Origin of the sequence: uncultured Pontibacter sp., from assembly GCF_947492645.1 — a bacterium.
Classification (GTDB): domain Bacteria; phylum Bacteroidota; class Bacteroidia; order Cytophagales; family Hymenobacteraceae; genus Pontibacter.
The window spans coordinates 173,015-288,357 of record NZ_CANLMZ010000008.1 but is presented as its reverse complement, the minus strand read 5'-3'; the positions used below and the strand labels follow the sequence as shown (position 1 = coordinate 288,357).

The 115,343-nt window shown below is 46.3% G+C and carries 100 protein-coding genes and 2 tRNA genes (1 of these 102 cut by a window edge); 47 read left to right on the top strand and 55 right to left on the bottom strand.

Annotated elements, in window-relative coordinates; genetic code table 11:
* Positions 1-107: 107 nt before the first annotated feature.
* From Q1A23_RS11710 to Q1A23_RS11700, 3 genes are all read right to left on the bottom strand, one after another.
* The gene (locus Q1A23_RS11710) at positions 108-752 is read right to left on the bottom strand and encodes a hypothetical protein (protein WP_299823559.1); all 645 of its coding nucleotides are present in this window, start codon (positions 750-752) and stop codon (positions 108-110) included.
* 105 nt (positions 753-857) lie between these two features.
* On the bottom strand, positions 858-1,496 hold the full coding sequence (locus Q1A23_RS11705) for a hypothetical protein (RefSeq protein WP_299823558.1): 639 nt from the start codon (positions 1,494-1,496) through the stop codon (positions 858-860).
* Positions 1,497-1,728: 232 nt separating this feature from the next.
* Entirely contained in the window at positions 1,729-2,928 is a 1,200-nt protein-coding gene (locus Q1A23_RS11700) for a phosphoglycerate kinase (RefSeq protein WP_299823556.1), read from the bottom strand.
* Positions 2,929-3,717: 789 nt separating this feature from the next.
* Here Q1A23_RS11700 and Q1A23_RS11695 point away from each other — a divergent pair.
* From Q1A23_RS11695 to Q1A23_RS11680, 4 genes are all read left to right on the top strand, one after another.
* A complete protein-coding gene (locus Q1A23_RS11695; RefSeq protein WP_299823554.1) occupies positions 3,718-6,420 on the top strand; it encodes a D-alanine--D-alanine ligase in 2,703 nt (900 codons plus the stop codon).
* 84 nt (positions 6,421-6,504) lie between these two features.
* Positions 6,505-7,281 carry a PASTA domain-containing protein gene (locus Q1A23_RS11690; protein ID WP_299823552.1) on the top strand — a complete coding sequence of 259 codons (777 nt, stop codon included), beginning with the start codon at positions 6,505-6,507 and terminating at the stop codon, positions 7,279-7,281.
* A gap of 312 nt (positions 7,282-7,593) precedes the next feature.
* On the top strand, positions 7,594-9,393 hold the full coding sequence (locus tag Q1A23_RS11685; protein ID WP_299823550.1) for a T9SS type A sorting domain-containing protein: 1,800 nt from the start codon (positions 7,594-7,596) through the stop codon (positions 9,391-9,393).
* 3 nt (positions 9,394-9,396) lie between these two features.
* A complete protein-coding gene (locus Q1A23_RS11680; protein ID WP_299823548.1) occupies positions 9,397-9,702 on the top strand; it encodes a rhodanese-like domain-containing protein in 306 nt (101 codons plus the stop codon).
* A gap of 86 nt (positions 9,703-9,788) precedes the next feature.
* Here Q1A23_RS11680 and Q1A23_RS11675 read toward each other — a convergent pair whose 3' ends face one another.
* Positions 9,789-11,078, bottom strand: a complete 1,290-nt coding sequence (locus tag Q1A23_RS11675; RefSeq protein ID WP_299823546.1) for a site-2 protease family protein — start codon at positions 11,076-11,078, stop codon at positions 9,789-9,791.
* A complete protein-coding gene (locus tag Q1A23_RS11670) occupies positions 11,065-11,700 on the bottom strand; it encodes an HAD family phosphatase (RefSeq protein WP_299823544.1) in 636 nt (211 codons plus the stop codon). The genes Q1A23_RS11675 and Q1A23_RS11670 overlap by 14 nt, the downstream gene beginning before the upstream one ends.
* Before the next feature lie 92 nt (positions 11,701-11,792).
* Here Q1A23_RS11670 and Q1A23_RS11665 point away from each other — a divergent pair.
* Positions 11,793-11,866 (top strand) — tRNA-Ile (locus Q1A23_RS11665).
* Between the two features lie 389 nt (positions 11,867-12,255).
* Positions 12,256-13,311, top strand: coding sequence for a serine hydrolase domain-containing protein (locus Q1A23_RS11660; RefSeq protein WP_299823542.1), 1,056 nt, complete (start codon positions 12,256-12,258; stop codon positions 13,309-13,311).
* 11 nt (positions 13,312-13,322) lie between these two features.
* On the opposite strand, the gene Q1A23_RS11655 is transcribed toward Q1A23_RS11660, so the two are convergent.
* Positions 13,323-14,744, bottom strand: a complete 1,422-nt coding sequence (locus tag Q1A23_RS11655) for a S41 family peptidase (RefSeq protein WP_299823540.1) — start codon at positions 14,742-14,744, stop codon at positions 13,323-13,325.
* 388 nt (positions 14,745-15,132) lie between these two features.
* Positions 15,133-15,588: a YhcH/YjgK/YiaL family protein gene (locus Q1A23_RS11650; RefSeq protein ID WP_299823539.1), complete on the bottom strand. Its 456-nt coding sequence runs from the start codon at positions 15,586-15,588 to the stop codon at positions 15,133-15,135.
* A gap of 148 nt (positions 15,589-15,736) precedes the next feature.
* Between Q1A23_RS11650 and Q1A23_RS11645 the strand changes: the two genes are divergently transcribed.
* Positions 15,737-18,136 carry a Smr/MutS family protein gene (locus tag Q1A23_RS11645; protein ID WP_299823536.1) on the top strand — a complete coding sequence of 800 codons (2,400 nt, stop codon included), beginning with the start codon at positions 15,737-15,739 and terminating at the stop codon, positions 18,134-18,136.
* Positions 18,137-18,226: 90 nt separating this feature from the next.
* Here the strand turns inward: Q1A23_RS11645 and Q1A23_RS11640 are convergent, their stop codons facing one another.
* From Q1A23_RS11640 to Q1A23_RS11630, 3 genes are all read right to left on the bottom strand, one after another.
* Positions 18,227-18,667, bottom strand: a complete 441-nt coding sequence (locus Q1A23_RS11640) for a DUF5004 domain-containing protein (protein WP_299823533.1) — start codon at positions 18,665-18,667, stop codon at positions 18,227-18,229.
* A gap of 86 nt (positions 18,668-18,753) precedes the next feature.
* On the bottom strand, positions 18,754-19,770 hold the full coding sequence (gene murB, locus Q1A23_RS11635) for a UDP-N-acetylmuramate dehydrogenase (protein ID WP_299823530.1): 1,017 nt from the start codon (positions 19,768-19,770) through the stop codon (positions 18,754-18,756).
* Between the two features lie 223 nt (positions 19,771-19,993).
* The gene (locus Q1A23_RS11630) at positions 19,994-21,754 is read right to left on the bottom strand and encodes a sodium:solute symporter family protein (RefSeq protein WP_299823527.1); all 1,761 of its coding nucleotides are present in this window, start codon (positions 21,752-21,754) and stop codon (positions 19,994-19,996) included.
* A 298-nt stretch (positions 21,755-22,052) separates the two neighbouring features.
* Here Q1A23_RS11630 and Q1A23_RS11625 point away from each other — a divergent pair, with 298 nt between their 5' ends.
* Positions 22,053-23,231 carry a THUMP domain-containing protein gene (locus Q1A23_RS11625; protein WP_299823524.1) on the top strand — a complete coding sequence of 393 codons (1,179 nt, stop codon included), beginning with the start codon at positions 22,053-22,055 and terminating at the stop codon, positions 23,229-23,231.
* Positions 23,232-23,567: 336 nt separating this feature from the next.
* On the opposite strand, the gene Q1A23_RS11620 is transcribed toward Q1A23_RS11625, so the two are convergent.
* From Q1A23_RS11620 to Q1A23_RS11585, 8 genes are all read right to left on the bottom strand, one after another.
* Positions 23,568-24,410, bottom strand: coding sequence for a 1,4-dihydroxy-2-naphthoyl-CoA synthase (locus Q1A23_RS11620; protein WP_299823521.1), 843 nt, complete (start codon positions 24,408-24,410; stop codon positions 23,568-23,570).
* 403 nt (positions 24,411-24,813) lie between these two features.
* A complete protein-coding gene (locus Q1A23_RS11615) occupies positions 24,814-25,197 on the bottom strand; it encodes a DUF3037 domain-containing protein (protein ID WP_299823518.1) in 384 nt (127 codons plus the stop codon).
* Positions 25,187-25,975: a HipA family kinase gene (locus Q1A23_RS11610; protein ID WP_299823515.1), complete on the bottom strand. Its 789-nt coding sequence runs from the start codon at positions 25,973-25,975 to the stop codon at positions 25,187-25,189. Before Q1A23_RS11610 ends, Q1A23_RS11615 begins: the two co-directional genes overlap by 11 nt.
* 181 nt (positions 25,976-26,156) lie before the next feature.
* Positions 26,157-26,498: a zinc ribbon domain-containing protein YjdM gene (locus Q1A23_RS11605; protein ID WP_299823513.1), complete on the bottom strand. Its 342-nt coding sequence runs from the start codon at positions 26,496-26,498 to the stop codon at positions 26,157-26,159.
* 206 nt (positions 26,499-26,704) lie between these two features.
* Entirely contained in the window at positions 26,705-27,496 is a 792-nt protein-coding gene (locus Q1A23_RS11600; RefSeq protein ID WP_299823510.1) for a hypothetical protein, read from the bottom strand.
* 228 nt (positions 27,497-27,724) lie between these two features.
* Positions 27,725-29,029 (bottom strand): UDP-N-acetylglucosamine 1-carboxyvinyltransferase, encoded by a 1,305-nt coding sequence (murA, locus tag Q1A23_RS11595; RefSeq protein WP_299823507.1) that lies wholly within the window; start codon positions 29,027-29,029, stop codon positions 27,725-27,727.
* A gap of 5 nt (positions 29,030-29,034) precedes the next feature.
* Complete coding sequence (locus tag Q1A23_RS11590; RefSeq protein ID WP_299823504.1) at positions 29,035-29,703, bottom strand: DUF4290 domain-containing protein; 669 nt, start codon at positions 29,701-29,703, stop codon at positions 29,035-29,037.
* Positions 29,704-29,851: 148 nt separating this feature from the next.
* Positions 29,852-32,104 (bottom strand): UvrD-helicase domain-containing protein, encoded by a 2,253-nt coding sequence (locus Q1A23_RS11585; RefSeq protein WP_299823501.1) that lies wholly within the window; start codon positions 32,102-32,104, stop codon positions 29,852-29,854.
* 281 nt (positions 32,105-32,385) lie between these two features.
* Here Q1A23_RS11585 and Q1A23_RS11580 point away from each other — a divergent pair, with 281 nt between their 5' ends.
* A complete protein-coding gene (locus tag Q1A23_RS11580; protein WP_299823499.1) occupies positions 32,386-34,080 on the top strand; it encodes an ankyrin repeat domain-containing protein in 1,695 nt (564 codons plus the stop codon).
* A 188-nt stretch (positions 34,081-34,268) separates the two neighbouring features.
* Positions 34,269-34,847 carry a DUF3109 family protein gene (locus Q1A23_RS11575; RefSeq protein ID WP_299823497.1) on the top strand — a complete coding sequence of 193 codons (579 nt, stop codon included), beginning with the start codon at positions 34,269-34,271 and terminating at the stop codon, positions 34,845-34,847.
* An 83-nt stretch (positions 34,848-34,930) separates the two neighbouring features.
* On the opposite strand, the gene Q1A23_RS11570 is transcribed toward Q1A23_RS11575, so the two are convergent.
* From Q1A23_RS11570 to efp, 4 genes are all read right to left on the bottom strand, one after another.
* The gene (locus Q1A23_RS11570; RefSeq protein WP_299823495.1) at positions 34,931-35,875 is read right to left on the bottom strand and encodes a DUF6340 family protein; all 945 of its coding nucleotides are present in this window, start codon (positions 35,873-35,875) and stop codon (positions 34,931-34,933) included.
* A gap of 98 nt (positions 35,876-35,973) precedes the next feature.
* The gene (gene accC, locus Q1A23_RS11565) at positions 35,974-37,320 is read right to left on the bottom strand and encodes an acetyl-CoA carboxylase biotin carboxylase subunit (protein WP_299823494.1); all 1,347 of its coding nucleotides are present in this window, start codon (positions 37,318-37,320) and stop codon (positions 35,974-35,976) included.
* A 129-nt stretch (positions 37,321-37,449) separates the two neighbouring features.
* Entirely contained in the window at positions 37,450-37,941 is a 492-nt protein-coding gene (gene accB / locus Q1A23_RS11560; RefSeq protein ID WP_299823492.1) for an acetyl-CoA carboxylase biotin carboxyl carrier protein, read from the bottom strand.
* A gap of 3 nt (positions 37,942-37,944) precedes the next feature.
* On the bottom strand, positions 37,945-38,508 hold the full coding sequence (efp, locus tag Q1A23_RS11555; protein ID WP_299823490.1) for an elongation factor P: 564 nt from the start codon (positions 38,506-38,508) through the stop codon (positions 37,945-37,947).
* 426 nt (positions 38,509-38,934) lie between these two features.
* On the opposite strand from efp, the gene Q1A23_RS11550 reads away from it, so the two are divergent.
* Positions 38,935-40,191 (top strand): glycosyltransferase family 87 protein, encoded by a 1,257-nt coding sequence (locus Q1A23_RS11550; protein ID WP_299823489.1) that lies wholly within the window; start codon positions 38,935-38,937, stop codon positions 40,189-40,191.
* Positions 40,192-40,315: 124 nt separating this feature from the next.
* On the opposite strand, the gene Q1A23_RS11545 is transcribed toward Q1A23_RS11550, so the two are convergent.
* The 7 genes from Q1A23_RS11545 to Q1A23_RS11515 all read right to left on the bottom strand — a co-directional run bounded on the left by Q1A23_RS11545 (position 40,316) and on the right by Q1A23_RS11515 (position 46,995).
* The gene (locus tag Q1A23_RS11545; RefSeq protein ID WP_299823488.1) at positions 40,316-41,440 is read right to left on the bottom strand and encodes a hypothetical protein; all 1,125 of its coding nucleotides are present in this window, start codon (positions 41,438-41,440) and stop codon (positions 40,316-40,318) included.
* Between the two features lie 91 nt (positions 41,441-41,531).
* Entirely contained in the window at positions 41,532-42,530 is a 999-nt protein-coding gene (locus tag Q1A23_RS11540; protein WP_299823485.1) for a beta-ketoacyl-ACP synthase III, read from the bottom strand.
* Positions 42,531-42,675: 145 nt separating this feature from the next.
* Positions 42,676-43,617: a phosphate acyltransferase PlsX gene (gene plsX / locus Q1A23_RS11535; protein ID WP_299823482.1), complete on the bottom strand. Its 942-nt coding sequence runs from the start codon at positions 43,615-43,617 to the stop codon at positions 42,676-42,678.
* Between the two features lie 49 nt (positions 43,618-43,666).
* Positions 43,667-43,864 (bottom strand): 50S ribosomal protein L32, encoded by a 198-nt coding sequence (gene rpmF / locus Q1A23_RS11530; protein ID WP_299823479.1) that lies wholly within the window; start codon positions 43,862-43,864, stop codon positions 43,667-43,669.
* A gap of 55 nt (positions 43,865-43,919) precedes the next feature.
* Positions 43,920-44,465 carry a DUF177 domain-containing protein gene (locus tag Q1A23_RS11525; RefSeq protein ID WP_299823476.1) on the bottom strand — a complete coding sequence of 182 codons (546 nt, stop codon included), beginning with the start codon at positions 44,463-44,465 and terminating at the stop codon, positions 43,920-43,922.
* A 66-nt stretch (positions 44,466-44,531) separates the two neighbouring features.
* Positions 44,532-45,578, bottom strand: coding sequence for a 4-hydroxythreonine-4-phosphate dehydrogenase PdxA (pdxA, locus tag Q1A23_RS11520; RefSeq protein ID WP_363322039.1), 1,047 nt, complete (start codon positions 45,576-45,578; stop codon positions 44,532-44,534).
* Positions 45,562-46,995 carry a leucyl aminopeptidase family protein gene (locus tag Q1A23_RS11515; RefSeq protein ID WP_299823473.1) on the bottom strand — a complete coding sequence of 478 codons (1,434 nt, stop codon included), beginning with the start codon at positions 46,993-46,995 and terminating at the stop codon, positions 45,562-45,564. Before Q1A23_RS11515 ends, pdxA begins: the two co-directional genes overlap by 17 nt.
* Positions 46,996-47,154: 159 nt before the next feature.
* Here Q1A23_RS11515 and rsmA point away from each other — a divergent pair, with 159 nt between their 5' ends.
* From rsmA to Q1A23_RS11485, 6 genes are all read left to right on the top strand, one after another.
* Positions 47,155-47,940 (top strand): 16S rRNA (adenine(1518)-N(6)/adenine(1519)-N(6))-dimethyltransferase RsmA, encoded by a 786-nt coding sequence (gene rsmA / locus Q1A23_RS11510; RefSeq protein ID WP_299823470.1) that lies wholly within the window; start codon positions 47,155-47,157, stop codon positions 47,938-47,940.
* A 1-nt stretch (position 47,941) separates the two neighbouring features.
* Complete coding sequence (gene mgtE / locus Q1A23_RS11505) at positions 47,942-49,294, top strand: magnesium transporter (RefSeq protein WP_299823467.1); 1,353 nt, start codon at positions 47,942-47,944, stop codon at positions 49,292-49,294.
* Positions 49,295-49,300: 6 nt separating this feature from the next.
* Complete coding sequence (locus Q1A23_RS11500) at positions 49,301-49,816, top strand: hypothetical protein (protein WP_299823464.1); 516 nt, start codon at positions 49,301-49,303, stop codon at positions 49,814-49,816.
* Entirely contained in the window at positions 49,804-50,745 is a 942-nt protein-coding gene (locus tag Q1A23_RS11495) for an NAD(P)-dependent oxidoreductase (protein ID WP_299823461.1), read from the top strand. Before Q1A23_RS11500 ends, Q1A23_RS11495 begins: the two co-directional genes overlap by 13 nt.
* Before the next feature lie 435 nt (positions 50,746-51,180).
* Complete coding sequence (greA, locus tag Q1A23_RS11490) at positions 51,181-51,654, top strand: transcription elongation factor GreA (RefSeq protein ID WP_299823458.1); 474 nt, start codon at positions 51,181-51,183, stop codon at positions 51,652-51,654.
* Positions 51,655-51,657: 3 nt separating this feature from the next.
* Positions 51,658-52,056, top strand: coding sequence for an HIT family protein (locus tag Q1A23_RS11485; protein ID WP_299823455.1), 399 nt, complete (start codon positions 51,658-51,660; stop codon positions 52,054-52,056).
* 77 nt (positions 52,057-52,133) lie between these two features.
* Here the strand turns inward: Q1A23_RS11485 and Q1A23_RS11480 are convergent, their stop codons facing one another.
* The 4 genes from Q1A23_RS11480 to ruvC form a co-directional block, all read right to left on the bottom strand.
* The gene (locus tag Q1A23_RS11480; protein WP_299823452.1) at positions 52,134-53,150 is read right to left on the bottom strand and encodes an MlaD family protein; all 1,017 of its coding nucleotides are present in this window, start codon (positions 53,148-53,150) and stop codon (positions 52,134-52,136) included.
* 1 nt (position 53,151) lies between these two features.
* Positions 53,152-53,931: an ATP-binding cassette domain-containing protein gene (locus tag Q1A23_RS11475; RefSeq protein WP_299823449.1), complete on the bottom strand. Its 780-nt coding sequence runs from the start codon at positions 53,929-53,931 to the stop codon at positions 53,152-53,154.
* Positions 53,932-53,935: 4 nt separating this feature from the next.
* Positions 53,936-54,754 (bottom strand): ABC transporter permease, encoded by an 819-nt coding sequence (locus Q1A23_RS11470; RefSeq protein WP_299823446.1) that lies wholly within the window; start codon positions 54,752-54,754, stop codon positions 53,936-53,938.
* Between the two features lie 311 nt (positions 54,755-55,065).
* A complete protein-coding gene (gene ruvC / locus Q1A23_RS11465) occupies positions 55,066-55,632 on the bottom strand; it encodes a crossover junction endodeoxyribonuclease RuvC (protein ID WP_299823443.1) in 567 nt (188 codons plus the stop codon).
* 25 nt (positions 55,633-55,657) lie between these two features.
* Here ruvC and Q1A23_RS11460 point away from each other — a divergent pair, with 25 nt between their 5' ends.
* The 13 genes from Q1A23_RS11460 (at position 55,658) to Q1A23_RS11400 (ending at position 70,419) form a co-directional block, all read left to right on the top strand.
* A complete protein-coding gene (locus tag Q1A23_RS11460) occupies positions 55,658-56,647 on the top strand; it encodes a lysylphosphatidylglycerol synthase domain-containing protein (RefSeq protein WP_299823441.1) in 990 nt (329 codons plus the stop codon).
* The gene (locus Q1A23_RS11455; RefSeq protein WP_299823438.1) at positions 56,644-57,777 is read left to right on the top strand and encodes a glycosyltransferase; all 1,134 of its coding nucleotides are present in this window, start codon (positions 56,644-56,646) and stop codon (positions 57,775-57,777) included. The genes Q1A23_RS11460 and Q1A23_RS11455 overlap by 4 nt, the downstream gene beginning before the upstream one ends.
* On the top strand, positions 57,774-58,031 hold the full coding sequence (locus Q1A23_RS11450) for a hypothetical protein (RefSeq protein ID WP_299823435.1): 258 nt from the start codon (positions 57,774-57,776) through the stop codon (positions 58,029-58,031). The genes Q1A23_RS11455 and Q1A23_RS11450 overlap by 4 nt, the downstream gene beginning before the upstream one ends.
* Positions 58,031-59,212 (top strand): ABC transporter permease, encoded by a 1,182-nt coding sequence (locus tag Q1A23_RS11445; protein ID WP_299823433.1) that lies wholly within the window; start codon positions 58,031-58,033, stop codon positions 59,210-59,212. Before Q1A23_RS11450 ends, Q1A23_RS11445 begins: the two co-directional genes overlap by 1 nt.
* Positions 59,205-60,428 (top strand): PP2C family protein-serine/threonine phosphatase, encoded by a 1,224-nt coding sequence (locus tag Q1A23_RS11440; protein ID WP_299823431.1) that lies wholly within the window; start codon positions 59,205-59,207, stop codon positions 60,426-60,428. The genes Q1A23_RS11445 and Q1A23_RS11440 overlap by 8 nt, the downstream gene beginning before the upstream one ends.
* Positions 60,429-60,578: 150 nt before the next feature.
* Positions 60,579-61,217 (top strand): polysaccharide deacetylase family protein, encoded by a 639-nt coding sequence (locus Q1A23_RS11435; RefSeq protein WP_299823428.1) that lies wholly within the window; start codon positions 60,579-60,581, stop codon positions 61,215-61,217.
* Complete coding sequence (locus Q1A23_RS11430) at positions 61,214-62,305, top strand: glycosyltransferase (protein ID WP_299823425.1); 1,092 nt, start codon at positions 61,214-61,216, stop codon at positions 62,303-62,305. The genes Q1A23_RS11435 and Q1A23_RS11430 overlap by 4 nt, the downstream gene beginning before the upstream one ends.
* Before the next feature lie 198 nt (positions 62,306-62,503).
* Positions 62,504-63,271, top strand: a complete 768-nt coding sequence (locus tag Q1A23_RS11425; RefSeq protein WP_299823422.1) for a TatD family hydrolase — start codon at positions 62,504-62,506, stop codon at positions 63,269-63,271.
* Between the two features lie 3 nt (positions 63,272-63,274).
* Complete coding sequence (locus Q1A23_RS11420; protein WP_299823419.1) at positions 63,275-64,339, top strand: asparaginase; 1,065 nt, start codon at positions 63,275-63,277, stop codon at positions 64,337-64,339.
* Between the two features lie 69 nt (positions 64,340-64,408).
* A tRNA-Ser gene (locus Q1A23_RS11415) sits at positions 64,409-64,496 on the top strand.
* A 251-nt stretch (positions 64,497-64,747) separates the two neighbouring features.
* Entirely contained in the window at positions 64,748-65,047 is a 300-nt protein-coding gene (locus Q1A23_RS11410; protein WP_299823418.1) for an Arm DNA-binding domain-containing protein, read from the top strand.
* An 838-nt stretch (positions 65,048-65,885) separates the two neighbouring features.
* On the top strand, positions 65,886-68,984 hold the full coding sequence (locus Q1A23_RS11405) for a TonB-dependent receptor (RefSeq protein ID WP_299823416.1): 3,099 nt from the start codon (positions 65,886-65,888) through the stop codon (positions 68,982-68,984).
* 19 nt (positions 68,985-69,003) lie between these two features.
* A complete protein-coding gene (locus tag Q1A23_RS11400; protein WP_299823413.1) occupies positions 69,004-70,419 on the top strand; it encodes a RagB/SusD family nutrient uptake outer membrane protein in 1,416 nt (471 codons plus the stop codon).
* Here Q1A23_RS11400 and Q1A23_RS11395 read toward each other — a convergent pair.
* The 6 genes from Q1A23_RS11395 to Q1A23_RS11370 all read right to left on the bottom strand — a co-directional run bounded on the left by Q1A23_RS11395 (position 70,416) and on the right by Q1A23_RS11370 (position 75,034).
* Entirely contained in the window at positions 70,416-70,577 is a 162-nt protein-coding gene (locus Q1A23_RS11395) for a hypothetical protein (protein WP_299823410.1), read from the bottom strand. The two genes, Q1A23_RS11400 and Q1A23_RS11395, sit on opposite strands and share 4 nt — an antisense overlap.
* A gap of 460 nt (positions 70,578-71,037) precedes the next feature.
* On the bottom strand, positions 71,038-71,313 hold the full coding sequence (locus Q1A23_RS11390; protein WP_299823408.1) for a hypothetical protein: 276 nt from the start codon (positions 71,311-71,313) through the stop codon (positions 71,038-71,040).
* Positions 71,314-71,440: 127 nt separating this feature from the next.
* On the bottom strand, positions 71,441-72,796 hold the full coding sequence (locus Q1A23_RS11385) for an alpha/beta fold hydrolase (RefSeq protein ID WP_299823405.1): 1,356 nt from the start codon (positions 72,794-72,796) through the stop codon (positions 71,441-71,443).
* 179 nt (positions 72,797-72,975) lie between these two features.
* Positions 72,976-74,178 (bottom strand): C45 family peptidase, encoded by a 1,203-nt coding sequence (locus Q1A23_RS11380; RefSeq protein WP_299823403.1) that lies wholly within the window; start codon positions 74,176-74,178, stop codon positions 72,976-72,978.
* Between the two features lie 193 nt (positions 74,179-74,371).
* Positions 74,372-74,824 carry a nuclear transport factor 2 family protein gene (locus tag Q1A23_RS11375; protein ID WP_299823400.1) on the bottom strand — a complete coding sequence of 151 codons (453 nt, stop codon included), beginning with the start codon at positions 74,822-74,824 and terminating at the stop codon, positions 74,372-74,374.
* A 30-nt stretch (positions 74,825-74,854) separates the two neighbouring features.
* Positions 74,855-75,034, bottom strand: a complete 180-nt coding sequence (locus tag Q1A23_RS11370) for a hypothetical protein (protein WP_299823397.1) — start codon at positions 75,032-75,034, stop codon at positions 74,855-74,857.
* A 490-nt stretch (positions 75,035-75,524) separates the two neighbouring features.
* Here Q1A23_RS11370 and Q1A23_RS11365 point away from each other — a divergent pair, with 490 nt between their 5' ends.
* The gene (locus Q1A23_RS11365) at positions 75,525-76,262 is read left to right on the top strand and encodes an AraC family transcriptional regulator (RefSeq protein WP_299823394.1); all 738 of its coding nucleotides are present in this window, start codon (positions 75,525-75,527) and stop codon (positions 76,260-76,262) included.
* Positions 76,263-76,431: 169 nt separating this feature from the next.
* Positions 76,432-77,328, top strand: a complete 897-nt coding sequence (locus Q1A23_RS11360) for a hypothetical protein (RefSeq protein ID WP_299823391.1) — start codon at positions 76,432-76,434, stop codon at positions 77,326-77,328.
* A gap of 117 nt (positions 77,329-77,445) precedes the next feature.
* Here the strand turns inward: Q1A23_RS11360 and Q1A23_RS11355 are convergent, their stop codons facing one another.
* Positions 77,446-77,880: a response regulator gene (locus Q1A23_RS11355; RefSeq protein ID WP_299823388.1), complete on the bottom strand. Its 435-nt coding sequence runs from the start codon at positions 77,878-77,880 to the stop codon at positions 77,446-77,448.
* A 478-nt stretch (positions 77,881-78,358) separates the two neighbouring features.
* Here Q1A23_RS11355 and Q1A23_RS11350 point away from each other — a divergent pair, with 478 nt between their 5' ends.
* From Q1A23_RS11350 to Q1A23_RS11335, 4 genes are all read left to right on the top strand, one after another.
* Positions 78,359-79,288 (top strand): AraC family transcriptional regulator, encoded by a 930-nt coding sequence (locus Q1A23_RS11350; RefSeq protein ID WP_299823385.1) that lies wholly within the window; start codon positions 78,359-78,361, stop codon positions 79,286-79,288.
* 211 nt (positions 79,289-79,499) lie between these two features.
* On the top strand, positions 79,500-79,715 hold the full coding sequence (locus Q1A23_RS11345; protein WP_299823383.1) for a hypothetical protein: 216 nt from the start codon (positions 79,500-79,502) through the stop codon (positions 79,713-79,715).
* A 481-nt stretch (positions 79,716-80,196) separates the two neighbouring features.
* Positions 80,197-81,363: a serine hydrolase domain-containing protein gene (locus Q1A23_RS11340; protein ID WP_299823380.1), complete on the top strand. Its 1,167-nt coding sequence runs from the start codon at positions 80,197-80,199 to the stop codon at positions 81,361-81,363.
* A gap of 118 nt (positions 81,364-81,481) precedes the next feature.
* Positions 81,482-83,911, top strand: a complete 2,430-nt coding sequence (locus Q1A23_RS11335) for a TonB-dependent receptor (RefSeq protein ID WP_299823377.1) — start codon at positions 81,482-81,484, stop codon at positions 83,909-83,911.
* 661 nt (positions 83,912-84,572) lie between these two features.
* On the opposite strand, the gene Q1A23_RS11330 is transcribed toward Q1A23_RS11335, so the two are convergent.
* Entirely contained in the window at positions 84,573-84,926 is a 354-nt protein-coding gene (locus Q1A23_RS11330) for a helix-turn-helix domain-containing protein (protein WP_299823374.1), read from the bottom strand.
* Positions 84,927-84,928: 2 nt separating this feature from the next.
* Here Q1A23_RS11330 and Q1A23_RS11325 point away from each other — a divergent pair, with 2 nt between their 5' ends.
* From Q1A23_RS11325 to Q1A23_RS11315, 3 genes are all read left to right on the top strand, one after another.
* Positions 84,929-85,549: an NAD-dependent epimerase gene (locus Q1A23_RS11325; protein WP_299823371.1), complete on the top strand. Its 621-nt coding sequence runs from the start codon at positions 84,929-84,931 to the stop codon at positions 85,547-85,549.
* Positions 85,550-86,425: 876 nt separating this feature from the next.
* Positions 86,426-87,535, top strand: a complete 1,110-nt coding sequence (locus Q1A23_RS11320; protein WP_299823368.1) for a phage integrase SAM-like domain-containing protein — start codon at positions 86,426-86,428, stop codon at positions 87,533-87,535.
* A 93-nt stretch (positions 87,536-87,628) separates the two neighbouring features.
* Positions 87,629-88,312: a hypothetical protein gene (locus Q1A23_RS11315; RefSeq protein ID WP_299823366.1), complete on the top strand. Its 684-nt coding sequence runs from the start codon at positions 87,629-87,631 to the stop codon at positions 88,310-88,312.
* Between the two features lie 1,027 nt (positions 88,313-89,339).
* Here Q1A23_RS11315 and Q1A23_RS11310 read toward each other — a convergent pair.
* A complete protein-coding gene (locus tag Q1A23_RS11310; RefSeq protein WP_299823363.1) occupies positions 89,340-90,602 on the bottom strand; it encodes a Y-family DNA polymerase in 1,263 nt (420 codons plus the stop codon).
* Complete coding sequence (gene umuD / locus Q1A23_RS11305) at positions 90,599-91,075, bottom strand: translesion error-prone DNA polymerase V autoproteolytic subunit (protein ID WP_299823360.1); 477 nt, start codon at positions 91,073-91,075, stop codon at positions 90,599-90,601. The genes Q1A23_RS11310 and umuD overlap by 4 nt, the downstream gene beginning before the upstream one ends.
* A 270-nt stretch (positions 91,076-91,345) precedes the next feature.
* Between umuD and Q1A23_RS11300 the strand changes: the two genes are divergently transcribed.
* Positions 91,346-91,807 carry a hypothetical protein gene (locus Q1A23_RS11300; protein WP_299823357.1) on the top strand — a complete coding sequence of 154 codons (462 nt, stop codon included), beginning with the start codon at positions 91,346-91,348 and terminating at the stop codon, positions 91,805-91,807.
* Positions 91,808-91,871: 64 nt separating this feature from the next.
* Here the strand turns inward: Q1A23_RS11300 and Q1A23_RS11295 are convergent, their stop codons facing one another.
* From Q1A23_RS11295 to Q1A23_RS11275, 5 genes are all read right to left on the bottom strand, one after another.
* A complete protein-coding gene (locus Q1A23_RS11295) occupies positions 91,872-92,135 on the bottom strand; it encodes a hypothetical protein (RefSeq protein WP_299823354.1) in 264 nt (87 codons plus the stop codon).
* A gap of 235 nt (positions 92,136-92,370) precedes the next feature.
* The gene (locus Q1A23_RS11290; protein WP_299823351.1) at positions 92,371-93,447 is read right to left on the bottom strand and encodes an ABC transporter permease; all 1,077 of its coding nucleotides are present in this window, start codon (positions 93,445-93,447) and stop codon (positions 92,371-92,373) included.
* Positions 93,444-94,826: an ABC transporter permease gene (locus tag Q1A23_RS11285; protein ID WP_299823350.1), complete on the bottom strand. Its 1,383-nt coding sequence runs from the start codon at positions 94,824-94,826 to the stop codon at positions 93,444-93,446. Before Q1A23_RS11285 ends, Q1A23_RS11290 begins: the two co-directional genes overlap by 4 nt.
* 9 nt (positions 94,827-94,835) lie before the next feature.
* Entirely contained in the window at positions 94,836-96,437 is a 1,602-nt protein-coding gene (locus Q1A23_RS11280; RefSeq protein WP_299823347.1) for an ABC transporter substrate-binding protein, read from the bottom strand.
* Positions 96,438-96,618: 181 nt separating this feature from the next.
* Positions 96,619-96,801, bottom strand: coding sequence for a hypothetical protein (locus Q1A23_RS11275; RefSeq protein WP_299823344.1), 183 nt, complete (start codon positions 96,799-96,801; stop codon positions 96,619-96,621).
* Between the two features lie 443 nt (positions 96,802-97,244).
* Here Q1A23_RS11275 and Q1A23_RS11270 point away from each other — a divergent pair, with 443 nt between their 5' ends.
* From Q1A23_RS11270 to Q1A23_RS11260, 3 genes are read left to right on the top strand one after another with little or no spacing between them, the layout of a single operon-like run.
* On the top strand, positions 97,245-98,609 hold the full coding sequence (locus tag Q1A23_RS11270; protein ID WP_299823341.1) for a hypothetical protein: 1,365 nt from the start codon (positions 97,245-97,247) through the stop codon (positions 98,607-98,609).
* 31 nt (positions 98,610-98,640) lie between these two features.
* Positions 98,641-100,125, top strand: a complete 1,485-nt coding sequence (locus Q1A23_RS11265) for a hypothetical protein (RefSeq protein ID WP_299823338.1) — start codon at positions 98,641-98,643, stop codon at positions 100,123-100,125.
* Between the two features lie 49 nt (positions 100,126-100,174).
* The gene (locus Q1A23_RS11260; protein ID WP_299823335.1) at positions 100,175-101,503 is read left to right on the top strand and encodes an MFS transporter; all 1,329 of its coding nucleotides are present in this window, start codon (positions 100,175-100,177) and stop codon (positions 101,501-101,503) included.
* 328 nt (positions 101,504-101,831) lie between these two features.
* Here the strand turns inward: Q1A23_RS11260 and Q1A23_RS11255 are convergent, their stop codons facing one another.
* Both Q1A23_RS11255 and Q1A23_RS11250 read right to left on the bottom strand, forming a co-directional pair.
* The gene (locus Q1A23_RS11255; RefSeq protein ID WP_299823333.1) at positions 101,832-103,493 is read right to left on the bottom strand and encodes an amidohydrolase; all 1,662 of its coding nucleotides are present in this window, start codon (positions 103,491-103,493) and stop codon (positions 101,832-101,834) included.
* Positions 103,494-103,510: 17 nt separating this feature from the next.
* Complete coding sequence (locus tag Q1A23_RS11250) at positions 103,511-104,284, bottom strand: AMP nucleosidase (RefSeq protein WP_299823330.1); 774 nt, start codon at positions 104,282-104,284, stop codon at positions 103,511-103,513.
* Positions 104,285-104,372: 88 nt separating this feature from the next.
* On the opposite strand from Q1A23_RS11250, the gene Q1A23_RS11245 reads away from it, so the two are divergent.
* On the top strand, positions 104,373-104,819 hold the full coding sequence (locus Q1A23_RS11245) for a type I restriction enzyme HsdR N-terminal domain-containing protein (protein WP_299823329.1): 447 nt from the start codon (positions 104,373-104,375) through the stop codon (positions 104,817-104,819).
* Positions 104,820-105,005: 186 nt separating this feature from the next.
* On the opposite strand, the gene Q1A23_RS11240 is transcribed toward Q1A23_RS11245, so the two are convergent.
* The 3 genes from Q1A23_RS11240 to Q1A23_RS11230 all read right to left on the bottom strand — a co-directional run bounded on the left by Q1A23_RS11240 (position 105,006) and on the right by Q1A23_RS11230 (position 109,195).
* A complete protein-coding gene (locus tag Q1A23_RS11240; RefSeq protein ID WP_299823328.1) occupies positions 105,006-106,874 on the bottom strand; it encodes an LTA synthase family protein in 1,869 nt (622 codons plus the stop codon).
* Positions 106,875-107,054: 180 nt separating this feature from the next.
* Entirely contained in the window at positions 107,055-108,170 is a 1,116-nt protein-coding gene (gene ald, locus Q1A23_RS11235) for an alanine dehydrogenase (protein ID WP_299823327.1), read from the bottom strand.
* A gap of 242 nt (positions 108,171-108,412) precedes the next feature.
* Entirely contained in the window at positions 108,413-109,195 is a 783-nt protein-coding gene (locus tag Q1A23_RS11230) for a DUF1573 domain-containing protein (protein ID WP_299823326.1), read from the bottom strand.
* 193 nt (positions 109,196-109,388) lie between these two features.
* On the opposite strand from Q1A23_RS11230, the gene Q1A23_RS11225 reads away from it, so the two are divergent.
* Entirely contained in the window at positions 109,389-111,797 is a 2,409-nt protein-coding gene (locus Q1A23_RS11225; RefSeq protein ID WP_299823324.1) for a thiamine pyrophosphate-dependent enzyme, read from the top strand.
* A gap of 113 nt (positions 111,798-111,910) precedes the next feature.
* Here the strand turns inward: Q1A23_RS11225 and Q1A23_RS11220 are convergent, their stop codons facing one another.
* The gene (locus Q1A23_RS11220; protein WP_299823322.1) at positions 111,911-112,477 is read right to left on the bottom strand and encodes a hypothetical protein; all 567 of its coding nucleotides are present in this window, start codon (positions 112,475-112,477) and stop codon (positions 111,911-111,913) included.
* Positions 112,478-112,552: 75 nt separating this feature from the next.
* Between Q1A23_RS11220 and Q1A23_RS11215 the strand changes: the two genes are divergently transcribed.
* Complete coding sequence (locus tag Q1A23_RS11215) at positions 112,553-113,548, top strand: acyl transferase (RefSeq protein ID WP_299823321.1); 996 nt, start codon at positions 112,553-112,555, stop codon at positions 113,546-113,548.
* Between the two features lie 34 nt (positions 113,549-113,582).
* Positions 113,583-114,503, top strand: a complete 921-nt coding sequence (locus tag Q1A23_RS11210; protein ID WP_299823319.1) for a zinc-dependent peptidase — start codon at positions 113,583-113,585, stop codon at positions 114,501-114,503.
* 181 nt (positions 114,504-114,684) lie between these two features.
* Here the strand turns inward: Q1A23_RS11210 and Q1A23_RS11205 are convergent, their stop codons facing one another.
* Positions 114,685-115,343 carry the 3' portion of a sigma-54 dependent transcriptional regulator gene (locus Q1A23_RS11205; RefSeq protein ID WP_299823316.1) on the bottom strand. The gene runs 508 nt beyond the window's last position, so only the last 659 of its 1,167 coding nucleotides appear in the window; its start codon lies beyond the right edge, outside the window — the gene reads right to left on this strand; it ends in the stop codon at positions 114,685-114,687.

Below are 115,343 nucleotides of genomic sequence, written 5' to 3'. Positions count from 1 at the left end.
GGGCTTAGCTAATGTTTAGGTGTAGTTAAGCAATAATATTTATGGTTTTATTTAAATGCTTTTAATCGAAAGTGTCAGTAAAGAAGCTGCACCTGCTTTTAAGTTTATTACTCCACGCTTACGCTAAACTTATCCTGAGTTCCATACTTCTGTGGCTTCCCCAAAGAGACCATCCATCTATCGTAAGTTGCTTTGGCTAACCATTGCACCACGTAGTTATTCTTTAATTCTTTTACAGAAGCAGCTTCACTTGCCAACTTTTGAGCTATTTCAAATAGCGAAGCCGTTTTACTGTGGTGGAAAATGAAAGCGGCATAAAACTTATCCATTGGTTCACCAATCTGATTATCCTTGTATAGTTGGTTAACTTGTTCGAGCCTGATGCTGTCTCGCTTCGCCATACTATTATTGCGCATGCCAAGGTAAGCGCTGACAGTCATTCTGTCTGCCTGATCGGTTTTGTAGGCATAGGCTAGTTTTTCACTCACATCACCTGAACTTACTACAGCAGGCTCCAAGGGGCGAAATAACCCTGTCACAACTCCTAATACACAAACAGCTAGTATGATCAATGGGACTTTCAACCAGCTTGGGCTAAGGCTACCGCGAAATGCCTTTACTATACTTGCTATAAGTAGCGTTGCCAGGCTCAGGGCAATTATTGCAAGCAAAAGAAGACTCACCAGATTGTACATATAAGAAAGTGTACAAACCAGAATTAGTATAGTGATCGGAATCAGATTTTTCTTCATTTGCTTTTTTTGTCATTTTAATATGTGATAACGTTACTCGTGTATACCATGTGCGAGGCGTAGCCGAAGAATAGGGTATAAATTGTGTTACCTAATTTTATTTTTTTAGAGCTTTACCATATTAGTTATCCCATAAGTATAGCTTCCTTTCGGTAACCTTTCAATAAAGCCTGAGAAAAGTTTAGCAAGACTTAGTTCAGTTTGTAGTGTCCTTAGGATTTTCCTAACATTAACAATTTCTGCTAAACTGCCATTCTGATATTGCTCGTTTTCTGGTTCCCAATATGAGTAAATGCGGTAATTCCCTTTTGATCCTATCTCGAACACATAGTTTCTTCCGTCAAACCCTTGCGGGTAGCCTTCAATTTCATCAGAGTCAGGAAGAGTCTCTATGTTCGCGCTGTGGAGCGTGTAGATAAGATTTCTAACAGTTAGGGGAGATATTTTAGTTTTATGTATAAGTGTCTCTTCCTTTGGCTTTTTCCTTGTGCCAGAATTTTTAGTTACATAGTTAACTATGTGTCCGTCAAATGTGGAATCATTAAACTGTACCAGTTCCACTACTTGCATGCTGTTATACCAAATTCGATAGGTCTTTACTTGACCTGCCAAATCAAGAGTAGTCATTCCAAGCTCTTTTGCGTCTTTATCAACTATGGTTTTCCAATACGCTTGCCGTTCTGTTATCTGCCCGAGCGCAGATAAGCTTATAAGTAGAACGACAATCAATAATGGAAACTTCATCGTTATAATTTTAGGTAACTAGCAGCTAAACATAAGCACCCCTAGCGATATAAAAGGATGGTTGTTGTGTTGCTAGTGCTATGTGCTTAGCTATATTGCTATTACAATATATAAATTGAAAATGAAATTCCTATGTATATAATCTAAATAGATACTGGAGAGGAAATAAAAAAACTCCCCAGCAGCTTTGTAGCGGCTGGGGAGTTTTTTTAAATATGCTTAAAGTATAAACTTAGTAGTCGTCGCGTTCGATAGCGGCTACACCTGGCAGCGTGCGTCCTTCCATATATTCCAACAGCGCACCGCCACCCGTAGATACATACGATACACGGTCAGCGTAGCCTAGCTGGTTAACAGCTGCAGCAGAGTCACCTCCACCAATCAGGGAGTAAGCGCCACGGCGGGTTGCTTCTACTACAGCCTCTGCCACAGCTTCTGTGCCTACAGAGAAGTTAGACATCTCAAACACACCCATCGGGCCGTTCCAAAGTATGGTTTTAGAATTAGCGATTACCTCGGCATACTGAGCACGTGCTTCCGGCCCAATATCAAGGCCCATCCACATCGGTTTAATGTGGTGGCTCAGGCAAGTGTCTACGTTGGCATCGTTGCTAAATTCATCGGCAATCACAGAGTCTACCGGTATCATCAGGTTTACACCTTTCTCGCGGGCCATGGCAATTAGGCGCTTCGCCAGGTCAACTTTGTCTGCTTCTACCAAAGACGAACCAATGTCGCCACCGTCAGCCTTCACAAAAGTATAAGACATACCACCGCCAATCAGCAGGTTGTCCACTTTGTCCATAAGGCGTTCTATGATCTGGATCTTATCAGAGATTTTAGCACCACCCATGATAGCGGTGTAGGGGCGCTCTACTTTATCAAGCACGCGTTTTGCATTTTCAAGCTCAGCCTGCATTACATAGCCCATTACTTTGTCTTTGGGGAAGTAGCGTGCAATTACTGCAGTAGAGGCGTGCTCGCGGTGCGCTGTTCCAAAGGCATCGTTTACATACACATCGCCTAACTTAGACAAACGCTCTGCAAACTCAGGGTCGCCCTTTTCCTCTGCCTTATGAAAACGCAGGTTTTCCAGCAGCAGTATCTCTCTTGGCCTTAGCTCAGCAGCCATCAACTCAGCCTCAGCGCCTGTGGCATCCTCAGCAAAACGAACAATGGTGTCAAACTCATCTGCTAGCCTGTCAACTAAGTGGCGCAGCGAAAATTTCGTTTCTGGCCCGTTTTTAGGCCGGCCCAGGTGCGACATCAGGATAACCGCGCCGCCATCGTTCATGATCTTGCGAATGGTGGGTACAGCCGCACGTATGCGGGTATCGTCTGTGATATTATACTTGTCATCAAGGGGCACGTTAAAATCAACACGCACCAATGCCTTTTTGCCGGCAAAGTTATACTGCTCTACGGTTTTCATGAGGTGATTTAGGTTTTGTTACTCGTTGTTCGTTATCCGCCGAATTTTGTTGCCATAAATCTACGGTGAAGCAAATATAGTGAAATGCTAATACTAGTAGAGTTAGATTGTTTATTGGTGGTGGTTGCTTGTTTTTCCGCAACTCCGGTTTCAACTGCTTCTGCTTGTCTGAGGTGGAGAGTTTATACTAGCTGCCGCTCTTCAAAGAATACGTTTCATAGAAGTCGCTAAATCATTCCACCTGCGCCCCTCCCGAAACAAGCTGGGACCTGCGGCTTCAAAGTCATAGATTTCGAACTGGATTCGGAGGTGGACTGTCTGCTTTTGCTTTAGCTGAGGCTCATGTTTCATTGCTGATGCCATTCCTGCGGACAGGTCGCGACCTGTCCCTACGAAGGTGTAAATCCACCCCAGCCCCTCCGAGGTGGGGAATTGGTGCCTGTTGCAACAGCCGCCGGCGAAGAAGTGTCCATCCCAGTCCTTGGGTTGAGCGCCTTCTATTGTTGCGGTGCCCGTTAGGGTAGCCGGAGCAGCGCGGAGGCAGCTTTCAATAGACAGCGCTCAACCCAAGGACGAGCCCTTGCGGGCTTGAGCGCACCAAAGCCAGAGGTGAAAGTATAGGCAGGTTAGACTAAGGAACAGCAGCAGCTCGATATAAAACAAGAAACAGGAAAGAACAAATCAAAAGTATAAAACCCTCCTATACTTTGATAAAACCTAAAATTGAACTAGAATAGCAGCTTGTAACTTTGTAAATAAATTGACACCCGATTTATTACCTTTGCATTAATGAAAGTAGGAATAATCTTTGGCGGGCCATCACGTGAGCGCGAAATCTCTTTTGCAGGTGGCCGTACAGTATACGATAATTTAGATAAAGCTCTCTTTGAGCCGGTTCCGGTGTTTGTAGACAGCCTGGGCAACTTCATTCTCCTGGACTGGCAATTTATTTACAAAGGCACCATCCGCGACTTTTACCCACCGGTGGATGCCCTGCCGGAGACCGAGCATGGTTTGCAGATTTATTTAGAATCGTTGGGTGAGTTAAGTATGGCCGAGCAGGACGCCATTATTGCCAAGGCCGGTAAGCGTTTGCAGCCAAACGAGTTTAAAGAGCATTTTGAATTCGCGTTCTTAGCATTGCACGGCCCGTACGGCGAAGATGGCGCTATTCAGGGACTGCTGGAGTGGTACCATATTCCTTATTCCGGCTCTGGTATACTTCCGTCGGCCATCGGTATCGATAAAGCTGCTCAGAAAGAACTGCTGAAGCAAAACAACTTCCCGACACCGGACTACAGAACCATACAGTATGCCGATTGGGCAAAGCAGGAGCAGCGCGAGCAGATATTCCATACTTTAGTTGAAGAGCTGGGATTGCCGTTAGTGCTAAAAGCGCCGCACCAGGGTTCTTCTATCGGGGTGTCTATTATTAAAGAGAATGATTTTGCGGCTTTTGAGGCTGGCGTAGAGCGTAGCTTCTTTACCAAAACCATTTACAAGAGCCAATGGGTGGCGTTAGGCGAGGAGAAGCAGCTGGTTGCCATGAAGCAACTGGTAGATATCCGGGAGGGTATCGGAATGCCGGTGATGCTGGAGGATGGCACCATTGTGTACCACCCCGAAGAGCTACTAAACAAAATCAACCATACTTTCAACGCTGCCGCCGCAGATAGCATTACGCTCACAAACATTGAGCACGAGCAGCAAGTGTTAGTTGAGGCCTTTATCCAAGGCAGGGAATTTTCGTGCATTGTAGTTCAGGATGAGGCAGGGGAGCCAATCGCTTTGCCTCCGACTGAGATCGTGAAGGGCAGCGAAGTGTTCGACTACCGTTCTAAGTATCTGCCGGGCCTGAGCCGTAAGATCACGCCGATAAACCTACCAACAGAGCAGATACAGGAGATAAGAAAAGCTACAAGCAAGCTTTTCAAAGACTTCGGCTTTAATGTATATGCCCGTCTGGATGGTTTTATTACTGATAACGGAGAGATTTTCCTGAACGACCCGAACACAACCTCCGGTATGTTGCCGTCGTCATTCTTCTTCCACCAGGCAGCTGAAATTGGCTTAAACCCATCACAGTTCCTGACCTATATTATCCGGACCTCTATTGCTGAGCGCCTGAAAACCGGTAAGGATACAGTTAAACTGACGCGCCTTCTGGGTAAACTTGACAAAGCAATACGAGAAGAACAGGCGCACCGTGCGGAGAAGATTCGTGTGGGTGTGATCATGGGTGGCTATTCTTCGGAGCGCCATATTTCAGTGGAGAGTGGCCGTAACATCTACGAAAAACTTTCTTCGTCTACAAAGTATGAGCCGCTTCCGATTTTCCTGACAGGCAGCAACGAAGCCCACCGTTTGTATACTATCCCGATCAACATCATGCTGAAGGATAATGCAGACGATATCAAAGAGAAAGTACACTACTTTGAGCAGGGAGGCAAGCCGCACCCGATACTAGCCGAGATTGCCAAAGAAGCCGAAAGTATAACCAGAAAGTATACCGGCCGCAGCCTGGAGGAGCCGCAGCGCATCACCTACAGCCAGCTGAAAAATTTGGTGGATGCTGTGTTTATTGCCCTGCACGGAAGGCCAGGCGAAGACGGTGCTTTGCAGATGGAGCTGGAGAAACTGTACATCCCGTACAACGGTTCCGGCATCCGCTCATCGCGCATCACCATCAACAAATACGACACCAACGAGATACTGGCACAGCACGGCGTTCCGGTGGCTAAACATGCCATGGCGTTTAAAGAAGACTGGCTGAACGATAGCGAAGCCTTCTTCCAAAGTATAGAAAGTGAGTTTAAGTACCCGTTCATTGCCAAGCCAGCCGACGATGGTTGCAGCTCTGCCGTAAAAAAGATCAAGAACCGCCAGGAGCTGGAAGCTTTTACAAAACTCATGTTCCGGGAGATGGAGGAGCTGGATACGGAATGTGCCCGTACCTTATCGCTTGGCTTTAAAGAAGAGTTTCCGAACAAAGCTGGCTTCCTGGTAGAAACGCTAATCTCTAGAGAGGGAGCGAAGCACTTCCTGGAGATAACCGGTGGTTTGCTTACAAAGTATGCGCCTGACGGTACGGTTAGCTATGAAGTGTTTGAAGCATCGGAGGCTTTAGCAGAAGGAGAGGTGTTATCGCTGGAAGAAAAATTCCTGGCCGGCGAAGGACAAAACATCACGCCAGCGCGTTATGCTACTAACCCGGAGCGCCGTCAGAAGATCTCTGACCAGGTAAAAGAAGATCTTAGAAAAGTAGCACAGATTTTGAACATTGAAGGCTACGCCAGGATAGATGCTTTTGTACGCGTGCTGGAGAACGACGAAGTGGAGACGATAATCATCGAAGTGAACTCGCTTCCGGGAATGACACCTGCGACTTGCATCTTCCACCAGACAGCGATAAACGGTTATAAGCCTTACGACTTTATAGACCGCATTCTGCAGTACGGCATGGAGCGCACCAAAATGAAGACCACAGTATAATTGAGTTAAAGAGTTTTGAAAGCCGAGAAAAGTAGCGTAAAAGTTTTATGCCTTTTGCTAACGTCTTTCATCTAATTAAAACCCATGTTTAAAACAAATTCATTTGTAGATGTTCTAAAACATCTGGCCATTATGGCAGTCATTGTTGTGGCGCTTGTGTTTGGCTTTTTTTACGTTTACCTGCCATCTACCACTAACCACGGCGAGAGTATTTCTGTGCCTAAGATAGAGGGAATGCAGCTAGCCGATGCCGAGCAACTGCTGGAAGACCAGAACCTGCGCTTTTACATCAATGATTCTACGTACAAGCCAGACCTGAAGCCCTTCCAGATACTGACGCAGGACCCCGCACCAGGAGCTAAGGTGAAGGAAAACCGAAAAATCTATATCTCGGTGAACATGAAAAATCCGCCGATGATCAAGATGCCAAAGCTGATTGATGGTTCGGTGAAAAATGCGGAGCTTATACTTAAAAGCTATGACCTGAAGAAAGGCCAGCTGACTTATGTGCCGGATTTGCAGCAGGGCGCAATCCTGAAGCAGTTTGTTAAGGGCAAAGAAGTGAAGCCCGGCGATTTGATTCCGAAAGGTTCTGTAATTGACCTGCATGTAGGCGATGGCTTGGGTAACTCAGAGTTTGAGATGCCAACTGTAGTGGGTATGCCTGTTGATGAGGCTTCGGTGATGCTGGTAGGGCAGGGGCTGCAAATCGGGAACATTATTTATGTGCCTGGCAGCGAAGAACCAGATGGTACTGTTGTAAAGCAGCGTCCATTTGCTGAGATAGGCGCCACGATACGCGTAGGCGAATTAGTTGACCTTTGGGTAGCCGGTACAGAGCCTATCCAGGGTATAGAATAAGACACTCTAAATATCATTTAAAAAGCGCCTGTGCAGTAATGTGCAGGCGCTTTTTTGTGTCTTTATTGCTTCTCCTATAATTATAAAAAGATAAGTATGGCGGTTTTTTATGGTGACAGGGACATTGAAAAGACAAACAGCCGTTACTAGCACAAAATATACCTGCGTTATCCTAAAGTCTGCTTTAGTATCAAAGGCCATTCTCTCTAAAACAAAGTATAACTAAGTATAGTAAAGTGCTCAAATGTCGTAGGCTTTGCTTATTTTAACGTTTTAATCGCCACACAACGTACCTGACGATACACCTGAATTATGAAAAGAACGCTGGCATTTATACTTTTTATACTTGGTTGTAATGCTGCTGCTCAGGCGCAAGCAGTATTAATGCCCTTGCTTGAAGAGCAGCGCCAGCCAGAAAGTATACATGTAGCCTTACGCCAGACAGCAGCTCCGCTAGCATTGCCTTTCTTCGATGATTTTGCCACAGCCGCCATTGCACCAGATCCTAACAAATGGCTAAATGGGGGAGTATATATTAACAACCGCTACGCGCAGGAGCCGATAACTAAAAACGTAGCCTCTTTTGATGGACTGAATGCTAATGGACAGCCTTATGCACCAGGTTCTGTGGGGGCGGGCGCATCAGACACTTTAACCTCGCAGCCTATACTTATAGGCAATCTTGTTCCATCAGATTCTGTTTACCTGAGTTTTTACTGGCAATCGGGTGGCCTGGGAGATATACCTGACAGAACGGAGCTGGTGTATTTGCTGGCAGAGTTTAAAGATGCGGCAGGTAACTGGCAGGAAGTATGGCGACAAAATGGAACAGGAGAGGTTTCTGAATTTACGCAGGTTTTCATCGGCTTAAGAGAGGCCCGGTACTTCCACGATGATTTTCAGTTCAGGTTTAGAAGTATAGGATTGCGAAATGGATTGGCAGATGTCTGGAATGTAGATTATATACAGCTGGACAAGAACCGGCGCAAAGGGCAGAACACTACCCGCGATATTGCCATCAGCCAAAGTGTAAGCAAGCTACTGAAAAACTATACGGCAATGCCAGCTGTGCAATTTATGCAGAACATGCAGGGCGAGTTGGCTACAGAGGTCAGCGCAACCATAAATAACCTTGGCAGTTTGCCCGGTGCCATCAGCTGGAGAGGCTATATCAAAAAATTGAACGAAGCAGCTGCCGATACTTTCCTGCGCAACCAGGGATTGATACCGGCCAATGCGCGCCAGTATACTATAAACGGTGCTCCACGCATCGATAACCTGACGTTGGATAAGAATGGATTTACTTTACAACATGGTTTCCGGCTTATCACAAACGAACCTGACTTACTGGAAAGAGCCAATGATACAACACAGCGCAAAACCGTTTTCGCGAATTACTATGCTTACGACGATGGTACAGCAGAGGCTGGCTTTAGCTTTGTAGGCTCCAGCAGCACGCAGGTAGCCCAACGCTTCGATCTGAACCAACCCGACCAACTGGAAGCTTTCAGGATATACTTTCCGAGAGTAAGAACAAATCTGGCTAATACCTCCATTGTGTTTAAAGTATGGAGCGATAACGAGGGCTTGCCGGGAGAAACATTGCACCAGCAGAGTTTCCAGGTGCAGTACAGCGATACTTTAAACGAATTTTATGAAGTGCAGCTAAGCAAATTAGTGCCGGTAACAGGTGCTTTTTACATTGGTTGGCAGCAGCCGGGTAATTTATTCCTTAATGTAGGTTTTGATAGGAATGAGCTTGCCACAGGGCGCAGGTTTTTGTTTACTACCTTAAACAACTGGTCCGAAGATACGCAGCTGCAAGGTGCCCTGATGATGCGCCCTGTGCTGGTAGGAGAGGCCCTTGGCCTGGAGGAGGAACTGGAGGCAGCGCGCATCAAAGTATTTCCTAACCCATCTGCCAACGGCAAAATTTTTATTGAGGGAGAATATGAGAGCCTCACAGTTTATACTATAACGAGCCAGCAGGTGCACCAGCAAAAGTATGCCGCTAACAAACCATTGAACCTTAGTAAACTGAGTCCCGGCTTATACACTATTCGTATACAAACCAGAAAAGCTATTATCACGAAAAAAATAATCTTAAACTAAATCATGATCACATCATCTGACATTACAGTAGAAGAACTAAAAGAGCGTCTTGCAAAAGGAGAAACGCCGGTTATAATAGACGTTAGAGAAGACTGGGAGCACCAGGAAACAAATATTGCCGGTGCCAAAAATATCCCGCTTGGGGCGCTGCCGCAACAGCTCGAAGACCTGGAGGAACTGAAAGACCAGGAGGTGATTGTGCATTGCAAATCAGGAGCCAGGTCATCTACGGCAAAGGCATTTATGAAGCAGCAGGGCTTTAATAATGTGCGTAACCTGTTAGGTGGAATAACAGCTTATAATGGTTAAAAGCTGAATATACTATCAAAAATGGCCGCAGCACTATACTTGTGCTGCGGCCATTTTTGATAGTAGTACTTTGTGATAGCCTCAGCTTACTCCACTATAAAAGGAGAGGGGCTGAAGCAAAGTATAAAGATTACGAAGGCAAGTATACCTAGCACACGTCTTGCTGGTGTTAAGGGTGTTTCGATAACGCTGGAAGGGTGGAACAAGCCCATAACCCTGGAAAGCAACAGGCCAAATACAAGCCAGCCGCCATACCCATCAGCTGCCGGGAAGAAGAAGACAACAAGCACCTGTGCCGCTACAATTATGCCTGCCAAGTATAAGCTGTACTTGATGTGCGGCGTAGCTGGCTGCAGTACAAAAACAAGGTACAGCAAGTAAAACGGCCACATCCATACATAAGCTTCAATAGCTGGTAGCAAGCCTGCAATGCTGTACTGCAGCAGCAGCATACCCATGGTGGCAGCCAGCGCATGTTGCCTGTTATCCAGTATTCTCCAGAATGCCCAGTAAGCGAACGGCGCTAAAATAACCAATAAGTCTTCGGCCCATAGCGGCGCATGGTACGGCGAGATTACCCCAAGCCCTGCATAAAGTATGAATAAGCTGAAGAAGATAGGAGAGAGCCTGTTAAATCGCTTGTACCCGATTAAACCATACAACACGTGGCCGCCATCCAGCTGACCGATAGGCAGCAGGTTAAGCGCTGTAAAGAACAAGGCTAAAAAGCCCGCAAACAGCAGCGGGTAGTGCATCATCTCATATTGGTTAGGCACCAGCGCAGGATCTGCCACATAGCGCTCCAACAACACAAATAGCAGGTTCTTGCCCAAAGCCAGGCTACCGAATCCATCCTGATAGGCATATTGCGCATAGTCTAAACCAAACTGCCTGTATTCCGGGTGTATGGTAAAAATATACTCCGGCTCTGGCAGGTGGGTAAAGGCATAAAGCAGCAAAGGTATAGCCACTACAAAACCAGCCAGCGGCCCGGCAATGCCAATGTCAAAAAACTGCTGCCGAGACAGAATACGGCTCTTGATGCGGATAAACGCCCCCATCGTACCGATAGAGGAGGTTATGCCAAACCAAAGCGGTATGTAGTAAGGCAGGGTAACGTTGGTGCGGTAGTACTTTGCAGTAAAGTAATGCCCGAACTCATGCACCGTAAGCACCCCCAGGAACGGCAGCGAAAAGTATAAACCGGCCAAAAACTCGTCCCAGCTTATACTTCCCGTCCAGGTAAAGCCCTCTCTGCCTACAAAAAACAGCTTGCCAAATGTCCACTCGGTACCGGCAAGGGTTGTGGTTACCAGCGTTAAACAAAAAAGCAGCAGGTGCAGGCCATACGTTTGCCCCTTGCTAAATTGCCTCATTTGCAAAGAACTCGTTTATGGTAAGCGGCGGCTGCAGGTGCAGCGTTTGTATACCTACTGCTCTGGCGCTTTCGATGTGTTGTATGCTATCGTCTATAAAGAGCGTTTCGTCTTTAGCCAGGTTATGGCTGTTCAATATCATTTCAAAAATGGCGGCATCAGGTTTACGCTTGCCTACCAGGTGCGAGTAGTATGCTTCTTCAAAAAGCGAATCCAGGCTAGGTATGGAGAAACTGTGCGCCACTATTTGATTAAAGGCCTCTAAGTGGATGGCGTTGGTGTTGCTTAGCAGGAAAATGCGGTATTTTTTACTTAACTCACGCAGCAGGTCAATACGTTCCTGTGGTATATCCAGCAGCATGGCGTTCCAGGCCTGGTCTATCTGCTCATCAGTTACATCGCGCATCTGGTAGGTTTCACGCAGGTTGTTCCTGAAATCTTCAGGAGAGCTTTCGCCGGTCTCGAACAGGTCGAAAAGGTGCGACTGTTCTTTTTGGCTGTACTGCACCTGGCAATCATCTTTACAGAGTTTCTGCAGCTCATCTATGCTCTTTTTATAATCTATGTTGATGATAACTCCGCCCAGGTCGAAGATGATATTCTTGATATTTGTAAGCTCCACGAAAAAATATTTGATTAGTATTTGATATATTGAATACAAATATGTAAAATTGCACTCCCAAATCAAAGAAAGCACTTCTAAAGAAAGGGAACGGGCCTATAGCTCATTCGGTTAGAGCAACTGACTCATAATCAGTAGGTGCCTGGTTCGATTCCAGGTGGGCCCACTAAAAATCAGCCACTTACGAGTAAAATCGTTAAGTGGCTTTTTTTATTTGCACCTAATCAGAGTGTGAATTTGCCTTTGCCTCTTAGATAACCTGTATCATTTAACCGCCAATAAAGCAGCGCCGTTGATGTATTGGAGGTGAAAAGGAAGTATGCATTCAGGTTTTTTCTTTAAAATTGCTACGTTGAAGCCTTTAGTGGTTTAAGCTTTAACCTACCTAATTCACAACTAAGGTTTATAGTGCCTTTTACGATTGGCAACACTTTTGTCGGCCATCAAATTGCAGCTGTTTGAAACACGCTTTACTTTGTTTGCCTGCGGCAAAGGCAGGAGATCCAGGTTTATACTTTCAGAACTATACTTTATCTTCAGCCCAAAACTATACAAATGCCCATATCGCTACACAACGCACTCGATAACCTGATGCAGGCAACTTACAGGAAAGGCCGACCCGGAGCTGCCTTGCTTTTATCTTTGGGTGGAGAGTTACTTTTTGAAAAAGGCTATGGCTGCGCAAATTTAGGCACATCCGAAAGTATAACGCCTGCCACTAACTTTAGATTGGCCTCTGTATCCAAGCAATTTACAGCCATGTGTGTGCAGCTGCTACAGCAGCAGGGCTTGTTAACCTACGAAGACAAATTGTACGGTTATTTTCCAGCGTTAATTCATTTCGGCGGCGATATAAGTATAAATCATCTTATCTGCCATACTTCCGGGCTGCCAGACTTTGAGGAGTTTGTTGAGGATGACAGGCAGGAGCAGGTAAAGGAGAGTGAAGTGCTAAGGATTACAGCAGCGCAACCAAGATTATACTTTAAGCCGGGCTCGCAATATCGCTACAGTAATACAGGCTATGTGCTGTTAGCTTTGCTTGTCGAAAAGGTGTCGGGCATGCCTTATGCAGAGTTTCTGCAAAAGTATATTTTTGAACCGCTGGATATGGCCAATACGGTGCTGTACGAAGCTGGCAAACGTATACCAAACCGTGCCATAGGCTACGCTCGCAACGCAGCAGGAGAAGTAATTCTATCTGACCAAAGCGCCTGCAGCGCCACCAAAGGCGATGGCTGTATTTATACTTCGGTACACGATTACCTGAAGTGGCACGAGGCGCTGCTAACCAACGATGCCTTTAAACTTGACGCTACTTTAGAAAATATAAGCACCACCATCGGGAACAACCCAGGATGGCGGTATGGCATGGGGTGGTTCTACGCCAATCGCAGCAACGGCAGCCATGAGTTTTACCACACCGGCAGCACCTGTGGCTTTAGTAACCTGGTAATACGTGTACCGGAAAGTCAGCTACTAGTGGCGTGTTTTTCTAACATAGCCGATAACCCATACTTGCTAACCAGCCTCATTGATGTGCTGCAACAGTACCCTGAAACACGGTTGGAGTCTGATCTTGTGCGGCAGCTACTGGGGCTGACAAGGTAAGCAGGGCTAAGTTAAGGCTTTTGAGTAGCTGAGTTCAGTAAGGTCTGTAGCGTGTAGTTTAGTATCTCGTCCTCCTCATCAAGCAGGTGATCTTTTACAACGTGGTCAGGTACAACACCGGCTAACTTTTCATTTCCGTTGGGCCGTACGATGTAGCCTTTGGGCACCTTTACCATGATGCCTGTTTTAGGTAAATTAAACGAGAACTGTGAGGCATACAAGGTGGGCACATCTCCTGTTTCTTCTCCTACTATTGTGGCAAAGCCATAATCCTGCACGAGTGCTGCGCTAACGGCTGCCATGGAGTAGGTCTGGCGGTTTACTAATACGTATACTTTTCCTTTAAAGCGTTTGGCCTCAGCAACCGGGTTTTGAATGGGTTGGTCGTAGGCAAAAACTTCGCCGTTTTCGTGGTTAAGTATGGCTGTAGTGTAGGCGTCCATTTCGGTGGCATTTTTCTTAGTATGTTCCTTCAGCACTTCGCTTGTCTTTAGCTCAAACTTCGAAAACCACCTAAAGGGCTTATCTGCAAAGTATGAGATCAGGTAATCACTATAGGCATTGTGGCCGCCGGAGTTGTTTCTTAAATCTACAACCAGGTTTTGAGTGTTCTTTGTGTTTATGTCTGTGAAGGCAGCATCTACAAAGGCTTTAAACCTCTCTTCACCGTCTGCTTCCGAAGAACTGAAAGGGCCGGGATTGATATAAGCCACAGCATTTATGTGCTTAAAAACACGTGCATTGTTCAATATCTCACCGCCACGCTTTGTCTCGTAATCCATTACCGGGATGGCCTGCAAAGTATAAGTTGCCTGCTTTCCTTCTTTCGTTTTTACTTTAACCGCAAAAGTCTCTTTTGCTCCTAATACAGACCAGTATAACCTCGGGAAAGACCAGAACTCAAGTTTCGCATTTTTAAAATATGTGCGCTCTGCCGAAAGAAAGGGGTGTATAGCTTCCTGTATACTTTTAATCGGTGTTTTGTCTATACTTATAACCTGATCTCCGACAGTAATATTTGCGTTTGCTGCATAGTTTTTACGCACATAAGCGTGGTTGTTCTCGAAAGCCAGCTCTAGCGGAAAAACTGTCCCTCCGTTTTGGGCATATGCAATATAGGGTTGAGCTGGAAAGTCTACTTCGCAATGCCCCACATTGCCAACGGCTGTAAACTTCTGGAAAAGCTTAGTAGTCTCTAACAAGCTTAAAGAGTCTGTCCCGATGGATTTTTGAATAGCTGCATACGCCTTGTCATACTTATTCTTGCTAACATACGCAAACAAATTATAATGCGCGTTTTCCAGGGTTTTGTATAGGTAGGCTACATCAGCCTTTACATCAGCTGCTGCAAACTTTAGCTCCTGCTGCTGCGCTACAACAGCCTGCAGCGCCGTAAAAAGTATGGCAAATGTAAACTTTAGCTTTTTTTTCATGCGTGAGGCTATTGCTGTATGGCTTAAAGGTAACTTGTTTGCCAAATGGCAGGTTGTGCGTAGATTAACGATTTTATCTAAGTCAAAGCAAAAGAAGAATGGCCTTACGAGATGCTTTATCAATTTTACTCCTTACATGCTACTTGCAGCTGCTATAACCGGAATCATAACTGCTACCTGTAATAGCTCTTCGTTTCCGTGCCACTTGCCGGGCAAATACCCCGCTGCTGATAAGGAATATTTGAATTTCGTTCAGAATCAATAATCTCCATATTATATATTCCGCAAGATTCGCATTTTTTCATTTTTCAACTACTGTATAACCCACATAAACATACGCTTTATCGTTGAAATCAACAGATAAGCGTAATCTTGCAAGCGAGTATACTTATCTTGCCACAGCAATTTTAAGCACTACCTTACGTACTATATTCTCACCGGTAACCATGGCAGCGTGAGCGTCATCGGGGTAGAAGATGGTGAAAGAGCCAGTTGGGACGTCAAACCAGGAGCTGGTTTTATCAGGGAAAAAAGCGGCGTCCCGTTCTGCATTGTAAGGGTCATTGGGAGCATCACACTTTGCCAGGTCTTTCCAGCCCATTCTGTCTGTGCCGGAAACCACATACTGTATGTCGATGTACTTGCGGTGCACTTCCAGTTTATACTCCTGCTCGGTTACGCCCGCGGCCTCTGATACAATAGCGAATAGATTTTTCCCATCAATTTCGTGCACGCCGGTTGACGCAGTTGCCAGGTTGGTGTCGCGCAGGTATGAAAAAGCTTTTTCGAACAAGGGGTGCAACGCGTAATAGCGTTGTGCGTTAGCGAGTTTATCAAGAACCATGGTGGAAAAGTTAAGTGTTAAAAGTGATGCGGATATTTTTTGTCCTTTGTCACAATCTTTTGTCAAAACAAGTGTATTCGAAACGAACAAAACACCTGCTTTTACTTGTTATTAAATGCTAAATTTGCCTTAAATTAAGAGATAAACATTGATCTATCCAGATAATTTCGAAATAAAAATTGGATTTGCGCAGGTTCGCGAGATGCTTTCTGACCTGTGCCTTAGCCCGCTGGGGCGCCAGTTTGTAAACCGCATGCAATTCCTGAACCGCCACGACCTGGTGGAACGACTACTACAGCAAACTGAAGAGTTTAAACAATTGCTGGAGTCTGATGCAGAAATACCCTTACAGCATTACTTCGACGTTAATGCTTACCTCGATCGGGCAACCTTGGAAGGAGCCTATTTAGATGTAGTGCATTTCTTCGAGATTAAAATGTCGCTGCGTACCATCCGCGGCTCGCAGCGCTTTATATCCAGCGCCGAAGAAGGAAAGTATGAGGCCTTGAAAGCCCTGGGTGCCAACGTAACTGTAGAGCGCTCCTTAATCGCTGCTCTTGATAAAGTAGTTGACGACGCCGGAGCCGTGCGCGACGATGCCACACCGGAACTGCAGCGCCTGAAGCGCGATCTTATTGCGCAGCAGTCTGTGCTTCGCAAGCAAATACAGTCTATACTTCGGCATGCTAAAAACGAAGGTTGGACACCATCTGACGTAGAGCCAACTATTCGCGGAGGCCGTTTGGTGATACCAGTTATTGCAGAGTATAAACGCCGCATCAAAGGCCTGATTCATGATGAGTCGGCTACAGGACAAACAGTATACATTGAGCCGGAGTCTATCTTTGAACTCAACAACGACATAAAGGACCTGGAAAATGCTTACCACCGGGAACTGGTGCGCATACTTGTTGGGCTTACAAATACGCTGCGCCACCACATACCAGAGCTGCGCAAGGCTTACCAGTACCTGGGCCTGCTGGATTTTATACGTGCTAAGGCTGCCTTTGCACGCCGTGTAGATGCTACAAAGCCAAGCTTGCAGAAGTACCCGCACATCAACTGGAAAAAGGCTATACACCCGCTGCTGTTCCTGGCACATCGCCAATTGGGCAAGCCAACCGTACCCATGGACCTGGAGCTTAACCGCGACCAGCGCATCCTGCTTATTTCGGGGCCAAACGCCGGTGGTAAATCGGTGAGCTTAAAAACAGTTGGCTTGTTGCAGTACATGGTGCAATGTGGTATGCTGATTACGGTAGAGGATGGCTCGGAGGCGGGCATCTTCCACGATATTTTTATCGACATTGGGGATGAGCAGTCTATAGAAAATGACCTGAGTACCTATAGCTCGCACCTTACCAACATGCGCAAGTTTGTGACAGTAGCCGATCATAAAAGTTTGATACTGATAGACGAATTTGGCACAGGTACAGAGCCTGTACTTGGAGGTGCCATTGCAGAAGCCGTTTTGCAGACGCTTACCAACAGCAGGGTATACGGTGTGATAACCACGCACTATACCAACCTGAAAAACTTTGCCGAGAAAACGCCGGGCATTATAAACGGCGCCATGCGCTACGACCATAAGAACCTGCAACCGCTTTATCAGTTAGAGATAGGCAAGCCAGGCTCCTCGTTCGCGATAGAGATTGCACGTAAAATTGGACTGCCAAAAGAGATCGTAGATAAAGCCAGCAGCCTGGTGGGTAAAGACAAGATACGCTACGACAGGTTGCTGGAAGAACTCGAAACAGAGAAGCAGGAGCTGGAGAAGAAGGTAATGGAGGCCACCAAACTGGAATTGAAGCTGAAGCGCAACGTGAAAGAGTATACCGACCTGAAGAACTACCTCGAGGAGAGCAAGCAGGATATTATGCGCGAAGCCAAGGGCAAAGCCAAGTTGCTCCTCAGAGATGCCAACCAGAAAATCGAATCTACGATACAGCAGATAAAGCAGAGCCAGGCCGAGAAAGAGCAGACCAAGGAAGCACGGCGTGAACTGGAAACCTTTGCCAACGAGCAGGTGCGGAAAGATGACCCTAAGCCTTTGCATAAACGTGTTGCCAACGCAAGTATAAAAGAGGGCGACAATGTTTCCCTGGTGGGTCAGGACTCTATTGGCCAGGTGGTAAGTATAAAAGGGAAAACCGCCGAGGTAATGTTTGGTGGCCTGAAAACCATTGTAAAGGTTGATAACCTGGAGAAAATTGAAGGCCAGGTAGCTAAACAAAAGAAAGCCACAGAAACCAAAGCGGAACAAGGCTATACCCGCGGCATGAACATTACACAACGTATGGCTGATTTTGGCTCAACGCTTGACATCAGAGGAGAGTATGCCGAAGATGCGCTTAACAAGGTGATGAACTTTACTGACGAGGCGATCATGCTGGGCATACCAGAGATAAAGATTGTGCATGGCCGTGGTAATGGTATACTGCGCCAGGTAGTACGTGATTACTTATACTCTGTGCCGGAAGTTGCCAGCGTAGCTAACGAGGCCGAAGAGCGTGGTGGTAACGGTGCTACTTTGGCTGTACTAAAGTAAAACCGGATAAGCTAACTATAGTATAAAACAGCGGAGGCTCCTGAACCAGGAGCCTCCGCTGTTTTATTTTGTACTTTGTTATAGTTCAAGCTACTTTATAAACCGTACCTCCGCATCAAACATTACCCCCTGAAACGGGAGCTGCGACGTAAGATATAACTTATCCTCAGTAAGCTCTTTTACATCAACTTCACCTAAAAGCTCGAATGTAAGTTTGGTTTCGTCGTTGTTAAAGCTCCAGTTGCCCGATTGCGTTTGCTCACCAAGGCTTGATGTAAAGGAAGCATCGTAGGTGCCATCGCGGTCAAACTTGATGCGGGCTGTTTTTATCTGGCCTATCTGCCCGGTTATCTCCGGCCTGTTAGATACATCAATGCCTGCTGCCAATACCTGGTCGCCGCGCCACTCATGCGCTACTAATAAATCGGTTTTTGTTATTGGCTTCGGGTCGTCGTTGTCGTCGCTGCAGCTGCTAAAAAAGGCAAGGGTTACTAGTGCAAAAAATAAAGTATAAATTTCTCTTCTTATCATGGCTTCAGATTTTAATTATCTTGTATATCGCAGCCTTGTGAATAAAGTTGAGCCAATATGCTATGTTTTTATACTTTTAACTTAATCTAAATTATGTTCACTTCCGGGTGCAATTTAATCCCGAATTTATCTTCTACAGAAGCAATAATATCGTAGGCTAGTTGGCGCAATTGCTCGCCTTTTGCACCGCCATAGTTTACAAGTACCAATGCCTGGTTTTTATGAACGCCATACTTATCCAGCACTTTGCCCTTCCAGCCGCATTGCTCAATCAGCCAGCCAGCTGGTACTTTAACTGTAGTCGCAGAAACAGGATAGGAGGGAACATCCGGGAACTGCGCCTTCAGGCGCTCGAACTGTGCCAGAGGTATTTCAGGGTTTTTAAAGAAGCTGCCGGCATTGCCAATCTCTTTCGGGTTTGGCAGCTTTGTGCTGCGAATGTGGCAAACAGCTGCGCTCACATCATGTATAGTTGGCTGCTGCACCTGCATTTCCTGCAAAGTGGTTTGGATGGCCCCGTAGCTGGTGTTTAGTTTGTGTTGCTTGTGTAGCTTAAACGTTACTGCTGTTACAATATACTGCCCTTTCAGCTTGTTCTTGAAAATGCTTTCGCGGTAACCAAACTGGCAGGTGTTGTTGTCAAATTGATGGATTTTGCCGGTTGATAACTCAACTGCTTCCAGCTCATGGAAAACGTCTTTCAGTTCTACGCCATACGCCCCGATGTTCTGCAAAGGCGCAGCACCCACCGAGCCCGGTATAAGCGACAGATTTTCTATACCGCCCAGGTTGTGCTGCAACGTATAAAGTACAAACTCATGCCATACTTCGCCGCTGCCAGCCTTTAAGTATACATGCTGTTCATCTTCGCGCACCACTTCAATGCCTTTAATCTCGTTTCGGAGCACTACACCTTCAAAATCCTTTGTGAAAAGCACGTTGCTGCCGCCGCCTAAAATAAGCTTCTCTTCCTGCTGCACTTCCGGCATCCGCAGCAATTGCTGTAACTCTTGCACGGTGCCAAAACGCACAAATAATTTTGCCTTTACATCAATGCCAAAGGTGTTATAAGCTTTAAGAGAATAGTCGGACTCTAGTTTCATAAGCGGTAAATTTATAAGCAAAGGTAAGGATTGGAGTCAGAAAGTTAAAAAGTTTGAACGTTTGGGAGCTAGAAGGCCGCAACATATTAGCGTATGTGTTTTACACCTTACCATAAGTATAAGTATAACATGATACTTGAGCGTGGTATAAAGTATAAAGGCGCAAACTAGTTTGCGCCTTTATACTTTATTTCCTCTATAAGCCACCTGCTTTAATTCGCCATTAGTCTTCGAAGAAGTTGATGCGCTTAGAAGTATAAACCATGGTAAATCCGGCTACTAAAGCAAAAACCAGCCACATGGCAAAACGGGTATAGTTCTGGAAAATAAAATCGCCGATAAGGAACAGGGTAGAGTATACCATTACTGCTGCCGATATCCAGCCAATAAGCAAATGGAACACCTTTGTTTTAGGTTTGGGCAAGCCAAGCGATTTACGGACAGGAGCCCAGGCACCGTCGGGCTGAATTTTCTCGTAGAAAGCCTGCAGCTTGGCCATTGGCGTAGCGCGGGTTAAAAAAGTGGCGGCTATCCAGGCTATACTTGTAAAGCCAACCGTCAGGAAGAAGCTGTTAGGGAATTCCAGGCCAAGTACATACTTAGCCACGCCATAACCTAAGAAAGGTGCGATAGTAGCCACAATCTCGCTCCAGGCATTAATGCGCCACCAGTACCACCTAAGTATGAGTACCAGCCCCAAACCTGCACCAGCCTCCATAATAAAGGTCCAAACGGCAGAGATAGACGTAATTTGCGTGGTTACTGCCAGCGACACGACCATCAGAATAACTGTTGTGATGCGCGATGCCGTTACCAGCTGCTTCTGGCTTGCTTCTTTGTTGATGAAGCGGCCGTAAAAGTCGTTGATGATGTAACTGGCACCCCAGTTAAGCTGTGTAGAGATGGTACTCATGTAAGCAGCAAAGAAGGCAACCAGCAGCAAACCCTTTAAGCCGGCAGGCAGGAAGTCTTTCATCGCCATAACGTAGCCTAGCTTTTTATCGGCAGCAGACAGGTCAGGGTATAAAACCACCGCGCAAAGTGCCACGATAATCCATGGCCAAGGGCGGATGCAATAGTGCCCAATCTGGAAGAACAAGGTTGCGTAAAGGGCATGCTTCTCGTTTTTGGTACTCATCATACGCTGGGCAATGTAACCGCCGCCGCCAGGCTCGTTACCCGGATACCAGCTGGCCCACCATTGTACCGTAGTAAACGCCAGGAATGCGCCCAGCGATAAAGTAAGCGATTTGGCCACTCCCGAGGCCGTGGCCTCTCCGGTACCTATACTTGGGAAGTAATCCAGAGACCAGCTTGGCAATTGCTCTTTTAAGCCAGAGATGCCGCCAATTTTTTCGGAGGTAACTACCAGGTAGGCAAGTATAATACATCCGGCCATGGCTATCACGAACTGCACTACGTCTGTAATGGCAACTCCCAGTAAACCAGACAGCGACGAATAAACCACTACCACTACCATGGCGATGCCAACGTAAAACAGCTGCTCAGATTTGGGTACTTCAAAAAAGACCTCAATGATGGACATCAAGGCTACGTTTACCCAGCCGATGATAAGGCTGTTCATGAAAATGCCCAGGTATACTGCCCGGAAGCCCCTCAGGAAAGAAGCAGGCTTGCCAGTATAACGCATCTCTATAAACTCGAGGTCGGTGATGATGCCGGCACGGCGCCAAAGCTTTGCAAAGAAAAAAGTGGTAAGTAAGCCTCCCAGCAGCATGTTCCACCAGAGCCAGTTGCCGGATATACCACTTTGGGCAACAAGTTCTGTAACGGCAAGCGGCGTGTCGGCGGCAAAAGTAGTGGCAACCATTGAGGTACCGGCCACCCACCAGGTTAAGTTTCGGCCTCCTAAAAAGTAATTGGCCATACTACCGCTGGCCTTACCAGTATAACTTATGCCAATACCTAAAATCAAGATGCCGAAAACGGCTATTACAATCCAATCGATTATGTCGAGGTGCATGAGGGGTATTTAAAAAAGTGAAAGATGCCTGTTTATGCCGGTTTTTAACAAAGAGCCTGCATTAAAGAGCGTAAATTAAGAAAAGCAGATACAAGTTAAAAGCTAAAAGTTAAGAGTTATAAGTATGAGGCTTTAAAGCATACATTTTTGTAAGGTGATGCCAATTAGATAGCTGTGTGATAAGGTTTGTGCTGGTGTTCTCCTTTAGAGATCATCCTACAATTGCAACTCTTCACGCATAACTTTTAACTCTTAACTATTAAAGCGCTATTTTTGTACTCAGAATAAAGTATAAAGTATGGCAAAGCAGAATCCGAACGGTAATTTCAATATCATAGTCACCACACTCTCTGGTTTTGAGGAAGTATTGGCAGAAGAACTCCGTGCCCTGGACATGGAATACATAAAGGTAGGAAACCGTGCCGTAACCTGCTCAGGTAACCTGCGCCAGCTGTACGAAGCCAATATGTGGTGCCGCACCGCCATTCGCGTGCTAAAACCCATCCGCAACTTTAAGGCCCGCGATGAAAAAGACCTATACGAGCAGGTGCAGAAAATCAGGTGGGCCGATTATTTTGACCTGGAGCAGACTTTTGCCATTGATGCCGTGGTTAGCCATTCTACTTTTGAGCACTCGCTTTTTGTAGCACAACTCACGAAGGATGCCATTGTAGATCAGTTCAGGAAAGCAACCGGTGAGCGCCCTTCTGTAGATAGGGTACGGCCTGATATGCGCATTAACCTGCACATGCACGAGAACATGGTGACGCTGTCGCTGGACTCATCCGGCGATTCGCTGCACCGCCGTGGTTACCGCCTGCAAACCAACGTTGCGCCGCTAAACGAAGTACTGGCTGCCGGTATTATCGCACTAACGGGCTGGGACAAAAAGTCTACCTTTATAGATCCGATGTGTGGCTCTGGTACATTTTTGATAGAGGCAGCCATGATGGCCCAGAACATTGCCCCCGGCCTTTACCGCCGCGACGCCTTCGGCTTTGAAAAATGGAAAGACTATAACGGGAAATTGTTCGAGATGGTATGGAACACAGCAGAGGCCAAGCACAAAGAAGCTCCACAAGCCCCTATACTGGGCTACGACATTGATGCAGACTACGTGGAGGCAGCTTTAAATAATATAGAAAATGCCGGCCTGCAGCATGTTATTAAGGTAGAAGAAGCGGATTTCTTTAAAACGACTGCTCCTGCCGATCAAGGGGTACTGGTAATGAACCCGCCTTATAACGAGCGTATACAGTCCGATGATATCAACCTGCTTTACAAAAATATAGGCGACACGTTAAAGAATAGCTACCAGGGCTTCGATGCCTTTGTATTTACCGGAAACCTGGAAGCAGCTAAAAGTGTAGGACTGCGCGCTTCCCGCCGCACGCCACTTTACAATGGCCCTATAGACTGCCGCCTGCTAAAGTATGAGTTATATCGTGGCTCACGCAGAAGCGGGGGAGAGGAGTAGCCTTAGCCGGTTCCAACCATCCCTAACCCCTCAGAGTTCTGCTCGCTAGTTTCTAACTCTCGTTTTCACTAGTCTAAGGCGGGGAATTCTGCTTACTGCTTCTTCTGCTATCATTTTAGAGGCTTTTTCTTTTTGTCATCCAGAAAGGATATTAGTGGATGGGAGTTTGTAGGAAGCTACAGAGCTTATACTTAAGCTAGCGCAATGACAGCTTTTCCTTCTTGGGAGAGTAGAAAAGGCAGGCTCCACATCTTGCATTCTAGAGAGTATAAAGTATAAAACAAAGGCCTGCTACATGTGCTGCAGCAGGCCTTTGTTTTATACTTTATACTTCTGTTACGAAATCCAGGGTATATCCTTAAAGTTTGGCTTGCGCTTCTCCAGGAAAGCGTTTCTGCCTTCTTTGGCTTCTTCGGTCATGTAGGCAAGGCGGGTGGCTTCGCCGGCAAATACCTGTTGGCCTACCATGCCATCGTCAGTTGCGTTAAAAGCGAACTTGAGCATCTTAATAGAAGTCGGTGACTTTGCCAGTATTTCCTGTGCCCAATCGTAGGCAGTATCTTCTAACTCATCGTGTGGAATCACAGCGTTTACCATGCCCATGTCATAAGCCTCCTGTGCCGAGTAGTTTCTACCCAGGAAGAAGATCTCTCGGGCACGTTTTTGACCTACCATTTTAGCCAGGTAAGCAGAGCCATAGCCACCATCGAAGCTGGTAACATCAGCATCAGTCTGTTTAAAGATTGCGTGCTCTTTGCTGGCAAGTGTCAGGTCGCAAACTACATGCAAGCTGTGTCCGCCGCCTACTGCCCAGCCTGGTACTACGGCTATCACCACCTTTGGCATAAAGCGGATCAGGCGCTGTACTTCCAGTATGTTCAGGCGAGGTATACCAGACTCATCTACATACCCCTGAAACCCTCGTGCGTTCTGGTCGCCGCCACTACAGAAAGAGTACACGCCATCTTTTGTAGATGGGCCTTCCGCAGATAGCAATACTACGCCAATAGAAGTGTCTTCGCGGGCATCCAGAAACGCATCAAAAAGCTCAAATACAGTTTTAGGCCTGAACGCGTTGCGTACGTTAGGTCGGTTAAAAGCGATTCGGGCAACGCCGTCTGCTTTTTTATAGGTTATATCCTCGTATTCCTTAACGGTTTTCCAATTTGCTTTGCTCATAACTTTATATTTGATGCAATTTAGCCTTTTCTGTGCTTTGCCTCAAATGGATTTTAGTTTAAGGTTGCAGCGGTAGGTCCGGCACCATCATAATTAGAACTTGAATATCGTAATGAACATGATTACCTGCAGCACCGGCCAACCACCCCTGGCCCCACAGAACTCTGCTCGCTAGTTTCAAACTCTCGTTTTTACTAGTCCAAGGCAGGGAATTTTACCTACTGATTACAGTTCCGTCACCATAGTTTAAGTTATTACTTTTTGTCATCCTGAAAGGATCTTGGTAAAAAGGAGATTAAGCAGAAGCCACTTAGCCTATACTTAAGCTAAAGTAATAGCAGAATTCCCCGCCTTAAACAAGGAGGGGTTAGGGGTGGTTGGACCCGGCGCTGCAAAAAAGAGATCAAAGTACCAATTGGCGGTGTAAGTGATCCAGCATTTCCTGCGCATTGGTGCAGAGGCCAGGGTGCACAGCCGAAGTTTGTACGATGGTGCTGCGTGCAGCCGTCAGCCATCTGAACCGCTCCGAGATAGACATTTGCCCAATCGGACCGCCTTCTGAGCGGCCCTTGCAGATGCGCTCAAACGCCTGCAGCCTTTCCTGTAGCTCTGCTACATCCAGCTCCTTACAAAAAGCCTGTAGCCGTTCTTCGTTCAGGTTATATACAGTTTGCAGAAAGCCAAGGCCACGGCAGTAAAGTATAACGCCAACATTCATGAACTCCTCACGCTCTACCCGAGGCACTACGCGTATCACAGCGTACTCAAATAAGTGCTTATCTTGCATCCTGCGCCCCTTTCACGAATATCTCTGAATTAGCAACTCTGTTCTCTAAAAAGGAGGCATAGGCTTGCCTGTGTTCGTCGGCAGAAGCAAACGGAGAGTCACCGCCTGTCAACCACTCATCCGGGATTAGTGCTACAATAGCCTGAATGCGTTCTGGGGTAAGTATAGCTTTAAACGCTGTATTCACAGCTTCCAGCTCTGTGGCTTTTGGCAGTAACACATGGTCCTTTATCTGTGAGAAGGGGCGTTTTGCCTGCTCTTTCCAGTTGTCCCAGTTGTGGTGGAAGTATAAGGAGGCACCATGGTCAATCAGCCATAGCTCTTTCTTCCACATCAGCATATTGGTATTGCGGGGCGTACGGTCTACGTTCATAATCAGGCCATCAAGCCATACTATTTGCGAGGCAAGTTTGGCATCTACGCTGTTAACTAAAGCATCAAATGTGATAGCTTTGGAAAGATAATGAAGCGCCAGGTTAAGGCCTTCGCTGGCACGTAGCAGGTCTTGTATCTCTTCGTCGGGCTCGGTGCGGCCGAAGGCTTCATCCAAGTTTACAAAAACAATTTCGGGCACCCTGAAGCCAAGCAGGCGGGCAATTTCGCCGGAGATAAGCTCTGCAATCAAAGCTTTGATGCCCTGGCCGGCGCCTCTGAATTTTAGGACGTACAGAAACTCGTCGTCGGCCTCTACTATGGCTGGAAGCGAACCGCCCTCGCGTAAAGGCGTAACGTACCGTGTTACATCTACGGTCCTGAGTTCGGGGGAAGTATATTTCATAAATAGGTAATACGGAATTTGCCCTAATTGGCGCTAAGGTATAGGGTGTAGAAGGTAAACTACAATACTTCTATGTTTGCTTCGCATGAGGTTGTTTTAAGTACTTTCCTTTTTATCTTCACCTTGCCGTTATTGCCACATACCCGCTGTTGTTAAAAGGCTTTAATGCGTTAAAAGTTTTTTATGCTTTTCTCACAAACTCCGACTTGAGGGCCATGGAACCGAAGCCATCGATTTTGCAGTCAATGTTATGGTCTCCATCCGTTAATCGGATGTTTTTTACTTTTGTGCCTGCCTTAACTGGTTTTGGAGCGCCTTTTACAGGTAAATCTTTGACTACAACAACAGAGTCTCCATCCTGAAGCTGATTCCCGTTAGCATCTATTACTTTCAGCCCTGCCTCTTCTTCAACTTCATTTGGGTTCCATTCGTTTCCACATTCAGGGCAAGCGTAGGTATTTTCATCCATTGCGTAACCGTAAGGCGAACTACATTTTGGGCATTGTTTCATTTCTTCTGACATAGTGCTGTTGTATTTTATTTTTCGTTTTGAGAGTGTGCTAACGGATCGGGGCTTTATAAAGTGGCAGCAGAGTAGCACAAAGCTTTCGTCCTGATCCAAAGTTATTTAAATGCATTACTGTTTGATTAAGCACCTTACCCGCCGTTTCGTTTAAGCCCTTATTAAGCGATCGTGTTACTTACGCCACGAAGCTGTTTCTTTGCATATTAGCTCAATTCTTTATTTGTAAACTGAATTGTGCCTGGTCTGATTGTGTTAATATACGCTTTCACATCGGCTGTGTATTTGTCTAAGTCAGCTTTGATAATTTGCACATAAACTTGGATGTGATTTTCTTTCTTGCCGTCCTTCATTGTTTTCAAATGTATCAGGTCGCATCTTAGATTATTCAACTTATTAATGCTGATGTATAGATTTTGATTTGTTGTTGCAAAATCTAACTGTGTAATATGCTTAACTACATCTTTAAATTTTTCTGAAAAGTTTAGCCGCTCAACTTCTTCTTTTGATAGGTGCTTGGTAATTTTTTGTCCATGTTCCTTAACAACTTTTGGATAAGAGTAACTTGTGTCGGGAACAATACTATTAATAAATGCTTCTAATGTTGAGTGAAGCATGATGATGCAAGAAATACGATACTGCAAAAAGGAATTAAACTTGTTATCGGCAAGCAACACACATTGAAGATTAGGGTCTTCTTTCTGCTTTTTAATTTCTTCTAAAATTCTGTTGTTTTTAACAAGGAAGGTGTAAGCAATGCCAAAGTAAATGTCAATAGGGCTTGGAGTAATGCCAATAAAAATTCGGTTGTCAAGAGAGAAAGAAAGCCCAGAAATTAAATGTCCGAATTCATCCCGAAGATAAGCTAAGTTAAAGTCCTTGTCTTTTACAAGGTCAATCATTTCAGATGTCGGTGTTCCTGTTGCATTGTCTAACACATTGAGAACATCTTGCGAAACTTTTATTGCTTTATCTGGCTTAATTAAAACTTTGTCCATGGTTTTTCTATTGTTTTTTGCAGGCAATATGATGTAACACGGTCGCCTAAGCATGACACATAACTAGCAGCTAAACGAAAACCTACGCTTTTCTGCACTTACATGTAGTTGTAAAACTTCCTTTAAACTTACCAATTCCTCAAATATAGTATTTTTAGTTAGCAACCATAAGCAAAAAGAGCACCCTTAGCAGGTGCTCTTTCATATCAGCAAGTATGATTTTATACTTTAGATTCGTCTGATTTGTGCTCCGATGGCGTTCAAGCGGCCGTCAATGTTTTGGTAGCCGCGGTCTATCTGCTCAATGTTGTCGATGATGCTGGTGCCTTCGGCAGAGATTGCTGCGATAAGCAGGGCAACGCCGGCACGAATATCAGGCGAAGACATACGAATACCGCGTAAAGGCATTTGGTTGTTCAGGCCGATAACAGTAGCGCGGTGCGGGTCGCAGAGTATAATCTGGGCACCCATGTCTATCAGCTTGTCCACAAAGAACAGGCGGCTTTCGAACATTTTCTGGTGTACCAGTACCGTGCCTTTTGCCTGCGTAGCCACTACCAGCGCTACACTTAGCAAATCTGGTGTTAGGCCTGGCCAGGTGTGGTCGGCAATGTTAAGTATACTGCCATCAATGTATGTTTCTACCTGATAGTTTTCCTGTGCCGGTATATGTATATCATCTCCGCGGAACTCCATCTTAATGCCCAGGCTCTTAAATGTATCCGGTATCAGGCCAAGCTGTTCAATCTGGCAATCCTTAATCGTGATTTCAGAACCTGTCATGGCGGCAAGGCCGATAAACGAACCGATCTCGATCATATCCGGAAGCATGCGGTGTTCTGTACCGCCAAGCTTCTCGACTCCCTCAATTACCAATAAGTTAGAACCTACACCGCTTATTTTAGCACCCATGCGGTTAAGCATGCGGCTTAGCTGCTGTACATAGGGCTCGCAGGCTGCATTGTAAATGGTGGTAGTTCCTTCGGCGAGTACGGCAGCCATTAATATGTTGGCTGTACCCGTTACAGATGCTTCATCTAAAAGCATGTAAGCACCTTTCAGTCGGTCAGCATGTACGCCGTAAAAGCTTTCTTCGGAGCTATACTCAAATGTAGCGCCCAGTTTCTCAAAGCCGATAAAGTGAGTGTCTAGCCTGCGGCGGCCAATCTTATCGCCACCCGGTTTTGGCATCTTGGCTTTGCCAAAGCGTGCCAGCATCGGGCCAACAATCATAACCGAGCCACGTATGGCACGGCCTTGCTCCACAAATGCTTCTGTGTCCAGGTAATCCAGGTTCACATCATCTGCCTGAAAAATACACGTATCCGGAGCGGTGCGTTCTACTTTTACACCCAGGCCTTGCAGCAGCTCGATCAGTTTATTTACATCCCGGATATCAGGGATATTTGAGATGGTAACAGGTTCGGAGGTAAGCAATACGGCGCACAAAATCTGAAGTGCTTCGTTTTTTGCGCCCTGTGGGTAAATATCGCCTTTTAGCTTAGTACCGCCTTTTACTTCGAATGAAGCCATTTATACTATTTATTTCTTTGATTTGAGGAGGTTCTTTGGTTTTTGCGGCCGCGGTTATCGCCGCCACGGTTTTGCTGCTGGCTGCGCTGTTGGTTATCCTGCTGCTGCCTGCCGCCGCCAACCGACTCGAACAGGTTGTTGCTCTCGATATAACGCAGGTCCATGTTCAGTTTGCCCTTTGATAGCTGGCGGATATCGTTCAGTATAACATCGTCTGTTATGCTGTCTTTGTTATACGACCGGTAAAGGGTTTTCATGAGTTTACCGATAGAGACAATGGCAGCTTCGCGTTCTTTCTCGTCCTGCAGCTCTGTTGCCTTCTCGATCAGCAGCTCCACGTTGGTGCCGTAGTGCTTAAAAGCAGGCGTTTCTGTGGCATACTCCATGCGCTGTGGCTTGTCGTTCAGGTACTCCATCGCGCTAAGCGGGTAAGGTGCATCCACATCAAGCGTAGACCCTGACATCACAAACAAGTGGTTCCAAAGCTTTTGCTGGTAGTCCTGTGTGTCGCGCAGCTGCGGGTTTAGCTTGGCCATCAGGTTTATGAGTAACTGCGACAGGCGCGTGCGTTCCGAACGGTCTTCTACTTTTGAAATGTAATTTACCAGATCCTGCACATTGCGGCCATACTCGCGTAGCAAAAGGTCTTGTTTAAATGAGGTACTCGCTTCCATTATATCTTGTGTAAAGAGTCAAAATTAGAAATATATATGCACTATATGCAATGATGAATTAATAATTACGGATTATGAATGAGAAGTTATAGAAATATAATGCTTTAGACTAATTCCGTCTAATTAATTCATCATTCTCACATCCTAATTACTCGTGAATGCGCAGCTTGGCAAAGCTTAGCAACAGGGTTTTTTCGCCAACCTCATCAAAGTTGATAATGGCTTTAACGCTATTGCCTTGTGTGTCCATTTTAGCTACCACGCCAAAACCGAATTTAGGGTGCTCTACTTTCATACCTGCAGCCAGGTTAGAGGTATCGCTTGGCTTAAAATCAGCGGATGGTGTGTAGGCTGTGGCTACCTGCTTTCGGGCTGGTGGCTGCACTAAGCTACTAATACTGCTTTTGCGCTGCAATACCCTGTCAAAAACATTGCCTCCGCTGCCCGCACCTGTATCGCCATACTTAAAGTTAATGTACTTTGGATCAATCTCGTCAAGAAAGCGACTCTTTTCGCAGGCCCTTAGGTTACCCCACTGGTAACGGCTGGTGGCGTAGGTTAAGTATAGCTTTTTCTCGGCACGGGTAATGGCCACATAAAACAAGCGGCGCTCTTCCTCCAAATCGGCACGCGAGTTCAGCATCATCTGGCTCGGGAAGAGGTTTTCTTCCATACCCACAATAAATACGTTCTTAAACTCAAGCCCTTTGGCCGAGTGAATGGTCATCAGGGTGACAAACTCACCGTCATCATCGGCTTTGGTGTCAGCATCTGTAATCAGGGCAATGTCCTGCAGGAAAGCGTCCAGGCTCTTATCCTCCTTCTCCGGATCATCTACATATTCTTTGATACCGTTCAGGAGCTCTTGTATGTTTTCGTAGCGGGCCAGGCCTTCCACGGTTTTATCCTGGTACAGGTCATCTACTATGCCGGAGTGTTTGGCTATGTGTTTGGCTACTTCAAAGGCATCTACGTTCTGGGCAATGCGGGCAAAGTCCTTTATCATGATCGAGAAGTTCTCGATGGCTGTGCCCACACGGTTGCCTAAGAACTGGCCGGCGTTCTGCACTACTTCCCATACGCTGTGGTTTATATCGTTGGCAGTTACAAAAAGTTTTTGCTCGGTAGTTTCGCCAATGCCCCGTTTCGGGTAGTTTATTACACGGCGTAGCGCCTGCTCATCGTTCGGGTTTACCGTCAGGCGCAGGTAAGCTATCAGGTCTTTAATTTCTTTGCGCTGATAAAACGAAAGGCCACCAATGATTTTATACTTGATGTTCATCCGGCGCAGGGCTTCTTCCATGGCCCTGGATTGTGCGTTGGTGCGGTAAAGTATGGCAAAATCGTCGTAGGAGAGGTGGTTGTTCATTTTCTCTTCGAAAATGGTCGTGGCCACCAGTTTACCCTCTTCGTTATCCGAGTTAGCCTTTATCACCTCGATGAGTGGGCCTTGCTCGTTATCGGTAAAAACATCTTTACGCAGTTGTGCCGTATTGTTTTTGATAACCGAGTTAGCTGCGTTTACAATGTTTTTGGTAGAGCGGTAGTTCTGCTCCAACTTAAATACCTGCAGCTCCGGGTAGTCGCGCTCAAAGTTAAGTATGTTCTGTATATCAGCACCCCTAAAGGCGTAGATAGACTGTGCATCATCGCCTACAACCACTATATTTCTATTCTGAGCCGCCAGTTTACGCGTGATTAGGTACTGCGAGTAGTTTGTATCCTGGTACTCATCCACCATCACAAACTTAAAGATGTTCTGGTACTTGTTCAGCGCATCCGGGTGGTCTTTAAAGAGCACGTTGGTGTTAAACAGCAGATCGTCGAAGTCCATGGCGCCTGCTTTAAAGCAGCGGTTCTGATAGGTTTCGTAAATCTTGCCGATCTTAGGGCGCATGGCAGCCTCATCATCTGCCTGAATAACAGCATCGTTGAGGTACTGTTTAACAGAAATAAGTTTATTTTTAGCAGAAGAAATACGGCCCAGCACCACATTTGGCTTGTACAACTTATCGTCCAGGTTCATCTCCTTCACAATATTGCGAATAAGTGTTCTGGAGTCGTCTGTATCGTAAATGGTAAAGCTTTTCGGGTAGCCAATTTTCTCAGCCTCGGCGCGTAGTATGCGCGAGAACACCGAGTGGAACGTGCCCATCCAGATATTCTTGGCCTCGTTGCCAATTACTTTCTCAATCCGGTGGCGCATTTCTTTGGCTGCCTTGTTGGTAAAGGTAAGGGCAAGTATGTTAAACGGATCTACACCCAGGCTAATCAGGTGGGCGATCCGGTAAGTTAAAACTCTTGTTTTTCCAGAGCCAGCGCCCGCTATAATCATGGCCGGACCTTCGGTGTGAAGTACCGCCGCGCGTTGCGACTCATTTAATAAGCTGATATAATCCATTTCTTCTCTTCCGCGTGCGTCTTAAAATCTATGCAAGTTACAAATTACAAATCCTTTTTCTGAACCGACCCTAAATTTTTGGCATGGCTAATGCTACAGCTCTGGGTGGAAAGATGCTATAAGATGAACAGGAAGTACTTCTAAAGCGTTTAGTTTACAGGCACAAATAGATAAAAACATTGCTTTTTGCCTGATTTTTGATTTAAAGTACAGATAACTGTAGTTTTGCAGTTGAGTAAACTGAATTTAATTCGCTTGATTTGAAACATAAGACCCTTAAAATGACAAGCAAGCAGCTAGTTAAACTGATGTTGGCAGTCATGTTTATACTTGCCGGCAACGGAAGTATGGCCCAAAGTAAGGCGCCACAGAAATCGGCACCCGCCAAGGCTAAGGCAACAGCCTCAGCAGCGAAAAAGCCGTCACCCAACATAGGCACTCCTAAAACCACAACTGCTAAACCAACCACCGTTGCAAAGCAAACTGATAGTAAAGCTGCAACCGCCGCTCCGGCTCCTTCCATCAAGAAAGTATGGCGCACCTCGGCTATGGACTCAGCCATGGCATTTTATACTACGCTGCAGTACCCGCAGGCTTATATTAAGTTTAAAGAGGCTGTTGCTGAAGGTGATAACGATGCTTTATACTTTATCGGGCGTATGCACCAGTACCGTGAATTAAAGTATGATTCAGTTCAGATTGATACCTTAAAGCAAATTCAGAATGCTGAGAAATACTTTTCTGCAAACAAAGACTCTGCTCAGTTTTACTACCAGCGTGCCATCGATGAGGGAAGCCTGCTAGGACATTTAGGATTAGCCGAGCAAACTATACTTAGAACCCAGGAAGACAAACAGCGCTTTATACAGCACATGCGCACCGCTGCGATTGAGATCCGTGAGAAAGCCGTAGAAGGAGATGCTTTTGCCAATCGCATTTTGGGTAGCATGTACTATACTGGTTTTGGAGAATTAAAGGACCACAGCCTTGCTTTTAATTACCTGAGCCGTGCCGCTGCAGCCAACGATGTAGTAGCTTATACCTCACTAGCCAACCTGTACCTAAATGGTGAAGGGGTGAAGAAAGACAATGAAAAAGCTTTTTACTGGCTTAAGAAAGGGGTAGAGGCCGATGAACGCGAAGCACTTTATACGTTAGGTCTACTTTATGAAGAAGGTACATTAGGAGAGGTTAAAACAGAGGAGGCGCGAAAGCTGTATCGTAAAGCTATCTCGAAAGGTAGCGTTAGTGCTTACGAGCAATTATTGTACATAAACCAGACACCTGACCAAAAAGTAGTTATTGCCGCCATCAACCGCGATCCGGAAATGCTGAAACGTGCCTTGGCTGCCGGAGGAGATGCAAACACGCTTGCAGTACCCGATGATTTTGGAGTGGAGTCTAGTGGCCGTTCTCCCCTTATGCATACTGTTTATGTACCCATGCTACTAGAGGATTATGGCGTAATCTACGAGCCTGAGGTGCGCTTGCAAACTGTAAGCATACTACTTAAGAATAAGGCTGATATAAACGCGCAGGACGAGGACGGCAAAACTGCTTTGCACTATGTGGTTAGCAGTTCCAGGGTTCGCTCAGAGTTATACGAGCAGGAGCAGGTTGATTTACTGGACACGCTTTTGCACCGTGGCGCTAACCCTAACTTAAAAGATAAAGACGGCAATACAGTTCTAGCCCAGGCACTACAGGCTACAATTGGCCAACATATCGGTATAATGGAGCTTGGTAAGCTATTGGAGGCCGGTGCAGATCCTAATATCCAGAACAACGAAGCCAAAACACCGCTTATGCTTGCCTGCGAAATGGATGCAAACTTTGAAATTATACTTGCCTTGCTGCAAGCCGGTGCCGACGCAAAAGCAAAAGACAGTACAGGGAAAGCCGCCATTGATTACACAAAACACGAAAATGTACAGAATATACTGATGGCTGCCGGTTCTCCAGAAAAACAGAATTAAGTATAAACTTGCCATATACTTAAGCCCTCTCCAACAGGAGAGGGCTTTTTTTGTTTATTCATACTGTGAGCAGCTAAACCTGCCCTCTTAAGCGTGGAGTCTGCTGTTGCTGTTTCTCAACTCACCCACCTTCGCCCCGGAAATAAACTAATTTCTCCTTACCTTTGTCTCCCTAATAAATACCACCCATGATAGTTCTTCAGAATACCGTTATCAGCGACGACATCCGCGACCAGTTTTTTGTTTGTAACCTTGAGAAGTGCAAAGGCGCCTGCTGTGTAGAAGGCGATTTAGGAGCACCTTTAGAGGAAAGCGAACTGGCAATACTGGAGCAGAGCTATGAGCAGATAAAGCCATACATGACTGGAGCCGGTAAACAAGCTGTAGAGGAGCAGGGGCTATACATCAAGGATTGGGAAGACGATTACTCTACACCAACCATCAACAACAGGGAGTGCGCTTACGCCATTTACGATGAGGACAAGACATTGAAGTGCGCCATAGAGCAAGCTTATTATGATGGTAAGATTAGCTGGAAAAAGCCGATATCCTGCCATTTATACCCTATCAGAGTAACAAAGTATGATGACTTTGAAGCATTGAACTATGACCGTTGGGGTATTTGCAGCGCTGCCTGCAGCTTTGGCCAGGACCTGGGAGTTAGGGTGTATCAGTTTCTGAAAGAACCGCTTATACGCAAGTATGGCGAAGGCTGGTACGGCGAACTGGAGCAGCTGATGCAGGAGGAAGAAAAGCAAAAGGTTTAAAAAGTATACTACTGAGTATAAAAGCGAAGGCCCGGTTAATTACCGGGCCTTCGCTTTTTAGATTTAAACGATTGCAATCGCTGTTAATGGTAGCCATTTAGGTCAGACAAAAGCAGTAGCGCCAGTTTATTTCCCTTATCAGCAGATAACTTGGCCCATTTCCTGGCTCTTGCTACATCGCCTTTGGCCTCGTGTACTACAGCCAGGTTATAAGCGGCTTTAGCGGCATTTTTACGTTGCCCGCTTTCTGCTATCGGAGTTAACAAGATAACAGCCTTATCCCAGTCACTTGCAGCCATACTATATGCCGCAGGCGTAAAATCCTTATTTGAGTAATAAGGGCGCGCAAAACTTATATGCCTTGGCTGAAGGCGTTTCCAATAGTCCATACCTGTTTGCCATGCTAACTTGTCTATAACTGGCCCAGCATTAGCAATAGATTGGCCAATTGCCAGCAACCCACTCAGCACACCCCTGGAATCGTAAAGTTCTTGTTTGGTAAGCGAAGCTCTGTCTAACACAGCACCTGTACTATCATAGAGGGTCCAGTAGGAGCGGGTATGTAAGGTATAATGTGCCGTTTTAGAAACAGAACCGTCACCATTTTTCTCCCTGAAAGTTTCCTGCTCAAAGTAGGCGTCAAAGTTATCGAGTGCCAGTACCAGGTGGTGTGGGTGCTTTGCATGTATACTTTGTACTTGCTCAGGTGTAAGCGCTTGTTTTGCGGCAGTTTGTAAATAATTACCAGTTGTGTCTGCAGCTATCAGCACAAAAGTATCGTCCTGAAGTATGGCTTCAGTTACTCCATAAAAGGCCTCTTTTGCGCCTTGTTCAAATGCATCAAGCTTCTTTTCGCGGTTAAAGGGAAGCAACGCCGGGTTAAACCTGTTTACAGCCACCACTTTCCATTGGTCGTGTGTAACAGCTACATCAGGTGGCAGCGTGGTGTTGACATATAAAACAGATGTGCAACTATACTGTGTAAGTATAAAAGCGCAGGCAACAAGCAGTTGGAGATATGTTTTCACGCTATCAAGAGTGGAAATTTGCTGTACAGGTTGCATGCAGGCGAAAAAAAACCTCAGCCAGTTACAGCTGAGGTTTTATACTTTAAAATTCGGTTATGCTAATCAAGGCTGTTAAAATCGAAGCCTTCCAGGTACGCAGTTGTAAAGTTACCTTCTTTAAAGCCAGGGTCATCCATTAGCTTCAGGTGGAATGGAACGGTAGTTTTTATACCTTCGATTACAAACTCACTAAGTGCACGCTTCATTTTCACCAGAGCCTCTTCACGGGTTTGCGCGCTAACAATCAGCTTCGCGATCATGGAGTCGTAATTTGGCGGGATAGTATAGCCAGAGTAAACATGAGAGTCTACACGCACGCCGTGGCCACCTGGCATATGCAACGTGGTTATTCTGCCTGGGCTAGGACGGAAGCCGTTCTTAGGGTCCTCAGCGTTGATACGACACTCAATGGCGTGCATCTTAGGGTAGTAGTTTTTACCAGTAATTTTCTCACCGGCAGCTACCTTAATCTGCTCCTTTATAAGGTCGTAGTCAATAACTTCCTCTGTAATCGGGTGCTCTACCTGGATACGCGTGTTCATCTCCATAAAATAGAAGTCACGGTTCTTATCAACCAGGAATTCAATCGTGCCTACACCTTCGTAGTTAATAGCCTTAGCTCCTGCAATGGCAGCCTGGCCCATGCGCTCACGAAGATCGTCTGTAATAAACGGCGAAGGAGTTTCCTCTACCAGCTTTTGGTGGCGGCGCTGGATAGAGCAGTCACGCTCTGAAAGGTGCGCTACCTGGCCGTGCTGGTCGCCTATTAGCTGTATCTCGATGTGGCGCGGCTCTTCCACGAATTTCTCGAGGTAAATGCCATCGTTGCCGAAAGCAGCTTTAGACTCTGTACGGGCATCGTTCCATGCCTTTTCAAACTCCTCTTCGCGCTTGATGATGCGCATACCTCGGCCACCACCACCGGCAGTTGCTTTGATAATTACCGGGTACTTTATCTTTTTTGCAAGCTTTATACCTTCTTCAAGGTTCTTAATCAAACCCTCTGAACCCGGAATGGTAGGAACGCCTGCTTTCTTCATGGTTGCCTTAGCAGATGCTTTATCTCCCATTTGGTTGATCATCTCTGGCGTGGCACCAATAAACTTGATGTTGTTTTCAGCGCAGATGCGAGAGAACTCTGCATTCTCTGACAAGAAGCCGTAGCCAGGGTGTATGGCGTCAGCGTTTGTGATTTCTGCTGCTGCAATAATATTCGGAATGTTCAGGTAAGACTGTGCGCTTGGAGGAGGTCCGATACAAACGGCTTCATCGGCAAAGCGCACGTGCAGGCTTTCCTTATCAGCTGTAGAGTATACGGCTACCGTTTTCACCCCCATCTCCTTGCAGGTACGGATAATGCGAAGCGCGATCTCGCCACGGTTAGCAATTAGTATTTTTTTAAACATAATGTCAGATTAGAAGATTTGTAGATTTGGAAATGTAGAGATGCAAAGTGAAAATGATATAAAAATGGAGAAGGTAAATGCCGTCTCCATTCTCAAATCTTCACATTTTCAAATTTTCAAATCAATAAATTAGCTTGGATCTACCAGGAACAATGGCTGGTCGTACTCAACTGGCGATGCGTTATCTACCAATACTTTCACGATTTTGCCAGAAACTTCAGACTCAATCTCATTAAACAGTTTCATTGCCTCGATGATGCAGATTACCTGTCCCTTTTTTACCTCGTCTCCAACGTTAACAAATGCAGGTGACTCTGGGCTGGAAGAGCGGTAGAAAGTACCTATCATAGGTGCTTTGATGGCGATATACTTGCTGTCGTCGGAGGCTGCAGGAGCTGCTGGTGCCGCCGGCGCTGGTGCAGCAGGTGCTGCTGCTGCCTGTACAGGGGCTGCCTGCGGTGCAGGAGCTGCAACATGATGAGAAGGCTCGTTTACATATTTTACCTTCTGGTTTGGCTCACGCTGTACAGATATCTTAAATTCTTCTGTTTCGATGTTTACTTTATTCAAGCCGGATTTGGCGATAAAGTCGATCAGGTCCTGGATTTCTTTAGCTTTCATGTGTTATTTAACTCTCTCTGCGTATGAATAAGTACGAGTGTCTACTTTGATTTTTTCGTCCTGGCCGATAAAAAGTGGCACCTGAATAGTTGCTCCAGTTTCTACAATGGCTGGTTTTGAGGCGTTGGTTGCTGTGTCGCCTTTCAGACCAGGCTCAGTATACGTGATGGTAAGCTCAACGAAAGGAGGTATCTCACAAGTTAACGGGGTTTCTGTCTCAGCATGGAACAGGATGGTAACTTCCTGGCCTTCTTTCATTAAATCAGCAAATGGCACCAATGCCTCATTCAGCGTTACTTGCTCAAAGGTGTTCATGTCCATAAAGTTATAGCCCATGTCATCTTTGTAAATAAACTGGTGAGGGCGCTGCTCTACGCGGGCCGTCGTTATCTTGTGACCAGCAGAGAAGGTGTTGTCTAATACCTTACCGGTTCTGATGTTTCTTAGCTTGGTTCTTACAAATGCCGGGCCTTTGCCTGGTTTTACGTGCTGGAAATCGGTAACCTGGTAAAGGTCGTTGTTATACTCGATCACAACGCCATTTTTTATATCAGCTGTGGTTGCCATATTATGTTCTGAATCGTGTTGTACTTAAATGAAACGTTAAAAGTATAGCGCAAAACTATGTATTGCAAGCAAAGTTAGTCAATCTGCCTGATTTGTCCCGAAAAAGCAATGTATTTAAGTTGCTTTTCATTGATTTTATCCTAAATGGTATGCACGCATAATAATTTCCTGAAGCAGATTTTTTTCCCACGACTGCTGCTTACTGCCACTTTATACTAAGTGGTGTAACGTTTACACCTATCGCAATAGCAACTACAGGTAACATCTGATCCACTTTAGATTTCTTCTTGCTATAGTGTATGTTTGCTTAGCCAAGATGCCTGCCGCTTATCTTACTCTTTTATTGAACTAAACATTAGCTTTGTAGCTTTTTCAGAATTAGTTTTAAAGTTTTGAAATACTACTGCAGGGTATAAGAACGTGATAATGAAAGAACTACTGCCAAAGTTAAAGTATCATAAAGTATTTGTGCTATTCGCCGTTGTTTTGAGTCTTACAATAATTATTGTTGAGAACATTAATGGGCGTTTTAATTTAAATGATTTTAAGGTTTATTATGAAGCGGCATCTGCGCTGTTAAGCGAAAACCAGGTATATGGTATCCCTTTCGGGTTAAAGACCGGATACTATAAGTACTCGCCGGCCACGCTGCTCTTTTTTCTGCCTTACTGCGCGTTCAGTTTCGGTGTAGCCAAAGTATTGCACTTTATTGTTTTAGCCTGTTGCGCTATTTCTACCATTGTGTTTTTGCATTATTTAGTTCGCAGGTGGGTAAATAAAGGCAAGGTAACCAATGCCATACTTGCTGTAACTTTTTTGTGTATTCTCGTGCACATGGTGCGTGAGCTGCATTTAGGTAACATCAATATTGTACTTGTAGCCTTTGTTAGTGCCGCACTCTACTACATAGCCGGGGGCCGGGAGAAGAGGGCGGGGTGGTTGTTAGGGTTTGTTTTTGTTACCAAGCCATACTTTTTAATCTTGTTGCTGCCTCTTGTTCTCCATCAAAAAAGGGTAACGCTGCTGCACGTAACGCTATCTTTTGTGTTTTTTGCGCTTGCCCCAGCTGCTGTAGTTGGCTTTAGCGATAATATTGCTTTGCACCAGGATTGGTTTAAAGCTGTGATGGCACATAATAGTTATTTGGAGAGTGATAATACCATCGCATCTATTTTACAGGTTTATACTTCCCTAGAGATTCCGCAGTATTTTACCTTGCACCTGCTAATCGCTTTAGGTTTGGTATACGTTGCTGTATTTTGGAGAAACAGGAAACATGCAGTTCTGCTAGGGGAGGAGAGCAAAGATACTATGGGCCGCCTGATGATGATGGAATGCTTTGTACTTATTGCCATCATTCCAAACCTGGTGATAACAGATACAGAGCACTTCCTTTATGCACTACCTGTTATTGTTATGCTGCTGCGCTTCTTGCAAGAGCAAAAAAACACCCCTTTACTTGTGGGCTTTATTGTAGTTATATTGTTGTATGGCGCAAACTCATCTGACTTTGTTGGCAAGTATATGGCAAAGCAACTAGACCATTTTGGTGCGTTAGGAATCAGTAATTTACTGCTGATATCACTTATGGGTTATTTTGTTTATTACAGAGAGGTTAAAGCATTGGTTTCTGATGCTACTGAGCGATTGCGACAGACTAGCGTAGGAAGTTTAAAACACTAACAAGTATAAAGCAAAAGAGGCTGCCCCTGTAGGGGCAGCCTCTTTTGCTTTATACTTGTTAGCTTATTCAGATAGGTTGTTCCATATAAGCTCATACATTTTTTAGCATATAAGATGATCGCTGTTAGTCTAATCTCATGCCAACTGATAAGCTGATAAGCTTTGGATTTGAGAATTTAAACCCATCATTTTCCAAAAGAGCAGCAAATCTAAAGCGCTTGCTATACATACCTGCTCCGATGCTCGGCAAAGGAATGTAATCTCTGTAGCGAGCATTTGTGGTTATCTGCGCGGTAAACCCAATGTTAAAAAATGGAACGGTCTCTGACACGATTGGATCCTTTAGATTATACTGAATGGCCAGGGGAAGGCGTAAATAATGAACAGCCTCTTTTTTAAATTCGGCATTTGGAGAATTTCTGTCTAGCTGATAATACATATAAGTGACGCCAAACTTCGTAGAGTACTTTCTACTTGCATCAGGCTGTATAATGTCCCAAAAGTATCCCGCAGAATATCCCTGGGCACTTATGTTATTCGGATTTTTGGGTAGGTACAGCTTCGCGAAGGAAAGCTCCACCCCATGCTTGATCACAGCTTTAGCCTTGTATGTATAATAGGTGGTGGCAACCGCTGGATCCATACAGGCATTATATGCAGCAACTGCTTTCATCATCGATTTATCATCAAAATTAAGTTGGTTCAGATCAAGGGATAGCAGCTCACAATCAGAAAAAGCTGCCCTCATCATACCCGCGTATCGTTTGTTTTTTATGGCGTAACTCCCATCCATTGTCTCATATAATCCCAAAGTGTAGTAGGTGGTGCCTTTTTGCAAGATATACAGGAACGTGTTGTTTCGTAACGTAACTATAGACTGTTCCTCTTCAGGCAGCTGGAGCTTGTACAAGCTCGTGAACCCGCTTAACAGTAGTTTGGCAAATCTGTGATGATATACTTTGGAAGAGCCTTTTAGTATTTCTGCTTTTACAGAGGCATAGTAAAAACCAGTAGCCTTGAAGTAAAAGGCTGTAACCTCTCCTGGGTAAAATTCTCTGACAGCTTCTGAGTTCAAGTCAGTTTTGAATTGTATCACCTTACTTAGCTCCAAATCTGAGGCACTTTTGATGTAGCCATGGATGGTATCCTGGTTTTGAACCAGGAAAGCTTCTTCGAAAGAGCTTTGGGCATTGGCACCAAAGTACGGGAGTAATAAGAGTGTGAGTAAGGCTGTTAAAAGTTTGGCCATATAGAAGTAAGATTATACTATATATAAATTACATTAAAAAAAGCGACACATGGCCGCTTTTTTTAATGTAATTTATATATAGGTTTGGATACTACTTCGGATCATAAGCCCACTTCAGGTAGATAGCACCCCATGTAAAGCCGCCACCAAAAGCAGCTAACACAATGTTGTCGCCTTTCTTTAACTGGCTTTCATACTCCCACAGGCAAAGCGGAATCGTGCCGCTGGTAGTGTTGCCATACTTGTGAATGTTGAGCATCACCTTTTCGTTACTAAGGCCCATACGGTTTGCAGTAGCCTCTATAATGCGTTTGTTTGCCTGGTGCGGTACAAGCCAGGCAACATCGTCACCGCTAAGGTTGTTACGCTCCATAACCTCCGCCGACACATCAGCCATGCCTTTAACAGCAAATTTAAACACCTGCTGGCCCTCCTGGTAAGCATAGTGTTCTCTTGCCTGTACAGTTTCGATAGTTGCTGGCTTGCGGCTACCGCCTGCTTTCATGTGCAGGAACTGGGCGCCTGTGCCATCCGATTTTAAAACAGAGTCAAGTATGCCCAGGCCTTCGGTGTTTGGTTCCAGCATAACCGCGCCGCCGCCATCACCAAAGATAATACAGGTTGCCCTGTCGGTATAATCAACTATAGCAGACATTTTATCAGCACCTACAACCACTACCTTTTTATACTGACCTGTCTCTATGAACTTTGATCCGGTTGCAAGAGCAAATAGGAAGCCTGAGCAAGCAGCCTGTAAATCGTATCCGAAGGCATTTACAGCGCCTACTTCTGCTGTTATAAGATTTGCCGTTGCCGGGAAAACCATATCAGGGGTAGTAGTGGCGCAGATAAGTAAGTCTATTTCTTCTGGCTTGGTGTTCGTTTTTTTAAGCAATTCTCTAACCGCAGGAACCGCAATGTGTGATGTGCCGAGGCCTTCACCTTTCAAAATACGCCTCTCCTTGATACCCGTGCGCGAAGTTATCCATTCGTCATTGGTCTCAACCATTGTCTCAAGCTCCTTATTTGTGAGCACGTATTCTGGAACATAGCCACTTACGCCTGTTATAGCGGCGGTGATTTTACTCATGGTAAATGATGTTTCGGTTAGAAATTAAGTAAGTGGGGCAATTTACTAAAAAAAAATTGGCATAACCTGTCAGATTCTGTAAAAAGAATTGCTGAAACAGATTAAGCCAATTAAATATAAATCTATTACCCCGCTGGGTAACAGGTTATGCGCTGTATTTTTTCTGGAATCGTTCCGAGAGCTTAGAAGATACCATTTTCTGGGCTTGTAGCACCATGTTGCAAATAGCCTTAGGGCTAGAAACACCATGCCCGATAACGGCATTGCCGTTTATACCCAGAATTGGACTACCGCCAACAGCTTCATAATTAAACTTGTCGAAGAACGGGTCATGCATATTCTTCTCGTTAAGAATATCGTAGATGTTCTCTGCCAGTTTCAAAATGATATTTCCAGTATAGCCGTCGCATACAATTACGTCCGCTCTATCGTTAAAAAGGTCTCTGCCTTCAATGTTACCGATAAAGTTGATATTCGTGTTTGCTTTAAGGCGCTGGTGTGCTGCTTGCGTAACTACAGTTCCTTTTCCTTCTTCCTCGCCCAGGTTCATTAAACCAACCTTCGGATTCGGGATCTCCAAAACATACTTGGCGTAGATAGAGCCTATCTCACCAAACTGTTCAAGTACTTCTGGCTTGCAGTCTGCGTTGGCACCTACGTCCAGTATAATCCCGAAACCTCCGTTCAATTTAGGAACCAGTCCTCCAATAGAGGGCCTTAGTATACCTTCTACCGCTTTTACACTAAACATAGCGCCCACCAGCATAGCACCGGTATTTCCTGCACTACAAAAAGCATCAGCTTTCTGCATTTTAAGCAGGCCGTACCCAACGGCTATGCTAGAGTCGGTTTTCTGGGAAAGCGCCTTTGTAGGGTGCTCTCCCATTTCGATAACCTGGCTAGCATGAACAATTTTGATGTTGTTCCCAGCGTAATTGTATTCGTTCAGCAGCGGTTGGATAGCGTCTTCTTTGCCGATAAGCAAGATAACGTCATCTTTCTCGAGCTGCTCTGCGGCAAGTATGGCACCTTTTACGACAGCATCTGGTGCATAGTCGCCGCCCATAGCGTCTAAGGCGATCCTCATGTATGGATGTTGTTAATTATACAGAACTTAAACTAAAGCAGGTTAGTGCTTATTGGGCGTTCGCTGTATAATTTTTGATAGCCAGCTTGCCTTTGTGGAACAGGTCTCCGTCTACCACATATGCATGGTGGTAAAGGTGAGGCGTGTCTGTAGTAGGGCAAGTTGCGATAGCTTTCTCAGAAAGTTTATAATGAGTTCTTCTCTTATCTCTTCTGGTCTTCGAAATCTTACGTTTAGGATGTGCCATTTTTTAGTTGAAAATTTACTTACTAGTTTATACTTTTTATACTTCTGAAACTCTTTTAGTTAAGGTTTTTGAGTGCGTCCCAACGCGGATCTGTATCCTCGTCATCGTCGTCCTCATCTTCGCTGCTATCGCTCTGCGAAGAATAAATCAGGATATCGTCCTCACTTTCCTCATCTTCTTCATCCATTTCCTCTAAAAACCGCGGATGCAGCTTTTTCATGGGCAAAGACAATATGATGTAATCATAAAGGTGCTGTGCAATGTTGATAGCCTGTGTGCCACTAGTGATCTGCCACAGGTCATCAGCCAACTCCATGCTTTCATCGCCATACTTCACTCTGAAAACTTCCTGCAGCGCTACCGGATGATCAAACTCATCCAGGCTTCTGTCGCAGGTGAGGCGCACATGCCCTTTTATGTCAATGTTAAACGTGAGCAGCGACTCTGTTTTGTCAAGCTTAACGTTGGCCAGCAGCTTTCCTCCTGAAATTATTTCCTTCCCAAAAAGGTCAAAGAAAGAATCATCCATCTCAAACTCATAGGTATGTACCTTGTTGCTGAGCTTGGCAATGCCGATTTCATAATCTTTTAACTTTTTCACAACCGACTCTTTATTGCAAGACGCAAAATTAGGATATTAATCTGAGAAATAAAATACCTGACGCTATTAAACAACAGGCATTTGTTCCAGCTGGCGCATTTTTATGATGTCGCAGGCCAAGAACAAAGCCTCTCTGAAAGAGGTTTCATTTGCAATGTGCTTAGCTGCAATGTCATAAGCGGTGCCATGGTCTGGGGATGTGCGCACAATTGGCAAGCCTGCCGTGTAGTTTACGCCGCTCTCAAAAGCCAAAGTTTTAAAAGGTATAAGCCCCTGGTCGTGGTACATCGCCAAAACAGCATCTACCTGCTTGTACTGCTGCATGCCAAAAAAGCCATCAGCAGGGAAGGGGCCGAACACCAGGTGCCCGCGCTCTTTCAGTTGCATAATGGCTGGGCGTATAATCTCCATTTCCTCTGTGCCCAGCAAACCTTCTTCGCCGGCATGTGGGTTTAAGCCAAGCACGGCAATTCTAGGCTTAAGTATGCCAAAATCCTTTCGCAGCGACTCCAGCAGGATGGTTAGCTTGCGGATAAGCAGCTCGGGCGTTAACCTGGAAGCTACCTCTTTTACAGGCATGTGCCCTGTTACTGTGGCTACTCTTAAGTCGCCGCTAACTAAAAGCATTAAGCTTTCGGGCGCGTCGAAATAGGAGGTAAGGAACTCGGTATGGCCCGGGAAGTTAAACTCCTCGGCCTGTATGTTGTCTTTATTGATAGGTGCAGTTACCAAACCATCCAGTTTTCCGGCTTTTAAATCGCGGCTGGCGGCCAAAAGGGAGTCCAGGGATGCTTTGCCTGATTCAGGTGTAGGTGTGCCAGGTGCTACTTCCAGTTCACCGTCCCAGCAGGTAACCACGTTTACTTTGCGCGGCACTAAGGCGTCGGCTGAGTCTACTGGCTGGTAAAAGAAATGCTCTGCGCTAAGAGCCTTGCGTATTCTGTTAAGAACACCAGGAGCGGCGTAAATTACCGGGGTACAGTAATTAAGTATGCGTTGGTCGCTAAGGGTTTTCACGATTACCTCAGGTCCGATGCCGTTTGTATCGCCAATACTGATGCCTAATCTCACTTTATACTTTGTATCCATTTTATACTTATCGTGCCAAAGCACTTAAATAATTGTAAACCAGGCGTACTCCTGAGCCTGTTGCTAATTTGCCGCGGTAAGAATCTTCGGAGTGCAGGTAAGCGGTACCAGCAATATCGAAATGCACCCAAGGGTAGTCGGTGAACTCTTCCAGGAATTTGCCTGCTGTAATATGGCCTGCATCTGCTCCACCCAGGTTCTTGAGGTCGGCAATGTCAGAATCGAGTTGCTTTCTGTACTCATCCCACAGCGGAAACTCCACCGTGCGCTCGTGCACGTTATCACCAGCTGCTTTAAGGCCGGCCATTATTTCCTCGCCGGCTGTTCCCATCACTACCACACCTTCTTTACCTACAGCGCGCATGGCAGAGCCGGTAAGCGTAGCCAAATCTATTACTAATTCGGGGTTATACTTTTTTGCAAAGCTAAGGGCATCGGCAAGTATAAGGCGGCCTTCAGCGTCGGTGTTCAGTACTTCTACGGTCATGCCGTTGTGCATGGTAATAACGTCGCCTGGGGCTACTGCCTGTCCGCCCGGGCGGTTGTCCGTTGCCGGTATCAGACCAATAATGTGCAGCGGCAGCTTGTTTTTAGCAGCGGCATATAGTACACCTGTTACAGCAGCGGCACCAGCCATGTCAGACTTCATGTAATCCATTGACTGCGGCGTTGGCTTTAAGCTAAGGCCACCGGTATCGTATACTACGCCTTTGCCTACCAGCACGTATGGTTTGGAGTTTTTGGCGTTCTCAGGTTTCCACTCTAATATATTAAAGGTGGCCGGTTCTTCGCTGCCCTGGTTTACGGCCAGCAAGCCACCCATCTTCAGGCTTTGTATTCTCAGCTCATCTAACACTTCAATGTCAAAGCCGCCCTGGTTTGCAACTTCCTCCAGTTGCTCGCTAAACTGCGGTGCCGACTGGTGGCTGTGCGGTTCGTTTATCAGGTCGCGTACTTTATATACGGCCTCCAGTATGTTGGCAAGTTCCTGTACTTCCTGCTCATTTATACTTTCGTCGGCAATGGTAATGGCTTGCAGGGTGCTAGGCTTGGTGTTTTTGGTTTTATACTTCAGATGCTCATAGTTGCTTAAGTATAAGCCCTCGGCTAAGTATAAACTTGCCTGCGAGTTGGTTTTATCAAGTATGGTGATCTGCGTTGCCTTGTCAGTTTTAAGTTGCTTTAATAAAGCATGGCCGGCCTGGCGAAGCGCCTCTTTCTTCAGGTTCTCTGTTTTTGCCTCTGGTTGTACCAGCACGTATACGCGGTGCGAGTAGCGGTTCAGGTAAATGAACTTGGCGTCGTGGTCTACCTGCTGCTGCACATAGTTTTGCTCTTCCGGCTGCAGTTCCTGCACCTGGCTAACCGCATCTTTTGCTATTATTATAGCCAGATCGGTGTTTTTAGCGAAGCTTGTGTCGTATTTAAGTTGTGTTGGCATTTGTCGTTCGTATCTTTGAGTTCGCAATATAGTAAGTATAATACGTAAAGCGAAGAGCTTACCAAGCGGCAAACGCTTTGTCGGCTTTACAATGTAAGGTATAACGAGATTGAGCCGAAAAGTATACTTTTTGAAACTCAGGCTCCTAATTAGCATAACGTGGGTAATGTAAGACCAAAAAAGCACCTGGGCCAGCACTTTCTGGTAGACCAGAACATCGCCATAAAAATTGTGGACCAGCTAACCCTGCACCGCGGCGTAAAGGATGTATTGGAGATCGGGCCCGGCATGGGGGTGCTCACGCAGTACCTAATTAAACACCCCGAGTACAGAACCACCGTCGTAGACATCGACAGAGAATCTATCGCTTACCTGCAGGAACACTTCCCTACGTTGGAGGACCGCATCATCTCTGCCGATTTTCTGAAAACAGATTTGAGTAAGTTGTTTCCAGGGCCTTTTGCCATTATCGGTAACTTTCCTTACAACATCTCGAGCCAGATTTTCTTTAAAGTGCTGGAGCAGCGCGATGTGGTGCCGGAGGTGGTGTGTATGATCCAGAAAGAAGTGGCAGAAAGAATAGCCGCGCCTCCGGGTTCTAAAACCTATGGTATACTTAGTGTGCTGTTGCAGGCTTTTTATACAATCGACTACAAATTTACTGTAGGGGAGAAGGTGTTTAACCCGCCACCAAAGGTAAAGTCTGCGGTAATCAGTTTGGTGCGCAACAACGTGGAAAAGCTGGCCTGTAACGAGAAACTGTTTTTTCAGGTAGTTAAATTAAGTTTCGGAACAAGACGCAAAACGCTTCGTAACTCACTCCGAAGTTATAACTTGCCCCCCGAAACAACAGTCCAGCCTGTTTTTGACAAGCGCGCCGAGCAGCTTTCGGTGCAGGATTTTGTAGCTTTGACCCAATTAGTAGAGCAGAACACACAACTATAATATGCAGCTAGAGATTACACGTGATTATATTGAGCAGGTAGAGCAGGCCATCGAACGTCAGGATAACGACTTTATTCTGAGTTCGATGGAAGAAATGCACCCGGCCGATATTACCACGGTACTCTACGAGCTGGATGCCAACGAGTCGAAGTATGTGATGGACCTGCTGCCGCCTGAGGTGGGAGCAGAGATCCTGAGCGACCTGGACTACGACATCCGGGAGGATTTCCTGGATTACTTTACCAGCGCCGAAATTGCCCGCTATATCAACCTGATGCACTCCGACGATGCCGTGGATATACTTAACGAGCAATCGGTGCAAACGCGTGAGGAGGTAATTGCCTTAATTGAGAACGAGGAGAAGGCCAAAGACATCCTGGACCTGTTGCATTACGAAGAAGACTGTGCGGGTGGTCTGATGGCCAAAGAGCTTATCAAGGTAAACCTGAACTGGCGCGTACGGCAATGTATTGAGGAGATCCGCCGGCAGGCAGAAGATGTATCGCGCATTTATACCGTGTACGTAGTAGACAACCGCGATATACTGGTAGGCCGCGTGAGCGTGAAGGCGCTTTTGCTCTCTAAGGACGATAAGCTGGTAAAAGATATTTACAGCGAGGATGTTATTTCGATAGAGTCGTTTAGGGATGAAAATGAGGTGGTGAGCGTGATGCAGAAGTATGACCTCGAGGCTATACCAGTAGTGAACATACAAGGCAGGCTGCTGGGCCGCATCACCATTGACGACGTGGTAGACGTAATGCAGGAGCAGGCCGAGCTGAGCCGGCAGTTGATGACGGGTATCTCGGAGAATGTGGAGGAAGATGACAGCGTGTTCCGTATTTCGCGTTCGCGTTTGCCCTGGTTGATCATAGGTATGGTGGGTGGTTTACTGGCGGCTCATTTTATGGGCTTCTTCGAAAAAGACATTGCCATACTTCCGGCCTTGGCCCTGTTTGTGCCGCTGATCACGGCAACGGGAGGTAATGTGGGCATTCAGTCTTCGTCCATCATTATCCAAACCTTATCATCGAATGCAGTAATGTTCGAAAACTTTGCTCAGCGTATTTTCAAGATGATCCTGGTAGCTTTACTTAATGCCCTGATCATTTCTATTCTGGTTTTCAGCTTTACCTACCTTTTCCGTAACGACCTTACCTTGTCTATCGTGGTTTCGGTTGCGCTTTTCTCGGTAGTGATGCTGGCCTCACTTATGGGTACCATTACCCCGATGGTGCTCGATAAATTCGGTATAAACCCCGCTGTAGCTGCCGGTCCGTTTATCACCACAGCCAACGACCTCCTGGGCCTTACCATATACTTTGGCATAGCGCATTTGCTATACCCAATGTAAAAGTTGATGGACACGCTTTTCCAGACAAGAGTATATGTTCCGGGGCGTAGTAAACCTGATCTGTTTCCTTATGGCCTTTTGTCTTTGCTGTGCGGTTTAATCTTATATGTCTTGATGCCGGATGAATGGTTTTCCGTTCCTTTTATTTTAATCTGTGCCGGCTTACTTTATTTTCAGAGGTATTATTTTGATAGTGGAAAGCAAGAACTCTACGGATACCTTGGGAGATACTTAACTCTTAAAAGTGACTGTATCTTTATTGATGGGATGAAGTATCCAATCGAAGAAATTGAGAATTTAGAAATAGATATTAACGATTATGATGGAATGGAACGCCTGTCAGCTTATACCGTTTCTACTGTAAGAGGAGTGAACAACTTTGTCAGATTCAAGTATCAAGGGAAAAAGTATGAGTTCCCTTTTTACCTTGGGTCAGCAAATCATCAAAAAGACTTAAAAGCTCTCGTTCAAACATTTTCTAAAGATCAACACCATCTTAAACTAATCACATGCAAATCCTGATCATCGACGAAATTCACCCAAGTATATTCCCGATGCTGGAAAGTATAGGTATGGAAGCTGATTACAGACCAGCTATAAAACCTGAGGAAGTTTGCGAGGCATTAACCGGATTTGACGGACTGATAGTGCGAAGCAAAATGCGCATTACGGCAGATATACTTACCTATGCTGACAAGCTGAAGTTTGTGGCAAGGGCCGGCGCCGGGGTAGATAATATTGACGCCGATGCCTTACAGGAGCTAAACATAGCCTTGCTTGGGGCCAACGAAGGCAACCGACAGGCAGTAGGGGAGTTTGCGTTGGGTTTACTTATAGCGCTGATGCGCAATATTACGCGTAGCGATAAACAGGTGCGCGACAAAGTATGGCTGCGAGAAGAGAACCGGGGCGAGGAAATTAATGGTAAAACCGTTGGCATTATCGGCTACGGAAACATGGGCCAAAGCCTTGCCAAACTGCTGAGCGGTTTTGGCTGCCGTATACTTGCCTTCGATAAATATGCGCCTGAAAAAATAGTCGCTCCGGCCCAGCGCGTTTCCCTGGAGCAGCTGCAGCAGGAGGCTGATATTGTAAGCCTGCACATACCTTATATTAAGGAAAACCTGGGCTTTGCCGATGATGCTTTTTTTGCCGGCTTCCGTAAACCTATTTGGTTTTTAAACACCTCACGTGGCGATGTAGCCGACCAGGCAGCTATTGTAAAGCATTTGATGGCGGGAAGTATAAAAGGCGCTGCGCTGGATGTACTGGAAAACGAGAAACTTTATACTTTAACAGAGCAGCAGCTGCAAAACTTTAACTACCTGGCGCAGGCAGGCAATGTTATACTTACCCCACACATCGCCGGCTGGACACACGAGTCTTATGTAAAGATAAACGAGGTGCTGGTAGACAAAATCAAATCCTTGTTTAAATATAACTTAACATAATAAATAAACTATTGTCTCTAGAGTAAGTTGATGCCTCTGCAATGGAAATTAGTTCAAGTAAGCTGGGGGAGTTGCTGCAGAAGTGGGAGTGATGTGAGCAAACTTATCCGCAGCCAAGGTTGTTTATTCTTGAATAGTGAAGCAAAGCAAGCGCCTGCCCGGTGCATATAAACAAGCGTATAGTATTTAAGAACTTATTGTTTCTTGTTTACTAAAATTTGTATATTTGCCTACGTCGAGGCCAAAGAGAGTAGCTCCTGGCCTGTTACAGTACAGAAGTTGATGCTTATGCTAAAACTTTGATGGCTAGGTAGCATATAACCCGCCATCATACTAGAAAAGAATTAAATAAATTTACATATTTGGCAAAAAGAACGGTTATGCATGCCATAACCGTTCTTTTTGCTTTTGTGTTTTAAACGTGAGAACATAACTATGAGCAACATTTCTTATTACACAGCAGAAGGTTTGCAGAAACTAAAAGACGAACTGGCTGAGCTCAAAACAAAAGGGCGCTCTGAAGTGGCGCGGCAGTTAGCTGAGGCACGCGATAAAGGCGACCTGAGCGAGAATGCAGAATACGACGCAGCCAAAGATGCGCAGGGCCACCTGGAACTGAAGATCGCTAAAATGGAGGAGATTGTCGGTAACGCAAGACTAATCGACGAGTCGAACCTGGATGCAAGCAAGGCACTTATTCTTTCTAAGGTTAAAATAAAGAACCTTAAGAACAATATGGTAGTAAACTATACTTTGGTGGCCGAAGAGGAAGCAGACCTGGCAGCAGGAAAGCTATCTGTAAAGTCGCCTATTGGCAAGGGTTTGCTTGGCAAGTCTGTAGGCGATGTGGCCGAGATAACCATACCTGCCGGTAAAATTGAGTTTGAGATACTGGAGATTAGCCGATAAACAATGGAGCCTTCGATATTTACAAAGATTGTGAAAGGTGAGATTCCTGCTTACAAGATAGCAGAGAACGAGCGTTTCCTTGCCTTTCTGGATGTTTTCCCGACAGCCAAAGGCCATACCTTGGTAATACCGAAGGAGCAGATAGACTACATCTTTGACCTGGATGATGACCTGTACCTGGGCCTGATGGCGTTTGCAAAAGAAGTGGCTAAGGCTTTAAAAAGGGCTGTACCGTGTAACAGGGTAGGAGTAGCGGTAGTTGGCCTTGAGGTGCCTCACGCCCACGTTCACCTGATTCCTTTAAACAGCATGCAGGATATGAACTTTGCAAACAAGAAAGAGTTTAGTGCTGCAGAAATGGAAGAAGTGGCAGAAAAGATACGCGTCGAATACCACTCCTAGGCATCCGGTTAAAGTATAAAAAGAAGCGGGGCAGATGTTTTACATCTGCCCCGCTTCTTTTTATACTTATTGTGTTGTTAGCGGTTTGTCGAATCTGGCTGTGCCTGCTGTAGTTGCTCTTGTTGCTTTTCCTGCTCTTTTGCCTGCCTCCTGAAAAAACCTCTGAAAAGAATGTTGCTTTGCAGGGCCTCCATGTTCTGGTCAAACTTCTGGCTACTGGTTTCGAGGTTCTGCATGGTGCGCTGCAGCTGTCGGGCAAACTGCTGGTCCGATAGTAAAACCCCAACCGCATTGTTCTGGTTGTTTAGCTGCTTGCTGGTGCTCTCCAAGGTTTCCATCATGGCTGCAGCAGCATTAGTGGCCTCGTTTAGTTCGGCCATAGATGTTTTCAGGTTGCTGTATACTGTGGTGTCAGTAGCGATGCTGTTTGCCAAACCGCCTGGCCTATTCAGTTTTGATGTAAACCTGGATAGCTCGTTAGATGCTGCAACTGTTCTGTTAGAGGTTTGTTGCAGGTTTGCCACCATTGCGCGTAAATTGTCAGCCATCACAGAGTCGGTAAGTATGGCACCGATGGTTCCTTCACCGCGCACAAGCCTTGATGTGATTTGCTTAAAATCGCTTGTAATAGCTACCAGGTTCTCGTTGTTCTGCTGAAGTTTCTCCATCAAATCATCGGTATTTAAAGGGTTTACGGCAGTTATCCTATCGCCATCCTCAATCTGGCCTGCTGCTTGTGTGCCGCCGTCAATTACTATGTTCTTGTTGCCGATAAAGCTTTCGGAACTGATGCGGGCCGCTGCGTTTTTGCGGATAAACTGCTGTACCTTCTCTTCTATGCTCATGGTAACCTCTACCTGAGAATCGCCATAAAGCTTAATGTTTTTGATCGTGCCTATTTTTACTCCGGAAAACCATACGTTATTACCCGTCTTCAGCCCGGCAACGTCATCAAAAATGGCAGTAACAGTTATGGTGCTTATCAGGCGTTTCTGCTGGCCGGCCAGGGTAAATATACCCGCCACCAGGATCACGATCGCCAGGAAAACGAATATGCCTACTATTACGGAGCGTTTATTGTCTGCAGAACTCATTCTAGTCTATAAAGTTGTAGTTGTAAAACGATTGTACGCGTTCGTCGTCGGTCGCAAACACCTCATCAAAGGTGCCCTGGCGCTGAAACTGGCCGTCGAGCAGCATCACCACTCTGTCTCCTACGGCACGTGCGCAGGTTAGGTCGTGTGTGATGATAATGGATGAGGTGTTAAACCTACGCTGAACTTCATTTATCAGCTTGTTGATTTCTATACTTGTAATAGGATCGAGGCCGGCTGTGGGCTCATCATAAAGCATGATGTCTGGCTTAAGTATAAGCGTGCGCGCTATACCTATACGCTTACGCTGCCCGCCCGAGAGTTCAGACGGCATCTGGTTTATTGCCTGAGACAGCCCCACCGCCTCCAGCACAAACCGTATAACGCGGTCACGGTCATCTGCTGTCATGTCTTTGGAGTGGCGCACCAACGGAAACTCAAGGTTTTCCTTTACCGTCATGCTATCATACAAAGCGCTGTTCTGGAAAGAAAATCCTATTTTGAGGCGCAACGCATCCAACTCTTTGGAGTTAAGTTTGCCTACATCTTTTCCTAAAACGTTTATATCGCCTTCGTCCGCCTGCAGCAGCCCAGATATTATTTTAATTAACACAGACTTTCCAGTACCGGATCGGCCCAGCACAACCAGGTTCTCGCCCTTGTACAAGTTCAGGTCCACGCCCTTTAATACCTCAAAATCGTCAAACGCTTTCTTAAGGCCCTTGATGGAGATAACTTTTTCGGTTAAATCGATATTCGGATTTGTTTCCTTTGCCTGCATTGGTTTAAAAAGCTCTGATTGCGTTAATAACCTGCATAATGAGCAGCTCTTCGATAAAAATGAGGAACATGGCCGTTACCACCGATGAATTTGCTGCTTTACCCACACCCTCTGTGCCTTTAGACGAATTGTAGCCTTTGTAGCAACCCACCATGCCAATGGTAAAGCCAAATATCACCGACTTAACCGAAGAGGCAATGATATCTAAAAACGTAATAGCATCGAATACCTGGTAAAAGAAGGTGGTAAGGGTAGTAAGTTCGTTCTGGTGCACGTTTAAGTAGCCGCCCAGCAACGATACCAGCGTAGTATACATGGTAAGTGCCGGAATCATCAGCGTAGAGGCCAGTACCCTGCTTACCACCAGAAACTTAAACGGGTTAGTGGCCGATACCTCCATGGCATCAATCTGCTCGGTTACGCGCATAGAGCCTAACTCGGCACCTATACTGGACCCAACCCTGCCGGCAGCAATGAGAGCCGTTACAAGCGGGCCCATTGCCCTTACAATAGCCACAGAGATCAGGGCAGGCAGCAACGAGGTCGCTCCAAAATCAGCAAGCGAAGGCCGCGACTGGTTGGTGAAAACGATACCGATGATGAAACCTGTTAAAGAGATAAGCGGCAGAGAGCGAACACCGATTTCATAGCATTGCTTGATAAATTCCTTTATCTCGTAAGGCGGAAACCATACTTCCTTAAAGAAACGCGCTATGAAACGATAAACGCTGGCGAGCTCCACAAACATCTTGTCGAGCCTGCGGGTAGTTGTGTATCTGCGTCGGGTACGGGCGTTTCCCGGTTTATTATTGTCTGAATCCATTTATGCCGTTAAGAACCCATCTATACTTTTGTTTAAACAAAGAGAACGACAAAAGTACTTTTTATTTTTTATACAAGCCGGTGCCTATTTAAAGGGCCTGATTAAGCCTTACGAAAGAAAGGTACGATTTTTTGCAAAAGAGCGAAATATTTTCGGGAGCATATGCACGCTGATACATACTGCTTGCTTCTGATACAGGCCTAAGCCCTCTTGGAAACACCAAACTATGAGTAAGTTGCGGGGCAGTTGCTGTTTATACTTCGGCCAAAGTAAAGCTGTAATTATTTAGCTATACTTCCGTATGATTCTGGTTAGGCTACCCTGTCAGGGTTATCCGTTAAAAAGGCTTTCCAGGACTTGCCGCCTTGCTTGGCGTTATTGCCTTTCTGGTAATGGTGGCAAAGCGCAACGCCCAGCGCATCGGTGGCATCGTGCAGCTTCGGGTCAGGCTGTATCTTCAGTATCTGTACCAGCATGCTGGCCACCTGTTCTTTAGAGGCGTTACCGTTGCCCGTTACCGACTGCTTTACTTTTTTAGGCGCATACTCTACATAAGGGATGTCGCGGGAGAGAGCGGCGGCAATGGCGACACCCTGTGCACGTCCCAGCTTCAGCATACTTTGTACGTTCACGCCAAAGAAAGGCGACTCGATGGCAAGCTCGTCGGGCAGGTACTCGTCGATGAGCTGTATCATGCGGTCAAAAATTTTCTTTAACTTGATGGCGTGGTTGCTGTAGCTCTTCAGGTGAATTACGCCATACTGCACCACTTGTACTTTAGAACCAGTTACTTCTATAAGGCCGTAGCCCATAACCTGTGTGCCGGGATCAATGCCAAGTATGAGTTTATTAGGAGGAAGTGCAGAAGAGTAAACCATAAGGCTACAAAATTAAGACAATATCTTGAACATTAATCTAAACAGAAGGTTCCTTTTGTTTTCCGGTAAACTACTGGTTGTGCTGCTCACGCTTTTGCTGCTGCATCAGGCCATCTTTACCGCTCCAGATACCCTGCTTAGCTGGCGAGGAATTCTGCAAACTGCCCTCGATAGCTCACTGTCCGGGTTGTTTATACTTGTAGCGGCACTTATACCAATTAACTGGGGCTTTGAGGCGAAAAAGTGGCAGCTGCTGGGAAATAAACTTGAATCGATGTCTTTTGCCCGGGCCTACCGTTCTGTAATGGTCGGGCTTACGCTGGGTTTCATCACCCCTAACCGCCTCGGCGATTATGCAGGTCGGGTGCTGGAGCTTAAAAGCCGCCAGCGCCTCGATGCCATTGGTGCTATTTTTATCGGGCGCTTCTGCCAGCTGGTGGCTACCGTACTGGTAGGCTCTGTGGGCTTGCTATACTTTATACTTCGGTTTTACTGGGTGCAGTACCCGGGGGTGGCGCTTAGTGTGCTGTTCCTGCTGCTGGCGTTGTGTGTAGCTATGCTGGTGCTGCTTTACCATGCTAAAGCAATGGTGGCGGTTGTGGCAGCCATCAAGCCGCTACGCCGCTTTGTGCAGTATGTGTCTATAATGGGAGCCTATACTTACTCAGAAATCTCAAGGCTGCTGTTGCTATCGTTGGGAAGGTACTTTGTGTTCCTGGTGCAGTTTATACTCTTGCTTATACTTTTTGGCGTGCGGCTAAACCCGCTGGAGTATGTTAGTGGGGTTGCCGGTACCTTCTTCCTGAAGTCGGTGGTACCTTCGGTAAGCTTGCTCTCCGACCTGGGTGTGCGGGAGCTGTCGGCTATGTACCTGTTCGGGTTGCTAGGGGAGGGGAGGCTGCATGTGCTTAGCGCCAGCCTTAGCCTGTGGTTGCTGAACATTGCGGTGCCAAGCGCTGTGGGTTTATACTTTGTGCTGCGCCTGCGCCTGGCCCGGAAAGGAGTAACAGTATGATCTGGCTCTTATCGTTTTCATTGCTGGCCTATGCCTGGGTAGTGCTGCGCCGGCTGGTGGCCTGGGTAAGTATGGCAACTACTACGCTACCTGAAAACTATCAGCCTCAAACGCTCCTGTCTGTTATCATACCGGTGCGCAACGAAGCGGCTAATATAGTGGCTTTGCTACAGGACCTGGAGGCGCAGCAGTATCCAAAAGCGCTCTATGAGGTGCTGGTGGTGGATGATCATTCTACTGACAATACCCTTCAATTAATACATGAATACAAGTCAGGTTCCACAATGATTTTGAGAATGTTGGACTTACGGAATGTGGCAGGTGTAAGTATGAAGAAGGGTGCTGTAAAGTATGGCGTGGAACAGGCTAAAGGCAATTTGCTGGTGTTTACCGACGGCGATTGCCGCGTAGGTCCGGAATGGCTGAAACAGTACGCTTATACTTACGAAACAAAGCAGCCATACTTTATCAGCGGGCCTGTGTGCTTCCAGAATACCTATACGCTGTTTGAGAAGATGCAGTTGGTGGAGTTTGCCAGTTTAATCGGTATTGGAGGCGCCTCGCTGGCTTTAAACAGGCCTAATATGTGCAATGGAGCCAATCTGGCTTATCCAAAGGTTGTTTTTGACAAGGTGGGAGGCTTTACAGGCAATGATGGCATAGCCAGCGGCGACGATGAGTTCCTGCTGCACAAGATCCATGAGCAGTTTCCGGGCAAGGCGGTGTTTTTGAAAAATGCTGAAGCTGTAGTTTATACAGATGCGCGTAAAAGCCTGATTTCCTTTATGTCGCAGCGGGTGAGGTGGGCAAGTAAGTGGCGGGCTTACCAAAGTATAAGCGTGCAGCTGGTAGCCCTGGTTGTGTTTCTGGTTAACTTTCTGCTGTTTCTGGCTATACCGTTTTTTCTTTTTGGCCATTTGCCTTTGCTTGTTTTTGTGGGGGCGTATTTTATAAAGTTTGTAATAGATTTCTTATTTTTAGAACGTATACTAGGCTTCCTGAACAAACGGAGCTACATCTGGCATATGCTGCCGCTGCAACTGGTTTATGTACCCTATGTGGTATTTACCGGCATTGGCGGCTTGTTTGGCAGGTACCGATGGAAGGGAAGATCAATAAAGAACTCATGAGCGAAAACGAATTCGATATACTCGACGAATTATACTTTGTAGTGTCGTACCCGGACCTCAAAAGCATGCTGTCTTTAACGGATAGCGAGATATGCGCCGCCTTACAGTCGCTGATAAAGCAGGGATATGTGAAGATACTCTACCCGGACCAGGATACAGAGCACGAATACGACGAAGCTGCTTTCGGGCAGCATTGCCAGCATTATTTTTACTTGGCTACCAAGGCCGGCCTGGTAGTTCACAACTCTATCTAATGAGCTCCAAAATAAAGGAAGCACCGGTTTCCAGGCCGCCTTCATACTACGTTCGCCAGCGTTTGCTCCAGAACAAGCCGGCTATGGCTGGTCTGTTTGTCATACTTTTTGCGGTGCTGGTGGCCATTTTAGGCTATGCCATTATGCCCGATTCATCACCTAATGCCAACAACGGGGTAGTGCAGTTACAGAAGCGCAACCCCGGCTTTTCGACGCAGGTGCTTCGTGTTCCTGCAGCTCTTGAAGAAGGAAATAACGTTAATTTCTTAGAATTTATACTTTTCGGAAAGCCGGCGCCTTACACAGAATTGCCTGTTCAGGGTTATACTTTTAAGGGAGATAGCCTATATGCTCAACCCTTGCGCAGCAACAATGCCCTGGCAGACCAGGTGCGGGTTTTTGCTTTAAGTGATTTCGTAGCTGTAGATCAGGAATTAACTGATAATGAAAGTATAAAGCAGGTGGTAGAGCGTGATAATATCACTCAGAAAACCTTCTGGCTTGGTACCGACAAAGCAGGACGCGACGTACTGAGCAGGCTTATACTTGGCACCCGCATCTCGTTGGGCATTGGCTTTGTGGCCGTATTAATTTCTTTGGTAGTGGGCATAACAATTGGCGCTATTGGCGGTTACTTTGGCGGCAGGGTAGATGACTTGATGCTTTTCCTGATGACGGTGGTCTGGTCAGTACCTAGCATTATGCTGGTAATTGCCATTAGCCTGGCCCTGGATAGCAAAGGTGTGTGGGTAGCGTTTGTAGCCGTTGGCCTTACCATGTGGGTAGAGGTGGCGCGTGTCGTGCGTGGGCAGATACTGAGTTTAAAGGAAAAGACCTATATAGAGGCCGCAAATGTGCTGGGGGTGCCACAACGAAATATTATTTTTAGACACTTGTTGCCTAATATGCTCGGACCTTTGATTGTTATTGCAACAGCCAATTTTGCCTCGGCCATACTTGTGGAGGCAGGCCTCAGCTTTCTGGGGCTGGGCGTGCAACCTCCGGCACCGTCGTGGGGTATGATGGTGAACGAAGGTTTTCAGCTGATTGGCGCAAAGGCTGGTCTTTTTTTAGTACTTTTACCTAGTATAAGCATTAGTCTGCTTGTGCTGGCTTTCAACCTTCTGGGTAATGGCCTGCGCGATGCATACGATCCTAAAATACCGATTTCAAATGGCTGAAGTAACCTTACCAAGTATACAGCAGGAGCTGAACCTGAAGAAGCTGGAGTTGTCGGCCTTGCTTGAAATTACGCAGGCTATCAACGATAATTTACCAGAGCCGGCGCTGTACAAAATTTACCGCTTTACCCTGCTGGCCCAGTTACAGATAAGTAGATTGGTGCTTTTTGTGCACGACGAGAAGTGGGAGTGTAAAGTATGCTTTGGTACCGAACAGGATTTTACGAAGCAGGATATCCCCGATGCTATCTTAGGCATAAAAGAAATTACACGCACCTCTAAGCTAAAGGTAGATAAAAAGTGGCGCGCTTTCGAAATTGTCATCCCGATCCTGCACAATGGCAAGGTGCTTGCCTTTGTAATGATTGGTAAAATACAGCCATACTACACCAACATGGAGGCGCTGAACTTTGTACAGACAGTTTCCAACATTATGCTGGTGGCGATAGAAAATCACAAGATGGCCCGTCAACGACTGGCGCAGGAGTCCATACGCCGCGAGATAGAGATTGCCCGAGAAGTGCAGTCAATGCTGTTCCCAAAGGCGCTGCCCAACGATAAAGACGTAGCCATATATGCCAGCTACATTCCCCATTCCTCCATCGGCGGCGACTACTACGATTTTATAGAGATTAACGCAGATAACTTTGTTTTCTGCGTGGCAGATGTGTCGGGTAAAGGTGTGCCGGCATCGTTGCTGATGTCGAACTTCCAGGCAGGCCTCAGAACCATACTTCGGCAGACCTCAGACCTGAACACCGTAGTGGCAGAGCTGAACAACCTGATTTACCGCAACGCGATTGCCGAGAAGTTTATTACCATGTTCCTGGCGCTTTACAACCGCAGAACCCGGGAAATGTGCTACGTAAATGCCGGCCACAACGCCCCCATCCTGCTTTACGAAGACAATACGCACCGCCTGCTAAACGAAGGCTGCACCATGCTGGGCGTGTTTGATGTGCTGCCGTTTATGTCGGTAACGCGCATCACGATCCCTAAAAATGCGGTGCTGCTGTGTTATACTGATGGCCTGACAGAGGTGTTTGATGAAGATGAGGCTGAGTTTGGGGTGGAGGGATGTATTTCCTTTATGCAGCGCAACCGCTTCCTGAGCTCTAAGATGCTGCACCTGCAACTACTCCGGGAAATAAACCTCTACAACGAAGAAGCTGCCCTCAACGACGACATTACCCTGCTTTCGTGCAGATTTAAGTAAGGCTGATTGTTAATTGCTCAACTGTTAAATTGTTGATCTGGGAAATGAATCCTAGTTTTGAAGCGGCAAAGCGAAATCATACCTGATGCTTACCTTTGTAGCCCTTTAGCAAATAACAGTTTAGCACATCAGCCATTTAACAATTTAGTTTTGATCCGCCTTTACAAAACGCCTGCCTTGCTTAAAAAGCTTCTGCCAGCATACACCTGGCACCGGGAAGCTACGCAGGACAAGATCTTATACCTTACCTTTGATGATGGGCCAATACCCGAGGCAACGCCCTGGGTGCTGGAGCAATTGGAGAAGTATAAGGCCAAGGCAACTTTTTTTTGTGTGGGGGATAATGTGCAAAAGCATCCTGCTATTGCCAGCATGATACAGCAGCAGGGGCATGTACTCGCTAATCATACCTTTAATCACCTTAACGGCTGGCATGCCGAACTGAAGCCCTATCTGGAAAATGTGGCGCTTTGCCAGCAGGAACTGGAAAAGTATTTTCCTGCTAAAACCACTCCACAGCTGTATAGGCCACCTTACGGGCGCATTACCAGAAACCAGGCAAAACAGCTGCAAGGCCAGTACGAGATTATTATGTGGGATGTGCTTACAAACGACTACGACAACAGCCTGTCCCCGGAAAAGTGCCTCCGTAAATCCATAGAAAGCACCCAAAACGGCAGCATCATCGTATTCCACGACAGCCTGAAAGCAAAACGAAACATGATGTACGCCCTGCCACGGTATTTGGAACACTTTACCAGTCTCGGCTACACCTTCGAGACCCTATGATTGTATCTGTAGTATACTTTATACTTTACTTTACCCTTTTCCTGGTGCTGCTGGGTTTGTTGCTGTTAAACCGCAAGCGTTATACTTACAGCCCGGTTCAGCTTCCCAACATTAGCATCCTTATAGCTGCCCGAAACGAGGAGCACACCATACTTCGCTGCCTTGCCGCCATAGAAGCCCTGGATTACCCTAAGGATAAAATTGAGGTATTAATCGGAAACGATGGCAGCACAGATAGAACGCAGGAGGTAATAACAACCTTTAGCGAAGGTAAACCAAACTATACTTGCATAACCATTACCCAAACCATAGGGCATCTAAAAGGCAAGCAAAACGTATTGGCGCAGTTAACGCGGCTGGCAACCAGCAATTACTTTTTTTACACCGATGCCGATATTGCCGTGCCTCCTGCCTGGGCAAAGGCTATGCTTGGCGCCCTAAAGGATAAGGTGGGTGTAGTAACAGGCATCACCACCACGCAGCAGCATAACCTGTTCGGAAAACTGCAGGCGCTGGATTGGCTATACTCGCTGGGGCTGATGCAGGTGGTGTCGGACCTGAACCTGCCGGTAACAACCATGGGCAACAACATGCTGCTGCGCCGCGAAGCTTACGAAGAAGTGGGAGGGTTTGAAAACGTGCCCTTCTCTATAACGGAAGATATCGCCATTTTTAACAAAATACTGGAGAAAGGCTGGGGATTCCGGAACGTGTACAGCAAAGATGTGTTTGCCATGTCTACGCCGGCTACAAGCGCATGGCAGTTGCTGCACCAACGGAAGCGCTGGATGCGGGGTGCCATGCACTTACCCCTGTACATGACAATCATACTTATACTTCACTCGGCTTACTACCCGGTGCTGCTACCTTTTGTGTTTTATACTTCGGTGGGTACTGTGCTGGCTATATTTGCCTTTAAGCTAGTGCTGCAGAGTTTATACTTGCGCATCTGTTTGCGGCGCGTGCAACAGTCAGTTCCATTGTGGCTATACTTCCTCTTCGAGGTTTACCTGGTTATTAGCTCCATTGTATTGCTGGTGTTTTTCTTCTTGCCTGTAAAAACAAACTGGAAAGGCCGAAAGTATTGAGTAATTACAGATTACGTTTTCTTGGGTAACAATGCTAGTTCTTCCAAAAAAACGTAATTCATCTCCCTTATTCAGACCATTCCCGGAGCAGGGAATCTATTTATGCATGTAGACAATCAACAATTAACTTTAACTTGCAGCTGCAAAATTTGTAGTACTACATTGGTTTTTGATCAATGTTAAACGATAATTGATTTCATGAATTTAGTTGATTCGCATGCACACATTTATGCAGAGCAATTTAAAGATGACCGTGCAGAGGCAGTAAGAAGAGCAGCAGAGGATGGCGTAAGTAAAATATACATGCCTAACATCGATCATACTTCCATTGATATGATGCTGGAGACAGAGGCGCTTTTTCCGGAGCAATGCATACCCATGATGGGCCTGCACCCGACTTCTGTTACTAAAGATTTTGAGCGCGAGCTATACTTAGTAGAGGACTGGCTGAGCAAGCGTCCTTTTGCGGCAGTAGGAGAGTGCGGCATAGACCTGTACTGGGACAAAACTTTCCTGACGCAGCAACAGGAGGCCCTAAAGGTACAGGTAGAGTTGGCCAAGAAGTATAAGCTGCCTATCGTGCTGCACACCCGCGACTCTTTCAATGAAACGTACGAGATAATTTCTGCTGCCCAGGATGGCTCCTTAAAAGGTATTTTCCATTGCTTTTCGGGTACGGTAGAAGAAGCCGGGAAAGTAAAAGAACTTGGCTTTTTGATGGGTATTGGCGGGGTGGCTACTTTTAAGAACGGCGGCCTGGATAAGGTGCTGCCGCATGTGGCCCTAGAGAGCCTGGTGCTCGAGACTGATTGCCCTTACCTGGCACCGGTGCCGCACCGTGGCAAACGCAACGAGCCTCAATATTTAACTTTAGTAGCAAAACGCGTAGCCGAGCTAATGGGCAAAGACCTGGATGAAGTAGCTGAAAAAACAACTGCTAACGCCTTAAACCTGTTTAAGCTTTAAAGTATGGATGTTGTAAAGATAAACATAGATACGGCTGCTCCGGCCTTTCCAGAGGCTTCCATTCTTATTATTTATACCGGAGGTACCGTTGGGATGGTGTATGATGAGAAGCACCACCTTATCCCGTTTAACTTCAGCCAGATACAGGAAAAGGTGCCGGAGCTGGGCAATTTTAAGTACCTGCTTACCGTACTCAGCATAGAGCCGGCCATCGACTCATCTAACGTTTCGCCGGAAGATTGGCTGTTGATGGCAAAGCTAATAGAGGAAAACTATGCAAACCATGATGGTTTTGTAGTACTGCATGGCACCGATACCATGGCCTATAGTGCCTCAGCGTTAAGTTACCTGCTCGAGGACCTGGATAAGCCGGTTATTTTTACGGGCGCGCAAGTGCCTATTGGCAGAACCCGTACCGATGCCCGGGCCAACCTGATTTCTGCATTGCAAATCGCCGCAACTAAAATAAATGGCAGAAGCGTGGTGCCGGAGGTGTGCATTTACTTCCATAACCTGCTGATACGCGGCAACCGTGCCAAGAAAGTAGAGAGCAGGCACTTTAATGCCTTCAAGTCTGAGAACTATCCTTTGCTGGCTAAGGCAGGTATAAGTATAGATTTTTATGACGGTGCCATACTTCCGCACCCACAGCTGTCATTAAAAGTACACCGGCAACTAGATAATCGCATGGCAATTTTAAAGCTTTTCCCGGGTATTACGCCGCAGGTAGTGCGCAGCATACTCGAAGCCCCCGGCTTACGTGGGGTAGTGCTGGAAACATTTGGAGCAGGCAATGCGCCAACTTCTGCCTGGTTGCTGGAACTGCTGCAGAGCGCCGTTCATCGCGGCATCTACATCCTTAACGTATCGCAATGCGACGAGGGGCGTGTAGACCAGGGCCGCTACGAGACGAGTAAGCACCTCTTAAACATGGGCATAATTGGCGGCGCTGATATTACTACAGAGGCAGCTATTACAAAGCTAATGTTTGTGCTGGGCCAGGAGCTTGATCATGAACAGACAATCCGGTTGCTTGGCGGAAATCTTAGAGGAGAGGTTTCTTTGTAGCTATCTGTAAGTATAAATAGCCCTATGTTTGCAGATGTGCTGTAGATTAAGCTATATTTGCAGCAGTAAAGAGAGCTGTCCGAGTGGTCGAAGGAGCACGCCTGGAAAGTGTGTATACCCCAAAAGGGTATCAAGGGTTCGAATCCCTTGCTCTCTGCTGGTAGCAATATCAAAATCAATTAAAAGCCTGCAAATCAAGTATTTGCAGGCTTTTTTGCTTTTACAAAACTGCTGAATTATTCATTTTTTCGCATCAAATAGGTGAGTAGTTCGGTGAGTTCATAAAGGCAAAGTTCTTACTCACCGAATTGATGTGTAACTATTTGATTAACAAGATGTACAGTTGCTGTACATCTTGACTGCGGTTGACTGCAAGGCTACATTTGTTTAACCTTTAAAGTCACTATTATGAACATCAACTTCAGTCTTCTCTTCTACCTTAAGAAACAAAAAAACTATCGGACAGGGCCTGTGCCCATCTATATGCGCATCACTGTCTCGGGCAAACGGGCCGAGCTGGCGACAGGCAGGGCGATTGAACCAGACAGATGGGTAGCGGCGGCCGGACGAGCCGTTGGTACAAAGGCGACTGCTAAAACCCTGAATGCCTATTTGGATAACCTGCAGGCAAAGGTCTGCGAAGTGCTTCGTTGGCTTGTGCAGGTTTATAAGCCTGGCACAGCAAAAATTTCAAGTTTAGGTTCTTAGGCAGAGAGGATAAAGGCACAATGCTGCTGAAGGTCTTGCAGGAGCACAACGACAGGGTGAAGGCGCTGGTGCTCCCATTTTGATTTTGGTTCTCAACAGGCGAGGGCGCCTTTTTGCCTCAAGGTAAGCCAAGGCAGCGTCCTGGGTTCTTTCGAAGAGGGCATTTTCACCTCCCATGCCAAGGGCCATGACGGGCATAGCCTCAATAGTGGTCTGAATTGGCAGGGAAGGCTCCTTGTGTCCTTACATAGAGTAGTTGCCAATTCTGTGGCACAGTACCCCTTCCCCTCCGTGAACGAAGGCTTTTCCGATCAGGTCCTCAAGTTATCGTATTGCTGAAGAATCCAGGTGGTCTGGCGCCCAAGTATGCTTAGCTGGAGCGCAGTCTTTGGCAAGTCTTCCACCTGACTCTCCATTGCCAGGAACCTTCCAGGATAGCAGCGCTGCAATTGACAGGATAGTACAACCGCTCTGTAAGGAAAGCGCTGTTTATTTGCAACAGGTAAACAACAGGCTTCCACAGGTTTCATGTGCTTGAAAGAGAATAGAATATGAACCGCTGGACATACCGGATAGGGTGAATACCGCTGCAGTAAGCTGCTCGAAGTGTGTAATAGATAATAGGAATTGGTTAGATAATGAATGTTGTTTAAGAACCTCTTATGTCTTACTGCCGCGGTATTTGCCTTTATTCCCCAAGCGGTCATAATCCTTTGCATGCTTGCCTGTACAATTCCTAGGGCAAGTTGTATCTAAGCCATATCGTATTTAAGTCCTATCAGCTCAGCTGGTAGTGTGAGTGCTATTACCTTTTATCTATTTAATCTAAACCAGTTTTATGAGAAAATCAGTACTATTGAACATGGCCCTGCTCCTGGTGCTTGTCAGCCAGGCATGGGCACAGAGCCGAACGGTGTCGGGGCGTGTAACTGACGCCAAGAATGGACAGGCACTACCCGGTGTGAACGTGGTGGTAAAGGGAACCAGCACAGGCACCTTCACAGGTGTTGACGGTAGTTATTCCCTGGATATGCCTGGAGAGAACGCAACCGTCGTTTTTTCCTTTTTAGGTTATATCAGCCAGGAAATAAATACCGCTGGCAAAAATACCCTCAATGTCAGCCTGACCGAGGACAGCAAACAACTCTCGGAGGTGGTCGTTGTTGGGTACGGTGTGCAGGATGTAAAGGATGTGACAGGCTCCATCACGAGTATTTCTGCGGCAAAGATTGAAAACCAGCCGGTGCAGAGTTTTGACCAGGCGCTGTCGGGCCGTGCCGCCGGTGTGCAGATCACGAACACGTCCGGCCTTGTGGCAGATGGGGTAACCGTTCGGATCCGGGGCGTGGGCTCTATTTCCAACAGTTCACAGCCGCTGTTTGTCATCGACGGTGTGCCGATGGCGCAGGTAAGCAACCTGAACTCCTTTAACGGCGGAAACGGCACGCGTTATAATCCCTTGGCCGATTTAAACCCGAATGACATCGCGTCCATCGAGGTGTTGAAAGACGCCGCTGCTGCTGCGCTATACGGTTCCCGTGCGGCCAACGGGGTAGTGCTAGTCTCCACCAAGCGCGGGAAAAACGGAACGGCGAAAATAACCTATGATTTCTATACCGGTTACAATGAAGCGGTAAACACGCCGGATTTGCTCAACGGGGATGAATTTATTTCCATTACCAATGAGAAGGCCGCAAACGCCGGGAAAGGTGCCATAGCAGGGAACGTGGATGTCAACGAGGATGGAATCCCGGACAGGACAAACTGGCTGGATGAGATCTTCCGAAAGGGCATCATGCAGAACCACCAATTGTCTTTGTCAGGAGGCAGTGAGAAGGCGACCTATTACGGGTCTGTCTCTTATACCGATCAGGACGGCTTTGTGAAAGCAAACAGCCTGCAGCGTGGATCCGCCCGTCTGAATTTTGACATTACGCCTAAAGAATGGTTAAGAGCAGGCATCAGCACCAATTTTACCAAAACGATTAACAATGGCGTGCTTTCCAACAGCTACCTGGCAGGCATCACGCTTTCGGGTTACAATGCGGCGCCTAACCTCCCAGTCTACGGGAAGGACGGTTTCTATTACTTAAATGACCAAGGCTACCTGGGAGACGGAGCAAACCGCTCTGACCTGTACTTTTTAAACAGGTTTTACCATCCGGTGGGTACCCTGGACCTGCAGCGTAATCAAAACATCTCGCAGCGCATGCTAGGCAATGCCTATATAGAGGTGGAGCCGGTGAAGAACCTTAAACTGACGTCTAAGTACGGGATCGACTATATAAATAACTTTGAGGATCAGTATAGTGATCCTAATATTCAGGGGCTGGGCTGGAAATACAGGTACAATGGCTTGGTGCAGACAAATGATCTGCGCCGTAACCAGTGGAACTGGTCAAACTATGCCAGCTATAGTTTGCTCCTGGCTGACCGGCACAATGTGGCGGCCACGGCAGGCTTCGAGTACCAGGAGGTGGCCCAGCACTACATCGGCACCTATGCCGGTGACTTTGCCGATCCTTTCTTCAGGGACATTATCACCGGAACATTTGTCGGCCAGTTTGCCCCGGATGGGGGCCGCACACACAATGGCTTTGACTCTTATTTTGGCCGTGTGTCCTATGACTTCGGAAATAAATACTACGCCGAGGCCGCTATGCGTGCCGATGCCTTCTCGGGGTTTGGGCAGAATAACAAACGCGGCTATTTTCCTGCCGGATCCGTGGGCTGGAGAATTTCGGAGGAAAGCTTCATGGATCGCTTTGCATTCCTGGACGATTTGAAGTTACGGGCCAGCTACGGTATTGTCGGGAACTCCAATATTGCTGATTTTGCCTCCAGGACCTTATTTGGCGGTGGCCAGTACGCAGACCTTAATGGTTTGAGCCCGACCCAGGTGGGGAACACAAACCTTAAATGGGAGTCTTCCACTAAATTGGACATCGGTATGGACATGGCCCTTCTGCGGGACAGGGTGGGCTTCACCTTCGACTATTTCCATACGGATGTGACGGACCTGGTACTGGATGCCCCTGTGCTGCGCACAACCGGTATACCGGGTGCTTCTGTCACTACCAACATCGGCTCCATGTACAACAAGGGGATCGAACTTTCCCTAACGACGACCAACATTGAGAAAAACGGCTTTGTATGGACATCCAATCTAAACTTCTCCAAAATAAAGAATGAGATTACCAGCCTCTACAATGATGTGCCCGTTGTGAGCGGTTCGAGTGAGGCGGCCGTAGGGCAGGCCATTGGAGAGTTTAAACTGATCCGATGGGCAGGTGTAAACCCGGATAACGGAAATTCGATGTTCCTGGCCAAGGATGGCACCACAAAGCAATATGACCCGGCAACCCAGAAATACTACCTGATGGATGGTACGGAGACAGCGGACATAACAGCAAGTGACGCGGTTTACGTAGGTAATCCCTATCCGAAATGGTTTGGCGGTTTTGATAACACAGTAACCTACAAAGGGTTCGATTTAGGGGTGTTCTTCCAGTACAGCGGCGGGAACAAAATCCTGAACCAGACCAGGCAGGGGCTAATGACCAACTACCTGAACAACAACCTGACGGAAATCAAGGACAGGTGGCAAAAGCCGGGCGATAAAACAGATGTACCGAAACTGTACCTGCAGGACAATATTTCAACCCGCACCTCCACACGCTGGCTCGAAGATGGCGATTTCCTGCGGTTGCGTCAAATCAGCCTGGGCTACAATGTGCCGTCAAGTGTGCTCAGCCGGGTAGGGGTGAGCAACCTCAGGGTGTACGGACAGGTGCAGAACGTATTTGTGCTCACCAAATACACAGGTGCTGATCCGGAAGTGAACACCAACAGAGACGTGAACATTGCCTATGGGGTCGACAACCGGTCGGTACCGCAGGCACGCAGTTTTACATTGGGTGTGAGTGTAGGTTTATAATTTCTTTAGCCAATTTATCATGAATAAAAAAATCAAGCATCATGTAATTGTTTCCTTATTGTCTGGATCCCTGGCGCTGACGACAGTAGCTTGCGGAGTGATTGAGAAGGAACCAGTCGAGACGTTATCCCCTGAAGCTGTCTTCTCTTCTCCCGAGCGGATAGAAAAAGCGGTCATCGGTATCTATGACAATAACCAGCATCCCTCCTTCCTGGGGGGGCGCGCGCTGATTTACGCCGATATCCGCGGGGGCGATACGGATCCGGCCAGCTACTTTGGAGGGATCGGGCTTTTTAACACCCTGTCCAATGACGGAACCGTAACGGCTGCCTGGACGGGAGGGTACAGCGCCATCTATGGGGCAAACCTGTTTTTAGAGGCCCTGGAAGCAAATCGCTCCAAGGTAGCGACAGAGCTTTTGGCTAAGCAGTACGAGGCGGAAGCGAAATTCATTCGTGCGCTCAACCACTGGTACTTGGTAAACCTGTTTGCCCAGCCCTATACCTTTACAAGCGATGCCTCGCATATGGGAATACCGGTGGCCCTGAAAGCCTTTGACGCCACCAGTGCCTTCTCTCCGGAAGCCCAGTTGCCGAGGAGCACGGTAGCCAAGGTGTACGAGGATATTGAGAAAGACCTGCTGTTCGGGGAGGTCAATTTACCTGCCAGTCACGGAGCGGATTTCTCAAATGTGGCCCGTGCCACCAAGGGGGCAGCGACCGCGTTGTTGATGCGCCTATACCTGTACAAGGGAGATCATGATAAGGCGATCGCCTATGCGGATAAAGTGACAGCCTTAGGCTATGATCTGAATGCGGTGCCCTTGACTGCATTCAGAAGCTACATGACAGAAGAGTCGATTTTCTCTGTGGCGCACAATGCGGCAGACAACCCGAATACTAACAGTTCCATCGGCATGCACTACTCGCCTGATAACCGGGGGGATATTTCAATTAGTCCGTATTACAGGATTCCGACGCTTTCGGACAATGATCTGCGCAAATCAACCTTAACCACAGCGAAACTGGGGAAATCCTGGACCCTGAAATACACAGACGCAACAAACTGGATTCCGGTAATCCGCTATCCGGAAGTCATCCTGACAAAGGCGGAGGCGCTGGCCAAAAAGTCGGCTACCCCAAACCCGGAGGCAGTTGAGTTGTTAAACCAGCTTCGCAGAAGGGCGCAGGCTACGGAATTCACCATGCTTGATTTTAGTTCCAAAGAAGAACTGATCGATACGATCCTGCTGGAAAGAAGAATCGAGCTTGCATTCGAAGGACATGGCATGTTTGACCTGTTGCGAAACAAAAAGGACATACCTGCCAGTGAAGCTTACACCCTTCAGCCATATGGGTCAAACAGAACGATCCTGCCGATACCACAGGTGGATATACAGGCAAATCCAAATCTAAAGCAGAACCCCGGCTATTAACCAGAAGCCATATAGACCTCTACGTGCTGCTGTACCTGGCTTTTAAGCAAGCCTGCTGCAGCTGCAAATATTCTCAGAAAACGGTGCAGGCGAGTTCCTGCATCGTTTTTTTTGTTTCCGACGTGCTGGACGCGGCATAGCAGAGGATGGTCTTTCATAAGATTCCAATAGGAACCAGGGAGTGGTTTTGAGACAGTAGGTTTCCTTTCGGGCATGTAAAAGGCCGTTCTTCGTTATGTGTCAGCCCGGCGCTTCTAGGAACTCTTTCCTTATAGGTTCGATGGGAAGCAGGCAGTAACAGTCCAATACTAGGACACTCCTGCCTGCTGAGCTGAGAAACACTACTGCTTGTAGGGCACCGTCCTTTCCAAGTAGAGTGAAAGAATGCCTCCTTCACCCGTGGGTAATCGACAGCGCTGACGATAGCAGTAGTTGTTGCGAACACCGGGGTTGCTGAGCTGGGAGATGGGCACAGGTAAGGCGTTTCTAGTGAATGTGCTGTATCCGTTAACGCTTTGCGTTAATCAGCCTATCTGGAGCGTCCGCCACTCCGCCTGCCTGTGCCGGGGGATAGGGTAGTTATGTAAAGTATGAGGTATAATGCACATTGCCAGACTGTCATACGGCAGGGGAATGATCAGGATACTTATAGGAGAAGTGGGACGCCATGACAGTATCTACCATCAGGGTAGCGTCAAAGCCGATGGTATAGTTGTATTTGGTATTACAGGCTGCTCCGGCAGCGCTTTGACGGTGGCTCGCACCCAAGCTGTTGGGAGGCGCATTGGGAAGAATAGTCAGCTTAAGGCATAAGGGCCCGGAGGGAGGAGCTCCCTGTTGCTGAATTTCCCAGGGGAGCGACATATCGCCAGGGATGCCAGATAGCGGTGGCAAGGCTGCCCCCTTCCCTCAAGCTCTTCAGGTGGCGATCTTCTCACCGGTACAGGCTCATTTGGTTTTGGGGGTCGGTGAAATACGGTATGCTGAAAGGTTTTTCTCAGGAAGAAAGGGGATCAGGCACTTACGGTACACTTTTCATCCAGGCATCCGTCTCAGTAATCAGCCTGGTGTTAAAGTGGGTGCGGTTGTACTCCAAGTCGCGCTTTTGCATCTGCATAACTCCTTCTTCCATTCCGGGTACTTGGATAAAGGAGTGATTCGTCCCGGGCAGCGCCAGAAAAGTGGCATGTCCCGGATGATAGTGGTTGACGATCGCTGCAATGCGTTCATGGTCTGCTGCATTTACGATCTGAAAATCATACTCTCCCCAAATCGAGAGGACATGCTCCTCGGTCTCAGCCCAAGCCTTTGTTAAGTTAAGCTCATCTATCTGCTGCCAATAGCGGTAATCGCGGGACCAGAAAAAGTCCCCACCCTTGTGCTGAAACTCCTCATGCAGTATTTTTTTATAGGCAGGGCCCGCGGCGGCAATGGTATCCGGATGCTCGCCCAACACAAAGTACCGGTAAAGCACACGGTGCAGCAGGCGCATGGTCTGTTCGTTCTCGACATAGTCTGCCCCCATGGCCGGTCTTTGAAAGCGAAACATCTCCATGGCAAACTCAAACCAGGGGCGATAGGGACTGCCGTACACCATGACACCTTTAATTGCATGCTTCTGGCTAAGCACCGGGGCGATGATCCCTCCCATGGAATGCCCGAAGAGAAAGACCTGCTCGGGATCTACTTCCGAAAGGCGCTTGAGCTGCAGCAGCCCCTGCTCAAAGGCTTCTATTTCGGTATAAAGATCGATCTGCAGGCAATCCGGTGTGTTCAGATTATCTCCCAGTCCGGGTTTTTCCACCAGCATAACCACATAGCCCCGTTCATTCCAGCCTTCAATCAGCTGGCTGTAAGGCGTATGGCCATAGTCATCCACAGAGCGGCAGGGGAAACCGGGGATAAAGAGGATGGCCGGGTGCCTGCCGGGCGCCTTGGGTACGTAAGTGACAGTGCGCAGCAGCCCCTCCCGGAAAGGCACTTGTCCGTAAGTGACTTTGGCATGGGGAGAGGAGGCAAGTGGAGCGGCTAGGGCTTTTCCACGGAGCACTTTTCTTTTGCCGTTTCGGAGCAGCGTGACGCTTAGGGCTTGCCCGGGTGTAAGCGGCTTTATCAGCTGTTCCAACACCTCTGGTGATTGTACGGGTTGTTTATTGACGTCAAGAAGTATATCTCCGACTTGCAGGCCCATACGGTCTGCTGTTGCGCCCGGTTTCAGAGCGGTAGCCAGCAGGCCGTGGCGGAGTCGATGCGCCTGAGCCAGGGAATCAGGAAGGGGAGTCGCCTGCATTCCTAACGTTACGCGGCGCGGCAGTTCCTGCGCAGCGGCAGCCAGTAAGCTCATTGCAAAGAGCATACTAAAGTATATGAATTTCATACGCGTTTTTTGGATAATACAACAAAGATAAGGTATAGCTTTCAAACTGGAGGAGCGTCAAATGAGTAAAACGCCACACCGCGCGCAGCCCATGGGGCAGGGCCTTTTCAGCACAACACCCTTCCGGATGCAGGCCTGCATCCGGAAGGGTGTTGTGCTGATTTACTTTTGAATGCACGCTAGGGGATGGGCATCAAGTAAAAAGAGTGCGCCTTGTACGAGGCTTGGTCTGGTGCGCCATACGTCACTTCTACCGAGGGATTTCGGCCCAGTGTGAAAAGAACAGAGCTGAAGGTGAAGGCCACCGCCTTCGGATCATAGGACACGCATACCGGAAAGCGCTCATGGTCCTTGGAGCGGAGCGTACCCTTGACCAATTCTGACGTTAGTTCCGTGCTGCTTGCGCCCAGGCGCCGTGCCAGGGTTTCATACCTGGTCTGGCTATTTGTCTTGGGACTTGTGCCGGCCTGCATGCGCTGGTGGTATTCCTGCATCCAGGGTTTTACGTCATGGTTTGCCAAGGAATGGTTCGTGTGGTAAACGAGGCTTTTGGTCTCGACAGGGTAGAATGGCACCACCTGGTTGGCCGATGCCTCAAAGTTAACTACTTCAGTTTCCGTACCGATTAGATAGTTCTGACCGGTGGCGTGTGGGACACGTTTGATAAAGTCCAGGGCCTGCTGCGCGGATTGCTGCTGGAGTATTCCCCGTGTGACAAAGGTAACAGGCAACCCGTCGGTGGAGTTATTCAAATCAGTCAGGGCGTTGATGACCACGGCAACGCCGTTGTTGTTCATGCCCGCAAACCCGATAAAACCGGCGCAGGTCATGATGTATTGCTCTACCCCCGTTTCCATGGAGGCGAAGTGCAGCAATACCTGGTACCCGTGCATGTAGGTGTCAATGTCGATGTTCTGGGCAATGAACGTGGGGTGAGACGCGGTGGCAGCCACACCGACTGCGCTGCAATGGTCCTTGTCCACAGAACCGTTTTCCAGGCGGTCCAGATAGCCCCAGTACTCATCAATCAACTGGAACGCCAGCACGTCATCAATCTTCTGGCCAGAACCTACCGCCATGCCCTGCACCTCCTGCCACAGGTCGGGCGTCCATTGCTGGATAGCTTGCTGGTAATTAGAGGTACTCAGGAAATCGGCAATTACCGTATCCGGGTCTTTGCCTGTGTCCTTGTGGATGCTCTCTTTCCATTTGCGGTAGACTTCGGCAATCTGTTTTTTTAGTTGATGCCCATGCTGCAGCCCGCGTTCATAGCCCGAGCCGCTGAGTGTCAGGACCGGGACCTGGGCTGGTTGTCGAGGGATGGCCATGGACGGGTGCACAAGCAGGCACACGAGCAACAGGAGTAGGAGTGTTTTCTTCATAGTTTTACGGATTCAATGAAACTAAATGTGAACTGAAAGCAGGCAGGTGCAGGTATTACACCTGCCTGCTTTCAGGAGCAAATGTAGAAGTTCCCATGCAGGGCGGCTTGTAACATGCTGCTTAATTCTCTAGAGAAGGCTGGGTCCCAGAGGACACCCCTGGCCTCATAGGTTTGTCTTTCAGGTGACAGGCTTACTGTGGAATGGACAGGTGCTCATGGGCGATGCGCCAGTTTCCGTCCTTCCTGACAAGGACGCTTGTGCCCCGCCCCCCGCCTGCTACAGCTTTGCCGGCATGGGTCCCCTGGTAGGAATAGCGGTAAATACAGGTAGCGCTGTTCTTTTCCACAGACAGCCAAGTAATGTTTTTAATGCTGTAAATCTCATCGGGGAGGTAGGACCAAGAGACCTCAAAGCTCGCCTGTATTTCCTGCAGCCCCCTGCTTTCCTGTTTGTTGAACCAGTATACTGCGTCGGGTGTGAGCAGGCGCCGTACCTGGTTAAAGTCATGGGAGTTGGTTGCCTGAACGTACTGTTGGAGAAAGGAGTCCAGTTCCTGCGTAGGCTTCGGCTTCTTCTTGTTTCCGGCGGTTAGGGCGGTCAGGCATAGAAAAAGGCCAAGCAGAATGCAGCTTGTTTTTTTCATTGTTATTTTTGTTTGTGGTTTTATCGACAATTAAAGTCGTTTGGCCGGTAAATCATTTGTATCATATTGCCATTTTAGTTTACAGGCAGTTTGCCTGCTCACAGGAGCCGCTGTTTGCTGTACCGGGGTGGCTCGTGTTTTGGCTGCCCTGGCAGGGGGCGTGAGGTGCCCCGAAGAAGCGGCCACACCTGGTGTCCCTAAGTAAGCCACCTTATGACCCTCTTTCCAACTGCTGTGGAGCGGAAAAAGGGGGGTAGCAAGAAAAGGGGATTTAGACGGGTGGGGCATGCGGGATTAGGACCGATGCATGCTGTTTGAGCCGGTTTTCTCCCAATAGCTGTCAGCAGGCGGTTTTCTGGACCATTGCTTTGACCCCGCCAACGGTGGAAAAGTTGTAGCACCTCCACTTGTAAAATCCTGCTTATTTTCATTGGGGCAGCTAAAGGCTTTCTGTTTAAGGTTTTGACTTTTTATCTTTAGCACATCATATAGAACAGTAGCAGAAATGATGGAATTGAAAAGTGTAAGCGCAGGTGCTGGATTATACAGCAGTAGATGTGAAGTGGTACATGCTACCAACAGAAACTATCATGATTTGAAGCCGCGTAAAAGTGAGAATCGGATTATGAGTTCTTTGCTGACCAGCCTAGAGGACGAAATCCGTCCCCAGGGGCTCGGACTAAAATTCGCTGCGGAAGGTGTGGAAACCTACTATCTGGAACGCAGGCGCTTCAGTCTTTCAGGGGGCTCGTATCTGTTGGTCAATGACTCTGTGCCTGCTATGAATGTGGCTATCAAGGGCGCCGCTACCTTAAGCGTGTGTGTGGACATTGACTTAAGCCTGGTAAATGATGTATTGATGCAAGTACTCTGTCCTGATGAACTGGACAATTACACAAACGCATCCCGCTTTTTACTTACACCGGAATTGCTGCTAAGGCAAGCGGCGGCCGGTGCACCGTTAAAGCAATTGTTAACCGACCTGATCGTTTCGTCGGCTTCCCAATCAATTGAAAGGCCTGTCATGGAACTCATCTATGAGTTGACGACCATGCTGGTCCAGGACAATTTGCCAGTAATCAATTCCTACTATAAGCTGCAGGCCTCCAAACTGTCCACGCGCAAAGAACTATTTCACAGGCTGATGTTAGGAAAAGAGATGTTAGAGGATAGCCTGTTTGATGAAATCAGCATCAAACAGGTGGCTGAGACGAGTTGTTTATCTGAGTTTCGGTTCTACAGGTTGTTCAAGCAATGCTTTGGGGACAGCCCCTATAATTACCTGTTCAAAAGAAGGATCGAGAAGAGCATAGAGCTCAAGAAGCAGGGGCATTCCTGGAGTGACATCGCAGCAGCGTTAAACTTTACGGATCTGGCTGCTTTCAGCAAGGGGTTTAAAAAAGTAAAGGGAGTTGCGCCCTCAAAGGCCATAAGCTGATGCGAGGGAACACAACATGGCTCTCCTGCTTTAGCATGCCCTTCTTGTGCGAAAACTCTATTGACTAACATGCAGCAAGACAATGGATTAGGGGATGCATTAAGCAGCATAGTACAAGCCCTGTGTTTTCCAGCGCTTTATCTTTGTCCTCACAACAACTGGGCAAGACATGGAACGAAAACTCTGGTATCTGCTGGTCAAAGGAAACGTGGGACAAGAAGTGAGCGCGTTAGCCGACTTTTATAGCTATGGGGAGCACCTGGGCATTGCTATTCATAAAGCAAATGACTGCGCCAGGGTGATTGGGTTAACAGACTGCCAGGCAGTAGAAGCCTCCCTGTTGCCTATGGCAGGGGTAACCGAACTGTCCATGCCCACCGAGCGTTTATCAGCAGACGTCTTTGTAGGAAGGGGGCTGCACACGTTTCCTGAAAGTGCCGGGGAAAAGATATTTATCTGCCCCACCGGCATCGTTAAAGGCGCCACAAACGGTATCTTAGACCTGGAATCGGCACAGCAGTCTTTCAGAGCCGATGGGCCCGATGCGGCAGGCACCTATACCTTCAGGTTGGTATTGGGCGTGGGCATGCTGGAGCATGTGTTTTTTTGCTTGTCTGCTCAATTGCGCGGGGTAGACAGAGGACACCTTTCCCTAAAAACTGGCAGCGCCTGCGGAAGCGAGAAGGAAGAATGGATAACAGATGGCCCGACGCTTCTTTCTTTTATTCAACGTAATTTACCTGATACCCTGGAAAATGGATTTGTTACCTTAGCGCTGTCAGCAAGCGGGGGGGAAACGTCCCTTTGCATGGACAAGTTTAAAAGGCTTATCCTGAAAACATGTGACAAACGTTTATTTGCCTCGCTGTTACAGTCTATGGAGATGCTCGGAATCCCCAGCTACGCAGGCCCCCTTCGCAACAGGCAGGGCTATTTGACTTACAGGCCCTTTAACAGTCTGGACAGCGCGGGTTTAAAGCAAAAGCTCCTGCAGAACGGGTTTATTCAAGTAGAGGCAAAGAGAAGAGCCTTCAACGGTCTTTCCCGACTGTTTTGGCGGTTATAGCTTGCAAGCTAGCGCGGAGCAGCGCTGAGGCTCCCTGTCTCAAGGGCCGCCGCCTCTATAACTCTGTTCTTGTAGCACGTTCTGGGCAGGGGGATTATGCCTCCCTGTATCCTGGCGTCAAAGCTGCATAACGATTTGCTTGTCCTCAGAAAGCACGAGGTGTATATCATCCTCTGATAAGTTTTTGGAAAGGAAACCATGCACAAAGGAGGTGTCACAGGCTGTAAACATCTCTGTTAGCTCGGATGAAGTCAGAAAATAGAGAAAGGGTGCCTGAATTTCCTTTTTTTGCTCTAACTCCCTAATTGCATTGATCAGTTGAAAGCCGTTCATGGCCGTTATGGTCAGGTCAGAGAAAATCAGCACTTGCCCCTGATGCTTTTTGCCCTTGTAAGGACCGCGGCAGTTTGTCTGAATCCAGGCTAATCCTTCCTGCTCTGTTGCGGTGCTTTCAATTTCCTGTGACAGATTTAACTTACCAATGAGGCACTTGTTAAAATAAGTGGCAATGGGGTCATCGTCAATAAAGAGTATTTTTTTGAATTTTTTCATAGCGTTCGTTCTTTTAAAGAGTACCAACAGGATGTGTGGGTGCATAGGGACCTACTGAGAAAGCAACCGGCAACAAGTCTCCTTTTACAGAAAGCCTTTCTCTTGCTGCATGCAGCTCAGGATAGTTTAAGGAATCTTCAGTGGGAGTACAAAGGCCTACAGGTGCCGTCGTTTTTTCACGGTGCAGGTTTTACCTTTTAGTTTTTCCCATATTAATCTAAAAATGTGTCTTGAAAGCTTCATGGGCTACAGGGTAATTAAGTTTGCTTGTCGGGTATGCTACCCTAGGGGCCAGCCCCGGTACGCGTCTCAGGGGACCAACGACCCTATTTGTTCCTGTTAAAGTAATTTGTCAAAACTAATTTGTTTTAGTTTGTTTTATATTGCGATTTTCTGGCATTTTTATAATCTTATATTCGCAAAGCAAGTAGAATGTATGTAATAGCAAATGGCTTTATGTACTATAAAAGGGAAGTAAATGGAACCACGTTTTTCTGACCCGACACAATCTATCTATACAGGAAACTGTGAGATACTGCACGTAAACGACAACAACTGTGGCGTGCTGGAAACGATTAAGAGTGAGAATTGCATCATGAGCACGCTCTCATCAAGCTTGGAGTCCGAATTGCGTCCCAGGGGGCTTGCCTTAAAGTTCACGGCGGAGGGACTGGAGACTTACTGGTTTCACAACAAACCCTACAAAGTATGCGGCGGGAAGTATCTGCTAGTCAATGAATCTGTTCCATCCATGGAAGTCGTCATCAAGAACGTCACCACATGGGGGATGTGCGTTGACTTAAACATGCAGCTTGTAAATGAGGTGTTGCACCAAGTGCTTTGCCCGGATGACTTGGAGGGATACAGGCAAGTAAACCGGTATCTGCTTTCTCCAGAATTGTTTGTGCGGGAGACCATAGCGAGTGCACGGATGCAACAGTTATTAAATGAACTCATAATGGTGTCTTTATCTCCTGCGATTCAAAAGCCTGCCATGGAGCTAATTTACGACCTGATCTCGCTCCTGGTGGAGGACAATCTTGCGTTTATTTTTGCTTACTATAGGTTGAGGCTTTCCAAGTTGTCCACTCGGAAAGAGTTGTACCATAGGCTGTTGATAGGAAAAGAAATGCTGGATGATAGTGTCTTCTCTGACATCGGTATAAAGGAAGTTGCCGACGTGTGCTGCCTTTCGGAGTTCAGATTTTACAAGCTGTTCAAGGAGTGTTTCCAAGTGAGCCCCTACCATTACCTGGTGCGCAGGCGGATTGAAACGAGTCTTGAGCTAAGCAAAAAAGGAATGAGCTGGAGTGAAGTGGCCTGTTTGCTTAATTTCTCAGACTTGGCTGCGTTTAGCAATGCCTTTAAGAAGATTACTGGCGTAGCGCCCACGAAATACAATAGGTAGCACCTGCCTTTACAACAGATCAATTTTTACCCCCCACTTGAGAGCCTCTCCCCCTCTTTTGCAAGATTGTAAGAGTTATAGCATCATTAGGTGTAAAACGTCAGGATTGTACAAACACGCAGCCTTCAATTTTCCCTTACTTTGTAGCAGTAGTACGGAGGAGGTAAAAGCAAGCGAAAGTTTTAGCTCCTTTCATTAACTGTTTTTTAAGGTGAAAACTACCGTAGCGGGAAGGTATAAAATGGACGAAAACATTCCGTTGATTGATGTAAGAATGCTTCGTTTTCCGACTCGTTGCGGTAGTGCCTGCCTGGTGCTAGGAAACACAGGCACTATCAGGCAAACCATTTTCACGACCGGGTTTACAGCTGTGAACTTAACCGCATTTATTTTGTTCCCCGTCCTTGTTCATTTCCCGGCTACTTGATTCGGAAGCGTAATGGCCTACTCCGCTGGCAGGTATCCGGAATTTAAGCTCCCGTCTTGCCATGATATTTTCAAAGCATGTAGCGTTGCGCTGCTAAATACTGCGGATTAGTCGCCGGATAAAAGTACGGTGGTGCAGCCATGGGACCTTCCTGCTGTCTTATTTGCATCCTGATGTGGGCCTGTGACAGATTAAGGTAGCAGTCAAGACATGAAATGGCAGGATAATACAAGTAGAAGCCGGGCTGAAAGCTGTTACTTTAATGTCATATAAAAGACTGATTGCCTTCTGTAGGGCTTAAGCTTTACACACAGGGTACGTTCTTTGGCTGCAGAAACAACTTATAAAGCTCCGTTGTCTGTCGGTGTTGCTGCCACTTGGGGCCACCAAGGTGGTATGGATAAGGGAATCAGAAGGTGCGCTTTACGGCAATGAACCTGAATGGAAATACACTAAGCAAAACAATAAAATACAAAACACGATGAACCGCAAAATCACATTGTTGCTGCTGTTACTTTATGCTTGCTATTTTCATGTGTCTGCGCAAACACCTGCGCAAACCGCAGTATTGAAAATGCAACTCCAAGGGAAGCTTGATTCTATGCAAAGGGCTAATGGGTTTCCTGGGGCTACGTTTGCAGCCGTACTGCCAAATGGGGAGCGCATCGCCATTGCCACAGGTACAGCAGACTCCCTTACCGGAGCCCCGATGCAACCGGATCACAGGATGCTGTCAGGCAGCAACGGGAAAACCCTGTTTACCGCAGCGGCCTTGCTGCTGGCAGAACAAGGGCTGTTTAAGCTGGATGACAGGATCGCAAACTACATAGGTCATGAGCCCTGGTTCAACAGGATACCCAATGCCCAAAGTATTACCATGCGGATGCTACTCAATCATACATCCGGTATAGAAGAGTATCTGGAGCATGGGGATTTTATGCAGCGGTTAAAAAGTAACCCGACACATACTTGGAAGCCGGTTGAGCTTCTTGCCTACATTTTTGACCGCAAGGCCCTGTTTGAAGCAGGGACCGGGTTTAGTTATGCAGATGCCAACTATATCCTGTTCAGCTACATCCTGGAGAAAATAAGCGGCCGCAGAATGTATGACCAAATAAAGTCTGATCTGATCAAGCCCTACGGTTTGACGGCCACAGAACCATCCACTAAGCGATCGTACGCCAAGCTGGCTGTTGGTTACACTCGGGCAGGTGGCCCTTTTCCGGTGGAGGGAGCTATGGTTCGAAAGGGAGTGTTAACCCTTAATCCGCAGTTTGAATGGGCAGGGGGGGGGTTTGTCTCAAACGCGGCAGACCTGGCCACCTGGGCGAAAGCGTATTATGATTTTAAGGCTATTTCACCTGCCCTGCGTGCAGAAATGCGTCAGGGAGTAGCCGCCAATACTGGTAAAAACCATCAATACGGCCTGGCCATGCAGCTAAGACCCGGAGGCCATGCTGGCATGGGCTATGGCCATAGTGGCTGGTTTCCCGGCTATGTAACAGACGCTGCCTACTTTCCTGATTTGAATATAGCCGTTGCCATGCAGTTTAACACGGATAATTTCCGACTTCTGAAGAGGCCTTCAGAAGCCTATCTCCTGGATATGGTGATGGTGATTTCGCGCGCTACCCAAACGAACTATTAAATTTTGCCGGATAGGCAGTACCTCCCTTTGGAGCTGATGTTCCGGCTTGAGAGGATAGGATAACAGGACTGCTTTCTGTTCTGTCTATGGTACCCCTTTCTAGCTTTTACAATACCTCATGATGAAGCTATTATCATTTATGTATGTCCTGTTGCTCTTTTCAACAGGCACGGCCTCTGCCCAATTAACTGGCAGGTTACAAGACCTAAGTTCAAACCCATTAGGCTATGCCAATGTGGCTTTATTACAGGCAACGGACTCTACGGTTCTCACGGGTACCATCACCGAAGCCGATGGCAGCTTTACCATTGCCGCACCTACCGTGGGCAAATACCTGCTGCGTCTCGGAGCCTTGGGGTTTAAGACAACCCATACAGGACTTTTTGATGTAACTGGCAGCGGGGGCCATAAAGACTTTGGGGTGCTAAGGCTGCAGGAGGATGCCAAGATGCTGAACGAGGTAACGGTCAGAGCATTACGTCCTGCCATTTCGGTGGAGGCCGATAAACTGGTGGTGAGCATTGAGGGTACGGCGCTTGCGGCAGGCAGCACAGCCTACGAGGTACTGGAGAAGTCTCCGGGCGTGTGGGTAGACCAGGAGGGCACGATACAGCTTAATGGAAAGGCAGGGGCACGCGTGCTGATTGATGGGAGGCCTACTTACCTCTCCGGGAAAGAGCTGCAAAGCATGCTGGAAGGGATGTCGGCAGAGAGCGTAAAAAGTATAGAGGTCATTGCCAATCCATCGGCAAAGTATGAAGCTGCGGGTAGTTCAGGCATCATTAATATAAAATTGAAGGAGAACACAAGGCAGGGAATGAACGGCAGTGTGTATGGCGGATATCAATACAACAAGGCATCGGGTTACAATGGCGGAGTAAACCTGAACTACAAGAAAGGCAACTGGAGCTCGTTTGTGCATGCTGACGTGGCGGAGCGACCGCGCCTGCGCGAGGGAATCATGGTACGGGAGTTTCATGAGGCGGGAGCGGATGCCCGCTTTCACCAGCTTAGAAACGAACGCATGTCTACTTACTACCCGGCATTGCGCCTGGGCACCGATTATGACCTGAACCAGCACCACAGCATCGGCGCCGTTTTAAACCTGAGCCGTAATGCCACTAACCGTGCCTTTTACTCCGATACCGATGTAAACGATAATGCAAAGGGAAACCATACCTTTGTGAAGGCGGGTAATTTTAATGACATAACCAACAGCAGTAGCGCGATAAACTTACATTACAATGGGCTGTTGGATACCAGCGGTACAAGCCTCTCGTTTAACCTGGACTATATACAACTGGATAATCACAATGATGCCCGCTACGAAAACAACTTTCTTGAGGTGAACACGAATGCCACAAGAGATGAACTGATCACAACCTACAATCCAGGTTACTATACCATCTATTCGGCTAACGGGGATTTTGGGATGACGCTACTGCCAAAAATGAAGCTGGAATTGGGGGGCAAAGTCAGCCATGTGGAGTCTGGTAACCAACTCAATTTTTACATAGCAGACGCCAAAAAGGAGAATAACAGGGAATTGGATGAGGAAAGAAGCAATAACTACCGCTACACCGAAAGCATCCTGGCCGGCTATGCGAACTTCAGCGCAAGTATAAACGAGAACTGGCGTTTACAGGCAGGCCTTAGAGGAGAGCAAACATGGGGTAAGGGCAAGCCAGTCAACGGGGGTGAAAATATCACAAAAAGCTACTTCGACCTTTTCCCCAGCTTTTTTCTAACGCATCAGGTAAGTGAAGGCTATAAAATATCTTACAACTATAGCCGCAGAGTGGACAGGCCTAACTACCGCACCCTGAATCCTTTTATATTTTACCAGGACCCTTACAGTTGGGCAGAGGGCAATCCGAATTTGAGGCCCCAATACACAAACTCTTTTCAGGTGATACAGACGCTGCTGAATACTTACAACCTTGTACTGGGCTACGCCCATACCAAGGACTTTTTTGCAGAGGTGCCGCAGCAGAACTCCGAGGACAACACCACCATCTACCAGGAACGTAACATTGATAAGGCCGAGAATTTTAGCGCCACGCTGCTTGTACCGGTGAAGGTTCTAAAGGGCTGGGATGTCAGCAATAGCCTAGTGGCCAGCCAGCAGCGTAATAGCATCCTGCTGCAGGAACAGGTGCTGAAGAATAGACAATTTACGTTAACAGCTCAATCCACGCACAATGTGCTGCTGCCGCTGGGGATACAGCTACAGGCAACGGCAGCGTACAGTTCCCCGTCAACATACGGGATCTACACATTTAAAACCCAGTGGTGGCTGGATGCAGGCCTAAAAAAACCATTTCTGGATGAAAGACTTGATGTGACGCTGGGTGTTACCGATATTTTCAGGACACGGATAGCGCGCGGTGACGCCAGCTACAACGGTAATGTGTTTTCATTCGAGAATTATTTTATGATGCAAAGTATAAAGCTTACCTTGAGGTATAACTTTCAAAGAGGGCAGAGTTTTAAATCAAAGTTACGAAATACAAAACTCGAGGAGCTAAACAGGGCTGGTGGGCAGTAGAACCTTTAGTTTCAGGACTAGTAAGGCATAGGCCCGGGGTAATAGGCAGGAGCTGAACTCCCTGGCACATGGTTAAAGGAAAGCAGACTCCACACGTCAACGCAGCTCTATCAGGCGGTGCAAAGAAAGCTATTCTGAAGCTAGATTAACCGGGAATCCTCAAGGTTTACATGCCACAGCAGGCCATTATTCAAAAGCACGCAAAAGGGCAGGGCTTGTTACTTCTGCCTTAGTCGGAGGGAAACATCTTTCCGCTGAGAGGCAGGCAGTACCCTTTCTAGGGGCAAAAGAGCGGCGGGAATTTATAGAACCTATTCTTAAGAAAAATTTATTTTCTTAAAATGATGCCATGCCTGATAGTGTTGGCTGCCCGTACACCTGCTCTTTTTGTATCGATGTGGCAATGCATACCAATTCTTAAATTTTGATATTATAAACAATACATGCAGTTTATGCTGACAAAGTCTTAAAAACGTTAGGGTGGCTGGTATGACTGAAACTTTGAGGTATGTTGAAAATATGGAATATTTTACGTGTTTTTAAGCTGTAGCGTTTGCAGCTAAATGGCACAAAATTTTTCGGTGCGTAGCTCGGTGAGTAGATTTTTTTGGTGAAAGTGGTTTAAATCAATATGATAGCAGGGGGGTGAAAATTCCTGCTATCACTTTTTAAGTGACTGCAGGTACTCTGTTGGCTTGAACTTGCCTGGTGTGGTGCGGGTGACTTGCCGGAAGGCATTGGTGAAATGCGCTTGGTCGTAGTTGTCATACGGCAGGGCAAGTTTCGTCATGGACGGGATAGGAGTTTCGGGATAGCCAATTCGGTTAACGGATTCGCGCAGCCGGATAATATTCAGGTATTCCTCTAGGCTGAGCCCGACAGCGTCCTTGAAGCGCTTTTGAAGCAGCCGTGGTGAGGAACCCGGCTTTTCCAGCACTTGTTTTACTGAAATATTTCCACCCGTGTCCAGCATCAGTTTGCAGCATCGCTGTAGCAACATGGCGGTATCCGACACATGTGCAGGCAAGGGGAGCCGATGCTGAGCGAAATGGCTTTACCTGGAGCATTCACCGCCCGCACACAGTTATTGGAAAAGCAGTAGGCAACCAGATGAACCTGGGGACTACCCTGGCTGTTTACGCCACCATTTGCAGGGAAACGAATCGCCCGTTCCGATTTCCTGGGTCAGACGCTCAATGGAACGGACTATCGGATGTGACAGACGCCCGTGTGCTGGCCAAGCAGCTGGTGTGGGCCGCAACTACGGGAGCAGTCCATAATGAAGCTTTTAATATAGTCAATGGGGATTATTTCCATTGGAAATGGTTGTGGCCCCGCATTGCAAGTTGGTTCTGCGTAGAAGCCTTGGATTTTGACGGGAGTATTCATCCCCCGGAAACTGAACTTGCAAATGATGCCCATATCTGGCATAAAATTGCCAAGCGGTATGGATTAGTAGAACCTGATTTAAGCAAGCTTGCCTCTGCCTGGCATACTGACCTGGACCTGGGCCGGCCAATAGAGGTAATGACCGACATGTCGATGAGCCGTGAATTGGGCTTTGCTGTCTATCAGCGAACGGATGAGTCATTCTTTGATCTTTTCGCTCAACTGCGTAAAGACCGATTGATTCCTTGACATAAGTATTGCTTGAGGGAGGAGAGGTCCCCTTCTGAGTGTGTACCTAGAGTATCTGAACAGCTGGCAGGATTAGCTGAAGCTCGTTTCTTTTCCGGTGCCAGTCACTTGATTGTTTAGGTGAAGACTTATTCAGATCTCAAAGTCGAATTACCCTTCAGCCACTTCGATGAGCTTTTCCAGTAGCTCTGCCCTTAGCTCCACCTGCTTATGTCAACTATGCCATGCTATGTTGGCCTTTATCGTGTACTTGTCTAGGTCTTATATATGTTGGTAGGAACTAACTCTTAAGCGGCCAATCAGGATGAAAATTAACTTATGTTTTAAATTTACTGATCAAAAGCAAGGGCGGAATGAGTATGATTGAGAGGCTACAGTTTTAATCTTTAGCGTACGAATAGTGTCCGGAGTACATAAAAAAGCCCTTCAGTATTAACTGAAGGGCTTTTTAGTAGATCAGAGGGGAATCGAACGAAAAAACAATACACTTTGTATGAGATGAGATGTTAATAACCTATTGCCTTTTCTAGTGCCAGGGAAAGTTGAAAAGTTTAAAAAATTTTATTAAATTTAATTCATAGTATTTGCAGCTTAATCCGCAATAAATTAGGCGGTGCGTAATTCGGTGAGTAGGCTGAGAAAATAATTGTAAGGTGTTGATATACAAGTGTTAGTGATGGGGTTCGAATCCCTTGCTCTCTGCAAAAAGGCCTTATACCATAGTGTAAGGCCTTTTTTTATGGCTAAGGAATAGGTTGTGACACTATTCGCGGCACAAAACCCACTCATCATCCCGAGAAAGGGGAGGACAAACCTGATCTTGATGGCAGGTGGTCTGTCACGTTTTGGGTTTGGAATGATGAGAAGCAGAAGAAGGTGCGCCTTATACGTGATTTCAACATTAATCAATTCAGCACGGTTGGCGAGCGAAAGCAACGTGCGGCACAGCTTATAGAAGCAATCAACAGCAAACTCCAAAAGGGGTACGTCATCCCAAAAACCGCAACTAAGTCACAAACCACGTTTGCACCCAAGGCTAATAAAGATAGCCTGACATTAAAAAAGGCCATTGAAAATTATATCGCCGAAAACAAATCATCCCTTAGCCCCAACACCATTGCCGGTTACGGCACCTTGAAAAACACGATGTTCCCGTGGCTGGATAGCCAGGAGATAGCGGATATAAGAGTTATTGATTTTACAGGGGAAGTCGCCAAGTCGTTTTTTAACTACCTGAAACTGGAGAAGGTGGTAATCAGAAACGGAGTGGAGGAAATAGGGGTAGCTAACAAAACCTATAACAACTATCATACTAACCTGAACAGGATTTACAATGCGCTGGTGGAGGATGGCGCTATCAAGAAGAAGCACAACCCAGTACAGAAGATCATCAAAAAGAAAAAGGTGCATACGAATAAGCATGTGCCCTTCTCTAATGAGCAACTAAAGCAGATAAAGAAGCACATACTAAAAAAGGGAGACAAGCAGCTTTATCTGTTTATCAACTTTCTTTATTACACCGCTGCACGGCCTGCGCGTGAGCTGCGGCTGTTGCAGGTAAAGGATATACTGGAAGAAACGATCTTTATACCGGCAAGCCGATCTAAGGTAGGAGTAGGGCGACATGCTTTCATTCCTCCTGCATTAGAGAAACTGATACAGGAACATAAGCTGCGTTCGTACCCGCCTGAACACTTTATATTTACAAGGGAGGGCGTACCAGGCACGGAGCATGTCGGCAAGATATACTTTTACCTGCGGCACAGAGCCGTGCTGGAGGAATTGGGAATGACATACCAGGAGTATACTTTATATGGCTACAAGCACACCGGCAACATCAATTTGTACCAGGCCACCAAGGATTTAATAGCCATAAAGGAGCAGAACGGCCATACTTCACTTGACCAGACCTATAATTACATGGTAAAGTTGGGGCAGATAAGAAAAGGGGAGGTATACCGGAAGTTTCCAGAATTTGGCAAGTAGTATATTAAATATCTTAGATGTTAAATATATGACCTGTATTTTGCACAACTTTTAGAAAAAACAAACTTTTAATTATTTAATCATTCCACTTTTATGAAAAAATTATTACTCGTTGCGGCATTAGGTTGCCTTGGTTTTACAGCTGCAAAAGCACAGGGCCTCAGCGAAACGAACCACAGATTCACTTTAAACATTGGTGCTGCTAGCCCTACAGGTGTATTTAAAAGCACGAAAGAAAGTGACGATGAAGCTGGTTATGCAAAAACGGGCGCATTGGTTTCTTTGGCTTATGCCGCCGATGTTCATAAGAACATTGCAGTAGGTGCTACATTAGGATGGAGAAACAACCCATTTGATATCGATGCCTTCATTGGTGAAGATGGTGAGTTCATTAAATCAGCAGAGGCTGAATCTTGGCGATCTGTAATGCTACTAGGCAATGTCTACTTGCAAGCACCTATAAACAACCTTACGCTCTATGCAAAAGGTAGCTTCGGAACAGCCTTCAACAAGTCTGCCGCATTTAAGTTTACTTCTGTAGAAACAGCTTATGGCTCATATGAATTTGAGCAATCGGCTGCAAAGAATAGCTCACTAGCAGTTGGTATTGGTGGAGGACTACGTTATGATTTTGGCAGGTTTGGAGTAGGAGCTGAATTCGATGTTCTTTCAACTAAACCAGAATACAAAGTAGAGTACGATGGAGAAACAGAAAGCTTTAAGCAGCCATCTAACTCATTTAACACTACAGTTGGTTTAACTTACCGTCTTAAATAGTTTGGATCCTAATTCAACAAAAAGGCCTCTGAGTAATTTCAGAGGCCTTTTTGTTTAGGAGGACATAAATGAGTAGGGTGGAAAGTCTTCGGTAATCTGGTGAAGATACTGTAGCGTGTTTCTTTTTACTTGATGTAAGTCTCGCTCATGCGCTTTTTAGTGAAAACTCTTTCAAACTGTAGTGAAACTGGTTAGATTTATGTTTGCTATGAGGGTGGTTAACAATTTGCTCCCAGTTTGGTGACTGTTTGGTTTGGGTTTGGTAGCAGAAATTAGAGGTATAAATAATTTCGTTCACTACACATCTTTTACAAATCTACATCTCCATTATAACCCTCAAAAGGCCCAAAATGCTTTACAATTACCTTTACCTGGCGTGGACTTAATACTTTACCACGGTAGTTGCCAAATTCCTTCTGAAAATCCTCATCTTCAAACCAAGCATTAAGTGATTTTAGGTTTATACCATATAGGTGCTAATTTAGATTTGTTGTAAGTTACGATAGCCTTAGACATGCCTTAGTGTAGTAGCTTAAAATTGTGATACATTTTATGAATATATCTTATTTACTATTAAATATTTGTATTGGGATTGTGATAAAGCTGTAAACATGTATTAGATGTTACGAATTTATTGTAATATTTTTATTTTGGAGGTTAGGTTTAGTTGTGGTAAGGTTATGGTGGCAGGGGCAGGTATAAAAAAGGAAGGTGAAAATAGCAAAGTATGCACTTATGTTTGTTTCTAAACTAACAATGCGGTTTTTTAAGTGTATAGTGGGGTAAAAATAGGTACTTGTAGTATGCACTTAGTGCAGAAGAAGGTGCGTGTTGCAAGGGATTTCAGCGCTAGCCAATATAGAACAATCTTGGAGCGGATGCTGAAGGTAAGCAGGCTGGTCGGGGTTATTAACGACAAGTTTAAAAGGAGGATCTAACCTTTGGGCTGCAGGTACTTTGCTGCGTTTCCTTTTGCTTTATGTAAAAAATGCAGGGCTGCTAAATCACCTGCATTCTTAAAATTGGTCTATAACCTTGCTGTAATTACATCGCTTAGCCTGGTAGTATAGCAGGGCGAGATATGCTCTTTTCTTAAAAGCCAGCTTGCTTTGTTTGATCCTTGCGCTGCCGATTTCACTATAGCCTGTCCATACCTTTTATTCAGGTTGTCTAGTGTGTGCATCAAGTCTTTGTGCTTTCCGGTTTCTGGCCCGTCAAACAGGTCTAACTGCAGGGCGGTTTCAGGTGCAAGATCCGAAACGATTACTCCGCACTTTTTATAAATATACCCTTCCTCATAAATACTGCTCAGCGCCAGGTTAGCATACTGTATCAGGTGTAAATCGCTGTTGGTGGGAGTGGGGATGTGTATGGTTTTGGAATTATAGTACTGTTTGGTGTCGGCAAAGCTGTTGGTAGTGATAAAGACAGAAACCACACTCGCGCAACTGCCTTGCTTACGCAGCTTGTATGCACATTTCGAAGCATAAAGAGCCGTTGCCTCCTGCAAGTCGCTGAGTGCTTTTACAGGGCGGCCAAAGCTTCTGGAGGTGCAGATGTTTTGCTTGGCCGGGCTAATTTTTTCCAGGTCCAGGCACGGCTCGCCGCGCAGCTCTTTTACCATTCTGAGGCCTACTACTGTTAGGTTTTTCCTTACCCAGGCATCACTTTGGCGGGCCAGGTCGTAGGCTGTAGCAATGTTATGGCTTTTAAGCAGTTTGGCATGCTGCCTGCCAATGCCCCAAATATCCTCCACAGCCGTTCTTTTCAAGGCTACCTCTATATGTCTTGGCTCCTGTAATACTAATATGCCCATCGCCTTGCTACTTTTTTTTGCCAGCCTATTGGCAATTTTGGCAAGGGTTTTTGTTTTGGCAACACCGATGCCTACAGGTATGCCAGTCCAGCTAAGTATAGTATCCTTAATCTCCTGGGCATATTGGTGCAGGTTTTTGTTGTAGAAATGGCCTAAGTCCAGGAAAGACTCATCAATGCTGTACACTTCCAGGTTAGGGGTAAATTCGGCAAGGGTTTTCATTACCCGGTTGCTCATATCGCCATACAAAGTATAGTTACTGCTAAATACCGCAATGTTATGTTGCTTTACCTGCTCTTTTATCATAAAGTATGGCGCGCCCATTTTTATACCAAGGGCCTTTGTTTCCGCGGACCGGGCAATAACACAGCCATCATTGTTGCTTAGCACCACCACAGGCCTGTTTCTGAGTGCCGGGTTAAATACGCGCTCACAGGATGCATAAAAGTTATTACAGTCTACCAGGGCTATCATCTTAATTTGCTCAGGCAGTTATGGATAGAATAAGACACTACACCCCAGAAAGTAAAATCCATGCCCTCTGTTATTTCTACTTTTTCATAGGCAGGGTTGGCAGGCTCAAGGTATATTTTGCCGTTTTCTTTCCGATAGGTCTTTATAGTAAACCCCCCGTTGTACCAGCACACAATGGGGTATCCATGTTTTACCTTGATGGATTTATCTATTATCAGCAGGTCTGTATCCCGGATGCTGGCCTCGCGCATAGACTCGCCGCTGGCTTTAATAAAATAAGTGGAGGAAGGGTTACGGATAAGGTGCTTGTTCAGGTTAATGGTTTCCTCTATATAATCTGCAGCAGGCGACGGAAAGCCACAGGGAACCCTGTTCCCGAACAATGTCAGTTCTATATCATCTTCCAGGTCAGGGTAATATGCTTTCCCGAAAACAGTACCATTGGCGTTTCGCATTACAGTTTCGAGTATCATTTACTATTCATTTTAGTTTTATGGCTGCAATATACTTTATTTATAATATTTAATACTAATAAAATTAGTAAAAGTATACTGCTATAACTTAAATAAGTTATCTAGTAAGACACATATAACCAGAAATATCGCAAGGTATTAACTAGAGCAGGAGTAAATATGAATGACTTTTCAGGATTAATTATGGTAAAAGTATGATTTTATATAGTAAATAGGCTGGATTAAGTTTTTTTTATTGCGTAAGTATAATCTGTTGTGTTATAACAAACGATGTCATACTTTATAGAAAGTACGTATTATACCTGCAAATACAGCGCATCCCTAAGCTTGCTAGAGACTGTATGGCACGGTGCTATACCTTCCTCAGAAATTCAAGCAGCATTTAAAGAAATAGCCGCTATACTAAACGATAAAGCAATTGATTACCTGTTGGTAGATAGCAGGTTATCTAATGCGTTTAAAATAACCGACGAACAGTGGGTAAGAACTTTTGTGATGCCATTGCTTGCCAGCACAGGTATAAAAAGACTTGCGCGCCTGGCTTGCCCTACCGTTATTCAGCAGCATATTGTAACAGGCATCATTAGTGCCATCGACTATGAGCAGCAGTATGGCTTTAGGATGAGAACCTTCCGGGAGAAGGAGGAGGCAATGGATTGGCTGTTTATACCGGAGGCTATAAAAGAGCAAATGCCCTATAGAGGGGACTATAGAGCATTTAGCTTAATCTAAACACAAACAACCAACAAATTAACTAACCAATTATCAAGGGGTTTATAGAACTATTAATGTGGTTCTAGTAGCGTACAAATGGTAGGTTGCTGATCGACTGGTAATTGTCGCTAACACCTACGAAATATTCTCCAATAAAAATTCCTGCGCCATTGCTAATAGCTGTTGCACCGGCATTGTGTGTAATTACACCGCCATCTATAGTCGAGAAATCAAAGACCTCTTCTTCCTGTAGCTGCGTTTTCTTGGCAGTCGACAATGTTATACATGCGTTACCATAACAATTAGTTGCCGGGTGCTGGGCAAAAGGGTTCAACGTTCTGTTCATGGGTCGTGGGTTTTGGGGTCTTATTTGATACAATGATAACAGGTATACACTTCTAGATACAGGAAATATAACGCTCTGAAGTAACATAGATTAATGCGTTATTATGCTGTTATTTATTTAAAAAACGAAAGAGAATGCATGATATTATTGAATTATACCTTGTTGTTACTGTGTTGTAGATGGGGAGATGTGATTTGAGTTTGCTTAAAAAGCTAAAAAGGTAACATTTGCGAAGTTACCTTTTGCTCTCAAAATGATTAAGGAGATGGTAACTGATAGTTTGTAAGGCCCACACCGTAGTAGCAAGTGCAGCCCCAGGAAATACTACAAGCCACCAGGCTGCCGTATTGGAGCGAATGCCCGCTATAGTTCTGCCCCAGCTTACGAATGTACCCGGCACGCCTATTCCTAAAAACGAAAGCGTAGACTCTAGTGCCAGCAGGCCAGCTATACTGAATGTAAACGTGACTATTATGGGGCCCAGCATGTTTGGTAAGGCATGTTTGGTAAGTAACCGCATGCGGCGCGCACCCAGGCTATGGGCTGCTTCAAAGTATGGCAATTGTTTGATCTTTAAGGTTTCTGCCCTTGCCAACCGTGCAGTAGAGGTCCAGAAAGTGGCTGCGAAAATACCGGAAAGTAACAGCACCGATGGTTGTAAAAAAGAAACAAGTGCCAATATAAGCAGCAGCCTTGGTACGCTTGTAAAAGCTTCTGTAAGGCGCAATACCAAATAATCGAGGGGCAGGTTGAATCTGGTTGCGGCAAAACGCCACTTTTTTAGAAGCGGTAGAGCCACTTTGTAAAGCAGCAGGAGCAATACTAGCAGCACAAGCAAACTGTACCAGGTATACTTTAGAGGCAGTCCTGTCTCTACCAAACTTAGCGGCAAGTATAAGCCATAGTAAGCTATGCATAGCAGTGCCAGTAGTATAACCCCAATGGCTGCACGGCTAACCTTTAAGCCTGTATTTCCAAAATACCCTGCGCTTATTCCTAAAACAAGTCCGAGGCCCGTAGAAAACAGCATAACCGGAAAACTTATCAGAAACGCAGATCGCGCGCCATACAGTATGTTAACCCACACATCCCTGCCCAAAACATCTGTACCAAGCCAATGTGGGGCACCGGATCCTGAGGTAAATGGCTTTGCAAAAGTATGCTGCAGGTCCAGTTCGTTAGGGCTGTAAGTTACCGGAAGTATAGGCAGCGCAACTATGAGCAGCAGGAGAATTCCTATGTATGATGCCGCAATTTTAAAGGTAAGTTGCTGGTGCCACAGCTGCATCAGGTCCTTGCGTAGCTGTATCATGAGGCAGCGTGTTTTATGCGTGGGTCAGCCAGGCTGTAGCACACATCGGCGAGCAGGTAAGATACAGCCCGGAAGGCGGCTACCAACATAACCACAGCTATTATAACAGGGTAATCTCTTGCTAAAACAGCTTCAACCATAAGCCGCCCCATGCCTGGTATAGCGAAGATTGTTTCCACGATAACAGCCCCCGCCACAAGTGCCGGCAAGGTTTCAGATAATACTGTAATGGCAGGAAGCAGGGTGTTACGGAGCAGTTGCGTTCTGATAACCTGCCTTGGCGACATACCCTTTGCCTTGGCTGTCCGGGCATAGTCCTTCTTGCTTTCTTCAGAAAAAGAGCGATAAATGAGGCTGGTTAAGTATGGTATGTTACCCAACACGAGGCAAACAACTGGTAAGGCCATGTATTGTGCGTATATGCTTAGGCGCTGCAGCCACGTTCCCCCGGCGGCAATATAATATCCCATACCATAAACCGGGAAAAGCTGCAGGAAAGATGGCGTGGCTAAAAGCACGAGCAGGAGCAAGGCCAGCAGAAACAAAGGTATACTGTCAATAATGAAAAGAGTGGGAAGCACCACCTTTCGGAGTTTTATACTTTGTGGCATCACCAGCAGCATGCCTAACTTAAAGGAAATCGCGAAGGCCAGCACTATACTTATCAGTATATGCCACCAGGTATTAGCCACAGCCCCGTAAAGGATGGTGCTTACAGGCCTACCATCGCGTAAGGATACTCCTAAGTTACCCTGCAGTACATTTGTAAACCAAATGTGGTATTGGTTGTTGCTGCCGTGCCACCGCCAAAAAGGCACCAGGTAAGCAAACGCCTGTTGGTTTTCCAGGAGCAATGCAGCGGCAGCCCGAAGCTCGTTTGTGTGGGTAGTGTTGCCAAAATTTAATTGGGGTAGCTGTGCAATGGCAAGATTTATACTTTCGGGGCTGGTAGTGCGGTAAAGAATATCAAAGTATAGGCGGGCCTCGCTTTCTTGGGTTGGGCTTAATGCATGCTCCAGAGATCTTATACTTGCATAGTATTGGTTTACAAGTTGTGCGTTGCCGTACTGCCAGTATAGTTTCTTTAGAAAAGCCCGATGGCTTTCAGGGTACACCAGGTGCAGCGTATCAGGTTCGGGGCTTGCTTTTACAGAAAAATAAAATAGCGGGAGGTTTTGGCCGGTGCGTTCGAGGTAGCTTTTGTATGCCTGCTCGCGGCCGGCAGCGCTTCCTTTGCTGTAATATCCGCCGTTTTCCTGCAATATCTGCTCTGCACCGGGAGTGCCGGTTAATAACCTGCTAAGCAGAAACACAAGCGTAACCAGCAGCCAGAGTGCAGGCAAAGACAGCAAGAAACGCTTAAGTATGTACTGCAGCATCTGGTGCCGTTAATTTTTCAGCGTGAAAGAACTTACATCGTAGTTAGGCGACAAGCCTGAAATTTTGGTGTTGCTGAAACGTTTGTGGACGGCAATTCTCTCTTTCTGGTAGTATAGCGGAATAAAAGTAGCTTCCTGGTGCAGCATTGCTTGCAGTTCTTTAAGCAGTCTGGCTTTCTCAGCGGGCGCTTCGGCTGCGTTGATGGCATCTAAAAGCTTATCGCTTTGCTGGTTTCCAAAGCCTGTATAGTTTAAGCCACCCAGATCGGCAAAAGAAGTATGAAACAGCGCCTTAAAGTTGAATACGAATGGATTGCCTGTTAATGAACGGAAGAACATGTCAAACTCATGCGCTTTGGATTTTTGGGAAAGGAGGCTGGTTTCCATGGCTTGCAGGGTAACAGGGATGCCAGCCTTAGCCGCGCTTTGCTGGAAAACGAGGGCAGCATTTTCGAAGTTTGTGTTGCCGGCGCGATAAATAACGTCTATGGTAAGCTGTGTCTTTTCCCCGTTTATGCTCTTATACCACCCATTCTGCTCGCGTACCCAACCGGCAGCTTTAAGCAAGCTCTCCGCCTGCGCCAAGTTGTATGCTCTTGAGTCTAAGCTGGTGTTGTAAAATTCTTTCAGCGTTGGGGGTATAACACTTGCTGTAGGAGTGGCATAGTTCTGCTGCGACACCTTAATCATGCTTTCTACATCCAGCAAATAAGCGATAGCCTGCCTTGTGCGCCTGTCTGCAAATTTAGGGAGTCTGCTGTTTAGCCCTATGTAGGTAAACTCATAGGCATCCGGAGTGTAAAGCGCAAAGTCGCTGGTAAATTCCTTGTCGGTTTTTAACTGGTTAAACTCTGCTGCCGGAATATTTTCCAACACATCCAGCTGGCGGTTTTTTAAGGCCAGGAGGGCAGTTGTGTTATCGGGGATGATGTGAAAGCTGATGCGTTCCGGGGAGGCGCTTAAGTGGGAGAACTCTTGTTTGTTGCCCCACCAGTCTTGCTTGCGTTGCAGCACAAGGTGTTGGCTTGGTGCATAGCTCTCCAAAAGGTAGCCACTGCTACCACGTAAATAAGTATTATCGGTTTTAAAATTGATAGCATTAAACTTATCAGCAAAGGCTTTTAAGTTTTGGTTGTTTTCAAGCTCGGAAAGGCCTTCGTTTAAAGACGCCACCTGTATCGTTTCCAACAACCCTTCCGGGTCGAGCAAGTAAGATGGTAGTATAAAAAAATCTCCAGTCAGGAGCTCCATTTCTGGAGCATACCCTGAGCAGATAAGTACAAACTTTCTGGGGTTAGTAGTATCAAGCCTAATATCACGAATGAATTCGACCTGAGGTTTATTGCGCTCATTGTTAAGTAAAGGTGCTTTCAACACCTTCAACGTAAAAGCAACGTCATCTGCTGTTACGGGTGAGCCGTCAGTCCAGCGGGCGTCTTCTCTTACTTCAAATGCATACAGCGTTACCGAGTCCTGCCTGGTTATTTGGGGCAGGCTTAGCGCCAGCGCTGGTTTTAATTTATCTTCTGCCAGGTCAACAACCAAAAGGCTTTGAAACAACAGGTTTAAAATCTGTATGGCTTCAGCATCTGCAAAATTTACAGGGCTCAAGGTTTCAGGCTCTTTAGCCAGTCTGACTTTTACCTCGTTCAGGTCCTGTTGGGGCTGACTGCAAAAGCTTAATAAAAATAAAAAGGCTGGTAGAAGTAAGCTTACTTTCCTCATTTAAAATACACAGGTAGGTACTATTTAACTGAGGACAAGATAGAGAAAATTTAATTTAAAACTTAAATCAACCTTCTGTCCACTGGCCAGTACCGCCGAATGTAGACATTGTTGCAGGGTCAGTTGTAGTGCTCTTGTCTTTACCTTTTCCTTCTTCAGTTTTGTCTTTTGCAGGGTCTTGTTTTGCAGGCTGAGCTGGTGTTGTACCAGTAGCTAGGGCAAGGATGATGGCGATAATAGTTGATAACATATTTTCTAGGTTTTTAAGTTATGGTATTGCAAATATGAAATTATCAAATGTTAAATTAAATGAAAGTTTAATCAAAAAAGTAACTTGACTTATATAGATATATCTGAGTACTTTCTTATATTGACATCCCGTAATACCTGAAGCAACCTAAGTGTTATGCCATTTATTTTTTTTAAAATGTAAATAAGTAACATTTGCCTTGGAAATGTGCTAGCAAGTTAATTGAAATCTTTAAAAAAAATAGTGAAGAAAGCATATAGAAGGTAACGCCATGTTTTAAGGAATTTTAATTAAAATAATAGTTATAAAGTAGCTTCATTAATCTTTAACCCATGAATGAGTTAATTTCACTTTCGAGAATCGTAACATTTTGCAATAGCGTTTCGAGTTCTTTGCCTGATAAAGATTTAAAAGGAAAAGAAGGGCTTTTCATTGAAAAGCTTATGCAAAGAAGTTATGAATCAGATGAAGAAGCTGCATTAGATCTTTACAACTCTAACCCGAACGATGTCAGGTACAAAATGCTTAAGCATAGGGTTAAAAAGAAATTTTACAACAACCTGTTTTTAATTAATTATCAAAAGTTAAAGATCAAATCTTATGTGCAGAGCGAGCAGGAGTGCCATTTGCTTCTCCACCATGCCAACTTATTTCTGAAACAAAGCGATTATAAGCTAGCAGAGATTAACGCTAGAAAGATTATCAATATAGCTAATGAATACGACTTTACGAGTTTTAAGATTGCAGCGTTAGAAATTTTACTTTTTTGCAGTTCAGAATCGGGGGCTTTTAAAAGCTTTAAGAAGTATAAACAAGAGCTAGATGAACTGATGCTGCGAAAATCTTACGAAAGAGAGGGTGTAAGTTTATTTCAGCTAATTAAAATAAAGCTAAATAAATCGGTTAAGTCGCGCAGGGAGTACTTGCCGCAACTAGAGAAGGATGTAGCGAAGCTGGAAATGCTGTGGCAGAAAAGCAAAACGTTTGACTCTTTTAACGCCTATTATAAAGGATATATCTGGTATAATGAACTGATAGGTAACTTTTCGAAGATAGTTGAGTTGACAGTACTTTCTGAAAAGTTATTGGAAGCAGGAGAAGTTTGCAGGCAAAGGTTTGATGCCAGCTATAACAAATATGTGCTTGTTTATGCACACCTAAAGGCTGCAAAGTATGAAAAGGGCCTATTGTATGCTGAAAAATACTTTAATGAGTTTAACCAAAACTCAAATAACTGGTTCGCATATTTAGAAAATTATCACCTATTAGCTGTGCACTCACAAAAGTATGAATTGGCAAGCATACTACTAGATAAGGTTTTTAGTAACAGTTTCTACAATAAAATATCACCGGTAGCGAAAGAACGCTGGCAGCTGTACCAAGCCTATCTTTCTATCATAGATGGCAACCTGTATGTAAAAAAGGTAAGCAATCCTTATCTGATATCCCTTCCAGAGTACAGCAAAGACAAGCAAGGCTTTAATGTTGCAATACTTATACTTCAGTTTTTCTACTTCTTGCAGAAGCAGGATGTAGAGGCGTTGCTGTACCGTATTGAGAGCTTGAAAAAGTATGTACATACACATTTAAAGGACTCTTTTAGCTTGAGGAGCAAACTTTTTCTGAAACTACTTATACTTGCAGTAACGGAAGATTTTGAACCTGAAAGTTGCCGTAAAAAGGGCCTGAAGCACTACGAAAAGTTACGCGATACGCCTGCGCCTGGTGATGCTTATGCAGAGATTGAGATTGTACCGTATGAGCATTTATGGAATTTAATATTAACTATGCTCCAGAAGAGGTACTAATTTTACGGAAGAAGGAATATAACAAGCATCAATGCAAGAATTAACAAGACTGGCAAAGATTATCCACAACAATAATCCAAAGGTTCTTCCTGTAGTAGATCTTACGGATCATGTTAGCCTTGAAGGAAGGTTATTCCAACTTATCAAAAGCAGTTCAACCTTATCAGACGAAGAAGCATGCTTTAAACTATACGGAGAGAAAAAGGTGACTCCAAATTACCGCATGCTAAAGTCAAGGCTCCGAAAAAAACTGTTAAACAGCTTGCTTTTTACGGAGTTAACAGAGGCTCATATTCGGTTAAGCCTTCTTAAGCACGTAGAGTGTTTGGTTCTCATTCAGCAGGCAAATAAATTAGCAATATTAGCTGAGCCTTTTTTAGCTGAAAAAATTGTTGACCAGGTTATTTCTATTGCTCAGAAGGTTGAGTTGAATGATATCTTAGCTAAAGCATATGAGATAAAGCAATATGCTAACCTACTATCTAATAGTAGAAGCAAGTTTGAAAAAAGTTCTCAAAAGCTGCAGCAGTATTTTCTGCTAGATGTAAAAGAGCGCGAGGCTCAGCTTATATATAATAAGCTTAAGTTTGAAATCAACTACAACATAAGCAACTTCAGAAAGCAGTCCAAAGCTTACCAGGAGTCGTTGCCGCTAATAAAAAATCTTTGGGAGGTATCGGGCTCTTCTAAGATTTTTGATTACTACCATATGATGCGGATAGCATATCGGGAACTTTCAGGGGATTATGAGGGGGTGATCAATGACATAAACGAAGCTGAACGTTTATTAGCAGAAGGTAAATTAGTAGATGCTTGGTTTAATGATCGTTTTAACAATTACATCAGAGTGTATGCCTACTTGCGGTTGGGGAGATTAGAAGAGGGCCTTTCGTATTCAAAATTATACTTGAATGGGTTTAGGGAGAGCTCTAGTAATTGGTTTGCCTTCCTGGAAAACTACGTGACCTTAGCACTCCACAACAAAGAATATGATCTGGCAATGCAATTGTGGACACTTGCTGTAGAAAAAGGAGCTCATGAACAGCCAAGACCAGCAGCTAGGGAGATATGGGGTTTGATTGAAAATTACGTGCAACTAATTTCCCATAAAGCAACAAAAGCTAATGAAAATGTAAGTTTTCAGAGCCAATATGAAACATCCGTAATATCCAAAGACAAAGAAGGCCTTAATTTTCCGCTGATTGTTGCAAACTACCTGGAAATCCTGCCTAAGCTGGAGGTGGAGGGACTGGAGCAATATGCCGAGCGCTTTGGTAAGTATTCTTCTAAATACCTGAAAGGTGACATGGGAGCAAGAGCAAGGCTTTTTGTAAAGTTGCTGCTCTTAAGCACCAAAGAGGAAGGAGAGAGACTAAAGCAGAAAAGTGCGCCTTTATTAGAAAAGCTGAAAGCCACACCGCCACCGCGCGACCCTTTTGCCGAAGTAGAGATTGTACCTTACGAGCACCTATGGGACTTGGTGCTGGAGTTACACCAGCAACGGGCAAAGCAGTAGCTTTAAAGGCGCAGGTAGGAGGTGTTGATATTTTTACTATTTTTCCGAAATGGAAAAAAATAATCCCACCGTTACCCGTGCCTGGTGCTTCTATGACTGGGCCAACTCTGTATACTCGCTGGTAATTACCTCTACCATCTTCCCGATTTATTACAGCGCAGTTGCTAAGAGCACCGACGGTGATTCCATGGTCAGTTTTCTGGGTTTTAGCCTGGAGAGTTCGGTATTGTTTTCTTATGCGGTGTCGGCGGCTTTTCTGATTATTGCCTTAATGAGCCCCATACTTACAGCTATTGCTGATTATAGCGGTCGAAAAAAGCTGTTTATGCAGCTGTTCTGCTACCTTGGTTCTATCTCCTGTGCCGGCTTATACTTTTTTACAAGCGAGACATTTACGGTATCGGTTATACTTTTTGTGTTGGCCTCCATTGGTTTTAGTGGCAGTATTGTGTTCTACAACTCTTATTTGCCCGAAATTGCCACCGAAGACCAATACGATCAGCTAAGCGCCAAAGGCTTCTCGATGGGGTACGTAGGTAGTGTGCTGCTGTTGATTTTCAATTTAGCCATGATCATGAAGCCGGCGGTATTCGGGATAGCTCCCGAGAATACTTCGCTGCCACCACGCATTGCTTTTTTAACAACGGGTATCTGGTGGTTTGGCTTTGCACAATATACCTTTTATCACCTGCCGGGCAATGTTTACCACCGCAGGCCGCAAGGCAACTGGTTGCTAAATGGCTTTAAAGAACTGCAAAAGGTGTTGAGTCAGGTAAAGGAACTGCCCATGCTAAAGCGCTACTTGCTGGCTTATTTCTTTTACAACATGGGCGTGCAAACAGTAATGTATGTGGCTACGATCTTTGGTATCGAAGAACTTAACCTTCCGGATGAAGCGCTTATCATAACTATCCTGATCATACAACTAGTGGCCATAGCAGGTGCTTATGGTTTTGCTAAACTTTCGGGCAAGTATGGGAATATCAGGGCTTTGATTTTAGCGGTTATCATCTGGATTGGCATTTGCATTAGTGCCTACTTTATCCGCGGCGAATTTGACTTTTATGTGCTGGCAGCTGTGGTTGGCTCCGTGATGGGAGGAATTCAATCTTTGTCGCGGTCTACTTACTCCAAGTTGATTCCTGCCTCCACGCAAGACCATGCGTCATACTTCAGCTTTTACGATGTAACCGAAAAGATCTCTATTGTACTGGGTACGCTGGCATACGGAGTCATTGCACAGCTAACAGGATCTATGCGCAACAGTATACTTGCTTTGGTCGTTTTTTTCGCGCTTGGTTTGATACTCCTGTTTATGGTGAAAGGCAAAAAATCTATGGAGCCGCAGGGGGAGGTGAAGGAACCAGCCAAGGTATAGATCTACCATTAATAACTGAAGTTGAAGTAAATGTGTAGTAAGCCTTGAAGTTAGCGAGTGTGCAACTTTTAGCTTGCTTTGGTGCCAGATTGTAGTTGGTAAAAGTATAGTAATAGTGCCAGTTTTAAACCTATGCTTTATCATCTTTACTACTTTAATCAAACTGGCTATATGTTTAACAAGCACCGCAACTCCTTGTAACGGAATCAGGCAGAGAGCCCTGTCGAGAACGGGTAATACTACTTTGTCTGGTTTGGTATCATACAAAAGCCCCGCTGAAGTATAACCTTCAGCAGGGCTTTGTTTAATTCAGAGACTAAGCTAAGTCTTACTTCTTATAAACCTGTTTACCATTCAGGTAAGTATACAGCACCTGTATGCCGCGCATTTCTTCAGGCTTTACTTTCATCAGGTCCTTATCTACAAGTATAAAATCGGCGAATTTACCGGCTTCTATGCTTCCTTTTTCCTGTTCCTCAAAGTTAGACTTGGCAGCCCAGATCGTCATGCCTTTTAGAGCTTCTTCACGGCTTAAGGCATTCTCCATCTGGAAACCAGCTGATGGCCAATTTTTAGCATCCTGACGCGCTACCGCTGAATGGAATGTATAGAATGGGTTGATATCTTCTACCGGAAAGTCTGTGCCGAGCGGAATATAGCCATTCTGCTGCATCAGCTCTTTAAAGGGATAAGCATGTGTGATGCGCTCTTTACCTAACCTGTCGCCGGCCCAGTACATATCCGAAGTGGCATGTGTTGGCTGCACCGACGGCACAATGCTGAACTGGCCAAACTTGTTCATATCGGCCGGGTTGATGATCTGCGAGTGCTCAATTCTCCAGCGCTTGTCGTTTTTGCCGCCCAATACTTCTCCGTAAATATCCAGCAGCAAACGGTTGGCAGAGTCGCCGATAGCATGCGTGTTCATCTGGAAACCGTACTGGTTCATCAGCTTGGCCAGGTCACGGAACTCCTGTTCCGATGCCAGTAAAAAGCCATAATGGTTGTGCTTGTCAGCGTATGGCTTCAGCAGACTGGCTCCTCTAGAACCAAGTGCGCCATCAGAATAGATTTTGAAAGAGCGAACGTTTAGCCTGTCGGTTTTGTAAGGACCATTCTTGAAATAGTGATCCTGGTTTTCTTTGCTTGGGTTCAGCATCGCGTATACGCGCATCTGCAATTCACCCTTTTGGTGCATGTCGTCTATCAGGTCTACTGTAGCTTTATCCAAGCCGGCATCATCCACAGAAGTTAAACCAACGGCAAAGCAGTTTGCTTCTGCGGTTTGCAAAGCCTGGCGCTTAACTGCCTCATCAGCCTCCGGTATTTTACTTGATACCATATCAATGGCATTGTCAACTAAAATACCAGTCATTTTGCCACCTTCTACCTCTACAAGGCCGCCCACCATTTTAGTTTTAGGGGTGATGCCTGCTAAATCAAGTGCTTTCTGGTTAACTAAGGCGGCGTGGCCATCTATACGGGTAAGTATAACAGGCACGTCCGGGAACAACTTATCTAAAGTATCCTTTGTCGGAAATTCCTTTACAGCCCAATCGTTTTGGTCCCAGCCGCGTCCAGTTAGCCACTCGGTGTTCGGGTACTTTTGGCGCTGCTCCGTTACCTTCTGCACCACTTCCTTAAACGATGTTGTGCCTACAAGGTCGGCAGATTGCTGGTCTAAACCGTAGCGGTAGAAATGTGCGTGGGCATCAATCAAACCAGGATAAACTGCTTTACCTTCAGCATCCAGTTCTTCGGTGGCTTTATACTTGGCCCGTATCTCTTCTGATGTGCCTACAGCTATAATCTTACCGTCTTTCACGGCAAAGGCCTGGGCAGTATCAAAGTTTTCGTTTACCGTATAAACTGTGCCGTTGTACACAATCAGGTCGGCTGCTTCTGAGCCAGTCTGGCTGCTGGTGCAACTGCTTAAGGTAGCGCCGCCCAGTAACAGGGCAGCTGCAAAGGTGCGTAAGGTTTTGGTCATAGGAGTGGGTTAGCTTATTACTCGAAGCGCATGTGCTTCACAGAGTCACCTGTGTTTATCAACTCTGTTAAAGAGTCGATGCCGATGCTCAGGTGCTTCTCAACATAATTTGTGGTTACCAGTTTATCGCTTTCAGATGTTTTCACACCTTCCGGGATCATGGGGTTATCAGAAACCAGCAGCAGCGCACCGTGAGGGATCTCGTTTATAAAGCCTACTGTAAAGATAGTGGCCGTTTCCATATCGATGCCCATCGCGCGTATCTGGCGCAGGTATTCTTTAAAGTCCTCGTCGTGCTCCCAAACACGGCGGTTTGTAGTATAAACGGTGCCGGTCCAGTAGTCCATTTCGTGCTTTTTGATCATAGACGAAACCGCACGCTGCAGACGGAACGATGGCAAGGCAGGGATTTCAGGTGGAAGGTAGTCATCTGATGTACCCTCGCCGCGGATAGCCGCAATCGGAAGTATAAGGTCGCCGATCTGCGTTTTGCGCTTTAAACCACCGCACTTGCCTAAAAACAGAGCAGCCTTTGGTTTAACAGCCGAAAGCAGGTCCATTACGGTTGCAGCCATGGCACTACCCATACCAAAGTTAATGATGGTGATGTTGTTGGCCGTAGCTGTTTGCATCGGCTTGTCCAAACCGCGTATCTCTACACCGAACCTGTCGGCAAACATTCTTACATAGTTAATAAAGTTTGTGAGCAGAATATACTCGCCAAACTCATCGAGTGGCACACCAGTATACCGGGGCAACCAGTCGTTTACTATTTCTTCTTTGGTCTTCATAATGTCAAAGTAAATAAATTGATATAAAAAATCCGCCTTGGTAGCGGTACTACTGGGGCGGAGCGTAAGAAAATGGCTAAATTGCGATATGGATGCACTCAATTTGCCACCATTTGATTACAAAATTACAAAATCTGGCGTTAATTACCTGATTTTTGATGCGCTGCGCCGAAAAAACGTGGTGCTAACGCCAGAAGAATGGGTAAGGCAGCATTTTGTACACTACCTGATTGGTACGCTGGGTTATCCTAAAGGCCTTATTAGTATAGAGCGCGGCACCAGCTACAACACCCTGCAGAAACGCACCGACCTTTGCATCTATAACCAACACGGCAACCCCCACTTACTTGTAGAGTGTAAAGCAGCCTACGTGCCCATTACGCAAGATGTTGTAAAACAGGTTTCGGTTTATAACCAAACCCTGCAGGCAAAGTATGTAGTCATCACCAACGGTTTACAGCACTTTTGCTGGCAGGTAAATTTCGAAACCAGGAAGTTTGAGCCGCTGCAGGAGATACCGAGATGGGAAGTATGAATGTGTGAATGAGTGAATAGTTTTCCTGTCATTTCGAACACGCCTGAGACGCGAGTCGAAAGGGGCAGCGTAGTTGAGAGAAATCCGGAGCTCTTCTCATTTCCACAATATTTCAGATTTCTCCCGAAGGTCGAAATGACAAAGTGGAGCTTGTTCAAGTGTATTCACTCATCCACTCAATCAAAATTATTCCAAATAGAGCCTGTTGTTTACCATCCCGCTTCTGAAATACTGTACGTAAGCTTTTAGCTGCTGCTCAGCAGCCGGGGCAGGAGAGGAGGCAGGTGCAAAATCCGGGAACGTATAAAACCGCACCTGATCATCTAATGTAAGTTCTGTAACCACATTTTGCTGCACCAGGAAGTATGAGTTGCCGTTAAAAAGCAAAGCATTGCCAGCCTCTGGCGCATCAAGCAGCGATTTGCCAAAGGGAAGTACTTTGCTTGTGTTGATATTCAGGTAATCCACTACAGTAGGGAAAATATCGGTATGCTGGGCAATTTGCGTTGGGTTTATACTTGCCAGCTGTTTGCCCGGGTGGAAAAGCAGCAGCGGCACACGGTAATAACCCAATTCATTTTGATAGGCCGGGGCTATACTTTTCTGCGTATGGTCGGCGGTAAGTATAAACAGCGTGTTATTGTACCAGGGCTGCTTAGAGGCTGTTTTGAAAAACTCGCGCAAAGCATGGTCTGCGTAGCCGATAGATTCGTGTATTTCCAATTCGCCTTTCGGGAAGCGGCCTTTATACTTTGCCGGCACCGTATATGGCTGGTGCGAGCTAAGCGTGAACAGCGTGGCAAAGAATGGTTTGTTGTAGTCGTTAAGTTTGGTTGCCACATACTGTAAATATGGCTCGTCAAAAATGCCCCAAAGCCCATCAAAGTCCTCGGTGCGTTTTTCAGATGGATACTCATCCAGGCCAAAATATTCCTGCATACCCGCCTGCTTTGAGAAGTTGTTGAAGCCCATGGTGCCGTTGGCTGCTCCATGGAAAAAGGCGGTGCTATAGCCTGCTTCCTGTAAAACGGTACCCAAGCCATATATTTTATTTGCCTGGTAAGTAGAGGTAATATAAGGCTCTGGCATAAGCGATGGTACGCCAGATAAGACCGATGGTAAAGCCTCTATAGACTTACGACCATTGGCAAATGCATTATTAAATAGAACACCCCGCGTGGCTAGAGAATCAAGGAAAGGGGTATAGCCCTGGCCATTGTTAAGTGCGCCCACATACTCTGCAGCAAAGCTTTCAAGTATAATGATAACAACGTTCTCTTTAATTGGCTTACCGTCTTGCTGGTTATACTTTGCCGGATCGAAAGCAAGGGCTGCCAGCAGGCTTTGCTGATCCGGGAAATAGTTTTTCTGCTCCAGTTGCGGCTGGCCAATGCCTTTTATAAAAGTAAAAGGGCTGTTTAGCGACAAATGACCAAGCGCTGCTGGCTCAAGTATAAATGCATGGCTTACGCGCAAAGGCTTTAGTTGCCAGCCACCACGTATGGCCAAAACAGCAAGTGCAGCCACAAATAAAAGGCGCATACAGCGTAGCAGCACATTTTTCTGAAAAGTGAAAGGTTGCTTTAGCGTAGGGTACGCCTTAGCCAGCAGGTACACTACAAGTATAAACCCGAGCACGATAACCCAGTAGTTCTGCATCAGCTGGCCTAGCTGGTCTGCAATATCGGCTGTGATGGTGGCTACTTCGTTGCTGGAGCGCTTGCCTATAAACTTAAAGAACTCAATATCTACTAAAGCAAGGGCAATAAAAGGAGCGTTGGTTAGTATAAACCATACTTTAAGCACACGCTGGTAAAGCGGGTGCAACGTATTGCCCCACGGGAAAAGAGACAAAAGTATAAACGGCGCGTTAGTAGCGGCAATGGCAGCAAAGTCGAAGCGCAGGCCATACAGAAACGCCAGTAATGTTTGGCTTGCTGATGCCTCTGCAAAAGTGCTGTAATTAAAAGTATAAAAGGCGATTCGCAGCAGCATGTAAACGGCCAGAAGTACCCCCAACCGACGAAGCAGCAGCTTAAAAGAACTATCGAACATTAACGAGTGATGTATTTAAAAATGCAGCTAAAGTATGGCCGCAAAGTTAGTTTAACTAAGATCGTGAGGTAATCAGCAGCGCTATACCCAGCTACAAAGATACAACCAAAATTACTCATAAAAGAAAAGCGCCTTCCCAACCACAGTCAGAAAGGCGCTTTAAGTATGAATGTGCTTAGCTTATGCTAATACAGTCTCAACTGGAGTATAGTCAAGGCCAAAAGCCTCAGCAACACCTTTGTAAACAACTTTACCTTTTACTACATTCAAACCTAGCTTCAGCTCGTTGCTGTCAGCGCAAGCCTGCTTCCATCCTTTGTTCGCTATCTGGATTGCGTAAGGCAAAGTAGCGTTTGTAAGCGCAAGCGTAGAAGTATAAGGCACCGCACCTGGCATGTTTGCCACGCAGTAATGCACCACATCATCAATAATGTAAGTCGGGTTCTCGTGTGTAGTTGGCGTACAAGTCTCAATACAGCCACCCTGGTCAACGGCCACGTCAACTACTACAGTACCTGGGCGCATTTCCTTCAGCATTTCTCTTGTGATCAGGTGAGGAGCCTTAGCACCAGGGATAAGAACAGCACCAATGATCAGGTCATGTGTAGGAAGTAGCTCACGGATGTTATATTCATTCGACATGAACGTGTTCACGTTGGCAGGCATGATATCATCCAGGTAACGCAGTCTTGCCAGGTTTGTGTCGAGTATCGTAACATCAGCACCCATACCGGCAGCCATTTTAGCAGCGTTAGTACCTACTACACCACCACCCAGGATCATAACCTTGGCAGGGCGAACTCCTGGTACGCCACCAAGCAATATACCACGGCCTTTAAGCGGCTTCTCCAGGTATTTAGCACCTTCCTGAATAGACATACGGCCCGCAACCTCTGACATAGGTACAAGCAAAGGAAGGCTTCTGTCTGGGCGCTCAACTGTTTCGTAAGCAAGGCAGATAGCTTTTTGCTTGATCATCGCGTGCGTAAGCGGCTCGTAAGAAGCAAAGTGGAAGTAAGTGAACAACAACTGGTCTTCCTTAATCAGGTTGTACTCAGACTCAATCGGCTCTTTTACTTTGATGATCATCTCAGCGATGGCATATACTTCCTCAATGCTAGGAAGGATAGTAGCACCGGCACCTGTGTACATCTCATCAGAGAATCCGCTACCATCACCAGCAGTAGACTGTACATAAACTGTGTGGCCATTGCGCACCAGCTCAACTACACCAGCAGGAGTTACACCTACACGGTTCTCGTTATTCTTGATTTCCTTAGGAACACCAATAATCATGTCGTTCTTAATTTATAGTAAATGTGTTGGTATTAAGTTAATAGTTGCGCAAATATACATTAAGTTACCTTAAATAAAAGGGCAAAAGCAGAGAGCTTGCTAAGGGATTGAATTTGAGGTAGAAATTGGCGGAAAAGAGTGCAATTTCTGAGGCGTGAAACATGAAAACCCTAAAGCCTATAAATGAAAAAAGGCAGCGATAAAATCACTGCCATTAGTACAAAATAAAACTATGAAAAAAACTATCTGAAAGGTGTTGGCTGTGCGCCTTCCCTTAACATATTTTTTGAAGCCAGGCTCTCTACAACATTCGCCTTTAGCGTTAGCTTAAGATCTGGCATAACTATATCATTTGAAACAACGGTTACTACCTCATTTTGCTCCTTTAACATCGTTGGAACGTAGGTAAGTTCCAAAGTTGCTGTTTGTCCGGGCTTTATCGAGGGTTGTGAAACCTGGTAGCTTACACAGTTGCAAGCTGCCCTTACACCTTGTATAACAAGCGGCTGGCGTCCGGTGTTTTTAACCGTGAATTTCGCAACTGCTTTTTGGCCTTTTTCAAGTTTGCCAAAGTTATAATTAGTGCTTCCAACTGCCAAACGCGGCGACATTGCTTTTTGTTCCGGTGTGTAGCTGGTTTTCAAATCTTTTGGTCCAACATCGCCTTTTATGTACAAAACCTGGATAGGAGTTGCCGCATTAGACGTAACGCTGATGGACTTATGAAACGGGCCCGGCCGGCCTGTGCTATTATACATTGCTTTAATCGTGCCAGTTTTTCCCGGCAAAATCGGGTCTTTGGTCCAGCTTGGTGTGGTGCACCCGCAAGATGGCTGTACCGCCGAAATAATTACAGGCTGAGTACCTACATTTTTAACTTTAAACTCGTAAGCAGCCTGTGTGCCTTCGGCAATTGTACCGAAATCATGCGTTTCTTTTTCAAACTTTAGCTCGCCCTGCGCATTTGCTGTGCCAAAAGCAAATATAAGGCAAAGAAGCAATATCAAGTAAAGATTTCTTTTCATATGCTTAAAGGAAGCAAAAATTTAGCAAAAAAAGTTCGGTTATGTTCAAACTAGACAAATATAATAAATATTTTATCAATAACGGCAACTACAATCTTGTATCTAACTGTGGCCTAACTGCCTCAAATTTGAATTTAGGCGAATCTTCTGTACTTTTGACAGTATTAAATACATTTGGTTTAAAAGATAAAACATGCAAACTGCTGAAGCATCTATAACTCAAAGACTAACAGCTGAAGATATACTGAACGACTACCGTATTGCTTGGGAAAGCCGACAGGCCAGCCTGGCAGGACGCAAAGAAGTGTTCATGGGCAAAGCCAAATTCGGTATTTTCGGGGATGGTAAGGAAGTGGCGCAACTGGCAATGGCTAAGTTCTTTCAGAACGGCGATTTCCGTTCAGGCTACTACCGCGACCAGACCTTTATGTTTGCCATTGGTGAGTTAACGCTACAGCAATACTTCGCACAGTTATATGCCCACACCGATGTAGAGGCAGAGCCATCTACAGCCGGCCGCGCCATGAATGGCCACTTCGGCACGCGTTTACTAGACGACGAGGGCAATTGGAAGAACCTGACAGAAACGAAAAACTCCAGCTCAGATATATCGCCAACAGCTTCTCAAATGCCACGCTTGGTGGGTTTGGCTTATGCCTCAAAGCTGTATCGCCAGAATCCGGAACTGCAGCACCAAACCAACTTCTCTGTAAATGGCAACGAAGTGGCTTTTGGTACGATCGGGAATGCATCTACCTCGGAGGGTATGTTTTTTGAGGCGATTAATGCCGGTGGTGTACTGCAGGTGCCCATGCTGGTTTCTGTTTGGGACGATGGCTACGGTATTTCTGTGCCAGCGGAGTACCAAACCACAAAAGGAAGTATTTCTGAGATTTTAGCCGGTTTCCAGCGCAACGCCGAAGGAGAGCAGGGCTACGAGATATTTAAAGTAAAAGGCTGGGATTACGCTGCTCTTTGCGAAGCCTACGAAGCCGCTGTACGCGTTTGCCGCGAGCAACACGTGCCGGTGCTGGTACACGTAGAAGAGCTTACACAGCCACAAGGCCACTCTACCTCAGGTTCTCACGAGCGTTACAAATCCAAAGAGCGTTTAGAGTGGGAAGCGGACTTTGACTGCCTTAAAAAGATGCGCGAGTGGATCCTGAGCACAGGAATTGCAACCACAGAGCATCTGGATAGCATCGAAGCAGAAGCTAAAGAGGCGGTTAAAATAGCCAGAGGCAATGCCTGGAATGCCTTTGCAGACGCCATCAAGGCAGATCATCAGGAAGCACTTACATTATTAGATAACCTGGCAGCTGCCAGCGAGCATATTACTGAAGTTGCCACAATTGCCGAAGAACTGCGCAAAGTAGGCACCCCAATCCGTAGCGATGCGGTTAGAGCAGTAAGGCGTGCACTACGCTATGTGCGCGACGAACGAAACCAGGCTAAGCGTGAACTGGTAGAGTGGCTGGAGCAAAGTATGGGCGAAAATGCCGATCGTTTCAACTCTTACTTGTTTAGCCAGTCTGAAGAGTCGGCGCTGCAGGTAGAGGAGGTAAAGCCAGAGTTTGACGATAACTCGCCTGTGGTAGATGGCCGTGAGGTGTTGCAGGCCTGCTTTGATGCCATACTTGCCCGCGACCCGCGTGTATTTGCCATTGGAGAGGACGTAGGTAAAATTGGAGACGTAAACCAGGCATTTGCCGGCTTGCAGGAAAAATACGGTGAACTGCGCGTGACCGATACCGGTATTCGCGAGTGTACGATCATCGGGCAGGGTATAGGTGCTGCCTTACGCGGCCTTCGCCCCATCACAGAGATTCAGTATTTAGATTACCTGCTCTACGCCATCCAGATTTTGTCTGATGATGTAGCCTGCTTGCAGTACCGCACAAAAGGTGGCCAAAAGGCTCCTTTGATAGTGCGTACACGCGGGCACCGCTTGGAAGGCATTTGGCATTCTGGCTCGCCGATAGGTATGATTTTACATAGCATCAGAGGCATGCACGTACTGGTGCCACGCGACATGACACAGGCTGCTGGTTTCTACAACACGTTGCTTAAGTCGGATGAGCCGGCACTTGTAATTGAGTGCTTAAACGGCTACCGCCTGAAGGAGCGTATACCAAACAACATTGCTGAGTTTACGGTGCCACTTGGTAGGCCAGAGGTTCTGAAGCAGGGCTCTGATATCACCATCGTGACATACGGTTCTATGTGCCGCATTGTGCTGGAGGCAGCCAAACAACTGGAAGAATTTGGTATTTCTGCTGAGGTAATTGACGTACAGACTTTACTGCCATTCGATATTGAGCATGTAATAACAGACTCCATCCGCAAAACAAACCGGGTATTGTTTGCAGATGAGGATGTGCCTGGTGGCGCTACAGCTTACATGATGCAGCAAGTAGTAGACGAGCAAGGCGCCTGGAGGTACTTGGATTCGAAGCCGCAATGCCTGTCAGCGCATGCGCATCGTCCGCCATACTCCTCAGACGGTGATTATTTCTCAAAGCCAAACGCTGAAGATGTGTTTGAAACTGTTTATGAGATACTGAACGAGGCCGATCCTGAGGCTTTCCCTAAGATATACTAAGTATTTCTGAAGTATAAAAGAGAATCCCCGGTAACGAAAGCTGCCGGGGATTCTCTTTTATACTTTGATATTTTAGGGAAAACGAAGCTATATGCCTGTGTAACCTAGGCGTTTTATTTTGTAAAGAGCTTGATTGGCCTTGTTTCGATGATATTGCTCTTATTGGGTGTTGGTGTGGTGCGGTCGTAAATAAAGATATTAAACTTTACTATCTCGCCTTCTCTAAATAAGTCTGAGGTAATGTTAAGGCTATACTTTATCTCGCCCTCCAGCGGCTCTATGCGTTCGTCAGGAGAAAGCCGTGGAAAGCGCCCACTAAAGTCAAATCCTTCTACGGGGAAAACATACTTCACAAAAACTGAGTCAGAGGAGCCTATCGCTACTGGCTTTTTAATAAATAACTCCGTGATAAAGTTGTTAAAGTACGGAGAACCAGGGTTAAACGGTGGCTGTTTGTCTGTTTCGCCTGTCCTGGAAAGACCCAGATTTCCATCGCCGTCCTGGTAACCGATAACCAGCACAAGAGAGTCCCGCTTTATACCAAATTCTTCGAAATGGAATTGCTCTACCCGATTGAATTCTATTTCGGGTTCGTTAGGGTACGTAGGTTCTTCGCGGCAAGAGCTTAGTGTAAGCGCCAGAAACGAAAGCGCAGCACCATACTTTAGCAGATATCTCATGTAGATTCTCAGAAAATGAAGCTAAATTTACTAAATCAAACGCATACAATATAGGAATTGTTGTAAATTCTTTAGATGAACTTTAAAGCAGAATTCATACAGCAACTGCACCAATCTCAGCAGTTTAACTTTGAGGAAAAAGCGCTGCAGCTGTTTAATTACCAGGCGCAGCACAACTCCGTTTACAAATTATACCTGCAGCAGTTGGGAGTAAAGTTGCAAGACGTACAGCAACTGGAGCAGATTCCTTTTCTGCCGATAGAGTTTTTTAAAACCCACGAAGTGAAAACCGGGGATTTTGAGCCGGAGGTAACCTTTTACAGTAGCGGTACTACAAAGCAGAGCCGTAGCAGGCATTTCGTATCGAACCTAAGCTGGTACACCCGCACCACGCACCTTATTTTTGAGAAGTTTTACGGGCCGCTGCAGGACTACGTGATTTTGGCCCTACTGCCATCATACCTGGAGCAGGGCGGTTCATCGTTGGTGGCAATGGCAGATTATTTTGTAACGCAGTCGGGGCAGCAGGAAGAGGGCTTTTACCTGCACGACCACGACAAACTTTTGCTAAGTATAAAAGCTGCCAAACAGCGAGGCAAAAAAGTACTTTTGATTGGTGTATCGTATGCTTTGCTGGACTGGGCTCACAACTTGCAGGGCCGTGAGGACTTTAGCGGTGTAACTATCATGGAAACCGGAGGCATGAAAGGCCGCCATCGCGAAATGATCCGGGAAGAGCTGCACGCACACCTGAAACAGGGTTTTGGAGTAGAGGCCATTCACTCAGAGTATGGCATGACGGAACTACTCTCGCAGGGCTACTCCAAAGGCGAAGGCATTTTCTGGCCCGGCTATAGTATGCGCATCCTGCTCCGCGACCTCAACGACCCATTCGACATACGCCCTGACCACCGCTCTGGCGGTATCAATGTGATTGATCTTGCCAATGTGGATTCCTGCGCTTTTATAGAAACCAAAGACATTGGCCGTTTGCACCCTGATGGTAGTTTCGAGGTTTTGGGCCGTTTTGATAATTCTGATATCAGAGGGTGTAATTTACTTATCGCATAACATCCTTCTTCCGGAAAGCCCGTTTATACCTGCCATGGGATACCTTGTTTTTATTGCATTGGTAGCAGGCATGTGCCTGCTTTTTTATAGATGGGCTACACGCAAAGCGCGCAGCCGCAAAAAGGTGCTGGCGCAGGAGTTTCCGGCAGCATGGCGTAAAATTTTAACGGATAGGATTGGCTTTTACCATACTTTAAAAACCGACGAGGACAAATCTCGCTTCGAGAAGATGCTGCAGTTGTTCCTTTCCGAGAAGCGCATTACCGGTATTCAGGTGGAGGTTGATGATACGACAAAATTACTTGTAGCTGCAAGCGCAATCATTCCTATCTTCGGTTTCAGGGATTGGGAGTACCAGAACCTGGGCGAGGTGTTTGTTTTTCCGGGAAGCATCCAGAAATTTAAAGACCAGGAGAGTGAAGCTGTTTCAGAAGTTTTAGGCCGGGTTAACCCTTTTCAGAACGACCACTACGTAACGCTGTCTAAGCCTGCCCTGGAGCGCGGTTTTAATGACATGGCCGACCGCAAAAATGTTGGCATCCACGAATTCGCACACATGCTGGACCAGGCCGATGGAGAGATAGATGGCGTACCGGAAGCATACTTGCCTGCAGAGCTGGTGCAGCCGTGGCAGGAACTGATGTATCGCAAGATCAGAAGTATAAAAAAAGGAGAGTCTGATATTAACGATTACGGTGCCACCAGCGAGGCGGAGTTTTTTGCTGTGGTAACGGAGTACTTTTTTGAGAAACCGGATCAGTTGGCAGAAAAGCACCCTCGGCTTTACACCTTGCTGACAAAGATCTTCCATCAAAACCCTAAGCGGAGATTTCGCATCAATTTCAGGGAACTGTTAAACCCCTACGGAAAGCGCCTTGGCCGCAATGAGGCATGCCCTTGCGGTAGCGGCGAAAAGTATAAAAACTGCTGCCTCGGCAAAAAACAGGCTGCTTAGGTTTGGTATTTATACTTTGTCCTGAAGTATGGATTCAACTGTCTCTTACAGCAAAGTATAAGTAGTATAGGCATTTAAACGTACGAGCTATTTTCGCGCATGCAAGTCTGAATGCGGTAGTAAAAATAAAGCCTCTGCAACACGAGTTACAGAGGCTTTAAAGTATGAATCAGCTAGTGATCTATGAAACTACGGGTCTGGCGTAAGCCTTGGCATCTTCTGCGGTTATTTCTGGTCCGCTCATGATCACGAGGCGTTCCACCACATTCCGCAACTCACGAACGTTTCCGCGCCAGTCAAGGCCTTTCAAGTATTCTAAAGCATCTGGAGTAATGGCTTTTGGTTTGTTGCCGTAATCATTTGCAATATCATTCAGAAACTTGGTTACCAGGTCCGGTATATCTTCACGGCGTTCGTTTAGTGGCGGCACATGCACCAGTATAACGCCCAGGCGGTGGTATAAATCTTCACGGAAGGTTTTAGCTTCTATTTCTTCCAGCAGGTTTTTATTTGTCGCCGCGAGCACACGCACATCCACCTGAATATCTTTGTCGCCACCCACGCGGGTTATTTTATGTTCCTGCAGGGCACGCAATACTTTGGCCTGAGCCGATAAGCTCATGTCACCCACCTCATCCAAGAAAAGAGTGCCGCCGTTGGCCTGTTCAAACTTACCAATGCGCTGTTTTACCGCCGAGGTAAAAGAGCCTTTCTCGTGACCGAACAACTCACTTTCTATCAATTCGCTAGGGATGGCTGCGCAGTTTACCTCTATCAATGGGCCGTTGCTGCGGTTGCTATGCTCATGTATGGCACGGGCCACTAACTCTTTACCAGACC

What these genes read in the sequence shown, in the direction of transcription:
- Q1A23_RS11710 (WP_299823559.1), bottom strand. Translation starts at nt 752, where the DNA reads ATGAAGAAAAATCTGATTCCGATCACTATACTAATTCTGGTTTGTACA.
- Q1A23_RS11705 (WP_299823558.1), bottom strand. Translation starts at nt 1,496, where the DNA reads ATGAAGTTTCCATTATTGATTGTCGTTCTACTTATAAGCTTATCTGCG.
- Q1A23_RS11700 (WP_299823556.1), bottom strand. Translation starts at nt 2,928, where the DNA reads ATGAAAACCGTAGAGCAGTATAACTTTGCCGGCAAAAAGGCATTGGTG.
- Q1A23_RS11695 (WP_299823554.1), top strand. Translation starts at nt 3,718, where the DNA reads ATGAAAGTAGGAATAATCTTTGGCGGGCCATCACGTGAGCGCGAAATC.
- Q1A23_RS11690 (WP_299823552.1), top strand. Translation starts at nt 6,505, where the DNA reads ATGTTTAAAACAAATTCATTTGTAGATGTTCTAAAACATCTGGCCATT.
- Q1A23_RS11685 (WP_299823550.1), top strand. Translation starts at nt 7,594, where the DNA reads ATGAAAAGAACGCTGGCATTTATACTTTTTATACTTGGTTGTAATGCT.
- Q1A23_RS11680 (WP_299823548.1), top strand. Translation starts at nt 9,397, where the DNA reads ATGATCACATCATCTGACATTACAGTAGAAGAACTAAAAGAGCGTCTT.
- Q1A23_RS11675 (WP_299823546.1), bottom strand. Translation starts at nt 11,078, where the DNA reads ATGAGGCAATTTAGCAAGGGGCAAACGTATGGCCTGCACCTGCTGCTT.
- Q1A23_RS11660 (WP_299823542.1), top strand. Translation starts at nt 12,256, where the DNA reads ATGCCCATATCGCTACACAACGCACTCGATAACCTGATGCAGGCAACT.
- Q1A23_RS11655 (WP_299823540.1), bottom strand. Translation starts at nt 14,744, where the DNA reads ATGAAAAAAAAGCTAAAGTTTACATTTGCCATACTTTTTACGGCGCTG.
- Q1A23_RS11650 (WP_299823539.1), bottom strand. Translation starts at nt 15,588, where the DNA reads ATGGTTCTTGATAAACTCGCTAACGCACAACGCTATTACGCGTTGCAC.
- Q1A23_RS11640 (WP_299823533.1), bottom strand. Translation starts at nt 18,667, where the DNA reads ATGATAAGAAGAGAAATTTATACTTTATTTTTTGCACTAGTAACCCTT.
- murB (WP_299823530.1), bottom strand. Translation starts at nt 19,770, where the DNA reads ATGAAACTAGAGTCCGACTATTCTCTTAAAGCTTATAACACCTTTGGC.
- Q1A23_RS11630 (WP_299823527.1), bottom strand. Translation starts at nt 21,754, where the DNA reads ATGCACCTCGACATAATCGATTGGATTGTAATAGCCGTTTTCGGCATC.
- Q1A23_RS11625 (WP_299823524.1), top strand. Translation starts at nt 22,053, where the DNA reads ATGGCAAAGCAGAATCCGAACGGTAATTTCAATATCATAGTCACCACA.
- Q1A23_RS11620 (WP_299823521.1), bottom strand. Translation starts at nt 24,410, where the DNA reads ATGAGCAAAGCAAATTGGAAAACCGTTAAGGAATACGAGGATATAACC.
- Q1A23_RS11615 (WP_299823518.1), bottom strand. Translation starts at nt 25,197, where the DNA reads ATGCAAGATAAGCACTTATTTGAGTACGCTGTGATACGCGTAGTGCCT.
- Q1A23_RS11610 (WP_299823515.1), bottom strand. Translation starts at nt 25,975, where the DNA reads ATGAAATATACTTCCCCCGAACTCAGGACCGTAGATGTAACACGGTAC.
- Q1A23_RS11605 (WP_299823513.1), bottom strand. Translation starts at nt 26,498, where the DNA reads ATGTCAGAAGAAATGAAACAATGCCCAAAATGTAGTTCGCCTTACGGT.
- Q1A23_RS11600 (WP_299823510.1), bottom strand. Translation starts at nt 27,496, where the DNA reads ATGGACAAAGTTTTAATTAAGCCAGATAAAGCAATAAAAGTTTCGCAA.
- murA (WP_299823507.1), bottom strand. Translation starts at nt 29,029, where the DNA reads ATGGCTTCATTCGAAGTAAAAGGCGGTACTAAGCTAAAAGGCGATATT.
- Q1A23_RS11590 (WP_299823504.1), bottom strand. Translation starts at nt 29,703, where the DNA reads ATGGAAGCGAGTACCTCATTTAAACAAGACCTTTTGCTACGCGAGTAT.
- Q1A23_RS11585 (WP_299823501.1), bottom strand. Translation starts at nt 32,104, where the DNA reads ATGGATTATATCAGCTTATTAAATGAGTCGCAACGCGCGGCGGTACTT.
- Q1A23_RS11580 (WP_299823499.1), top strand. Translation starts at nt 32,386, where the DNA reads ATGACAAGCAAGCAGCTAGTTAAACTGATGTTGGCAGTCATGTTTATA.
- Q1A23_RS11575 (WP_299823497.1), top strand. Translation starts at nt 34,269, where the DNA reads ATGATAGTTCTTCAGAATACCGTTATCAGCGACGACATCCGCGACCAG.
- accC (WP_299823494.1), bottom strand. Translation starts at nt 37,320, where the DNA reads ATGTTTAAAAAAATACTAATTGCTAACCGTGGCGAGATCGCGCTTCGC.
- accB (WP_299823492.1), bottom strand. Translation starts at nt 37,941, where the DNA reads ATGAAAGCTAAAGAAATCCAGGACCTGATCGACTTTATCGCCAAATCC.
- efp (WP_299823490.1), bottom strand. Translation starts at nt 38,508, where the DNA reads ATGGCAACCACAGCTGATATAAAAAATGGCGTTGTGATCGAGTATAAC.
- Q1A23_RS11550 (WP_299823489.1), top strand. Translation starts at nt 38,935, where the DNA reads ATGAAAGAACTACTGCCAAAGTTAAAGTATCATAAAGTATTTGTGCTA.
- Q1A23_RS11545 (WP_299823488.1), bottom strand. Translation starts at nt 41,440, where the DNA reads ATGGCCAAACTTTTAACAGCCTTACTCACACTCTTATTACTCCCGTAC.
- Q1A23_RS11540 (WP_299823485.1), bottom strand. Translation starts at nt 42,530, where the DNA reads ATGAGTAAAATCACCGCCGCTATAACAGGCGTAAGTGGCTATGTTCCA.
- plsX (WP_299823482.1), bottom strand. Translation starts at nt 43,617, where the DNA reads ATGAGGATCGCCTTAGACGCTATGGGCGGCGACTATGCACCAGATGCT.
- rpmF (WP_299823479.1), bottom strand. Translation starts at nt 43,864, where the DNA reads ATGGCACATCCTAAACGTAAGATTTCGAAGACCAGAAGAGATAAGAGA.
- Q1A23_RS11515 (WP_299823473.1), bottom strand. Translation starts at nt 46,995, where the DNA reads ATGCCAACACAACTTAAATACGACACAAGCTTCGCTAAAAACACCGAT.
- mgtE (WP_299823467.1), top strand. Translation starts at nt 47,942, where the DNA reads ATGCAGCTAGAGATTACACGTGATTATATTGAGCAGGTAGAGCAGGCC.
- Q1A23_RS11500 (WP_299823464.1), top strand. Translation starts at nt 49,301, where the DNA reads ATGGACACGCTTTTCCAGACAAGAGTATATGTTCCGGGGCGTAGTAAA.
- Q1A23_RS11495 (WP_299823461.1), top strand. Translation starts at nt 49,804, where the DNA reads ATGCAAATCCTGATCATCGACGAAATTCACCCAAGTATATTCCCGATG.
- greA (WP_299823458.1), top strand. Translation starts at nt 51,181, where the DNA reads ATGAGCAACATTTCTTATTACACAGCAGAAGGTTTGCAGAAACTAAAA.
- Q1A23_RS11485 (WP_299823455.1), top strand. Translation starts at nt 51,658, where the DNA reads ATGGAGCCTTCGATATTTACAAAGATTGTGAAAGGTGAGATTCCTGCT.
- Q1A23_RS11480 (WP_299823452.1), bottom strand. Translation starts at nt 53,150, where the DNA reads ATGAGTTCTGCAGACAATAAACGCTCCGTAATAGTAGGCATATTCGTT.
- Q1A23_RS11475 (WP_299823449.1), bottom strand. Translation starts at nt 53,931, where the DNA reads ATGCAGGCAAAGGAAACAAATCCGAATATCGATTTAACCGAAAAAGTT.
- Q1A23_RS11470 (WP_299823446.1), bottom strand. Translation starts at nt 54,754, where the DNA reads ATGGATTCAGACAATAATAAACCGGGAAACGCCCGTACCCGACGCAGA.
- ruvC (WP_299823443.1), bottom strand. Translation starts at nt 55,632, where the DNA reads ATGGTTTACTCTTCTGCACTTCCTCCTAATAAACTCATACTTGGCATT.
- Q1A23_RS11455 (WP_299823438.1), top strand. Translation starts at nt 56,644, where the DNA reads ATGATCTGGCTCTTATCGTTTTCATTGCTGGCCTATGCCTGGGTAGTG.
- Q1A23_RS11450 (WP_299823435.1), top strand. Translation starts at nt 57,774, where the DNA reads ATGAGCGAAAACGAATTCGATATACTCGACGAATTATACTTTGTAGTG.
- Q1A23_RS11445 (WP_299823433.1), top strand. Translation starts at nt 58,031, where the DNA reads ATGAGCTCCAAAATAAAGGAAGCACCGGTTTCCAGGCCGCCTTCATAC.
- Q1A23_RS11440 (WP_299823431.1), top strand. Translation starts at nt 59,205, where the DNA reads ATGGCTGAAGTAACCTTACCAAGTATACAGCAGGAGCTGAACCTGAAG.
- Q1A23_RS11430 (WP_299823425.1), top strand. Translation starts at nt 61,214, where the DNA reads ATGATTGTATCTGTAGTATACTTTATACTTTACTTTACCCTTTTCCTG.
- Q1A23_RS11425 (WP_299823422.1), top strand. Translation starts at nt 62,504, where the DNA reads ATGAATTTAGTTGATTCGCATGCACACATTTATGCAGAGCAATTTAAA.
- Q1A23_RS11420 (WP_299823419.1), top strand. Translation starts at nt 63,275, where the DNA reads ATGGATGTTGTAAAGATAAACATAGATACGGCTGCTCCGGCCTTTCCA.
- Q1A23_RS11410 (WP_299823418.1), top strand. Translation starts at nt 64,748, where the DNA reads ATGAACATCAACTTCAGTCTTCTCTTCTACCTTAAGAAACAAAAAAAC.
- Q1A23_RS11405 (WP_299823416.1), top strand. Translation starts at nt 65,886, where the DNA reads ATGAGAAAATCAGTACTATTGAACATGGCCCTGCTCCTGGTGCTTGTC.
- Q1A23_RS11400 (WP_299823413.1), top strand. Translation starts at nt 69,004, where the DNA reads ATGAATAAAAAAATCAAGCATCATGTAATTGTTTCCTTATTGTCTGGA.
- Q1A23_RS11395 (WP_299823410.1), bottom strand. Translation starts at nt 70,577, where the DNA reads ATGAAAGACCATCCTCTGCTATGCCGCGTCCAGCACGTCGGAAACAAA.
- Q1A23_RS11385 (WP_299823405.1), bottom strand. Translation starts at nt 72,796, where the DNA reads ATGAAATTCATATACTTTAGTATGCTCTTTGCAATGAGCTTACTGGCT.
- Q1A23_RS11380 (WP_299823403.1), bottom strand. Translation starts at nt 74,178, where the DNA reads ATGAAGAAAACACTCCTACTCCTGTTGCTCGTGTGCCTGCTTGTGCAC.
- Q1A23_RS11375 (WP_299823400.1), bottom strand. Translation starts at nt 74,824, where the DNA reads ATGAAAAAAACAAGCTGCATTCTGCTTGGCCTTTTTCTATGCCTGACC.
- Q1A23_RS11360 (WP_299823391.1), top strand. Translation starts at nt 76,432, where the DNA reads ATGGAACGAAAACTCTGGTATCTGCTGGTCAAAGGAAACGTGGGACAA.
- Q1A23_RS11355 (WP_299823388.1), bottom strand. Translation starts at nt 77,880, where the DNA reads ATGAAAAAATTCAAAAAAATACTCTTTATTGACGATGACCCCATTGCC.
- Q1A23_RS11350 (WP_299823385.1), top strand. Translation starts at nt 78,359, where the DNA reads ATGGAACCACGTTTTTCTGACCCGACACAATCTATCTATACAGGAAAC.
- Q1A23_RS11340 (WP_299823380.1), top strand. Translation starts at nt 80,197, where the DNA reads ATGAACCGCAAAATCACATTGTTGCTGCTGTTACTTTATGCTTGCTAT.
- Q1A23_RS11335 (WP_299823377.1), top strand. Translation starts at nt 81,482, where the DNA reads ATGATGAAGCTATTATCATTTATGTATGTCCTGTTGCTCTTTTCAACA.
- Q1A23_RS11315 (WP_299823366.1), top strand. Translation starts at nt 87,629, where the DNA reads ATGAAAAAATTATTACTCGTTGCGGCATTAGGTTGCCTTGGTTTTACA.
- Q1A23_RS11310 (WP_299823363.1), bottom strand. Translation starts at nt 90,602, where the DNA reads ATGATAGCCCTGGTAGACTGTAATAACTTTTATGCATCCTGTGAGCGC.
- umuD (WP_299823360.1), bottom strand. Translation starts at nt 91,075, where the DNA reads ATGATACTCGAAACTGTAATGCGAAACGCCAATGGTACTGTTTTCGGG.
- Q1A23_RS11300 (WP_299823357.1), top strand. Translation starts at nt 91,346, where the DNA reads ATGTCATACTTTATAGAAAGTACGTATTATACCTGCAAATACAGCGCA.
- Q1A23_RS11295 (WP_299823354.1), bottom strand. Translation starts at nt 92,135, where the DNA reads ATGAACAGAACGTTGAACCCTTTTGCCCAGCACCCGGCAACTAATTGT.
- Q1A23_RS11290 (WP_299823351.1), bottom strand. Translation starts at nt 93,447, where the DNA reads ATGATACAGCTACGCAAGGACCTGATGCAGCTGTGGCACCAGCAACTT.
- Q1A23_RS11285 (WP_299823350.1), bottom strand. Translation starts at nt 94,826, where the DNA reads ATGCTGCAGTACATACTTAAGCGTTTCTTGCTGTCTTTGCCTGCACTC.
- Q1A23_RS11275 (WP_299823344.1), bottom strand. Translation starts at nt 96,801, where the DNA reads ATGTTATCAACTATTATCGCCATCATCCTTGCCCTAGCTACTGGTACA.
- Q1A23_RS11270 (WP_299823341.1), top strand. Translation starts at nt 97,245, where the DNA reads ATGCAAAGAAGTTATGAATCAGATGAAGAAGCTGCATTAGATCTTTAC.
- Q1A23_RS11265 (WP_299823338.1), top strand. Translation starts at nt 98,641, where the DNA reads ATGCAAGAATTAACAAGACTGGCAAAGATTATCCACAACAATAATCCA.
- Q1A23_RS11260 (WP_299823335.1), top strand. Translation starts at nt 100,175, where the DNA reads ATGGAAAAAAATAATCCCACCGTTACCCGTGCCTGGTGCTTCTATGAC.
- Q1A23_RS11255 (WP_299823333.1), bottom strand. Translation starts at nt 103,493, where the DNA reads ATGACCAAAACCTTACGCACCTTTGCAGCTGCCCTGTTACTGGGCGGC.
- Q1A23_RS11250 (WP_299823330.1), bottom strand. Translation starts at nt 104,284, where the DNA reads ATGAAGACCAAAGAAGAAATAGTAAACGACTGGTTGCCCCGGTATACT.
- Q1A23_RS11245 (WP_299823329.1), top strand. Translation starts at nt 104,373, where the DNA reads ATGGATGCACTCAATTTGCCACCATTTGATTACAAAATTACAAAATCT.
- Q1A23_RS11240 (WP_299823328.1), bottom strand. Translation starts at nt 106,874, where the DNA reads ATGTTCGATAGTTCTTTTAAGCTGCTGCTTCGTCGGTTGGGGGTACTT.
- ald (WP_299823327.1), bottom strand. Translation starts at nt 108,170, where the DNA reads ATGATTATTGGTGTTCCTAAGGAAATCAAGAATAACGAGAACCGTGTA.
- Q1A23_RS11230 (WP_299823326.1), bottom strand. Translation starts at nt 109,195, where the DNA reads ATGAAAAGAAATCTTTACTTGATATTGCTTCTTTGCCTTATATTTGCT.
- Q1A23_RS11225 (WP_299823324.1), top strand. Translation starts at nt 109,389, where the DNA reads ATGCAAACTGCTGAAGCATCTATAACTCAAAGACTAACAGCTGAAGAT.
- Q1A23_RS11220 (WP_299823322.1), bottom strand. Translation starts at nt 112,477, where the DNA reads ATGAGATATCTGCTAAAGTATGGTGCTGCGCTTTCGTTTCTGGCGCTT.
- Q1A23_RS11215 (WP_299823321.1), top strand. Translation starts at nt 112,553, where the DNA reads ATGAACTTTAAAGCAGAATTCATACAGCAACTGCACCAATCTCAGCAG.
- Q1A23_RS11210 (WP_299823319.1), top strand. Translation starts at nt 113,583, where the DNA reads ATGGGATACCTTGTTTTTATTGCATTGGTAGCAGGCATGTGCCTGCTT.